Genomic DNA, 115,343 nt, shown 5'->3' with positions numbered 1-115,343 from the left:
GTTCGCGCGGCACGGCGACACCGCACCCCGCGTGGTCAACATGTACGGCATCACCGAGACGACCGTGCACGTCACCTACCGGCCGCTGACCGCCCGCGACGCCGAGGAGGGCCGCGGCAGCGTCATCGGCGTGCCCATCCCCGATCTGCGCCTGCACCTGCTCGACGCGCGCGGCCGGACCGTCCCGCGCGGCGCCGTCGGGGAGCTGTACGTCGCCGGAGCGGGCCTGGCCCGCGGCTACCTGCGCCGGCCCGAACTCACCGCCGAGCGCTTCCCCACGGCACTGGCCGACGGTGTCGCCGACGCACCCGCCGGGCTCTTGGACGGTGAGCGGCTCTACCGCACCGGAGACCTGGCGCGGGCCCTGCCCGACGGGGACCTGGAGTACCTCGGCCGCATCGACCACCAGGTCAAACTGCGCGGTTTCCGGATCGAACTCGGCGAGGTCGAGGCCGCCCTGGCCGCCCACCCCCTCGTCGACGCCGCGGTCGCACTCGTCGCACCGGATCCCGCGGGGAACGACGTCCTGGTCGGCTACCTGGCCGTGACCGGGGCCGACGACGGGGCGGGCCCCACCGTCGAGGAGATGCGCGAGCACCTCGCGCGGCGGCTGCCCGGCTACATGATCCCCGGCGCGTTCGTCACCCTGCCCGCCTTCCCGCTGACCGCCAACGGCAAGACCGACCGGCGCCGGCTGCCCGCCCCCGGCTCGGCCGGTCGTACCCCCACCGCCGCCTACGAGGCACCCCGCGGGCCGGTCGAGACCGCGCTCACCGAGGTCTTCGCCCAGGTCCTCGGGCACGAACGGGTCGGCGCCCTGGACAACTGGTTCGCCCTCGGCGGGGACTCCATCCGCTCCCTCCAGGTGCTCGCCCGGGTCCGCGAACGAGGCCTCGACCTCACCGTCGCCGACCTCATGAGCTCCTCGACGGTCCGCGCCCTCGCCCCGCACGTCACCCCGCGGGACCGGGCCGCGGCCGCTGCCGAGACCCCGTACGAGCCGTTCGCGCTACTGACCCCCGCGGACCGCGCCGCCCTGCCCGACGGACTGGAGGACGCCTATCCGATGACCCGTCTCCAGGCCGGCATGCTCTACCACAGCGACCTGCCGTCGGCCGGCGGACGCGTCTACCACAACGTGGCCTCGTACCTGATCGAAGCGCCCTTCTCCGAGGACGCCTGGCGGGCCACCGTCGAGGTCCTCGCGGCCCGGCACGAGATGCTGCGGACCTCCTTCGACCCGCACGGATTCACCGAGCCCCTCCAACTCGTCCACCGCGGCGCCCGCCCGGAGCTCACCTTCGAGGACCTGCACGGCCTCGACGCCGAGGCGCAGCGCACCGCCGTCGCCGCCCGCTACGCGGCCGAGCGTGACCGGCCCTTCGACTGGGACCGGCCCCCGCTGATCCGGTTCCACGTCCAACGGCTCTCCGACACCCGGCTCCAGCTCTTCGTCGCCGAGCACCATGCGGTCCTCGACGGCTGGAGCGAACGTTCGCTCCTCACCGAACTCGCCTCCTGCTACACCGAGGCGCTCGCCGCCCGGACCCCCGCGGACGGCCCCTCCCCGCAGGCCGGCCCCCGCTCCCGGTTCGCCTCCTTCGTCGCGCTCGAACGGGCCGCGCTGGCCGACCCCGGGCAGCGGGCCTTCTGGACCGGCAAGGCCGCAGACGCCCCCGCGACCAAGCCGGCCCGCCCGGCGCCGACCGGCGGACCCGCCCGGATGTCCTGGTACCTCGCGCCCCTGCCCGAGGAACTGCACGCCCGACTCACCACCCTGGCCGCCGCGTGCGGCGTACCGCTGCGCACGGTCCTGCTCGCCGCCCACCTGCGGACCATGGCCCTGCTGGGCGGCGGCGACGCGGTCACCACCGGAGTGGTCCACAACGGCCGCGCCGAGGAGACCGACGGCGACAAGGTCGTCGGCGTCTTCCTGAACACCCTGCCGATGAGCGTCGCGGTCACCGGGCTCAGCTGGCGCGACCTCGTCGGGCACGTCGCCGCCCTGGAGGCGGAACTGCACGCGCACCGCCGGTTCCCGCTCGCCGAGATCCAGCGCCTGTCCGGGGGTGGCCCGCTCTTCGAGACCTTCTTCAACTACACCCACTTCCACGTGGAGCAGGACGGGCCGGCCGACGGCGCGTTCACCGTGCTGGAGGAGATCGGAGAGGCCGGCACCGACTTCGCCTTCGGCGCGGAGTTCTCCCGCAGCCCCGACGGCGCCCTGCTCGAACTCGGCCTGCGGTTCGACGCGGCCCAGTTCTCCGAGGAGCAGATGGCGAGCGCCCACGTCTCCTACACGGCCGCCCTGCGCGACCTCGCCGAGTCCCCGGACCGTGACTGCACGGCCGCCGACCTGCTGCCGGAGGTAGAACACCGCCGTTACGCCGAGTGGAACCGCACCGCCGTGGAGTATCCGCGGCCGCACGTCCTGACCCGGCTGATCGACGAGCAGCGGGACCTGACGCCCGACGCCCCCGCCGTCCGCTTCGAGGGCGCCGAGCTGACCTACCGCACCCTCGACACCGAGGCCGAGCGGCTGTGCGCGGCACTGCGGGAGCGGGGCGCCGGCCCCGGCACGTTCGTGGGCCTGCTGCTGGAACGCTCCCTGGCCCTGCCCGTCGTACTCCTCGCCGTCCTCAAGTCCGGCGCCGCCTACGTCCCGCTGGACCCGGAGCACCCGGCGCCGCGCGTACGGTCGTTGCTCGCCGAGTCCGGCATCGGCCTGGTGGTCGCCGAGGGGGAGTGGGCCGAGCGGCTGGAGGGCTGCGGGGTCACCGTCCTGCGGCCGGACGAGGCCGCGACGGGCGCCGGGGGTCCTGCCCGTGCGCCCGAGCCGTCCGACCCGGCGTACATGATCTTCACGTCGGGATCCACCGGCAAGCCCAAGGGGGTCGTGGTCTCGCACCGCGCCATCGCCAACCGGCTGCTGTGGATGCAGGACGAATACGGGCTGACCCCGGGGGAGCGGGTGCTGCACAAGACGCCGTACACCTTCGACGTCTCCGTGTGGGAGTTGTTCTGGCCGCTGCTGACCGGCGCCACCCTGGTCCTCGCCCGCCCCGGCGGCCAGCGCGACCCCGGCTACCTCGCCGGACTGATCCGGGCCGACGGCGTCAGCACGGTTCACTTCGTCCCGTCGATGCTCAGCGTGTTCCTCGACGACCCCGAGGCCGTGGCCGGCGCGGCCGGCCTCACCCGGGTGGTCTGCAGCGGCGAGGCCCTGCCGTACGAGGTGCAGCGCAGGTTCTTCGAGCGGCTGCCCGGCGTCGAGCTGCACAACCTCTACGGGCCCACCGAGGCGGCCGTCGACGTCACCTACTGGCAGTGCCGGCCGGACGGCGGCGACACCGTGCCCATCGGCCGGCCCATCGCCAACATGCGCACCCACGTCCTGGACCGCCGGCTGGCAGAGGTCCCCCTCGGCGTCACCGGTGAGCTCTTCCTCGAAGGCGTCGGTCTCGCCGACGGCTACCACGGACGACCCGAGCTGACGGCCGAACGGTTCATCGAACACACCGGTCCCGACGGCACCACCCGCCGCCTGTACCGGACCGGCGACCTGGCCCGGCACCGCCCCGACGGAGCCCTGGAGTACGCGGGCCGCACCGACCACCAGCTCAAGATCCGCGGATTCCGCGTCGAGCCCGGGGAGATCGAGGCCGTCCTCGCCGAACACCGCGGCGTGCGCGACTGCGCGGTCCTGCCCCGCGGCGAACGCCTCGTCGGCTACTTCGTCCCCGAGGCGGCCGGCCCGGACGCCGCACCCGCCCCAGACCCCGGCGCACTCGCCGCCCACGCCCGGGAGCGGCTCCCCGAGTACATGGTCCCCTCCGCCTGGGTGTGCCTCACGGCCCTCCCGCTGACCGCGAACGGCAAGCTGGACCGCGCCGCCCTGCCCGACCCGGACCCCGCCGACCTGCGCGGTGGTGTCGAGCCGACCCCGCCCCGCGACGGCCTCGAATCCCGCCTCGCCGGGATCTGGGAGCGGCTGCTGGCCGCCGGCCCGGTCGGCGTCCACGACGACTTCTTCGAGTCCGGCGGGCACTCCATCGACGCCCTGCGCCTGATCGGCCGGATCAACCAGGCCTTCGGCGAACGCCTCGGCGTCTCCGCCGTCCTGGAGCACCCGACCGTCGCCCGGCAGGCCGCGCTGCTGCGCGGCCGCCACGTCGCCGTGGCCCCGGACCCGGTGGTCCGCCTCCAGTCCGAGGGCACCCTCGATCCGCTCTTCCTCGTCCACCCCATCGGCGGGAACGTCTTCTGCTACCGCACCCTGGCCGCCGAACTGGGCACCGAACGTCCGGTGTTCGGCCTGACGGCGCCCGGGCTGACCGACCCCGCAGCAGCCCCCGACGCCACGGTCGAGGAGCTGGCCGCCGCCCACCTGGAGGCCTTGCGCCGGATCCGCCCCTCCGGCCCCTACCACCTGGCCGGCTGGTCCTTCGGCGGGCTCCTCGCCCACGAGATGGCGGTCCAACTGCGGGCCGCCGGGCAGGAGGTGGCGACCCTCGCGCTGCTGGACACCGGCTACGCGGAGCCCGGCCCCGTGCCCGAAGACGAGTGTGAACTCCTGGAGTGGTTCCACGAGGACCTGGCCCGCTCCGCCGGCTTCGACCCCGCCGACGAGGGCGTGTCCGCGCTGCGCAGCGCCCTGCGGAGCGTCGCCGACACGCCCGCCCGGCTCGCCGTCCTCGCCGAGCAGGTGGACCGCGAGGGCTTCGCCCCCGGCCTGGACCCACGAGACCTCGCCCGGCACTACGCGGTGTTCCGCACCGGGATCCGGGCCGCCGCCGCGTACCGGCCCCCGGCCGCGCCCTGCCCGGTCCTGTTCCTCCAGAGCACGACCGGGGCCAGGCAGCACGCCGCCGATCGATGGGCGAGCCGGGCCGAGGCCGGCTTCACCCGCCACGACGCTGCCACCGACCACTACGGGCTGATGCGGCCGCCGCACAGCACCGCGGCCGCCGCCCTGCTGTGCACCGCCCTCGCCGAGGCCGACCACCGCTGAAGAGGCGCCCCGGCCCGCCCGGGGCGCTCGTAAGAGGTGTCCTGCCGATCGGTCCGGGCTCGCCCTGACCGACAAGACACCCCTGGCCCTTCCACCCCGCCCCAGCCCTTCGCGCGTCGTGCGCCGACGAGGCGTGCCCCGGCATGCCCCGGCGCCCCGCACCAGAACAGGAAACGGAACACACCACGTGACGAGTGACACCCCGGGGCCCGCCCCCGAGCTGAGCGGCCGGATCCGCGGCGGCCCCGCCGAACTCCTCCACGACGAAGTCCTCGCCCCGCAGTTCGGGTTCGAGTCCCGCCACCTGCTGCGCCACTACGTCGCCATCGAGAAGACCCTGGCCGCCGAGTACGTCCGCATGGACCTGATCACCGCCGAGGAGGCCCACCGGATCGCCGGCCTGCTGGACGCCGTCGGGCCCGACACCCTCAGCGCGCAGCCCGGCGCCAACATGTCGGACATCGCCTTCGCCCTCGAACGGCACGTCGAGGCGCGCCTGCCCGCCCCGGTCACGCACTGGCACGCCGACCGCAGCCGCAACGACCTCCAGGCCTGCGCCCAGGTGATGTACGGCCGTGACCAGCTCGCCCGCTTCGCCGACGCGCTCCTCGAACTCGGTTCGGTCGTACACGAGTTGGCGCAGGAGAGCTGCGACCTGCCCATGCCGGGGTACACCCACTTCCAGGCCGCCCAGATCATCACCCCCGGCTTCCACCTCGCCGCACTCTCCGAACACCTGCTGCACACCCATGCCCGGCTGCTGAACGCGTACGACGGCATCGATGCCTGCCCGCTGGGCGCCGGCGCCATGGCCGGACAGGAACTGCCCTGGGATCGCGACCGGATGGCCCGGCTGCTCGGCTTCTCCCGGCCGCAGCCCCATGCCCTGACCGCCGTGGCCTCGCGGCGCTGGAGCGCCGAACTGACCGCGGAACTCAGCCTGCTGGGCACCGCGCTGAGCCGCTTCACCACCGACCTGCTCACCTGGGGAGGCAGCGAGTACGGGTTCATCGAACTGCCCGACGAGCTGTCCGGCATCTCCTCCGCCATGCCGCAGAAGAAGAACTACCCGGTCCTGGAGCGCATCCGCGGGCGCACCGCCCATCTGACGGCCTTCCACTTCGACGTGCTCCTGGGCCAGCGCAACACGCCCTTCTGCAACCTCGTCGAGGTGTCCAAGGAGGCAGGCACCCACCTGCTGAACGCCTTCGAATCGGCCCACGGCACCGTCCGCCTGCTCACCGAGGTGCTGCGCAGGCTGACCTTCCGCGCCGACCGCATGCGCCAGGTGTGCGAGCGCGAGTTCCTCGGCGGCTTCAGCCTCGCCAACGCCCTCTGCCTCACCGAAGACCTGCCCTGGCGCACCGCCCAGGTCGTCGCCGGGAAGTACGTCGTGCTCGCCGCGGCGGCGGGTGCCGCCCCCGCCCCGGGCGAACCCGCCCTGCTGGTCGAGGCGGCCGCCGGACACGGCATCACCCTCGCCGACCCCGCCCGGCTCCTCGCCGAGGCCTTCGACGTCGACCGGGGCCTGGAGCGCACGGTGTCCGCCGGGTCGGCCCGCCCCGACGCCGTCCGCGCGGTCCTGAGCAGCCAGCGGGAGACGTACGAGCAGCTGCGCGCCGACTGGCGGACGCGCGCCGCCGTGCTCCGCGCGGGCGCCGAGGAGGGCGACCGCGCCCTGTACGGAGCGCCTGACGACAAGATCCACGAGGAGGACGGCGATGGCACCCGCACCCGCGTACAGCACGCCCACTGACACCGTCGCGGGGGCGACCGCAGTCCCCGTCGGCCCCGGCGCCGGCAGCGCCTTCGGCACGTTCGGCGAACTGCTCCAGGGCGCCCTGCCCCACCCGCAGGGGGACTTCCTGGTCACCTTCCCCCTCGCCCGCTGGGCCACCGCCGTGTTCCACCCCGAGCCGGGCCGCCGCGAGGTCCGGGTGCGCCCGGCGCACAAGGCCAAGTCCCGTCGGGTCGCCGAGGCCGTCCTGGCCGCCCTCGGCACGGCGGACGGCGGCCTGCTGGAGGTCGCCGGGGACCTGCCCGAGGGCAAGGGCCTCGCCAGTTCCTCCGCGGACCTCGTCGCCACCGTACGGGCCGTGGGGGCCGCCCACGGGCGCGCCTTCACCCCGGCCGAGACGGAGGACTTCCTGCGCGGCATCGAACCGGCCGACGGGGTCATGTACGACGAGATCGTCGCCTTCCACCACCGGGAGGTGCGCCTGGGCCGCCGCCTCGGGGTGCTGCCGCCGCTCACCGTCGTCGCCCACGACGAGGGCGGCCAGGTCGACACCGTCGCGCACAACCGGGGCGCCCGGGCCATCGACGCCGCCGACCGGGAGGAGTACGCACGTCTGCTGGACCGGCTCACCGACGCCGTGGCCCACGGCGACCTCGCCGAGGTCGGCGCCGTCGCCACCCGCAGCGCCGAGATGAACGCCCACCGCCGCCGGCGCGCCGGATTCACGGAACTGCACGCCCTGTGCCGCGAGGTCGACGGGCTGGGCCTGGTCCTCGCCCACAGCGGCACCATGCTCGGCGTCCTCCTGGAGGCGAACGACCCCGCCCTCGCCGGCAAGACCGAGCACATCCGGGCCGGCTGCGCCGCTCTCGGCGGCGAGGTGTCCGTACACCGCTCCCTCGGCGCCGACGACAGCTGGAGCCCGCAGGCCCCGCCCGCCCACCCCACCGAGCCGGAGATCTGAGCATGCTGTTCGACACCGTGACGGACGCGATCGGCGGGACCCCGCTGGTCCGACTGCGTCTGGGCGAGGCCCGCGGCGTGGAGGTCTACGCCAAGCTGGAACTGCAGAACCTCTTCGCCATGAAGGACCGCGTCGCCCGCAACATCCTGCTGGAGGCCCGACGGCTGGGCACCCTGAAGCCGGGCGACCCCGTCATCGAGAGCTCCTCGGGGACCATGGCCCTCGGCGTCGCCCTCGTCGGCCGCTCGCTCGGCCACGAGGTGCACATCGTCACCGACCCGCGCATCGACCCCGTCACCCTCGCCAAGCTCCGCGCCCTGGGCTGCCGGGTGCACGTCGTCGAGGCCATGACCAGCCACGGCTGGCAGAGCGCCCGCCTGGAGCGGCTCGCGGAGCTGCAGGGCGAACTTCCCGGCGCCTTCTGGCCGCAGCAGTACACCAACCCCGACAACCCCGGCGCCTACCGCACCCTCGCCGGTGAACTGCTGGCGGACCTGGGCCGGTTCGACACCCTCGTCGGAGCCGTCGGCAGCGGCGGCTCCCTGTGCGGCACCGCCCGGGCGCTGCGCGAAAGCCTGCCCGCCCTGCACGTCGTCGGCGTCGACTGCGTGGGCAGCGCCCTCTTCGGCCAGCCCGACGTACCGCAACGGTTGCAGAGCGGGCTGGGCAACAGCCTGCTGCCCAAGAACCTGGACCGCACCCTCGTCGACGAGGTGCACTGGCTCAACGACCACGAGGCCTTCGCCGCGACCTGGGACCTCGCCCGCGAGCAGCAGATCTTCGGCGGCAACACCTCGGGCTCCGTCTACCGGGTCCTCACCGGCCTCGCCGACCGCGCCGAGCCCGGGACCCGGATCGTCGGCATCCTCCCCGACCGCGGCGACCGCTACGCCGACACCGTCTACGACGACGGGCACTGGGAGGCGAACCGGCTGCGCGAGGTGCCCACCGCCACCGCGCCGGCTGCCCTCGAAACCGGCGGGACCGCCCGCACCTGGTCCACCGTCGCCTACAGTCCGCCCGCCGGGATTCAACGGCACCTGCTGTTCGTGGAGTCCAACACCACCGGCACCGGCATGATGGCCCTGGACCGGGCGCGCGAACTGGGCACCGTACCCGTCCTGTTGACCGGCGACCCCGACCGCTACCGGGGACTCGCGGAGACCGGCGCGGAGGTGGTGCGCTGCGACACCAACTCCGACGCCGCCCTGCGCGCAGCCGTACAGGAGCGGTTCCGTCGCGAGGAGATCGCCGGGGTCACCACCACCAGCGACTTCTACGTACCGGCCGCCGCCCGGATCGCCCGGTGGCTCGGCCTGCCCGGCAACCCGCCCGACGCCGTGGCCGTCTGCCGCGACAAGTCCGCCCTGCGCGAGAGGCTGCGGGCCGCCGGCCTCCGCCAGCCCCGGTACGCCCTGGTGCGCGAGCCCGCCGGCGCGGCGCAGGCCGTCGCCCGCACCGGACTGCCCTGCGTGGTCAAGCCGGCCGACGACTCGGGCTCCACCAACGTCCTGCTCTGCGCCGACGAGGCCGAGGTCCGCGCCCAGATCGAGAAGATCCTCGCGATCGACACCAACGTGCGGGGCATGCCCACCGCCCGCACCGTCCTCGTCGAGGAGTACCTGGACGGGCCGGAGTACAGCGTCGAGATGTTCGGCGGGGACGGGCAGGCCGTCTGCGTGGGCATCACCGCCAAGTCCGTGACCGCCGGCCCGCACTTCGTCGAGCACCGCCACCTCTTCCCCGCCCCGCTGCCCGCCGCGACCGCCCAGCTGATCACCGACACGGTGACGGCGGCCCTGGACGCGGCCGGGATCCGCCTGGGAGCCACCCACACCGAGGTCAAACTGACCGCCGACGGCCCCGCCCTCGTCGAGATCAACCCGCGCCCGGCCGGCGGCATGATCCCCGAACTGATCCGGCTCGCCACCGGCGTCGACCTCCTCGACGCGCAACTGCGCGCCGCCCTCGGCCTGCCCCCGCACCTGAAGGCCGAGGAGGGGGGCCACGCCGGGATCCAGTTCCTCCTCGCCGACACCGAGGGCACCCTCACGGCCGTCCACGGCGCCGGGGCCGCGGCGGCCGTCGAGGGAGTCGAGTCGGTGCTGGTCACCGCCGCCCCCGGAACTCCCGTACGCACGCCCCGCAGCGCCTCCGACCGGCTCGGGCACGTGATCGCCCGCCACGCGGAGCCCGCAGGCGTGCACGCCGCCCTCGACGCGGCGCGCGCCCTGGTCCGCCTCGACATCGAGCCCGACCCCCGCTCCTGATCCTCCGCCGTACCTGTCCCTCCGCCGTACCCGTTCCGACGACGCGCCGTACGACCCGTACGGCCGCACCCGACCCGAAAGGCGAACCGCCATGAGCAACCCCTTCGAGAACGACAACGCCTCCTACGTCGTGGTCCGCAACGACGAGCTCCAGCACTCCCTGTGGCCCGCGACCAACCCCGTCCCGGCCGGCTGGACCGTCGTGCACGGCCCCGACGGCCGCCAGGCCTGCCTGGACCACGTCGAGCGGGTCTGGACCGACATGCGCCCCGCCTCCCTGGTGGCCGCCCTCGCCGGGAACGCGCCCCGTGGCTGAGCCCGCCCACCGCACCGAGCAGTCGGCCGGACCCGACCCCGTACGGACCCTGCGCACCCTCATCGCCGAGGTCCTCGGCCGCGCCGAGGTCGACGCGGGCCACAGCTTCCCGGGGCTGGGCGGCGACAGCATCCAGGCCATCCAGGTCGTCAGCCGCGCCCGCGCGGCCGGCCTGGTCGTCAGCACCCGCGACGTGCTCCGCGCGGAGAGCGTGAGCGCGCTCGCCGCCACCGCCCGAGCCCAGGGCCGGGAACGCGAGGACGCCGGACCGACCACGCCCCCGCGCCGCCTGGGCCCGCTGGCACCCACCCCCATCATGGGCTGGCTCGCCGAACTCGGCGGTCCCGTCGACACGTACAACCAGTCGCTCGTCCTGCGCACCCCGCCGGGCTTCGGGGCGGCCGCCGCCGAACGCACCGTGCAGGCACTCCTGGACACCCACGAGATGCTCCGCCTGCGGCTGCCCGACGGGATCGGGGCCACCGGCGCCGAACCGGTCGTACCACCCGCGGGCTCCGTCGCCGCGGCGGACCTGCTGGAGCACGTGGACGCCCGCGGGACCGGCGAGGCGGCACTCCCCGCCCTGACCCGGGAGCGGATGCGGGCCGCGCGCCGGCTGCTCTCGCCCCGCGACGGCCACATGCTGCGCGCCGTACTCCTGGACCGGGGCGCCGGACAGCAGGGACGGCTCGCGCTCGTCATCCACCACCTCGTGGTCGACGGCGTCTCCTGGCGGATCCTCCAGGACGACCTGCGCAGCTGCTGGACGGCCCTGGCCGAGGGCCGCGAACCCGTCCTGGAACCGGCGGCGACCCCCTTCGCGCACTGGGCCGACCTGCTGCGCGCGGAGGCCACCTCCGGCCGCCGGACCACCGAGGCCGACCGCTGGGCCGCCACCCTGCGCGAGGCCCCCCAGCCCCTGGCCGGGGTCAGCCCGCCCGGCGGCCTCGACCCGGAGAGCCCGGAGAACACCCTCACCCTGACCCTCGGGCCGGACGTGACGGGCCCTCTGCTCACCACCGCGCCCGGCCTCGTCAACGGAACCGTGAACGACGTGCTGCTGACCGCCCTGGCCCTCGCCGTGCTCGGCCGGCGCGGCGCCGACGGGGCGGACGGGGCGGACGAGGAGGGCGTCGTCCTCATCGACGTCGAGGGCCACGGCCGGGAGGACGTCGCCGACGGCACCGACCTCTCCCGCACCGTCGGCTGGTTCACCACCGTGTTCCCCGTCCGCCTCGCGCTGGGCCGCCCGGACCTCGACGAGGCCCGCGCGGGAGGACCCGAGGTCGGCGCCGCCCTGCGGCTGGTCAAGGAGGAACTGCGCGCCGTACCCGACAAGGGCATCGGCTTCGGGCTGCTGCGCCACCTCAACTCCCGTACCGGGGCCGATCTCGCCGCCCGCGGCATTCCCCAGATCGGCTTCAACTACCTCGGCCGGTTCCCGATGGGCGGCGACGCCCCCTGGGACGCCGCGCCCGGCCACGACTTCGCCCTCGACGACGCCGACGAAGGCCTCCCGATGGCCCACGCCGTGGAGGTCAACGCGGCCGCCCACGAAGGCCCGGACGGCCTCACCCTCAGCGCCACCTGGACCTGGGCGGGCAACGCCCTCCCCGGTCCGTGGGTCCACGACCTCGCGCGGGAGTGGTTCACCATGCTGCGCGCCGTCGTCACCCACGCCGCCCGCCCCGACGCCGGGGGGCTGACCCCCTCGGACGTCTCCCTCGCCCAGGTCAGCCAGGCCGACCTCGACACCTTCGAATCCCAGCTCGGAGCCCTGCTGTGATCCCTCTGTCCCACGCCCAACAGCGGCTGTGGTTCCACGCCCGGGACGGCGCCGACGGCGCGCTCTACCACATCCCCATCGGACTGCGGCTGCGCGGCGCCCTCGACCTCCCGGCCCTGCGCGGCGCGCTCGCGGACGTGAGCGGCCGCCACGAGGCGCTGCGCACCGTCTTCCCCGACGAGGCGGGCCGCCCCCACCAGCGGGTCCTGGACCCCGCGGACGCCGCCCCGGTGCTCACCGTCACCGACTGCCCGCCCACCGAACGCGCCCTGCGGGCCGTGGAGGCCTCGTCCCGGCCGTTCGACCTCAGTGTCGAACCACCGCTGCGCGCCGACCTGTTCACCGACGGCACCGAGGACCACTACCTGCTCCTGGTCCTGCACCACATCGCGGGCGACGGCCACTCCGTGAACATCCTCGTCCGCGACCTCGCCGCCGCCTATACCGCCCGCTGCGCCGGCCGGTCGCCCGAGTGGCCCGAACTGCCCGTCCAGTACCCGGACTACGCGCTGTGGCAGCGCGAACTCCTCGGCCCGGCCCAGGACCCCGCCTCCCTGCACGGCCGGCTGCTCACCCACTGGACGGCCGTCCTCGACGGCCTGCCCGAGGAACTGGCACTGCCCGCCGACCGGCCGCGCCCGGCCGTGGCCGGCCACCGGGGCGCGCTGGTGGAGGCACGGACCGACGCCGCCACCCACGCCGCGCTGGCCGCGCTGGCCCAAGGCGCCCGCGCCACCCCGTTCATGGCCGTCCAGGCCGCGTTCGCGGCCCTGCTCACCCGCCTAGGCTCCGGCACCGACCTGCCGCTGGGCTGCCCTGTCGACGGCCGGGACGACGAAGCGCTCACCGACCTCGTGGGCCTCTTCGTCAACACCCTGGTCGTGCGCGCCGACACCTCGGGCGACCCCACCTTCACGGAGGTACTGGGCCGGGTGCGCACCGCCGCCCTGGATGCGTACGCCCACCAGGAACTGCCCTTCGAATCGCTGGTCGAACGCCTCAACCCGGCCCGCTCGCCCGCCCGCCACCCGCTCTTCCAGGTCGCGGTCTCCGCCCAGCGCGGCGAGCCGCGGACCCCCGCCTTCGCGGGCCTGCGGGCCGAGGTGGAGGCGGTACGCACCGACACCGCCAAGTTCGACCTCACCCTGGAGGTGGAGGAGCTCCACGACCCGGCCACCAACCAACCCCTGGGCCTGTCCCTCGGACTGGAGTACGCGAGCGACCTGTTCGACGAGCCCACTGCCCGGCGGCTGCTGGACCGGCTCGTCCACCTCATCGGCGCCGTCGTCCGCGAGCCCGACGTCCCGCTGTCCGCACTCGACGTCCTGCTGCCCGGGGAGCGTGCCGACCTGCTGGAGCACTGGCAGGGCGCTCCCGTCGCCCCCGACGCCCGAACCGTCCACGGGGCCTTCGAGGAGCGGGCCGCCGCCCACCCCGGCCGCCCCGCCGTGCTCTGCGCCGGCCGGGAGACGACGTACGGCGAACTCGACGACCGCGCCGAGCGGATCGCCGGGCGGCTGCGGGCCCTCGGCGTCCGACCGGGCGAGTCGGTCGCCGTACTGATGGACCGCTCGCCCGACCTCGTCGCCGCCTGCCTGGGCATCCTCAAGGCGGGCGCCGCCTACCTGCCGTTGGACGCGCGCGCTCCGCGTGCCCGTACCGAGGCCGTGCTCACCGCGGCCGGGGCCGCCGTCCTCGTCACCGACGTTCCCGACGGGGAGCCCGTACCGGCTGGTCCGCGTCACGTACTGCGTCCGGACGGGGCCGTTGCCGACGCGGCCGCGGCCGCAGCGACGGCCGGGCCCCCCGGGCACGCCGACGCGCTGGCCTATCTGATGTACACCTCCGGCTCCACCGGCACCCCCAAGGGCGTGGCCGTCTCCCACCGCGAGGTCGTCGCCCTCGCCACCGACCGGCGCTGGCGCGGCGGCGCGCACGCACGGGTGCTGTTCCGCTCGCCGCACGCCTTCGACGCCTCCACCTACGAACTGTGGGTGCCGCTCCTGAACGGCGGCCTGGTCGTCGTCGCGCCGCCCGGCGAACTCGACGTCGACGCGCTGGCCCGGCTGATGGCAGAGGAGAAGGTCACCGGGACATTCCTCACCGCCACCCTCTTCAACGTCCTCGCCGACCGCTGCCTGCCCGCGCTCGGCACGCTGCACGAGGTGATGACCGGAGGCGAGGCCGCCTCGCCGTCCATGGTCCGCCGGGTCCGCGAGTCCTGCCCGCGCACCACCGTCACCAACGCCTACGGACCCACCGAGACCACCACCTTCGCGGCGACCTTCGCCGTCGGCCCGGGCCAGGAGGCCCCCGCCGGACAGGTCCCGATCGGCCGCCCCCTCGACGGTACGCGGCTGCACGTCCTGGACGAGCGGCTCGGCCTCGTGGCGCCCGGCGTCATCGGCGAGCTCTACATCGCGGGCGCCGGACTCGCACAGGGCTACCTAGGCCGGGCCGGGCTGACCGCCGAACGCTTCGTCGCCTGCCCGTACGGCCCCCCGGGCAGCCGGATGTACCGCACCGGCGACCTGGCCCGCTGGACCACCGACGGCCAGGTCGAGTACCTCGGCCGCGCCGACCGGCAGGTCAAGATCCGTGGACTGCGCATCGAACCCGCCGAGATCGAGCACGTCCTGGCCGGCCACCAGGCTGTGGGCCAGGCCGCCGTCACCGTCGTGGACACGGCCGCCGGTCCCGCGCTGGCGGGCTACGCCGTCCCCGCCGAGGGGACCCCCGCACCCGACCCGCGGGAACTGCGCGAGCACCTGCGCGCCCGGCTGCCCGACTACATGGTGCCCGCCACCCTCACCCTGCTCGACGCCTTCCCCGTGACCGCCAACGGCAAGACCGACCTGGCCGCCCTGCCCGTGCCGGGCCCGGCGACGACCGGCACCGCGGGGGCCCACCAGGAGCCGCGCACCGACGACGAGCGCGCCCTGTGCGCGATCTGGGAGCAGGTCCTGGGCGTGCCGCACATCGGCGTCCACGACAGCTTCTTCGACCTCGGCGGACACTCCCTGCTCGCCACCCGGCTGCTCGCCGAGGTCCGGGACCGGTTCGGCGCGGCCGTCGGCATCCGCCAGTTCTTCACCGGCCCCACCGTCGCCGAACTGGCCGCCGCCCTCCCCGCCGCCACGGCCGCCGGCGCCGGCGCCGAGGACCCGCCGATCGTTCGCCGGGCCCGCCGCACCCAGACCGCCTGACCACCGAAGGAACACCATCGTGAACCACCCGCCGTCCACCCCTGCCGCCGCACCCGCCGCCGCCCCGGCCCCCGCCGCCCGCTCCCTGGTCGAGGACGTCCTGCCACTGTCCCCGCTCCAGGACGGCATCCTCTTCCACGCCCTCTTCGACGAGGAGGAACGCGACGTCTACGTGGCCCAGCTGCTCCTCGACCTCGACGGCCCCCTCGACGCGGACCGGCTGCGCGCCGCCGCCGACACCGTCCTGGAGAGGCACGCCAACCTCCGCGCCGGCTTCCTGCCCCGCGCCACCGGCGAACCCGCCCAGGTCGTCCAGCGCGGCGTACGGGCCCCCTGGCAGGAGGTGGACCTGTCCGGGCTCGGCGAGACCGAGCGCACCGCCGCCGTCGACACCCTCCTCGCCGAGGACCGGGCCACCCGCTTCGACCTCGCCCGGCCGCCGCTGCTGCGCTTCACCCTCGTCCGCACCGGCCCGCTGTCCCACCGACTGCTGCTGACCTACCACCACATCGTGATGGACGGCTGGTCCTGGCCGGTCCTGGTCCGCGAACTCCTCGCCCTGCACCACGCCGACGACGCCGCGCTGGGACCCGTCACCCCCTACTCCGCCTTCCTGAGCCGGCTCCACAGCCGCGACACGGCCGCCGCCCAGAACGCCTGGACCCGCGCCCTGGACGGCCTGCCCGGCGGAACCCGTACCGCGCCCGTGTCCCCGCCGCCCGGCTCGGTGCTGCCCGACCGCGTGGAGACGTACCTTCCCGAGCCCCTCACCGAACGGCTCGGCGCCCTCGCCCGCGGCCACCGGATCACCTCCGGAACCCTGCTCCAGGGAGCGTGGGCACTCCTGCTCGGCCGGCAGATCCGCTCCGAGGACGTGGTCTTCGGCGCCATCGTCAGCGGCCGGGACCCCGAACTGCCCGGCGTCGCCGACATCGTGGGCCTGTGCATCAACACCGTGCCGGTCCGGGTACGCATCGACCCGACCGAGTCCCTCGTCGCGCTGTTCGAGCGGCTCCAGGACGAGCAGGCGCGCCTGATCGACCACCACCACCTGGGCCTGGTCGAGATCCAGCGGCTCGCGGGAGCGGGCCAGCTCTTCGACTCCTGCGTCGCCTTCCAGAACTACCCGGTCGACGCGGCCGGCCTCGCCGCCCTCGGCACGGGCGGGCTCCAGGTCACCGGAGTGGACCCGTACGACGCCGCCCACTACCCGCTCTCGTTGACCGCCATCCCCGGCGACCGGCTGCGGCTGCAGATCGACTACCGGCCGGACGTCTTCGAACGCGACACCGTCCAGGCCCTGATCGAACGCCTCGCCCGGCTCCTGGAAGCCGTCGCCCAGGACCCCTCGTGCCCGGTGGGCACCGTGGACCTGCTCTCGCCCGCCGAACGCCACCGCGTCCTGGTCGAATGGAACGACACGGCCCGCGACGAGGAGTACGCGGAGGTCGTCGAGCGCGTCCGGCAGCAGGCCGGGGTCCGCCCCGACGCCGTCGCCACCACCGACGACACCGGCCGCGAACTGAGCTACGCGGACCTCGTGGCCCGCGCCGACGCCCTTGCCCTGGCCCTGCTCGCCGACGGGGTGCGCCCCGGTGACCTGGTCGCCGTACTCAGCGAGCCCACCACCCGCGTCCCCGTCGCGATGCTCGGCATCCTCGGCTCGGGTGCGGCCTACGTCCCCCTCGACCCGGAGGGACCCGTCACCCGTACCGCCGACCTGCTGGCGAGCGGCGGGATCACCCGCCTGCTGGCCGCCCCCGAACAGCGGGCGCGTGCCGAGGAGATCGCCGCCGCAGTCCCCGGCGGGCTGCCCGTCCTGGTCATCGACGACGCGGCCGCCGCCCCGGGCGAGCGGCCGGCCCCGGCCGGCGGACCCGACGCCCTGGCCTACGTCTGCTTCACCTCCGGCTCCACCGGCAAGCCCAAGGGCGCCATGGTCCACCGCCGGGGCATGAACAACCACCTCCTGGCCAAGGTCGAGGACCTCGGTCTCGGCGACGGCGACCGCGTGGTGATGAACGCCCCGCTCACCTTCGACATCTCCGTATGGCAGATGCTCGCCCCGCTGATCACCGGCGGACAGGTCCACCTGGTCACCCGGGACACCGCCCGCGACCCGGCCGCCCTCTTCGAAGGCGCGGCCCGCCGGGGGATCACCGTCCTGGAGACCGTGCCCTCCTTCGTCCGCGCCGCCGTCGACCTGTGGGACACCGGCGTGCTGCCGCCGGCTCTGCCCGAGCTGCGCTGGTTCATCGTCAACGGCGAGGTGCTGCCGCCCGAACTGTGCACCCGCTGGTACGCGCGCCACCCGCAGGCCGCGATCGTCAACGCCTACGGCCTCACCGAGTGCTCCGACGACAACACGCACGCCTTCATCGGCCCCGACGTGCACGCCCAGCTGGAACACGGCCGGCTGCCCGTCGGACGCCCGCTGCGCAACAACTCCCTCTACCTGTTGGACGCCTCGCTCGCCCCCGTACCGCCCGGTGTGCCCGGCGAACTCTTCATCGGCGGCACGGGCGTGGGCCCCGGATACCTGCGCGACCCGCGCCGCTCCAGCGAGCGCTACGTCCCGGACCCGTTCTCCGCCGTGCCCGGCAGCCGCATGTACCGCACCGGCGACCTCGCCCGGATGCGGGCCGACGGCCAGCTCGACTTCCTCGGCCGCCAGGACCACCAGGTCAAGGTCCGCGGCAACCGCATCGAACTGGGCGAGGTGGAGACCGCGCTGCGCGCCGTGCCGGGCGTCGGCGAGGCCGTCGTCGCCGTCGACCGGGACCACGCGGGCCAGCAGCGGCTCATCTGCTACTTCACCGGTACGCCCACCGCCGACGAGGTCCGCACGGAACTGGGCCGCAACCTCCCGAACTACATGGTCCCGTCGCTGTTCCTGCACCTGCCGCGGTTCCCGCTCACGGTCAACGGCAAGCTCGACCGCAAGGCGCTCCCCGACCCGGCCACCGTGCACCGCCCGGCCGGACGGCTGCCCGCCACTCCCGCGGAGAAGACGCTCTGCGAGATCTTCGCCTCCGTCCTCGGCCTCCAGGAGGCCGGGATGGACGACGACTTCTTCGCCCACGGCGGCCACTCGCTCCTCGCCACCCGGCTGGCCGGCCGGATCGGCGCCGAACTCGGTGTACGGCTGAACATCCGCGATCTCTTCGAGACACCCACCCCCGCCGGCATCGCCGCGCGCCTCGCCGAGGCCACCACCACCCCCGCCCGTCCCGCGCTGCGCCCCCGCTCCCGCGACCAGGCCTGATCACGCCTGACCAGGCCTGACCGCGCCGCGAAGAGCCCCGACCGCACCCCCAGGAGACACCACCACCATGAGTCCGACCGAGACCACCCCCGTGCCCCTGCGCATCGCGCACCGGGCAGGGCTCACACCCGAGGCCACCGCGGTCCGCGCACCCGAGGGCGAACTGACGTACCGCCGGCTCGACCGGCGGGCGCGCGCGGTGGCCGAGGAGCTGCGCGCGGCCGGTGCCGGGCCGGAGGACACCGTGCTCCTGGGGGTGCGCCGCGGCGTCCACTGGGCGGTGGGGCTGCTGGGCATCTGGTACGCCGGCGCGGCCCCCCTCCTGGTGGACCTCGACGCCCCCGACGAGCGGCTGCGCACCCTGCTGCGGGCCGCCGGCACCCGGCACGCGGTCGCACCCGACACCCACGCCGCCGCGATGCTGCAACGCCGCACCGGGAGCGAACTGTTCTGGGCGTCCACCACGACCGCGGCCCCCACGTCGGCGGCCCCGCCCGCCGACGTCGCACCGGGGTCCCTCGCCTACGTGCTCTTCACCTCCGGATCCACCGGGCAGCCCAAGCCCGTGGCGGTCGGCCACGCCGGACTCGCCGCACAGGTCGCCACCCTGGCCGAACGGTACGGGCTGACCGACCGGGACGCGGTCCTGCAGTTCGCCGCCCCCGCCTTCGACGTCAGCCTGGAGGAGGCCCTGCCCACCTGGTGCACGGGCGGCGCGGCCGTCTTCGTCAAGGACAACGTCCTCTCGCCCGCCGAACTGGAGCCGTTCCTGGCCGCGGAGCGGATCAGCGTCGTCAACCTGCCCACCCCGTACTGGTCGCAGTGGGCCAGGGACCTGGAGCGCGCCCCCCGGCCGCTGCCGTCCGCACTGCGCCGCGTGGTGATCGGCAGCGACGCGGGCCGCACCGTGGACCTCACGCGCTGGGCGACGGCCGGTCACCCGCCGGTCATCAGCTGCTACGGGCTCACCGAGTCCACGATCACCGCCACCTCCTACGAGCCGGTACCGGCCGAACTCGCCGGCTTCACCGGCGACGAGCTGATCCCGCTCGGCGAACCCCTGGCCGGCGTACGGGCGTACGTCCTCGACGAGGAACTGCGCGAGGCACCCCCCGGCGCCGCGGGCGAGCTGTACCTGGCGGGTTCCTGCCTGGCGCGCGGCTACCACGGCCGGCCGGGCCTGACCTCCGAGCGGTTCGTCGCCGACCCCTTCGCCGACGCCCCGGGCGGGCGCATGTACCGCACGGGCGACCGGGTCACCCGCGCTCCCGGCGGCCCGCTCGTCTTCCTCGGGCGCGCCGACGACCAGGTCAAGATCCGCGGCCACCGCGTCGAACTGAAGGAGGTGGAGGCGGCCGTGGCCGCCCACCCCGACGTCGTGGACGTGGTCGTCCGCGCCGTCGCGGCGGCCGACGGACCGCAGCTCGCCGCCTGGGCCGTCGTCGCGGTCGGCAGCCCCCTCACGCCGGACGCGCTGCGCCGTCACCTCCTGGCCGAGATGCCCGGGTACCTCGTACCGGCCGTGGTGACACTGATGGAGCGGCTGCCCCGTACCCCGGGCGGCAAGCTCGACCCCAAGGCGCTCCCCGCGCCCGCCCTCCGATGAACCCGCACCCCGCGGACCCCGTCCGCGACCAGACAAGGAACGCACCCGTGTCCGTCACCACCGACGAGTCCACCGAGACCGGTCAGGCCGTGGAGCGCCGGCAGCGCAGGGACTTCCGTCTCTTCATGTCCTCGCACATCTGCAACGAGCTGGGCGGCAGCATCACGTACGTGGCCCTGCCTCTGATGGCGGTGCTCACCCTCGACGCCTCGGCGATGCAGGCGGGTCTGCTGTCCGCCGCGGAACACGCGGCGTTCCTGCTGCTGGGCCTGCCCGCCGGGGCCTGGGTGGACCGGATGCGCAAGCGCCACGTGATGATGGCCGCCGACCTCGCGCGCGCCCTCCTGCTGACGGCGCTGCCGGTGGCCTACCTGCTGGACCTGCATTCGATGCCACTGCTGTACGCGGTCGCCCTGCTGCTGGGCTGTGCCCGGCTGTTCGGCGACGTCGCCGATCAGAGCTATCTGCCGACCCTCATCGGCAAGAACACCCTGATCGCGGGCAACTCGAAGTTGGAGACCGTGCGTTCGGGGGCCGAGTTCGCCGGCCCCGGCATCGCCGGCTTCCTGGTGCAACTGCTCGGCGCGGCCGGGACGCTGGCCGGCCAGGCCGTCACCTCGCTGGTCTCCGTGGTCCTGCTGGGCCGGATCGAGGCCCGGGAGGAGAAGTCGGAACCGGCGCCGCGCCGGCATCTGCTGCGTGACATCCGAGAGGGGCTGAGCTATGTCCTGGGCCACCGGATCCTGCGGCTCATCGCCCTGAACACGGCCGCCGTGAACCTGTTCCTCAGCGCGGTGATGGCCATCGAGGTGCTCTTCCTGACCCGGACGGTGGGGCTGCCCCCCGCGGCCGTCGGCTGGGTGCTGACGACGGCCACGATCGGCTCGGTGCTGGCCGCGACCGCCGCGGACCGGGTGACCCGGGCCGTCGGCGCGGCCCGGCTCACGTGGCTGTCCCTGCTGGTGACCATGCCCTTCGGGCTACTGCTCCCGCTGGCCGACGAGGACTGGCGGATCGGCCTGTTCGTGCTCGGATCGCTCGTCCAGTCGGCCGGCGTCACCCTGTACAACATCTGCCAGGTCACCTACCGGCAAACGGTCTGCCCGCCGCACCTGCTCGGTCGGATGACCGCCACCATGCGCTTCCTGGTGTGGGGCGTACTGCCCCTGAGCGGCCTGCTGGCGGGACTCCTCGGTGAACTCCTGGGCGTGCGGGACGCGCTGTGGGCGTGCGCCGCGGCCCTGTCGGCGGCCCCGCTGGTCCTGCTCTGCTCCCCGCTGCGGCGGATGCGCACGTTCGAGGACGATGCCCCGGTGGTCGGGGCCGAGGTCGAGGCCACGGGCACGCGGTCGGCTCAGTAGCCCATCCGGAAGGCGATGTGGGTGAGCTGGGTCCGGTTCGCCGCGCCGGTCTTGCTGCGCAGCCGGCGCAGGTAGGTGTCGACCGTGTGCGGGCTCAGCCCCATCCGGCACGCGATCATCCGGTAGGTGTCCCCTTGCGCGAGGTAGGCGAGGACCTCCTGCTCGCGGGGGGTCAGGGTGGGCAGCTCCGCCGCGCGGGCGGTGAGCGTGGTGTGCAGCATGTGGGGCTCCGGATTCCGGATCGAAGGAGAAGGGCAGCGGCGGGGCTCGGCACCCCCGGTGGCGGTGTGATCACTTTGGGCGTGATCGCACCGTTTCGGACGTTCGGGGCCTGAAGTGGCCGGACACCCGCTGCTGTTCGTGGGGCCCAGCCTTTCGTCCTGCTTATCCTGGCGCCAGGGGGCGGGCACCTCACCAAAGTGCCTGGCAGTAAAGCGACCAGGGGCGAAAAAGGCAAAGTGGGGCAATGCAGACATCTGACGTGATGCCGGATCCGAACAACGCCGATGTTGACATCGATGTCTACGGCTGGGTGCTCGAACACCGCACGGTCGACGTGGACGCGGTGGCCGCCGGTACGGGGCGCGAGGCGGACGAGGTCCGGCGCAGTGTGTCCCGCCTGCGCGCCTCACGCCTGCTGCACGTGAGCCCGAGCGACCCGACGGTCGCCTTCGCGGTGGCCCCGGACACGGCCGCCGAGCAACTCGTCGCGCCTCTGGAGGCGCAGATCCGCGACCAGCAGCGGGCGATCAGCGGGATCCGCGAGGACCTGGGTCGCTTCCTGCCGCACTATCTGGGCCGCCGCTCCACGGGGGAGTCGCTGGAGGTCCTGGAGAGCCTGGAGGACGTGCGCGGGGCGCTCAACCGGGCCTCCCTCAACTGCACGACCGAGATGATCAGCTCGCAGCCCGGGGGCGGCAGCAGGGTGCCGGAGGCGATGCAGGAGGCGCTGCGGCGGGACGAGACGATGCTCCAGCGGGGGATCTCGATCCGGACCCTTTACCACCACACGGCCCGCTTCAACGGGCCGAGTCAGGCCTACGTCGCGGCCACGTCCGTACTGGGGGCGCAGTACCGCACCGCGCACGAACTGTTCGGCCGGCTCATCGCCTTCGACCGGGAACTGGCTTTCATACCCGTCTCCGACGGCAGTTGGGGCGCCGTGGTGATCCGCGAGCCGTCGACCGTCGACTACCTGTGCAACATCTTCGACCAGACCTGGGACCTGGCCTCCCCGTTCTCGGCCGCCGCGGGGCAGGGGCTCGAGGAGGTGGCCCGGGAGATCCACGAGACGATCATCCGGCTGCTCGCGGCGGGGCTGAAGGACGAGGCCATCGCCCGTCGCCTGGGCATGTCGCTGCGCACCGCCCGGCGCCACATCGCCGACATCATGCAGGAGCTGGGTGCGGGCAGCCGCTTCCAGGCCGGTGTGGCCGCCGCCGCGCGCGGACTGCTGGACCTCGGGGGCGAGGAGGACGGCGAACCGGTACAGCCTTCCTGACCTGGTGTCACGCGTTTTCGTGTCTGTCGCGGTCGGCGGGCGTGTCGCATGCTGCTGGGATGGGAGCTGTGGAGCCGCCGAACAAGAGGGGCACGTATGGACATGCCGGATGAAGCCTGGGAACGGGAGGCCCCGCACCTGCGGGAGATCGTCCTGTTCCTCTCGGTCCACCTGGACCGGGCGCCGGGTGTGTTGTGGCCCGAGTACGACAACCCGGCGTTCGGTGACGTCGACGACATCGACGACATCGACGACGGTGACGACGGCGACGACACTGCCGACGCCGAAGAAGTCGACGAGGTCGAGGGCGCGGACTCCACCGGGGCGGGATCGGCGGGCGGCGATGTGTGCCCGGCGCAGGTGGACCGGTTCACCGCCGAACTGGCCTCGCTGACGGGTCTGTCCGTGCGGCTGGACCGGGTGGAGACGGCCGTGGCCGCCCCGGGCCTCGGTGTGGACGCGGCCTGGACTGGGCAGCCCGGGGGCCGGGAGCACCTGCTGATCCACCAGATCGCCGGGGCCGTGACCTGGCAGCTGACCGGGACCGGCGAGAGCGGCCGGCCGGAGTCCTTCCAGTGCCGGCTGCTGCCCGGCGAACTGCTGTACGTACCGGCCGGCTGGTCACGTCGCCGCGTCGACGCACCGCGGGCCCGGTATGCGGTCATCTGCCTCGGGAGCAAGCGCGATTGACGGCACGGGAGGTGAAAGGGGGGAGGGAGGATCGCGACGCGATCCTCCCTCCCCCCTTTTCTGCCGGCCCTCACGGGCCGATGCGATCAGCCGCCCCAGGAGCTGTCGTTCGTGTCGCGCAGCCGGCCGTTCGTCGTGGCGACGACCGTGACCACCCGCCCGCTGGGCGTCACGATCTGACGCGGCGTCTGGGTGGTGGTGTTGGTGGTGTCCCCGCCCCCGGTGGTGGTCGTCACGGTGGTCGCGTCCGGAGCGCCGTCAGCGGCTTGGGCGGTGCCGGCGGGCAGCAGCAGCGCGGCCGCGGTCACGGACAGGGCGATGACGTAACGCTTGAGCATGGGTTCCCCAGGAGTGCGAGCGGTCTGGTCGTGGCGCGGTCCGCTTTGTGGGCCGTCCGCGCCGTTCGGTGCAGGACCAACCTTGCCGTGCGGAAGGCCCCTCGGTGATCGATCAGGCTGCTCATCAAGCTGCCTGGCGCGATGGTGAGGGGCCGCGAAAGCGCATGAACCCTGGCTATTCGGTCATGGTTCCCGCGCCTATGGGGGGCCGGGAGTCCTGCTCCCGCCGGGCCGGCGGCTCCGCGTGCTCCGCCGGGCCGCGGCTGTCGAGCTCCCGCCACACCGGGAAGACCAGCGGGGCCAGGGTGACCGTGAGGTACAGCGCCCCCGTCCCCAGCAGCGCCGCCACCAGACCCGAGGCGTCCAGGGCCAGCCCCGCGCCGAGCATGCCCAACGGGGTCGCCGCCAGCGCGGCGGCCATCAGCAGCCCGAACACCCGCCCCCGGACCGCCTCGGGCACCCGCTCGTAGGCGACCGACATCATCAGCGGGCCCACGATCCCCGACCCGATGCCGGACAGGGCCAGTACCGCCAGCAGCACCGCCGTCCGCGGCTCGGCGGCCAGCGCGGCGCACCGCACCGCCCCGACCAGGACGAAGGCCCCGACGAAGACCGCGCGCCGGGGCATCCGGTGGCCCGCCCAGCCGTACAGGGCCGCCCCGAGCAGCGCGCCGGCCCCCATCGCGGTCACCATGGCCCCGAACAGGGCGCTGCTGCGCAGCACCTGGGACCCGTACGCCGGATAGAGCACCCCGTTCAGCGCCCCGTCCAGGGCGTTCGTCAGCATCAGGACCCCCACCATCGCGCCCAGGAGCCGGTCGCTGCGCAACTGCCCCAGCCCGAAACGCAGCTCCCGGCCGTAGGAGCCGCGCGCCGGCACGTCGGCGCCGGCCGCCGGGAGGGGGCGGGCCGCCGCCGGCACCAGGGCCGCCACGAGGAGGGCGGCCAGCGCCATCGCCGCCATGTCCGCGTACAGGGTGTGTACGGGGCCGACGGCCGCGATGAGCAGACCGGCCAGCGGCGCCCCGGCCATCATGCCGGTCCGGCGGGCTCCCTCGACGGTTCCCGTGGCCCGCTCCGCGGTGACCCCGGCGCGCTCCATCGCCCCGGGCAGGAGCAGCTGCTTGGAGGTGTCGGACGGCCCGCGGGCGGCCCCGACGAGGAAGACCAGGACGACCAGGACGGGCAGGGGCAGGGCGTCCAAGGCGTGCAGGAGCGGGATCAGACTGATCGCGGCGGCCGTCAGCAGGTCCGCTCCGATGCTCGTCGCGCGCACGGGCAGCCGGTCGACGACCGGACCCGCGAGCACGGCGGAACACAGCAGGCCCAGTACCTCGGCGGTGGCGACGAGCCCCGTCCGGGTTCCGCTGCCGGTGTTGTGCAGGACGAACCAGGGCACGGCGACCAGGGTCGCCGCCATGCCGAGCGAGGAGATCCCGGAGACCGCGACCAGGGCGGCCAGCGGGGTGCGGCGGCGCGGTGACGCGGAGCCGCCGGGGTACGAGCGGGTCATGGGGGGTTCCTTCCGGCACCTGCCGCGCCGCCCGGCAGCCCGCGGTGGGGTCTGCCGGGCGGCGTGGTGCCCGGGGATCGTCGGGTCAGCCGGCCATGCTCACGCGGAGGCTGAGCGGGCGCATGTCGGTCCACACCCGCTCGATGTGCGCGAGGCACTCCTCCTTGGTGCCGCGTACGTCCTGGTCGTGCCAGCCGAGCGGGACGGGCCGGCCGGCCTCCCAGAGGGAGTACTGCTCCTCGTCGTTGGCGACGACCAGGTACTGCTGCGGGGACGAGTCGTTCACGGCGTTCTCCTCGATGGATCAGGAATGCGGAAGGGGTGGTGGTGGAGCGGGGTGGAGCGGGGTGGAGCGGGTCAGGACGGCAGGGCCGCGGCCAGCAGCTCCGCCAGCGCGGCACTGTGCGGCGGGTCCACCAGGTCGTGGTGGTTGCCCGGGACCGCGGCCCGTACGACGGCGCCCGCGGTGCGCGGCCGCCAGGCCGCCGGGTCCACCAGCGGGGTCGCGAGCTCCGGGTGGCGCTCGTCGACCGTGAAGAGGTGCAGGCCGACGGCGAGCACGGCGTCGGTGCGGTAGGCGGCGGAGGCCGTCCCGTTCGCCTCGGCGACCCGCAGCACTCTGCGCAGGGCCTCCGTGGGGGACGTACGGGGGAGGGTGCCCTCCGCGCGGCCCCGGCGCACCAGGACGTCGAGCAGTTCCTCCTCGTCCAGTTCGCGCGCCGAGTCGGCGTCGATCCCGGCGGCGATTCCGTACCGCAGCAGGTCCGGATCGCCCGGCCCGGCAGCCGTACCGGCCCGGCCCCCGGGAGCCGCCCCCGGGGCGGCCGCGTCGATCAGGCCGAGGAAGGCGACCTCCTCGCCGGCGGCCTCCAGCCGGGCGGCCATCTCGTAGGCCACCGTCCCGCCGAACGACCAGCCGGCCAGCAGGTACGGGCCGTGCGGCTGCTCCTCGCGCAGGGCGGCCAGGTAGCGCTCGGCCATCTCGGGCACCGTCTCCAACGGCCTCTCCTCGGTGTTGTAGCCCACCGACTCCAGACCGAGGATCCGCCGGTCGCCCCCGGGACGGGCGGACAGGTCCCGCACCAGGTCCCGGTAGCAGACGACATCGCCGCCCCGCGGGTGGACGAGGACCAGCGGCGGCCGGGAGGGGTCACCGTCGGCCAGCGGGACCAGCAGCCTGGCGGCGGCCGCCCCCGCGTCCGGCAGCGCCTCGCACAGCAGCTCCACGGTGCGCCGACGGAACACCATGTTCAGCGGCAGCTCCACCCCGAACTCCCGGCGCACGGCCGCCATCAGGGCGAACGCCTTGAGCGAGTGGCCGCCGAGCGCGAAGAAGTCGTCACGCACCCCGATCGGGGCCGTGCCCAGGGTCTGTTCCCACAGCCGCGCCATCCGCAGCTCGATCGTGTCGCGCGGGGCGATCCGCCCGGCGCCGTCACCACGCGCGGCGTCCGCCGAAGGGGCCGGCAGCGCCTTGCGGTCGAGCTTGCCGTTCGGGGTGAGCGGGAGTCGCTCCAGGGCGGTCAGGACCGCCGGGACCATGTACTCGGGGAGGTCCTGGCGCAGGAAGTCGCCGATCTCGCGCACGTCGCCTTCCTCGTCCCGCCAGGTCACGTAGCCGGCCAGGACGGCGTCCACCCCCGTGCCGTGGACGGCCACGGCCGCCGCCAGCACCCGCGGGTGTCGGGCGAGCGCGGACTCGATCTCGCCGAGCTCCATGCGGTGGCCGCGCACCTTCACCTGGCCGTCGGCCCGGCCCCGGTACTCCAGCGTGCCGTCCGCGAGCCGGCGTACGAGGTCACCGGTGCGGTACAGCCGTTCGCCCTCCCCGTACGGATCGGGTACGAACCGGTCCGCGGTCAGCCCCGGCCGCCCGTGGTAGCCGCGTGCCACCCCGTCACCGCCGATGTAGAGCTCGCCGAACACACCCACCGGCACCGGGCGCAGCCCCGCGTCCAGTACGTGCAGCCGGGTGTTGGCGAGCGCCGAGCCGATCGGCACGGGCCCGTCGCCGACGGGACCGGACAGCCGGTGCGCCGTGGACCAGACGGTGGTCTCCGTCGGCCCGTACACGTTCCAGACGGTGCCCAGCGCCGTGCGCATCCGCTCGGCCAGGGCCGCCGGCAGCGCCTCGCCGCCGCACAGCGCCCGTACGTGGGGCGCCTCCCAGCCGGACTCCATCAGCTGGTGCCAGGTGGCCGGAGTGGCCTGGACGACCGTGACCGGTACCGAGTCCAGCTCCTTCGCGAGGAGGGTGCCGTCCCGCGCGGTCTCGCGGTCGACGACCCGTACGGTCGCTCCGCACACGAGCGGGACCAGCAGCTCCAGCACGGCGATGTCGAAGGAGGCGGTGGTGACGGCCGCGACCGTGTCACCGGCCGTCAGTTCCAGCCTGCGGACCATGTCCCGGGTGAAGTTGGCCAGCGCACGGTGCGGGACGGCGACCCCCTTCGGACGTCCCGTCGAGCCCGAGGTGTAGAGGGCGTACGCCAGGTGCTCCGGCGCCGGCCGCACGGGTGCGAGGTCGGCCGGCGCGCTCCCGTCCGCGGCCAGGGCGTCGAGGTCCACCACGGCGACCCCGTCCGGGGCCTGCGCGGCGCCGGACAGCCCCGAAACCACCAGCACCCGGGCGCCGCTGTCCGCGAGCATGTAGCCGATCCGGTCGGCCGGATACCCGGGGTCGACGGGCACGTACATGCCGCCGGACCGCAGGACGCCCAGCAGCGCCGCCGGCAGCAGCACGGAGCGCTCCGCGCAGACCGCCACCGCGGCCTCTGGACCGACACCGAGGCGGGTCAGCTCCCGGGCCAGCCGGCCCGAGACCTCCCACAGCCCGGCGTACGTCAGGCTCCGGTCGCCGTCGTCCACGGCGACCGCCCCCGGCGTCCGGGAGACCTGCTCGCCGACGAGCACGGGCAGCGGCCGGTCGGCGGCCGGCTCGACGGACCCGACACCCGCGCGCAGGATCCGGCGCTCCTCGGCCGGGCCCATCAGGGGCAGTGCACCCAGCGGGGTCGTGGGATCGGCCACCGCGGCCGTGAGCAGCTCGGTGAGCCCCGAGGTCATGCGCTCGACGGTCGCCCGGTCGAAGAGGTCGGTGGCGAACACGGCCTCACCGCGCAGCGCGCCCTCCTCCTCGACGAAGTACAGCGAGAGGTCGAACTTCGAGGCACCGCTGGCGAGCGAGAACGGTTCGACGTCCAGGCCGGTCGGCGCGGGCGGTGCGGCGGCCTCCTCGTCGAGCACCAGCATCACCTGGAACAGCGGGTTGCGGCTCGGGTCGCGCTCCGGCCGCACCTCCTCCACGAGGCGCTCGAACGGCACCTCCTGGTGGGCGTAGGCCCCCAGCGCCGTCTCCCGGGCCCGGTCCAGCAGTTCGCCGAAGGCCGGGTCGCCGGACAGGTCGGTACGCAGCACCAGGTTGTTGACGAAGAAGCCGATGAGCGGCTCCAGTTCGGTGCGGTCGCGGCCGGCGATGGGGGAGCCCACGGCCACGTCCTCGCCGCCCGACCAGCGCGCCAGCAGGGCCTGGAAGCCCGCCAGCAGCACCATGAACAGCGTGGCGTCGTGCCGGCGCCCCAGGTCGCGCAGCCGGCGCAGCAGCGGCTCGGGCAGCTCGAAGGAGAACTGCTCGCCGCGCCCGGACGGGGTGGCCGGCCGGGGCCGGTCGGTGGGCAGGTCCAGCGGGGCCAGGCCGCCGAGGCGCCCGCGCCAGTACCCCAGGGTGTCCGCGAGGGCGTCGTCACCGAGGTGGTCGCGCTGCCAGGAGGCGAACTCGCGGTAGGAGACCGCGAGTTCCGGCAGCGGCTCGGACCCTTCGATGGTGCGGGCCCGGTAGGCGGCGAAGAACTCCCGCCAGAACACCCCCACCGACCAGCCGTCGAAGGCGATGTGGTGGGCCACTATCACCAGCAGGTGCTCCCGCGCCGCGATCCGCACCAGCCGGGCCCGCAGCGGACCCGCGGCCGTCAGGTCGAAGGGCAGCGCGGCGTCGTGCGCGGCCAGCTCACGCGCCCGCTCGTCGGCCGCCGGCGCACCGAGCTCCGAGAGGTCGGTGAAGTCGGGGGCGAACAGGGAGGCTGGACCGGGCACGACGCGGGCCGCGAAGGCCCCCTCGCCGCCGCCTTCCCCGGTCTCCTCGATCCGGGAGCGCAGCACCTCGTGCCGGGCGACGACGTCCGTCAGCGCGCCCAGGGCGGCGGCGGTGTCGAGCTCCCCGGTCAGCCGCAGGGCGCCGGGCATGTTGTAGTCGGGCCGGCCCGGCTGGAGCCGGTCCAGCAGCCACAGTCGCTGCTGCCCGAAGGACAACGGGCCGGGCCCCTCGGGCAGCGAGGGGATCGCCGCTCCCGTCGCGTCCGCCGCGACCCGGGAGGCCAGCGCCCGGGCCAGGTCCTCGGCCACCGGGTGGCGGAAGAGCAGCTGCATCGGGATGTCCTGGTCCAGCAGGGCGCGCAGCCGGGAGATGACCCGGGTGGCGCGCAGGGAGTGCCCGCCCCGCTCGAAGAAGTGGTCACGGACCCCGATCGGGCCCTCGCCGAGCACCTCCTCCCAGACCTCGACGACCGTCCGCTCCAGCGGGGTGCGCGGAGCCACGTGCGCCCGGTGCCCGCCGGACCGACCGGCCTCCGGCGCGGGCAACGCCCGGCGGTCGGTCTTCCCGTTCGGGGTCAGCGGCATCGCGTCCAGCACCACCAGCGCGGACGGCACCATCGCCGCCGGCAGGGCCGCGCGGACGAAGTCCAGCACGGCGGCCGGATCACCGCCGCCCTCGCGCCACACCACGTACCCGGCGAGCAGCCGGTCGGCGCCCTCGCCGTGCGCGGCGGCCACGGCCCGGGCCACGTCCGGATGACGCAGCAACGCGGCCTCCACCTCGCCCAGCTCGATCCGGTGGCCCCGGACCTTGACCTGGTTGTCCCGGCGGCCGTGGAACTCCAGCACCCCGTCGGACCGCAGTCGCGCCAGGTCGCCGGTGCGGTACATGCGCGCGCCGGGCGGCCCGTACGGGTCCGGCGGATAGGCCTCGGCGGTACGCGCCGGATCGCCGAGGTAGCCGCGGGCCACCCCGCGTCCGGCGATGAACAACTCACCGATCGCGCCCCGGGGGAGCGGTTCGAGGTGCTCGCCGAGTACGAGGACCCGCGCGCCGGGCAGCGGCCGCCCGATGGGGATGCGGCCCGCCTCGATGTCGGCGTCCGTCACCACGTGGTACGTGGTGGTGTTCGTGCACTCCGTCGGACCGTACTGGTTGACCAGCCGCAGCCGGCCGGGCAGGCCCAAGGTGCGGGCGGCGCGCGCCAGTCCGGGCGACAGCGCCTCACCGGTGGTCATCACGAGCCGCAGCGCCGCCGCGGGTTCGGTGACGGCGGCGACCAGCGGTTCCAGCATCGACGGGACGATCGACAGCAGCGCCGTCACGTGCTCGCCGTGCAGCAGCCGGGCCAGCGCCTCCGGGTCCCCGGCCTCGTCCTGCGAGGCGAGCACGATCCGCCCGCCGGTGGTCAGCGGGGCGAACAGGTCACGCACCGAAGGGTCGAAGGTCAGCGCGGTCCGGGCGAGCACCGCGTCCTGGGGGCCGAGCCCGAAGGTGGCGGTCAGCGCAGCCAGGTAGCCCGTGATGGCGCCGTGCGTGACGGCCACGCCCTTGGGGCGGCCGGTGGACCCGGAGGTGTACAGCAGATAGGCCAGGTGCGCCGGGGAGGCCGAGGCGGGCGGCTCCGTGGCGGGCAGCGCGTCCACCAGGTGCCGCTCGGCGTCCAGGTCCAGAACCGGTACGTCGCCGGTCAGCTCCGTGGGCGGCCCGGCGGGCAGACCCGCCGTCAGGACCAGGTGGGCGCCGCTGTCGGCGAGGACCGTACGGAGTCGCTCGGCCGGGTGTCCCGCGTCGAGGGGCACGTAGGCGCCGCCGGCCTTCAGGACCGCGAGGACGCACACGAGCATGCGCGGGTCGCGGCCGGCCAGTACGGCCACCCGGCTCTCGGGGCCGGTGCCGAGCTCCCGCAGACGGTGGGCGAGCCGGTTGGCGGCCGCGTCGAGCTCCGCGTAGGCGATGGTGCGGCCCTCGCAGGTCACGGCCGGGGCGTCCGGCCGCAGCCGGGCCTGTTCCGCCACCAGGGAGTGCAGGGTCCGGGCCGCCCGCCGGTCCGTGCGCGGTACGGACTCCTCGCCGAGCAGGGCGGCGTGCTCCTGCGGGGACAGCACGTCCAGCCGGGACAGCGGCGCGTCGGGGGTCTCGGCCGCACCGGCCAGCAGCCGCAGGTAGTGGCCGCCGAACCGCTCGACCGTGGCCCGGTCGAAGAGGTCCGTCGCGTACTGCACGGTGCCGGTCAGCCCGCCGGGGTGCTCGGTCATCGCGAGGCTGAGGTCGAACTTGGCCGTCCCGTTGGAGGTGTCCAGGCTCTCGACCTCCACACCCTCCAGCGGCAGCGCGTCGAGCTGCTCGGGATGCAGCTGGAACAGGACGTCGAAGAGCGGGTTGCGGCTGAGGTCGCGCTCCGGCCGCAGCTCCTCCACCAGCCGGTCGAAGGGGACGTCCTGGTGCTCGTACGCGGCCAGCGCGGTCCGGCGCACGCGGCCCAGCAGTTCGCCGAAGGCCGGGTCGCCCGACAGGTCGGTGCGCAGCACCAGGGTGTTCACGAAGAAGCCGACGAGCGGCTCCAGTTCGGTGCGGTCACGGCCCGCGATGGGCGAGCCCACCGCGATGTCCGCCTGCCCCGTGTAGCGGGCCAGCAGCGCCTGGAAGCCGGCCAGCAGCACCATGAAGAGGGTCGCCCCGCGCTCGCGGGCCAGCGCGCCGAGCCGCTCGGCGAGCTCGGCCGGGACCTCGAAGACGAAGGCGTCACCCGCGCCCGAGCGCACCTGGGGCCGCGGCCGGTCGGTCGGCAGTTCCAGGGCCGGGAGGCCGGCGAGGGCTGCCCGCCAGTGGGCGATGCCCGCATCGGCCTCGCCGTCCGCCAGCCGGCGCTGCTGCCAGTACGCGAAGTCCCCGTACTGCACCGGCAGATCCGGCAGTACCGGACGCTCGCCGCGGCGCAGGGACGCGTAGGCCCCGGACAGCTCCCGCCACAGCACCGGCATCGACCAGCCGTCGCCGACGGTGTGGTGCAGGACCAGCACGAGGAGGTGCTCGTCGTCGGCGACCCGCACCACGCGGGCCCGCAGCAAGGGCGCCGAGCCCAGGTCGAAGGGCGCGGCGGCGTCGGCGTGGGCCAGGCCGAGCGCCCGCGAACGGGCCTCCTCGCGGTGCAGGTCCCCCAGGTCGGTGCGGACGGGGACGAAGACCTCCGGCGCCTCCACGACCTGTACGGGGCCCGACGGGCCCTCGGCGATCCGCGAGCGCAGCACCTCGTGGCGGGACACCACCGCGCACAGCGCGGCGGCCAGCGCGTCGGCGTCGAGCGGGCCGTGCAGCCGGGTCGCGACGGGGATGTTGTAGTCGGGGCGGCCGGGCTGGAGCTGGTCCAGGAACCACAGCCGCTGCTGCGCGAACGACAGCGGCGCGGGCTCCCCGGCCGGCCGGGCGCCGATCGCGGTGACGGCGGTCGTCGGCGCGGCGGCGTCGGGGCCGTCGCCGCGCAGGGCGTCCAGCGCCGACGCGAACCGTTCCAGCGTCGGGTGCTCGAACAGCAGCCGCAGCGGCACGCCCGTGCCCAGGCGGGCGCCGAGCCGTGACACGGCGCGGGTGGCCCGCAGCGAGTGGCCGCCCAGGGCGAAGAAGTCGTCGTGGCGGCCGATCCGCCCGGTGCCCAGCACCTCGCCCCACACGGCTGCGGCGAGCTCCTCGGTCGCGGTCGCCGGCGCCGCGAACTCGGCCCGGAGCAGCCCCTCCTCGGGGGGCGCGGGCAGAGCGCGCCGGTCCAGCTTGCCGTTCGGCGTCACCGGCAGCGCCGCGAGCGGGACGATCGCCGAGGGCAGCATGTACGCGGGCAGCCGTGCGGCGAGCGCCCCGAGCAGTTCGGCCGGGTCCGCCACCTGCCCCTCCGAGGGCACCACGTAGCCGACGAGGCGCTGCTCGCCGGGGGTGTCCTCGCGGACGACCACCGCGGCGTGCCCGACCTGCGGGCAGCGGGCCAGCTCGGCCTCGATCTCGCCCGGCTCGATCCGGTGGCCGCGGATCTTGACCTGCTGGTCGCGGCGGCCCAGGTAGTCGACGGTGCCGTCGGGGCGCCGCCGGGCGAGGTCGCCGGTGCGGTACATCCGGGCGCCCGGGGCGCCGTACGGGTCAGGGGTGAACTGCCGCGCGGTCAGGCCGGGTCGGCCCAGGTAGCCGCGGGCCACGCCGGTGCCGCCGATGCACAGCTCGCCGACGGCGCCCTGCGGGACCGGGCGCCCGCGCTCGTCCAGGACGTACAGGCGCGTGTCGTCCAGGGCGGTGCCGATCGGGATCCGGCCGTCCACGACGGCCCCGGCGCGGGGGTCCAGCCGGTGGCCCGTGGCGAAGGTGGTCGTCTCGGTGGGGCCGTAGACGTTGACCAGGACGGTCTCAGGAGCCCGCTCCAGGGCCCGGGCGAAGGAGTGCGGGGAAGCGGCCTCGCCGCCCGTCCACACCTCACGCACCCGCGTCAGGAGCTCCACGCACTCCTCGACCACCAGGTTGAACAGGGCGGCCGTGAGGAACATCGAGGTGATCCGGTGCTCCTCCACCAGCCGGGCCAGGGCGGCGGTGTCCACCCGGCCGGGCGGCGCCATGACCACCAGTCCTCCGGACAGCAGCGGCGCCCACAGTTCGTACGTCGAGGCGTCGAACGACAGCGGCGAGTGGGCCAGCACCCGACGGTGCGCGGCGCCGAAGGCGGTGTCGCGGGCGAGCGCCGCGACGTTGGCGTGGGTGACGCCGATGCCCTTCGGCTCGCCCGTGGAGCCGGAGGTGTACATCACGTACGCCAGCTGGTCCGGCGTGCAGGGCGGGTACGGGACCGGGCTGGCCGGGTTCCCGTCCGCCGGGGCGTTCACGTCGAGCACCGGCACGGGCGAGGTACGGACCGCCTCGTGATCGGCCGTCGCCGGATCGGCGAGCAGCAGACGGGCGCCGGTCCGCTCCAGCATCCAGTGCAGTCGGGCGACGGGGAACCCCTCGCCGAGCGGGACGTAGACCCCGCCGGCCTTCAGGACGCCCAGGATCGCCACCGGGAGCCGGACCGAGCGTTCCATCAGCAGGGCCACCGGGGTCTCGCGCCCCACCCCGGCGGCGTTGAGCCGGGCCGCCAGCAGGTCGGAGCGGGAGTCGAGTTCGGCGAAGCTGAGGCGGTCGGTGCCGCAGACCACGGCGTCGGCGCCCGGGGTGCGCCGGACCTGCTCGGCGAACAGCTCGACCAGACCGGCCGGGGCGAGGTCCGGGCGGTGCGCGCCGTGCCCCTCGGCCGCGAGCCGGGCCGCGGTCGCGGCGGAGGGCAGCAGCTCGGCCACGGGGCGGTCGGGCTCCTCGGCGGCGGATGCCAACAGCTCCAGGTAGTGGCCGAGGACGAGTTCGGCCGTGGCCCGGTCGAACAGGTCGGTGTCGAAGACCAGCGAGCCGGAGCAGGTCTCGGCGCCCTCGGAGACGAAGACGCTCAGGTCGAAGAGGGAACCGCCGAAGTCGGTACGCACGGCCCGCGCGTCCAGGCCCGGCAGCCGCAGACCGGCCGTCTCGTCCGGAGCCGACGCGAACATCACCTGCACGAGCGGGTTGCGGTCGCCGACCCGCTCGGGGCTCAGGTGCTCCACCAGTCGGTCGAAGGGCACCTCCTGGTGGTCGTACGCGTCCACCGTCGCCCGGCGCACCCGGCCGAGCAGCTCGCGGAATCCGACCTCGCCCGACAGATCGGCGCGCAGCACCACGGTGTTGACGAAGAACCCGACGAGGGGCTCCAGTTCCACCCGGTCGCGCCCGGCCACCGGCGTGCCGACGGCGATGTCGGTGCGGCCGGCGTAGCGGGCCAGGGCGGCCTGGAAGCCGGCCAGCAGCGTCATGAAGAGGGTGGCGCCGGAGCCCTCGGCGATTGCGCGCAGCCGTGCGGTGAGCGGCGCGTCGAGGGTGAAGTCCAGGCTCGCGCCGTTACCGCTGCGGCGGGTGGGCCGGGGCCGGTCCGCGGGCAGTTCGAGGGGTTCCAGCCCGGCGAGGCGCTCCTCCCACCAGCGCAGCTGTCCGTTCATCGCACCGCTCGCGAACCGGTCGCGCTGGGTACGGGCGTACGCCTGGTAGTCCACGGGCAGCGGCGCATGGGCCGGGGGCCGCCCCGCGAGCAGGGCCGCGTAGCCCGCGGAGAACTCCTGCCAGAGCAGGCCCATGGACCAGCCGTCGGTGGCGATGTGGTGGACCACCAGCACCAGCAGGTGGTCCTCGGCGCCGAGCCGGATCAGCAGGGCGCGCAGCAGCGGGCCGGCCGAGAGGTCGAAGGGCCTGCGGACCTCCTCCCGGGCCAGGGCGTGGGCCCGCTCCTCCAGTTCGGCGAGGGGGGCGTCGCCCAGGTCCAGCACCGGCAGCGGGAAGGCCTCCGGGGCGGGTAGGACCACCGGGTGCGGGGCGCCGTCGCGGTCCTCGAAGACGGTGCGCAGCGGTGCGTGACGGGCCACGACGGCCGTCAGGGCCCGGCGCAGCGGCTCCGGGTGGAGGGGGCCGCGCAGCCGCACGACCTCGGGGATCGCATAGCCGGGAGTGCCGTCCGCCATCCGGTCCACCAGCCACATCCGCTCCTGGGCGAACGAGGCGACGGGTTCGGTGTCCGGCCCGTCGGCGCCCGGAGCGGTGACCGGCGCCGGCGCGGCGGCCGGACCGGCCGCCGTGTCGTCCAGCGCGGCGCGCACACGGCGGCGCAGCAGTTCGCGGGCGGCGGCCAGGCGGCCGTCCGTGCCGGCGGCCGGCAGGCTCTCCTGGGTGGTCACGAGGTCTCTCCCTGAAGTACGAGTGAAGGAACGGTGCCGTCGGCGGCGGCGAACGGGGCCGGTTCGGCCTCCAGTTCGGCAAGCAGCACCGTTTCGACGGCGATGGCGAGGGCGGCGACGGTCCGCTGTTCGAAGAGGGTGTGCAGGGGCAAGTCCAGGCCGAGGGACTGGCGCAGCCGGGCCGCCACCCGGGTGGCGCTCAGCGAGTGCCCCCCGAGGGCGAAGAAGTCGTCGTGGCGGCCGATCCGCGGCGCGTCCAGCACGGAGGCCCACACCATGGCGACCAGTTCCTCGGTCTCCCCGGCGGGCGGCTCGTACCCGGTGGCGGCCGCCGCGGCGGGCGCCGGGAGCGCCCTGCGGTCGAGCTTGCCGTTCGGTGTGACGGGCAACCCGTCCACGACGACCAGCACCGGCACCATGTATTCCGGCAGGGAGCGGGCCAGTTCGGCGCGCATCGGCTCGGTGTCCGGGGCCGGGTCCGCCCCGGCCTCCGGGACGACGTACCCGACGAGCCTGCGCTCGCCCGGGATGTCCTCGCGGACCACGACCGCGGCCCGGCCGACGCCGTCGAGGTGGCCCAATGCCGTCTCGATCTCGCCCAGTTCGATCCGGAAGCCGTGGATCTTCACCTGGTCGTCGGTGCGGCCCAGGTACTCCACCGAGCCGTCGGCCCGGTGGCGGGCCAGGTCACCGGTTCGGTACATGCGCGAGCCCGGCGGGCCGAACGGGTCCAGGGGGAAGCGCTCCGCGGTCAGCGCCGGGCGCCGCAGGTATCCGCGGGCCAGGCCCGCGCCCGCAAGGAACAGCTCGCCGGCGACCCCCACCGGGACGGGACGGCCCCGCGGGTCGAGCACGTACAGCGAGGTGTTCCAGATGGGCCGGCCGATCGGCACGGGCCCGGCGTGCTCGCGGCGGCAGTCCCAGTGCGTGACGTCGACGGCCGCCTCCGTGGGCCCGTACAGGTTGTGCAGGGGCACGTCGAGCACATCGAGGAACCGGTTCTTCAGCTCCTCCGGAAGGGCCTCGCCACTGCACACGACCCGCCGCAGCGACCGGCATCGGCCCGCCTCGGGATCCTCGACGAAGGCCGCCAACATGGACGGGACGAAGTGGACGGTGGTGACCGACTCCTCCTGGATCACCCGGGTGAGGTAGGCGGGGTCCTTGTGCCCGCCCGGCTCGGCGACCACCAGGGTCGCGCCGGTGATCAGCGGCCAGAAGAACTCCCAGACCGACACGTCGAAGCCGAACGGGGTCTTCTGGAGCACCCGGTCGTCCGCGCCCAGCCGGTACCGGTCCTGCATCCACAGCAGCCGGTTGACGATGGCCGAGTGTTCCACGACGACGGCCTTGGGCCGCCCCGTCGACCCGGACGTGTAGATGACGTACGCGGGGTGCCCGGGGAGCGGCGCCGGCCCCACCGCCCCGGGGTCCCCGTCGGGAACGGCCCCCGGATCCAGCCGGAGCAGGTCCGCCGGGACCGGCAGCGCCGCCGCCACCTCGTCGTCCGCGAGCAGCAGCACCGGGTCGGCGTCGGACAGCAGGTACGCGATCCGGTCCGCCGGCAGCGAGGGGTCCACCGGAAGGTAGGCCGCCCCCGCCTTCAGCACGGCCAGCAGCGAGACCACCATCTCGGGGGAGCGGTGCAGGGCGACCGCGACGATCTCCTCCGGACCGGCGCCCCGGGCGCGCAGGGCCCGGGCCAACCGCTCGGCACGGGCGTCGAGTTCGGCGTACGACAGGCGCGCGCCGCGGAAGACGGTCGCCGGGGCGTCCGGCGTCCTGGCCACCTGCTGCTCGAACAGCTCCACCAACGTGGTGTCGGGGACGGGCACGGCGGTGCCGTTCCACTCCCGGATCAGCCGGTGCTGCTCCGCGGACAGCAGGTCCACCTCCCCGACCGCGGTGGCGGGGGCGTCGGCGACGGCCGTGAGCAGCCGCTCCAGTGCCTCGGCCAGGCTGCGCGCCGTCCGCGCGTCGAGGACGTCCGTGCGGTGGTCGAGGTGCAGCCGCAGCCGATCCCCGGGCAGCACGATGAGGTTGACGGTGTAGTGGGTGGCGTCCGAGCCCTCCACCCCGGTCAGCCGCGGTCCGCCGGCCAGCTCGCGCATCGACTCAAGATCGAGCGGGTAGTTCTCGACGACGACCGTGGTGTCGAAGAGGGCACCCAGCCCGACCGCCCGCTGGATGCCGGCGAGCCCGACGTGCTGGTGGTCCATCAGCTCGGCCTGCTCGTCCTGGAACCGGGCGAGCGCGGCCAGCAGCGGTTCGTCCTCGCGGATTCCGAACCGCACGGGCAGGGTGTTGATCAGCAGGCCGACCATGTCCTCGATGCCCGCGATGTCCGCGGTCCGCCCGGAGACGGTCCCGCCGAACACCACGTCGTCCCGCCCGGTCACCCGGCCCAGCAGGATCGCCCAGAGGCCCTGGACCACGCTGTTGAGGGTCACGCCCGCGGTACGGGCCCGCGCGGTGAGCCGGGCCGTCAGCTCGGCCGACAGCTCCACCGGGATCCGCTCGGGCAGCTCCTCGATCCGGTTCGGATCGGCCGCGCCCAGCAGGGTCGGCTCCTCCAGCCCGGCCAGCGCGGTGCTCCACGCGGTTTCGGCGGCGCCGTCGTCCTGGTGGGCCAGCCAGTTCAGGTGCGAGCGGTACGGGACCCCTTCGGCGACCGGACCGGCCGCGGCGAGGCCGCCGGAGTCGCCGGGGCCGCCGGGGCCGCCGCATTCGGCGTATCCGGTGAGCAGTTCGCGCAGCAGGACCGCCGAGGACCAGCCGTCCCAGACGATGTGGTGGTTCGTCATCACCAGCCGGTGCTCGGCCGCGCCGAACCGGACCAGGGTGAAGCGCACCAGCGGCGGCCGCTCCAGGTCGAAGCGGCGGGACCGGTCGGCCGCGAGCAGCCGCTGCCACTCCCGCTCCCGGTCCGCGGCGCCGAGTCCGCCCAGGTCCACGGCCTGCCACGGCACCTCGACGGACTCGACGACGATCTGCGCCGGCCCGTCGAGACCCTGGTCGGTGAAGGCGGAGCGCAGCGCGGTGTGGCGGCGCAGCAGCCGGTCGCAGGACGCCCGCAGGGTGTCCTCGTCCAGGGCGCCGTCCAGGGTGAGGACGATCTGGCCGGTGTAGGCGTCCATCGCGCCCGTGTCGAAGGCGGAGTGGAAGAAGAGCCCTTCCTGGAGCGGCGAGAGCGGCAGCACGTCGCAGAGTCCGGCGTAGCGCGCGGCCAGGGCGTCCGTCTCCGGCTGCGTCAGTCGGACCAGTGGCAGGTCACGGGGGGTGAGGCGGCGCGGTCGGGGGGCGCCCGTCCAGCCGGCCAGCAGGCGCAGGGCATCCTCCCAGGCCGTCACCAGGGCGTCCGCCTCGGCTTCGGTCAACAGGTCCGCGGGGTGGGTGACGACCGCGGTGAAGGCGGGTCCATCGGCGCCGTCCACGGCCATGGCGTCGATCTGCAGGGCGTGCTCGACGGGCATCGCCGCGTCCACCTCGGCCCGCAGTCCGCCGGCCTCGGGGGCGGGGCTCCACGGCGTCCCGTCGCCGCCGGCGAACCTGCCCAGGTAGTTGAACAGGATCCGGGGGCGCGGGAGCCCGGACAGTTCCGCGGCGGTCCGCGGATCGAGCCGGCTCAGCAGCCCGAAGCCCGTCCCGTGGTCCGGTACGGAGGCGACCGTCGAGTGGATCCGCGCGACCAGCTCGGCGAGCGCGTCGCCGCCCCCGGCCGCCGCGTCCAGGTCGAGGCCGTCCAGGTCGAACCGGACCGGGTACTGGGTGGTGAACCAGCCCACGGTGCGCGCCAGGTCGTGCCGGCCGGTGCGGTCGACGCGGCCGTGGCCTTCCAGGTCGACCAGCAGCGACCCCGGGGCGCCGCCGGGGGAGCGCAGCCCGTGCGCCGCGAGGACCAGTCCCGCGAGCAGCACCTCGGCCGGGCCGGTGCGCAGCGCGCCGGGCACCCCGGCCAGCAGCGGGCCGGCGACCTCGGCGGGCAGGTCGAGCGTCAGCGTGCGCGTGGCGCCGGCGGTGTCCCGCGCCGGGTCGGGGATCCGCTGCCAGGGCTCCCGCGGGTCCGGGGCGTCCCCGGAGCCCTCCAGCGTCGAGCGCCAGAAGGGGAGCTCGGCCTGCACCTCTGGTGAACCTGCCTGGAGTTCGAGATGGTGGGCCCACGCGCGGAACGAGACCTCGCCGTCCGCGGCCGGCAGCGGACGCCCGGCGACGGCGGCCTCCCAGGCCGTGGCCAGGTCGGCCGTCAGGATCCGCCACGACACCCCGTCCACCGCCAGGTGGTGCACGCACAGCAGCAGCCGGTCCGGCGCCGCCCCACCCGCGGCGAAGCGCACGGCCCGGAGCATCACCGAGGCCGCGGGGTCCAGCAGTCCGGCCGCCTCCCGGGCCGCCTCCGCCATGATCGCGACGCGGGCGGGCGCGTCCGACCCGGCCACGTCCACGGTGCGGTACAGCCGGGACACGTCGACCGAACCGGGCTCGCCGACCGTGCACAGCGGGCCCTCCGGGGCGACGGTCACGCCGAGGCGCAGCGCCCCGTGCCGGTCCACGACCGACTGGAGGACCCGTACGAGCGTCGCGTCGTCCGCGCCCTCGGGCAGCGTCAGCACCATGGACTGGCTGAACCGGCCGATGGGACCCGGCCCGTCGAGGAGCCAGCGCATGACCGGTGTCGCGGGGAGCGGACCACACTCCGCGACGGCCGGACCGGTGGACGCGGAGGTCCCGTGGCCGGGCTCGCCGACGGCCGAGGCTAGGGCGGCCGGGGTCTTGTGCGCGAACACCTCGCGCAGGGTGAAGGAGAAGCCCCGGGCCCGCGCCCGGCTGGTCAGGCCGAGGGCGGTGATGCTGTCGCCGCCGAGCTCGAAGAAGTTGTCGTCTGGGGTCGCCGCGGTGCCGAGGGCCTCGGAGAACAGCTCCGCGAGGGCCAGCTCGGTGGCGCCGTACGCACGCTCGGGGCGCTCCGGACGGGCCGCGACCTCGGGTACGTTCAGCCGCGCGCGGTCGACCTTGCCACCCGGGGTGAGGGGCAGCCGGTCCACCGCCACGAAGGTGCGGGGCACCATGTAGCCCGGCAGGACCCGATCCAACTCCGCTGCCAACACATCCGGTTCGGGCGCCGGGCCGCCGTCGGCCGGCGGTGCCACGAAGGCGACCAGCCGGCGGGCTCCGCCCGCGGGGGCGTGCACGACGACCGCGGCCTGCCCCACCGAGGGCTGCCGGCCGAGCACCGCCTCGATCTCGCCCAGTTCGATCCGGTGGCCATTGATCTTGACCTGGCGGTCCACCCGCCCCAGGAACTCCAGTTCGCCCCGCGCCGTCCAGCGCACGAGGTCGCCCGTCCGGTACATCCGCGCACCGGGCACACCGGCGAAGGGGTCCGGCACGAAACGGTCGGCGGTCATGGCCGCCCGCCCCGCGTACCCCTGCGCGAGACCCGCACCGGCCACGCAGAGCTCGCCGGTCGCTCCCGGCGGCAGCAGCCGCAGCCCCCGGTCGACCACGTAGGCACGGTGGTTGACCATCGGGCGCCCGATCGGCGGGATCCTCCCGTCCGAGGGCGGAACCACCCGGTGCATGGTCACGGACACGGCCGCCTCGGTGGGCCCGTACGCGTTCCAGACCTCGCGGCCGTCCGTCGCCCAGCGGTCCACGGCGTCCCCGGACGGGGCCTCACCGCCCGTGGACAGGAACCGCAGCGCCGGCAGTCCCGCCGGGTCCAGCAGCGGCAGGAGCGCCGGCGGCAGGTCGGCGACCGTCACCGCGTGCTCGGCGAGCAACGCCTGGAGCAGGTCGACGTCGACCCGTTCGGCCTCGGTGGCGAGGACCAGGGTGGAACCGCTCAACAGAGAACCGAACACGTCCAGGACCGACACGTCGAACGACAGCGAGGCGAACCCGAGAAACCGCTCCGTGCGCCCGGACCCACCGGCCCCACCGGCCCCACCGGGACCGCCGCGGTCGCCGGACCCGAGGCCGTCGCCCGTGCCGCACAGCGCGAGGTGGCCGCGTACGAAGTCGACGGCCGCCGCGTGCGGGACGACGACGCCCTTCGGCTCGCCCGTGCTGCCCGAGGTGTACAGCAGGTACGCGGCGGACGCGGCCGGCACCGGCACGGACTTCCGGCCCAAGCGGGACCCGTCGGTCGGCGCGCTCGCGTCGACCACGCTCGGCAGGTCGTGCGGCAGCCGGTCGCGGCTGCTCGGCCCGGCGACGACCGTACGCAGCCCGGCGTCGCGCACGATGTACGCGATGCGCTCGGGCGGCAGGCCGGGGTCGAGCGGTACGTAGCAGCCGCCCGCCTTCAGGACGCCGAGCAGGGCCGCGACCATCGACGGGGAGCGCTCCACGCAGACGCCGACCGGGGTGCCCGGTTCGACGGCCGTGCGCAGCCGGTCCGCGATGTCCTCGGCCCAGGCGTCGAGCTCCCGGTAGGTGACCTCCTGGCCGGCGCAGATCACTGCGGCCTGCTCGGGGGTGCGCGCCGCCACCTCCTCGAAAAGCGCGTGCAGCGACGCGTACCCCGCCACGGGGTCGACGCCACCCTCGGCGAAGGCGGCGAGCCGCTCCTCGTCCTCGGTGGTCAGGAAGGGCAGCGAGCCGACCGGAGCCTCGTCCTCGGCCGAGGCGAGGGCGACCAGGAAGCGGGTGAACCGCACCCGCAGCTCGTCGAGTTCATCCGGGCCGACGTCGGCGGCGTCGCCCTCGACCTGTACGGTCAGCGGGCTTTCGCCACCACGGTCGTAGACGTTGAGGGAGACGTGCTCCACCGGGCCGACCGAGAGGTTGTGCGCGGAGGCGGGAGCACCGGCGAAGGACAGCTCGTAGTCGAAGGACATGAGGTTGACGGCCGCGTCCCACAGCCGGGGTCCGGTCCCGGTGAACTCCTCGATGCGGTACCGCTGGTGGCGCAGGGCCTCCTTGATGCCGGCCGAGGTGCCGCGCAGCAGTTCGCCGACCGTCGTGTCCGAGGTGACCGTCAGCCGCAGCGGCAGCACCTTGGAGAACATGCCGGGTGTCCGGCGGGCGTCCGGGGTGGTGCGGCCGGTGACCGGCAGACCCAGGACCACGTCCTCGGTGCCGCCCGCGCGGTGCAGGTGGGCGGCGGCCGCGGCCATCACCAGCGCCGACCAGCGCGTGCCGTGCCGGCGCGCCGCCTCGCGCAGGGTGCGGGCGTCGGCGGGGTCGAGGTCGCCGCTCACCCGCACCGTCGTACCCGAGGCGGGCGCCGGGACGCTGCCGGTGAAGGAGACGGGTTCGGGGGCTCCGTCGAGTCGGCCCCGCCAGAACTCCCGGTCCTCCGCGGACCGTTCGGAGCGGGCGTACTCCTCCTCCCCGGCCACGATCCGCTCCCACGGCGTGCTCTCGACGGCCGGTACGGGCTCGCCCGCGACCAGCGCCGAGTACACCTCGGCGGTCCGGCGCGCGAGGATCGAGCCGGTGACCCCGTCCGCGACGAGGTGGTGGTAGCCCTGCATCCAGCGGTACGTCGCCGGACCGGTCCGCACCAGGAGGTGCCGGCATACGTCCCCGGACGCCAGGTCCGTCGGCCGGGCCAGCTCGGCGCGCATCAGGCGCTCGGACTCGGCGTCCGGGTCAGGGTGGTCGCCGACGTCGACCGTCTCCATCCGCAGCGGCGGCGGACCGGCGGGTATCTGGTGCACCACTCCGTCCACCTCGGCGAAGCGGACGCACAGCGTCTCGGTTCCGGCCACCGTCGTGCGCACCGCCTCGGCGAGCAGCTCCGGATCCACCGCCCCGCGGATCTCCAGGTACTCGGCGATGGTGTAGTCGAGGCGGGTGGGGTCGAGCTGCTGTGCGAACCAGACGCCGTTCTGCGGCGGGGTCAGGGGCAGCGGCCCGCGGTCGTGAGTGGCCATGCGGTGGTCAGTCTCCTCAGTCGGATCGGTCGATCAACGACGACGTGAGGCCACTGTCCGCGACGGCCGGACGGTCCCGAAAGTCCCACTAATACGCCTCTTGACGACGCCCGATCCACCCGGAGAAATCCTCGGTACCGCGATCCCGTGACAGGTGGATCAAGGTGCCGCGGTCGGCGCCCATGAGGCGCAGGTATCGGGGTCGACTTCGCGCGGGGGGCGTAGCGGAAGCGCTCCGGGTTGGCGGCGAGCCGGGGTAGCGGGCTCAGCCCGCTGCCGGGTGGGGCGGCCGTCGGATCCCGCCGGCCCGTGTGTGGGGCCGTCCGGGTGAGACGTACGGGAGCGGCCGGTGGGACCACGGATCGCGCGCTCCTGCGGACCGTGTTCGTCTTGTCTCGCTGTGCCTGTAGGGCGAATGTCTCGAGCGAGAGGGATGCGCATGACCCAGGAGGCCGACGCCACCACTGCGAGCGGCGGGCAGGGGCCGGATGCCGGCGACCGCGGGACGCGCGAGGTCGATTTGCGGCGCGTGGGGATCGATCCGGACTTCTGGTACCCCGTGGCCCGGTCCGTGGGCCTGCGCAGGGGCAAGGTCCGCGAGGTGTCCTTCGCGGGCCGTCGCATCGCGCTGTACCGGGGCGCCGGCGGGACGGCGTACGCCTTGGAGGACCGCTGTGCCCACCGCCAGGTGCCGCTGAGCATGGGTGTGGTGGAGGGTGAGGTCCTCCGCTGCTGCTACCACGCGTGGGCCTATCGCGGGGACGGCCGCATCTCGCAGATCCCGTATCTCCCCAAGGGCGCAGAGCGGCCACCCCGGGGAGTGCGTTCTTACCCCGTCCGTGAACGCTACGGACTCGTCTTCGTCTTCCCGGGCGACCCCGCCAGAGCCGGGACCACGCCCCTGCCTGTGCTGCCGGAGGCGGAATCGGCCCGGCACCGGACCATGATGTTCACCCGCACGGTGCGCTGCCACTACTCGTTCCTGCACGAGAATCTGCTCGACATGAACCACCAGTTCCTCCACCGGGGTGTCCTGGGCCGGATCCAGCCGAAGCTGCTCGGGTATGACACGGGCCCGAGCTCCGTGGAGGCCAGGTACCTCTTCGTTCCCGCCGGTGGCAGGAAGGACCGAGGCGCGGGCCTGCTGTCCGGCGAAGGCGTGGGCGGCGCTGCGAGGCCCGACGTCGTCACCATCCGCACCCGATACCCGTACCAGACGCTGCGGACCGTCCCCGAGTCGTCCGATACGGCAGCCTTCTCCCTGTGGGCCGCCTACGTACCGGAGGACGTCGAGCAGCGCGTCAGCCGTGTGTTCGGCCTGCTCATGATCGCGAAACCGTCGGTCCCCGGCGCCCTCCACCTGGCCTGGCCGTTGATCCGACGCTTCACCGAGCGTGTGTTCGCCCAGGACCGGATGGCCGTCGAGGCCGAACAGCGGGCCTGGGACGAGCAGGGAGCGGACCTGAACCAGGAGGTCTTCCCGCTGATCCTCGACGTGCGGAAGGTGCTGCGCGCGAACGGCACGCCGCTCGCTTCCCAGCCCGCTTCGCCGGGTTGCCCGGACGCCGGCCTGTGCGGAAACGGCCGGGACGCCCCACGGTGAGACGGTGGGGGCGAACCCTACGGCCGTGGGAAACAGCCCCACGAGTCCGGTGCACAAGCAGTTCACCAGCGCCACCACCTGTAAGGCTGCCGGCACCGGGCCGGCCGGCGACAGCAGCGACAGCAGCACCCCGGCACCCGGCGCACCCCCGTCGGACACCGCCACGGGCGTGCCCCGGCGGGCCGGCAGCAGCTGCGTCCAAGGCCCGTGCACCCGCAGCACGGTCGGCCCGGCCGCCGGCCCCGCCACGAGCACCACGAGCCCGACCCCCGCCACCTCCGCCGCACCGGCCCATGCCGTCCCCGGCGGGCCTCCCGCGCGAACGGCCCCGGCACAGGACCCCGGCCATGTCCGGGCCGCACCAGGAGCGGGCGTCCCGCCCTTGCCGCAGGGCGCGCCCCGGGCCCGGGCGGGCCGAGGCGGTCGGCTCGGCGGGCGCCGTTCGTCGCGCCGCCCGTCCGCACCACGCACCCCCTCGGCCGCGCCCGCCTCAATCGATCGTGAGCACCGGGGTGTCGCTGCCGAGGAGGGTCCGCAGGGCCGGGATGTCCCGCCAGGTGAGGCCCAGGGTGCGGGCGGCGTACCGGAGGGTGACGTGCTCGGCCCCCTCGGCGGCTTGGCGCAGGGTCTTCATCGCGGCGTCCCGGTCGAGGGATGCGGGGCCCCCGGCGGGCGGTTCCTGCGGCGGCGCCGCCCGGGGGACGCGCTCGCTCTCCAGCCCGGGGATGCCGGTGACGCGCTGCGAGATGTCGGCCGCCTCCTGGAGGGTGTCCGGGAGTTCGGCGACGAGGGCCCGTGCGACGGGGTTGTGCCCGAGGGCCTCGGCGAGCGTCAGGTGGTGCAGGCCCGCGGAGGCCGCGGTCAGGCGGAGGGTGCCGCCGACGGTACGGACGGTGCCGCGGGCGCCGTGGAGGGCGGCGGCCCACAGCGCGGAGGCCTCGGAGGGGTGCCAGGCCAGCGCCCGGGCGGCCGCCGCGGCCGCGTCCCGGCCGGGGACGAGGGAGGAGCCCCCGTCCAGGCGGTCGAGGAGGGTGCCCTCCCCGATCTCCCCGTCGAGCCCGGGACCCGCCACGTGCACGGTGGTGGGGACGCCTGCCAGATGGCAGGCGGCGAGGGTGAGGGCGTCCCCGAACGGGCTGCGCAGGGTGGGCTCGTCGCCGTGGGTCAGGATGTCGCCGCCGATGTCGACGACGCGGATCCGCCCGCCCGCGGCGGCGGCCGCCGCGGCGAGCCGCCCGGCGAGGGGAGCGAGCCCCAGCGCCGGGTCGAGCAGCAGCAGCCGGGCCGGCAGGTCGGCGGCGAGGCTGGGCATGGTGGATCCGGCCGGCGGCCTGGCCCGCGTCGCGGCCGTGAACGCCGGGAGCCCGCCGACACCGTCGGCCAGTGCGTCGAAGTCCTCCGCGCCCAGGGGGCCGGCGGTCGGGTCCACCTCCGGGCGCTCCCACGCGTAGGTGGCGATCAGCGGCGGGTCCGGGTCGACGGAGACGGCCCGGGCGGCGATGAGCGTGCCGATCGGATCCCCGCCGCCACCCGCCGCGACGTACAGGTCGCTCATGAAGCGGTCTCGCGGACGCGCAGGTCGACGCCGGTGATGCGTACCGGGGTCGCCCCCATGTTCTTCTGGGCGCGCTTGTTCGCCGCGTGCAGGTTCTCGTAGTACTCGCGGTCGAGGTCCTTGACGGCGCCGGAGTAGAACATCCAGGACAGGACGTCGCGGTACTTGAACCCCTTGGGGGTCAGCTGGACGCGGCGGCCGAGGCGGTGGACGAGCCCGTTGGACTCGGCCGCGTCGAGGATGGGCTCGAACTCGGCGGCGTGCTCCTGGTAGCCGAAGCGGTCGAGCTCGGAGAGGTCGAGGTCGAAGGTGTCGAGGACGAGCCGCTTGCGGACGATCTCCTCGCCGGTCAGCTCGAAGCCGGTGACCGGGCCGAGGTCGTGGTTCTGCGCCCGCTTGATGTAGTCGGCGACTTCGGCCGTCGAGGGCTTCACGCTGCCGCACATGTAGTCGAGCACGCTGGTGTAGGAGCGGGCGCCGACGCCGAGGCCGAGCAGGGGGACGCCGTGGAAGGTGAGCACCTTCTGCGCGTAGCCGCCGCGGCCGGGCTTCTTGTAGCGGACCGAGCCCTCCTGGACGTAGCCGTGGTCGAGGAAGACCTGGCGGGCGTAGTCGTAGCGCTCGTACAACTCGGGCTGCCACATGTACTGGTAGGCGCCGGTCTTGGAGAACCAGGCGTCCGGTCGCACCGTGAGGAAGTAGGTGCTGATGGTGGTGGGCTGGAGCGCCGCCAGCTCGTCCACGCTCTGCCGCCAGGTCTCGGGGGTCTGTCCCGCGAAGCCCATGATCAGGTCGGTGGAGAGGTCCGGCAGGCCCAGCTCGTGCGCGGTGCGGACGGCGCGCCGGATGACGTCCTCGTCCTCGCCGCCGCGGCCGGCTTCCCGGATCTCGCGCGGCACGAGGGACTGGATGCCGACGTTCGCACGGGTCAGGCCCATGTCGATGAGGGCCTTGAACTCGTGGGGCGCGTCGGCGATCGACGACGGGGTCGCCTCCACGGCGACCTCCTCGGCCGTGGAGCGCCAGTTGGGGTAGATCTCGCCGATGGTGCTGAAGATCTGCTCGAAGTGACGCGGCTTGAGCAGGGCGGGGGTACCGCCGCCTATGTAGATGGTGCGCAGCCGCCGGGCCTGGATGATCTCCGCGTGATCGCGGATCTGCGTACAGAGCGCGTCGGTGTAGGCGTCGTAGACGTCCTCGTCCGTACTGATGATCGTGTAGAGGTTGCAGAATCCGCATTTGCGATCGCAGAACGGCACGTGCAGGTACAGGTTGAGCTCGGGGACCTGGTAGTTGGCGAGATCCCTCGCCCACACGTCGGGGATGCTCCACTTGCCCTCGGTGAGCGGGCGGTAGGTGGAGCGCGGCGGGTAGGAGTACTGGTAGGGCGGGATGACGCCCTGGTCGATGTGGTCGGCGAGCTGCTGGTGCAAACTGCTGGTCACGGTTGTGCCTCCCGGAACGGGTAGCGGGCGCGGATTGCCTAGCGTGGCGATCCGATCACGGGACGCATGTCCGATTCCATCGGGTGGGTCGACTAAATACCCTTCGCGTACTGGCCAGTTCGTTGGCAATTGCTCCAAAAGCCCATGCTGTGAGGCGAGTTGTTTTCGTCGGTCAGGCCCATAGCCGTCACACCCGCCCCACGGCTTTGCTGGGGGCATGACGATCGGGGAGGGCCCGCACGGGCCGGGGGTGCTGGTGATCGAGCCGATGGGGAACGCGGGACGGTTCCTCGTCGAAGCGGCCGGCCGGCTGGGGGTGCGCCTGTACGCGGCCACCCACGAGGACGTCCACGACGGCTACCCGCAATGGCTGCGGGCCGCCCTCGCCGGGGTGTGCGCGACGGACCTGACGGACACCCCGCGAGCCCTGGAGGACATGGAGGCCTTCTGCCGACGGCATGCCGTCACCGGGATCGCGCCCGCCTGGGAGCTGTTCACCCCGCTCGCCGCCCTCCTCGCCGAACGCCTCGGCCTGCCCGGCAACGACCCCCGGCTCGCCCACGCGCCCAGGAACAAGATCCTGATGGGGGAGGCGTTCGCCGCCGCCGGGATCCCCGCCCCCCGCTGGGCGGTCGCACACGACGCCGCCGAAGCCCGGCAGGCGGCGGACGCGCTCGGATGGCCGCTGGTGGTGAAGCCCGCCGAACAGGGCGGCTCGTGGGGCGTGTCCGTGGTCGACGGCCCCGACGGGCTCGCCGAAGCGGTCGCCGCCGCCCGGCGGTTCACGCACGCCGGGCCGCACGGCCTGGCACTCGACACCCGCGTCCTGCTCCAGGAGTACATCCCGGGAAGGGAGTACTCCTGCGACACGGTGGTCGCGGGCGGGGTGGCGCACCCGCTGCCGGTCGTCGGGAAGGACACCACCGAGGGCCGCTACCGCATCGAGACCGGGCACACCTGCCCCTCCGGCCTGTCCGCACCGCTGGTCAGGGAGGTCCAGGACATCGCGGCCCGGGCGGCGCTCGCCGTCGGCGTCCGCGACGGCATCGCGCACACGGAGGTGAAGATCCCCCCGGGCACGGGGAGCCCGTACGTCATCGAGACCGGTGCCCGGCTGCCGGGGGACAACCTGTGCGAGGTCGTCGAGGCCGCGACGGGCGTGAACGAAGCGGTGGCCCAACTCCAGGCCGTGCTCGGCCTGGTCCCCGACACCGCCCCGACCCGTGACGACGCGGCGTCGATCCGGTTCCTGCTGCCCGAGCACGGCGGGGTGCTGCGGCGGGTGGAGATCCCCGACCTGCCCGGCACCCACAGCGAGGTGCACCTGAGGCCGGGGGACACCGTGCCGGAGCCGTCCGATTCGGCCTGCCGGATCGGACACGTGGTGGCCCGCGCGGAAACCGCGGACAGGGCACGCGCGCTGGCCGGCCGGGCGGCCGCCCGGTCCCGAGTGGAAGTGGGCTGACGGTTGCGGAAGATAGCCTTCCTGCGGTCGGTGCGGATCCAGCGCGCAGACCCCTACATCCAGCGGGCCGTGCGAGCCCTCGCGGCCGACGGCATCCGATCCGGGCTGTTCCACACCAGCGGCACCGCCGGCGACGAGGACTTCCCCGGACACCGGCAACGCCTCGACCGGGGGGTGACCCCGCGGGAACTCGCGGACGCCGTCGCCGGCTGGGGGGCGGACGCCGCGGTGTCGATCTCCCTGCCCTGCGAGAACGCGCTCCGCGACGCCACGGCCAAGGCCTTCCTGGAGGAGGCCGGCATCCCGACGGTGATGAGCCCCCTCACGGCCACGATGCTGCTGGTGGACAAGTGGGAGACCAAGCAGCTCTGTCGGCGGGCCGGACTCGACGTACCCGACGGCTTCCGCATCGATTCCGACCTGCTCACCGGACGCGGACTCGCGGTACCCGGCTACCGCGACGCCCTGCGCGTCCAGGCCGGGCGCATCGGCTACCCGCTCATGTCGAAGCCCGTATGGGACTCGACCAGCGTGGGAATCCGCACCCTTCACTCGCCCGCCGACCTCGACGCCCACCTCGACCCCGGCCCGCGCCAGGCACCGGCCTTGGTCTCGACGGTGGTGGAGCAGGTCGTCGAAGGCGACCTGTGCAGCGTGGACATCGTGGGCCGCCCCGGCTCCTACCAGGTCCTCCCCTTGTGCTGGACCGGACGCGCCGGGGCGGAACCGGTCTTCACCTTCGCCGACCTGCGCTGGTGCGGTCCCCGCGAAGAGGCGGACGCCGCGTTCACCGGCGTGGCGCGCACCCTCGTAGGGCTCTGCGAGTCCCTCGGGGTCCAGGGTTCCGTCAACGTCGACATGATCTACACCGGCGGCCGGTTCGTGGTCCTGGAGATCAACCCGCGCATCGGCGGCGCCACCACCCTCTCGTGCGCCGCCTCCGGCACCAACACGTTCACCTCCCTCGCCCGCATGGCCCTCGGCCTTCCCCCCGCCGGGGGACCGGCCGGGCGGACCGGCTGGGCCATCGAGTTCCTCGCCCGGGACGGCCTCCCCGCGGCCGTCCGGACGGAACTGGCGCGGCGCGTCCGGCTGGTCACCGCCCACGACCTGGTCATCGACGGCGTCTCCCAGGGAGACATCGTGGTGATCACCCTCGCCGAAGGCGAGGAGGACCGTACGGTCAAGGCCCTGACGGAGCTGCACGAGGCCACCGGCTTCCCCGCGACCGAGGTCATGGGGAAGATCCGCGCCCTGCTGAACCCGAGCCCGTGAGCGCGGCCCCGGACACCCGCCGCCGTCCGAGCGTCGCCGACCGCCTCGGACTGCCCGCCCTGCGCGGGCACGGCCTCTTCATCACCGGCAACCTGATCGACTCCGTCGGCAACGGCATGCTCCTGCCCCTCGGGCTCCTCTACTTCACCGACGTCCAGAACGTTCCCCTGGCACAGGTCGGGGTGGCCATGACGGTCGGACAGGCCCTGGCCCTGCCGGTCACGTTCCTCGCCGGACGCCTCATGGACCGCATCGGCCCCAAACGCGTCGTGGTATGGGCCAACGTGCTCTCCGCCATCGGATTCGCGCTCTTCCTGCTCGCCCGCGAGACATGGCACGTCGTCGGCGTGTACGTGCTCGTCCAGGCCGGCATCAACATGTACTTCACCGCGCAGCGCACCCTGATCACGCACGTCACCCCGGCCGCCGAACGCCGCTCCTGGTTCGCGTTCACCGGCTCGCTGCGCAACATCGGGCTCGCCGTCGGATCGGCCGTGGCGGCCGGCGCCCTGACACTGTTCGGCGACGGCTCGCTGCGCTGGCTGATCACGGTCGACGCCGCGACCTACCTGCTGGCCGCCGCGTGCTTCGCCGCCCTCACCACCACCCCGCCGCAGCCCGACGGCGCACCACCCGACGACCACGTGACCAGCGCGGACCACACCCGCCGCTACCTCCTCCTCGTCGCGGTCAACATCCCCTACGTCCTCGCCCAAGCCGTCCTGTCCGTCCTCGTCGCCGTCTACACCACCCGTGTCCTGGCCCTCCCGGCCTCGGCGGCGAGCCTGCTGTTCGTCGTCAACACCGTCATCGTCTCCGCCTGCTCGACCGCCATCACCGCACACCTGGCGCCCAAGGTGCCCCGCCGCGCCGTTTCCGGCGGATACCTGATCATGACCGTGGGCATGGCGGCGTTCGCGCTCCCCGCGCTCACCGGGGCCGCCGCCACCGCCTGGACGGCCCTCATCGCGGCGATCGTCCTGTTCAGCGTGGCGGAGATCCTGCTCGGGCCGGCGCTGAGCGAGCTGTCGGTGACCCTCACGCCCCAGGCGGCCGGGGGCTTCACCCAGGGCCTCTACCAGTTCTCCTGGGCCCTCGGCATGGTCGCCGCACCCGCCCTGTTCACCCTGCTCCTGGAGGCCGGTTCCGTCCTCCCGTGGGCCGTCGAGGCCGCCGTCTGCCTGATCGCCGTATGCGCCGCCCCGGCCCTCAAGGTCCCCAACAGCCAACGCGACCACTGAAGGATCCCCCCGTTGATCACGAGCATCATCCATTCCCTCGACGAGATCCCCGCCGCGGAGTGGGAACACCTCGCCCGCCCGGCCGGGGTGTACCTCTCCCACAGGTGGCTCTCCGGAGAGGCCCAGGACCCCACCGCCGCCAGCGCGTACGCACTCGTACGGGAACTCGACGGCACGCTCCTCGCCGCCACCCCGCTCCACCTGGTGCGGGAGGAACCGAACGACGCCTACCAGCCCGAGACCGTCCTGCCCCCGCACCTGCGGCCCCGGGTGATCGCCGGCGCTCGCCGCGGCTACCACAACACCCCCCTGACCGCCCCCGGCCTCGACCCCGCCCGCCGCAGCGCCTGCCTCACCCTCCTCCGGGACACCGCACGACAGTTCGCCGGCCATCACGGCACCACGCACTGGTGGCCCTACCTCACGGCGGAAGCCACCGAGCTGCTCGCCCCGCTCTACCCCGCCCCGCCCCTGTACCTGGAGGACGACGCCCTCCTCCCGCTCCCCGGCAGCTCCTTCGACGACTACCTCGCCTCCCTGCCCTCGCGGCGCCGCGTAGGCATCCGCCGCGAACGCCGCGAGTTCGCCGAGGCGGCTCTCGACGTACGCCGCCACCCGCTCGCGGACTGCTTCGAGGAGGCCGGGGCCCTCCTCGCCGGACACCAGCAGGACCACGGCCACGACCGCGACGGCACCGACGCGATGACCGCCCTGCTGAAGCGCCAGGCCGCCATGATGGGCGACGGGGCACGCGTGGTCGCCGCCCACGACGGCGACCGAATGATCGGCTTCTGCCTGTACTACCACTACGGCGCCACCACCTGGCTCCGTGCGGTCGGCTTCGACCGCGACCACCCGGCGCCCTACCTCTACTTCAACCTCACGTACTACCTCCCCATCGAGGACGCCTACGCCCACGGCACGACCGCCCTGCACGCGGGCATGACCACGATCGAGGCCAAGCGCCGCCGCGGCGCAGCGGTCTCCCCGCTGCACGCCCTGGTGGACCGCTGAAGACAACCAGGGGGCGGCTGGCCTCCGGGCCAAGGCCCCGCGAAGGCCTCGTTTCGGGCTCTTGTGGGGTTGTCGTCAATGTGTCATGCCCGCATCAGGAGTGATCCCAGGGTGACGGATGCCGTGTTGGACTGGGCTGTCTTGTCGTACCTGGTGGCGATGCCGCGCCACTGCTTGAGGCGGTTGAAGCATCGTGCGACGACGTTGCGGCGTTCGTAGACTCTGCGGCCGAATGCCGGCGGGCGGCCACCTCGGCTGCCTCGCCGGGCCCGGTTGCAGACCTGGTCGGACCGCTCGGGGATGGTGTGGGAGATGCCACGGCATCGCAGCCGGGTGCGGATGGCATTCGAGCCGTAGCCCTTGTCGCCGATGACGTGATCGGGCCGGATACGCGGGGCGCCCAGGCCCGACGCGAGGCACCCGTATCGCGTCCATCACCGCGGTGAACCGGGTGCAGTCGTTGGTGTCGGTGCCCGTCAGCACGAAGGCGAGCGGACGGCCGGCGCCGTCGCAAGCCAGGTGAATCTTGCTGGTCAGGCCGCCGCAGGACCGTCCGAGTGCCGGGCTGCGGAGCCCCTATTCGTGCCCCCGCCGCGTGCTGATGAGTACGGACGACGGTCGAGTCGACCGACACCAGCCACTCAATGTCACCGGCAGCGTCCTCGTCGGCCTGGGCGGCCTGGAGCATCCGCTCGAACGTGCCGTCAGCGGCACACCGACGGAAGCGAGTGTGGAGGCCGGCCCACGAACCGTATCGCTCTGGCGCATCGCGCCAGGCGACCCCGGTTCGAAACGTCCACACGATCCCGTTGGGGACTGTCCGGTCGTCCAGCCGCGGTCGCCCCAGCACCGGCCGGGGCGGCATGGGCTGCACGAGTTCCCACTCGGCATCGGACAGTTCATGGCGGCCTATCACCACCCCGTGATCCACAACCCGAGATCACTTTGACGACAGACCCTACGGCGGCCGGCACGGTCGAGCCCGGTGGGTGACGAACCGACGACACGGAGGAGTGACCGCAAGGCAGGCGCCATCCCGGCTGGTTGTGCCTCCGACCCCCGTGACTCCGTACCGGCCTCAGTCGACACCTTGCAGGTAGACACGGCTGCTGTGGGCGTCGATCTGCGCCACTGCAACCTTGAGCCAGTTGAGGCCGCCCTCGCAGGGAGCGCACACCTGGCCTTCCCTGACCTGGGGGAGCGAATCCGGTTCCGGGAGTCCCAGGTGTGCGAACGGTGTGGCCGGTGTCGCCTCCGCGGCGAAGGGTTGCTCACGAAGTCGGAGGGGTCGCTCCGGCTTCAGCCGGCTGAGGAAAGGGTCCACGGCATCCCTCGGCAGGAGGAAGGACATGATCAGGCCGTCGTCCTGGAACCCGTTGCGGCGCGCTGCGGCGGTTCCGGTCGCTGTCGAGGGGACCACCACGCGCAAGGCCTGGGCGACGGAGTCCACGGTGGCCCCCTCTTCCCAGTCCGAGGCACCTGTGTTTACCGAGCGGCTGCCTGCCCCGCCGCTCTCACCACCGGAAGCCCCGGCGCAGCCGGAGACCAGCGTGCCGAGTAGGGCCACCGTCACGGTGAGAGCCAGGGCACGCCTTGGGCGTCGGGTCGTCATCGGGCGGCCTCGTTGCGGCCGATGTCCGTGCGCGTGCCGGTCCGTCCGGTGTCCTCGGGCGCCGGCCAGGATCCTCCTGCTGTCAGGTCGTGCCGCTGCACCGAGCTGCTCCCTCGCATGTCGAATTCCCTGGCCAGTCCTGTCGTGTGCATGCGGGCCATGTCGGCGTCGGTGACGGTGGTCGGTCCGATCGGCGTGGCCTTGCCCGGGTCCCAGTTGTACCGGTCCCACACGTTGACCTGGTAGTCGATGCTGACCTGCGGTTTCCCGTCGGGTCCGGGGACGGCGGTGGCCACGCCTGTCGTATTGGTCATGCCGCTGCCCACGGCCAGGTACCAGTTGTTCGTACCGTCCGGTCCCTTTTCGTGTTCGTATCCGCTGCTGCCGGACTCGATCGGGATCGCGACCGGCCGGCCTCCCGACTTCTCGAAGGCCTCCAGCGCCTGCTGCCGCCACTCGCCCTCTTCCCCTGCGCGGATCCGCGCCACCGCGTCCCGCAGGGCCGGGTCATCACCGAGCATGCGGTCGACGTCCAGATCGAGCGTCTTGCCGCTGCCGTTGAGGTAGTGGTCCATGTGCCGGGCGGCGTCTGTTTTCCCCATGAAGTCGCCGGAGTTTGATATGCCGCGGGCCTGGATCTGCTTCCAGTAGTCCGACACTCCTGGTGATTCGACGTCGTACGGTCCAGCACCGTTGTCCGCGGCGACTTGCTTGACTTGAGGGCGGAGCAGGCCGGCGGCAAGGAGGTCGTCCCGGTGCTGGGTCCACAGCTTGGCCCGGGCCTCGGGGCTCAGGGACTGCCAGAGCCGCTGGAGTTCCTTCCGCTGCTTGTCGTTGGCGTCCTTGCCCAGGCCGGCGAGTTTCAGTGCCCGGGGGAACATGTCCTCGTCGAGAGAGGTGTACATCGCGTGCCCGGCGTTGTTCGGGTCCGCACCGTGGCTGGAGCGCAACGCGCGCACGGCAGCGGCATCGACCTCGGCCGCGTGGCACACGACTCCGCTCAGTGCGTCGGCGAACCACCGCATGAAGTCCTGCTTGCGCTGACCGGGACCGCCCACTTCACAGATGAGGGCGTCCTCGATCACCACCGCTCCGCCCTGGCCCACCCGGACGTTGAAGCCTTGTTCCTTGGCGTCGGAGGTCAGATTTTGCGCCTGCTGCTGGATGGCCACCAGCTCGGAGTGGGCGTCCTGGAGAATGCTGAAGATGCTCTGAGCCTCGGCGTGGAGGTCCTCTATCTCTTTGACCGTCTTACCGACGAAGACGCGCGTCACCCCGGCGTTCACGCCTTCCCAGCGGGCTTTGTCGGCCCTCGCTTTGGCTCCGTCCCGTGCCTTTTCCGCCAGGCTCTGCAGAGCGTCGGCCGTGCGCTTCCAGTCCTGAACGGCGGACCCAAGCTTTGTCAGGTCGAGTTCCATGAGGTCGGAGTAGTTCATGCCGTTCCCCCTACTTGAAGTACGAGTCGATACGGGAGACGGGCATGGCCGAGCCACCGCGGTTGCGGAGCGAGGCGGCGATGGCCTCGTCGTCCGCGGCGTGCGCCTTCTTGGAGAAGTCCAGGTGGTTCGAGATGTGGGCACACGCCTGCAGGACCGTCTTCACCTGAGAGGTCCACACGGACACGGTGGTCTCCAGCTCGCCTCCGAGTGCGAAGCCGGCCGTCTTCAAGGATGCCGCGGCCTGCATCGTGGAGCCGTTTCCCGAGCCATCGGTGCCGGCGCCCGCGATGTCGGCCTGCTTCTGCAGTTGACCGTGCAGCAGGAAGGCGTCGTGCCCCACCTCACCGAGGTCGTCCTGGTGTACTACCAGGTCGCTTTGACCGGCACCGGGGCCGTCGTCCAGCTGGTTGAGGCGCATCGACACCTGCCGGGCCTCTACCACGTCCGCCTTCGCCTTTTCCCATTCGTCCCACAGCATCACGCCATTGGATCACGTGTGAACGTGCAGGGCAGGAGTAATATGAGCCGGTTTTGGTCGACTCGAGGGGCCAGTGGCGGGAAGCCGTGAGGCGTTCCCGGAGCGGTCGGCAGGGCAGGACATAGGTCGGGGCTGCCGCGGGCTCGTCGGCCGGAGAACGTCGACCGCCTGGAACCAGGCGCCCGCCGTCGAAGCGCGGCAGTGCCGGAAGCCGACCCGGCAGGGCTCACTCATGCTGCCCGTCGGATACCGGATCCGGGCTTGGCGCAGCCGCAGCGACACGTGACGACCCCGATCTGAAACACAGGCAGAAGGGCCGGCGGACACCGAGACGGACGATCATCTGGCGGCCGCCTGCGGGCAGCCCGGCAAGATGCGCCAGTACCGGCTGTGAACGTGCTCTGCGGGGTGTTGGCACTGGGGACATGGCCCTGGCGGTCCGCAGCCTGCCGCGTCGACCATCAGGTGCCATCCGTGACCGTTGCCTGACGCACGACGAGGTTGAGGCCTGGGAAGAGGACGTCTCGAAGGGTTTCCGTTTCCATGACGACTTCATCCCCTGGAGGAACCCTCCTGCAGTCCAGCCCTCCGAGCGCCTGAGGTCAGTGGGCGACGTCCAAGGCGCGAGTGATCGCCTTGACCGTCGCTCGCCACTCCTCAGCCTCAGTGGTCTCGACCCAGCCCTCGGCCGGCTCGGAACCGTCCTGCAGAACACGACGAAGCGCCTGCCCGGCCTCGGGCCGGAGCGAGATCGGCAATACGGGCAACGGCTCAGAAGGACCGTCATCAGGATCGATCACTACCTGGCTGCCCGGAATCTGGCCCGCGACGAGAGCGGCGGCAACGGCTTTGGCTCCATCTCCGCCATCCACGCGCGAGCCGGAGTCCACCACCCTCTGGAAAGCCCTGGTCATCGCTTCGATGCCCTGCTCAGTCGACATCCCTGCAAGACCGTCCACGAAATCTGCCGCCATATCGCTGTCGAATGGACCGGTCCCCCACGTTCCCATGCACTACTCCCACCATCTGGACTCGGAGACGCCAGCATCTCAGCACGCTCTACACCGTGGAGCAGCGGCACCGGGCGCTACCCGCTGCCTGCACCATCCCGCAGATGACGTAGGCATCACGGAAGAGCGGTCAGAACCGTGCAGTTGGCCCGCCTGGCCCACCGCACACTCAGGCGAGGCCGAGGCTTCCTCAGAGGACCGCGTGGGTGATCCGCGGCCATCCAGGAGTTCATTTCGGTTTGTGCGGTCAGGGGCCGCTATTCCCCTCGAAGTCGCCCATGTTGATAAAGCTCACCCGGTCCTCCCAGGCGTCCCACGTCACATGCTTCCGAGCGCCCCAGTAGTAGGTTTCGTAGCTCATGAGGTCGCCGTACGCCTCATTCTCGTGTATTCGATCAGGCTGGCCGAACGCAGTCAGGAACTCCTCGTACGAGGTCAAGTGTGCGAAGTGGGTCAGGTGCGGGCCGCTGATTGCGAAGCCGACCACTGATCCGGCGCACACCTTGTAGTTGATCTTGTCGGCGCCGTAGAGGAATCCGTCCGACCGGACAACATCGTCGATGACCTCGTCCAGCGTCAGACTCCGTCCATCAGCGTTGTAGTACTCGCTTTCGATGTTGGTCCCACCGCGATACCGGGCGATGACGGAGGACAGCCCGCCCACAACGCGCTGCCGTGGAACGGCGGCGGCTGGCGCCCCCAGGGCGATGCCGTTCACCGCGACACTGGTGAGGTCGAGGTTCGGCCGGGACAGCAGGTCCAGGTTTTCGAGGATCTCGATCATCGTCGCAGTCTAGGGGGGATCAACCCGAGCTTTGACCTTCGCGACTCAGCATAGTGATCCGCAAGTGCACGTCAATGGCAAGGGTGTGACTTACCGTTGTACTTGGCCCGCCTGGCCAGGTACAACGCTAAACGCCGTGGGCGTGCTCCAGACGGCCGCCCCTGATCATCACCTGCCAGCGACGGGCAGGATGTGCCACCAGTGACCGGGTCCGGCCAGTACCGTGCGCAGCCGGCCGACATCGATCCGGCCGTGATTGAGGCCGCCGTGCATCGCTCCGTGCCCACGCCTATGCTCGGGCATCAGCGTCAAGTCCACCGGAGACTTCACCGCACCGTCCGCGCACAGCACCGCGTCCGCCAGCTCGAACAACTCGTCGCGCCGGGCGGTCAGACACTCGTAGAACTCTCCCCGGAAGCGTGACGCTTCTGCGAATGCTTCCCTCCGGACAGCATCAGGCAGCAGACACTTACTTCACGGCCTTCGTACTCGTCTCGCGCACTTCGGCGATCCGTTCTTCGTCTGCTGCCCGTCGGAGTTCTACGATCCGATCTTCCGTGCACCGACGGCGGACGAGCTCCTCAGAGTCACGCGTCAGGTCGGCGAAAGCCCGCCCGTCGTGGTCGCCTTCGAGGCCGACGCGGGCGGGCAGGAGCCGGTCTCGTGCCTGATCGCAGCCGAGCGGTTCGAGGTCGTCCAGGAATCCGTCCTGCGGTACTGGCGCGACGATGCAGGCCCGAATCAGAGCTTCGCCCCCTAGGTGCGGTCCCCGGACCAGCAAGCGGCCCCTGGCTAGGCGGCCGCTATGCCCATCTCCGCAGGTGGGGGTGGGAAGGCCAGCTCCTAGTCATACCGCTGGTCCTGCTGGAGGCAGTGGCAGAGCCGGCCGATCATGCGGTTGAAGAGGTTGCGCTGAGCGGAGGCGTGCCAGTCTGCGTGGTTGTCGCGCCGCCGCCGGTGGTGGGCTTCGGCACCGTGCGAGGCGGTGATCGCGGAGAACGCCCAGAGGTAGCCGGCGTGGTTGAGACGATCGTTCTTCACCCAGCGCCAGCGCCGGGTGATGCTCGACTTCTTACCGGACGCCCGTGTGATGGGGGACGCGCCAGCGTGGTCGTCCACCTCGGCGCCATGGGAGGTACCCGAACTCCCTGACTCTGATACACCGTCGGCGGGACGGAGAAGACCTCGTGGCCGTCGAGCAGTCCGGGTCGCAGACTTTTGTCCGCGGATAAAAGTCTGCGACCCGGACTGAGGAGCGGTGATGACGTACCACGAGTCCCAAGTCTTCATCAACGAGGGCATTTTCGGGGTCCTCGACCACGGTGAAGTGCCCATCGAAAGCGTGCACTGGTCGGGGGGCTTGATAGCGCCCATGTCCGCGGGAGCCATGGTGCGAACCGGGATCAACACGGGAAACGTGCGCGTCGAGGTGCACACGGGCGGGCCGATGGACTCACCGGGAGATTGGGAAGAGGAGGCCACAGCGCTCGTCTGGTCGCCCACAGGCAGCCTGCGCATCGAGTCGGTCGTCGACGGACCCAGGTCAGACCTCCCGATTCTGTCCACCTCCGGACCCGGCTGGTACGAGCTGGACATCAAGGCCCGCGGCCGCGGACGGAACCCCGACGCTTCCGTCCTCCACTCCGCCGAGTCGTACCGGGTTGCACTGCGCCCTGCCCCCGAGGCGACTACTCCCGCGCCCGCCGGCACGTCGACTCTGCCCGACTCCGACGAAGAGGCCAGGCGTCGACGACTGCTCCAAGGATGAAGAGAACCCGAACAGGAGGGACGGGGCACCGCCGTCTGTGGGCCACGACCAGGTAAATCAAGGTCTCCCCGCCGGCAGTTGCGACACAATGCCGGGATGATCGGCAAACGGGTCACCTATCGCACCGTGGACGGCGTCCGCATACCCGGAACCTGGCGGCACGCCTTCATCCGTAACGGCAGTACGCACTTCCTCACCGACCTCGTCATCTACGCCGACGGGCTCATCGACTGCTGGGGCCTGGTCACCGTCGAGGAGTTCGAGGAGAAGCTCCGGACCGGCTGGGTGGCCACCACGTTCCCGGACGGCGCTCAGGCATCCGCGCACGGCCTGGCGCGATGGAAGTTCAGTGAGCCCCGGACCACACTCACCCCCGACGTGCTGGCCGCCGAAGTGCGCGACACCATCGACAAGCTGAACAAGCGCGCCGACTCGACGGGACGTTGCCTGGCCGCCGTAGACGCCTTCCTCGCCGATCGGACCGAGGACAACCGGGCCGCAGCCCGCGCCGCGTTCCTCGCCATCCCGGTATCGCGGCGCCGCTACGCGCTGGGCGACATGGACAGCAAGGACTGGCCGCTGCGGGTGATGGCGGCGGGGCCGGGCGGCACGACGTACCTGCCGACCGATCCCCAGGTCACCGAGGAGCAGTACGAGAGGGCCGTCGCCTACCTCGAGGAGCGAGCCCGCCGGAAAGCCGAGTGGCAGAAACGAGACCTGGCAGACGGACCGGCGCTTCCCCATGCTCCGGCGATCCACCTCCACCCCTCGTATCCGAACGATCCGGTGGCCGCCCCGGGCCTGCGCGGCTTGCGCAACGACTACCCGGCCCCCATCACGGTGGGGAAGGTCGTCTATCCCTCCGTCAGCCATGCCTACTGGGCCCTGTCGGTTGCTCAGCCCGAGGTCCACGAGGCGATCGTGGTGGCGGACACGGCCGCCGCAGCACACGGACTCGCTGCCGGGGCACCGACCCGCGAAGGCTGGGAGCACGCCCGGACCGCCGCCATGACGAGCCTGCTCCGTGCCAAGTACGACCAGCACCCCGAGCTGGCGGAGATCCTGCTGGCTACAGACGACGCCACTCTGGTCTACGACGGCCTGGACTCGGCGTTCTGGGTCGACAACGGTGGCCGCGGCCGCAACTGGACCGGCCGCCTTCTCGAACTCGTCCGCTCCGAACTGCACATGCGGCGTGCCGGGATCCCCGGGCTGTGAGCAAACCTGACAGGTGTTCCCTCATCGGATGGGCCGGCACTGCGGTGTGCGGCGCTCGTGAGGGCAGGCAGTCTGGAAATCCGATGCCCATGACGGGCGATGATGGCAGGCTCTGACCATGGTGTTCCTGCGTTGTGAAGCGGTCCGATGGGTCGATGACGAACCTCAGCCAGGCCTGGTCGAGGTTCGCTTCACCGATGCCCACCACAAGCAGTGGGCTTTCGTCGACAAATCGCTCCTCTTCAGCGCAGGAGAAGATCTGTTGCCCGAGTCCCATTACCCCGTGGAGGTCGGGATCCTCTGCGACATCCTGACCACTGGCACCGCCGCGGACACGGCGGACGTGGTCAAGATCTCCGTCTCTCCCTGGGGTCTCGAAACGCTCGATGGACAGGACGAGTTCGAAGTACGGGCTGATCAGTTGACCCTGAGTTGATGTGGACGGGGATCCGATGGAACGAGTAGAGGCCGAGCTGTTCACCGATCGCGGCAACGACGCCGTGGTACGCCTCCCGCACCGCAACTTTCCTGGAGTCCTGATCCAGGGCGACACCCTCAGCATCCTCCGATCGCACGTTGCCGAACTCGTGGAGCTCTGCGCCGCAGGCAACTTGGAGGAGGCCCGGGAGGCGGCGAGCCTCCTCCATGCGGACCTCGACGAAAAGCTCCAGCGCTACACGGACGCCCTGGAAGCCTATGGGATCCGTCGCCCTTTCTGATCCGCAGGATCAGCCGGACCGGTCAGCGATGGTCATACCGGCGAGCAGCGCCCCGCAGGGCCTTTTGACGGGCGGTTGACGGGCGTGGCGGGCCGCCGGCGGTTGCGGTACGGCGCTACCGCACAACTCGATCATCACCAGTCGCGCCACTGGTCCGTGATCCCGGCCTCACCGATGCCCTGCCTCGACGACAGAGCCATCACGTCCACACCGTGCTCGTTCAGCGTGAGGTCGATGTAGTCGCACAGCTCCTCCCGCTCGATCGTGCAGTAGCCGGCGCTGCCGTGCCGGCCGTCCGCATCGACCGCGTTGAGCGCGAGAACCACCTTCTCAACCGCCCCGAGCACCGCTTCGTCGGACGGCATGTTCAGCGAGCGCATGTCCCGCTCGAACGCTGCCAGGGCGGCGTCAGTCGCCTGCAGGAACGACTCCGGGAAGAGGTCCGGACAGGCGCACTCTGCATCCAAGGTCCCGGCCGCCACATCTCGGAGCATCTCGGCCATCAAAGCGCGCCAGCTGTCGGAGGGTCTCGTTGCCATGGGCGGACGGTACCTCGGACCACTGACAGTTGCTCCACCACACTTTCCCAGCGCCATGGGGGCAGCCGCGGGCTGGTGCGTGTGTGCCCGCCTGCGCCGGCGTCCGTCTGCCCCGGTGCCAGAGACCGGGTGCTGCGGTCGGAGGTCTTCTTCCTGATCATCTTGGTCGGCACCACCCGTGAGGTCCTCACTGAAAGCACACAGGACAGGAGGCCTTGGACGAGCCGCCGGACCAAGGGGTCTACCATCCCCGGATGAACGATTCACCATGTCTCTGCCTTCTCTGTGCCCCTACCGAATGGGGCGGGTCCGTGTTCGATGAACGCGATCGGCGCATCGCGGACAGCGTCAAGGAGTACGGGTGGCACGTCATGGGGGTGGCCGGTGGCGATGCCCCAGGGGACTGGGGCTACTCCATCGGCCTGTGGCACACGCTGCGCAGCCCTGAGGTATGTGTCTTCGGCCTGCCGTCGCAGACCGCGATGCGCGTGGCGAACGCCGCTGGGGCCGCCATACGCGACGGCGTCCCGCTTGAGCCCGACCAGCGCCGCGCGGACGTCCTCAACGGCTACGACGTGGTCGTACGGCCCGTGCATCCCAGTTGGTACCACGACTTCTTCGGCGCGGGCATCGACTTCTACCAGGCCCCGCCGCTGCCGATCACTCAGCTGTTCTGGCCGGACAAGGCCGGACGATTCCCTTGGGAAGAGGGAGCGGACGAGCACTGTCGCTCGCGCCAACCCTTGCTCTGGATTCCGAAGGAGGAGAGCACGGGCCCTTGGTCGGAAGTGGTCTGAGGCCAGACCGCTCTTACGACAACGTGCTCTATAGCCTCCGGATGCTCCCCGAGCCGGCACCGCCCACTGATACGGACGCTGCGATCCCACTGTCATAACCCTGCGCATGTCACTGACATCCACCCTGCGCACGACGCCGACTTTTGTCCGCGGACAAAAGTCGGCCCTGTTGGGCGACACGAGAACGTCGGCGATCGGCGGCATCGGAAGTGTCAGTGGCTTCGCAGGGACACTGGGCAATGCGGTGGGCGAGGAGCAGGCTGCTCGGGGAAGATCACCGCCACGGACGCCGCAGGCGGTACTTCACGGGATGCCACCAGCCGGGTTTGGGCGGAAGCGGACACTCATCGGTTCGCCGCACCTTGCCGGCCAGGCGACGCCAAAAGCGACCACCCTGTCTTGCCGGGGCCCGGACCAGCTGATGGCTATCGAAGACCTTGACCCAGTTCTGGCCGTCTGCGTTCTGGAAACGTGCAGCCAGGGCAGCTGAGTCCGAGCCGTTGTGCGTGTACTCCCTGGATTGGCCAGGCAGGAGCGGCCCTTCAGGGTCCTTCCTGGTCGCGCCGGTGGCCGATTCCTCCAGCGGTCCGCATCACTCCTGATGCGGGTGTGACATGCGACAACAACTTCTAGAAGGGCGGCTCCAAGGAGTACCCGTTCTCGTCCAGAGGGACAGGCCGGGGCTTCGGTTCGGCAGCTCGCTGCTCGGCCGCCGTGGGGTGGACGGTGATCGCCTCGGCTGCCCGCCCCTGCCGGACCAAGACCTCGAACAGGGCCTCACGTGCCTTGCACGTGCCGAGAGCCCGCAGTTCGGCAGCGGCGGCGTCGAACTGTCCGGCCGTACTGAGGAGGTCGGCCTTGACGATGCCGGGGTCGGTCCAGGGGCGCGGGTCCGCTTCGGCCAAGGTGATCGCCTCGTCAACGCGACCGAGGCCGGCGAGGGCCAAGGCTCGCCACCAGTGCTGGAACTCCTCGTGGTCATGGTGAGGTACGACGCTGGGGTGCTCCAGCAGGTGGAGCAGCTCCTCGGGGCGGTGGAGAAGCGGGTAGACGAGTGGTGCCAGGAGGTTGGAGCAGTCGTACCAGCCGAAGCCGGGTTCGGCCACGGCGATCGCGTCGTCCAATCGGCCATCCCGCAGCAGAGCCGAGGAGAGCCAGGCCCGGTACCCGACCCAGTCGTCGGCGGCGATGGCTTCGCGCATCACGGTCTCGGCCTCCTCGGTCCGCCCGTGGTCGCGAAGGGCACTGGTGTAGATGTCCAGGACGGCGTGCGCGTTCTGCCCGGTGGCCAGCTCGCGCAGCTCGTCGAGCCGGCCATGACGCGCCAGAAGCCCGGCGTAGGCGGTGAGAGTGTTCTGCGTGAGGTAGCGGTGTCCGGCTATGTCCTGGCCGAGGATCCTGACCGCTTCGTCTGCACGGCCCGCGCGCTCCAGCACCTGGGCCTGGAGTTCCTGCGCGTTGGAGAAGGGGTGGTTCCACCGACTCTCGCCCCGGGCGTGGCGCGCACTGTCGGCGTGCGGGGCGATGAGCTGCAACACCTGCTCGTCACGGTCCTGGCCTTCGGTGATCTCCACGAGGACGGACAGGGTCCACCACCCGTCGATGTGCGGGACGAGGAGATCGACGGCCTCGTCGATTCGCCCTGCCTTGGCAAGCAACCCGGCGAAGTCATGGCACTCGGCTTTCGAGGATCCACCGGCCGCGTCCGGGCGTGCCAGATCCAGTGCTTCCTGCGGCCGCCCCGACCGGAGCAGGATCTCGGCCTTCGCCCACAGAGCAGTCGGCCAACCGGTCGCGACGAACGGCTCCACTACCTTCAGCGCCCGGTCGAACTCTCCTGCCCGGCACAGCTCCTGCACCGCGCCCTCCGCGCAGAACCACTCGCCGCGTTCCGCCGCCGCCAGGATCACCAGCTCCAGGTGGCCGTGCTCCAACAAGAGGTCCACGCTTCTCGGGGCGAGGCCGCCGAAGTTGCTCGCCTGCCATGCAAGATCATCCATGTGCATGAACGGGAGCGTAGACGCGCCCGGTGACACCCGCTGTCCAGGGGTTCCCGACCGGCCGGCTCGCCTCCGCACAGGACCTCGCCGAATGCGACTACCGCCTGGAAATCCTCAGCGGCCCGCTGTGCGGCATGTACGACCCGCAGGGTGCGGGCAAGGTGCTGTTCGTGGTCTTCGCAGCGATCGCGGAAGTCGAGCGGGAGTTCATCCACGAGCGGATCCTGATCGGCCTGGAGACCGCCGCGGCCAACGGCAACCACGGCGCCCGCCCGCCCGCGATCGAGGGAGACAAGCTCGCCGTCGCCCTCCGCCGCCGCGCCGCGAACGTATCCGTCTCCGCCATCGCCCTTCACCTCGGCGTCGGCCGCACGCGGGAATGACCCCTCGCATGTGAGGACACCGCCGAGTTGCTGGAGTATCTGTTTGGTCCGGGTAAGCGCGATGAGCACACCGACCCGCACCTGGTGACCGCGTGGGATCCGTATCTGCCGTCCCCGGAGCGTCACCCGGAGCAGATGGGGCTGGGGGAGCCGGCGGACCTTCCGGACGCCCCGGTTCAGGCGCTGCGCGGCCGTCCGTCCGGCCGAGCACGTGTTCGAGCCGGTCACGGCGCTGACGTTGGTTGGGGCCTTCAGTGGGTGGTCTCCGGGGGACTGTGGTGAATGGGGGATCGTCTGGACCGGTGGTGGGTTTGTCGGCAGGTGGCAGGCATGCTTTGGCGCGGATGATGTCGGCCCGTGCTTCCACAAGCAGGGCGTACCGCGCTGTCGGTGGCGCCTGACAGGATGGACGGATGAAGATCAACCAGGCGCTACGCCATCCCGTGAACCAGCAGCGCCTGGACCTGGCCCTTGGCGACAAGGCGGACCGTGTCCAGGAGCGCTTCGAGGATGTCTATCAGCGTGGTTATCCGATGCGCGTGATGCTCGAGGAGCTCAGCCACGAGCTGCTCGACCACGTTGCAGCGCGCACCACCCAGGACCCCGACCTCAACGACGAGCGCACTCGCCTCGCCCTGCTCACCGCTGCTGAGTGCCGCCTGGGCGTGCTGGACCTGGGCTGCACTCCCAGAGGCGACTGGGAGATCCCCTTGCCTCTCACCAGGACGCGTCTGACCAGCGAAGAGATGGACTACGACGAGACGCACGACGCGACCGACACGGTCACCGCCCGCACATGGATCGACGCCTTCGACATCTGTGTCGTCAGCGGTCTAGTGCAGGACTGGGAGCGGGCGATCGGTCTGGGCCTGCGCTGCGACTTTGCACCCGCCCTGCACAACAACCTTCCCCACGCCGGCCGGGACTCCGTCTCCGAACCGGACGACCTCGCACAGATGGACGCCCTGTGCGCTTACCTGACCCCGGCCCGCGGTCACCTGCCCCGAGACTGGCCACGGGTGACGCTGACCAAGCCATCGACGGATGAGCGACGGGACGCTGCCCTTGCCCTGGCCGCCGCTCATGCGGTGAGCCCCGACCAGCGCCTACTGCGCGTTCTGCTCGCCGACGATCAGAGCGCCTTCGAGCGGGCCTTGGAGGAACGACTGGCGCAGCATCGTGCCGGTGCCGGTGAGAATCCCGCGCCCACCACTCTGCTTCCCCTGGGCGCGATCGCCTTGGTCGCGCTCGCCGTGCAGGTGCATGGCTGGGACCTGCAGACCAGGTCCGCCTACCTACCGACGTCGCTGCTCAAGCCACCTGCCCCCGTCGGCTCCTGACCTGGCACGCCGATCAGGACGGTCTGCTGTCGTAGTGCCCTGGAAGACTGCGCGCCATGGACGCCGAAGCCTCCTGGCGCGTGCTCGACGCCGCCAAGGATGGTGACAAGCAGTTTGACGTCGCCGTCGTCGACTATCTGTCAGCCGTGCCCGCGGATAGACCGCCTCGCGCCCCATCCCCCCCCCGGGGCGCAGGCATCCCCGAGCCCTTCCCGGCAGCCGACCCGGCAGGGGCTCACCCATGCCTCCCGTCAGACATCGGATCCGGGCTCGTCGTCCTGGCCGTGGCAGAGGATCGGGAGCAGTGCCTCGGCGGCGTCGTACCCGGGGCACGGGCTTGTGCCGGGCCGGTCGAGCGCGTCGAGTGCTTGGATGGTGCCCAGCGGGCGCGCGTGGTTGCCGGCGAGCCGGCGCTCCCGGGCGTCGACGGTGGCGGCCCGGCTGCCGGTGAGGCCGTCGATGACCCACGACCACGGGGACGGCGCCACGGTGGCCGCCTCTCGGGGTGGCCGGGTACGCCGTCCAGGCTCACGCCGGAGATCGGGCGCAGCTGCGCGGAGGTGACCCACGTGCCGTACTCGGCCGCCTCGGCGCCGCCGCCTTACTGGTGAAGAGGCAGTGTTCCAACCCTGCGCTGTTCGTTTGGACTGCGCACCAGCTTGTCCCTTGTCTCGTGAGCCCTTGAGGATCACTGGCGGCCGGGTTAGCGTTCGGGGACCTGCCAAGACCAGCACCTTCAGGAAGTCGACATGCCTCGCCGGACACCGGGCGAGATCAGGTCTCAGCTGCCGCGTCGGGACACGAGGCATGCCAGACGGACCGTCATGCCGGGGCTGTCTGCCTCGGCAAACCGACAGATCTTCCAGTTCGAGCGCGAGCGCGGTTTGTCCAGAGGTGACGTCGCGCTCGCGTTCCGACGCTGGACTCTGCGGGCTGGCCGACCCCGTAGTGCTGAAGAGTGGCACTACGGATACTCAGACGTCCCAACCGGGCATATCCGCACGCTGCTCGAAGTGGCGGCATGGAACCTGCGGGCTCGGGCTCGACGAGAGCTGCGTGCCGCGCTGGACCCTGTCGACGCACGCGTCCTCAAGCGGACGGTTAACGACCCTTTCGCCCCAGAACATCTGCACTGGTGGCTCCGGCGTATCGAGATCTGAGGCAGCCAGGACGTGCCAGACCCCGTCAAACCCTGTCGGACCAGGCCGTGTACCGAAAATGGATCTAGAGCTGTGAATGATCAAGGTTCATGGGTCGGGGAGATCTCACGGACGAGCAGTGGGCGGTGCTGGAGCCGCTGTTGCCGAAGGGTGCCAGGTCGGGTCGGCCGCCTGTCTGGCCCCGGCGGCAACTGATCGACGGCATGCGGTTCAGAGTTCGGACACCAGCGGCAGAAGTCCCGGGCCTCGCTGCGACTCGCCCTATCCCAGGCGACATCGACCGCCCACAGGAACCGGAACCACCGGAGCAGATCCATGCCGTACGACCGAATCGTGGTCGCCGGTCTGCCGGCCGCCTGCAACTCGGCGAAGAACGCCGCGACCGGTCCAACCGGCAAGCCGTCTGCAGCGAGCAGCCGGTACGGCTCCTGCGGCTCACCCGTCTCGACCAACCGGCCAAGCTCGGGCAGCACGAAGCTCGTCAGATCCCGTCCGGGACCCAGAGGATCAGCCATGGCGGGAAGTTAGCAGAAACCGCCTCTGACCTGCCAAAACGCCGGAGTCGGTTCAGTCAACGGGCCATCGACCTGCTGAACATCTTGAAGTACGCCGAGTTCGTCACGGACTTCATCGCCGAGTTCACCTCGGTCGCCACCCGCGAGAATCCGTCCAAGGACGTGCTGCGGCGCCAGCTGCTGCTGATGCTGTTCGGGCTCGGCACCAACATGGGCATCAAGCGGGTCGCGGTGACGGGCAAGCACGGTGAGTCCGAGGCGACGCTGCGTCGGGTGCGGCACCTGTTCGTCAACCGGGCCAACATGCGCGCCGCGCTGGTGCAGCTGGTGAACGCCACCTTCGCAGCCCGTGACGAGATGTGGTGGGGTACCGGCACCGCGTGTGCGTCCGACAGCCGCAAGTTCGGGGCCTGGTCCTCGAACCTGATGACGGAGTGGCACCAGCGCTACCGGGGCCCCAGCGTGGTGATCTACTGGCGCACGTCGAGCGGAAGTCGGTGTGCATCTACTCCCGGCTCAAGTCCTGCTCGCTCTCCGAGGTGTCTCGATGATCGGGGGCGTACTGCGGCACTGCACCGACATGGAAGTGGACCGGCAGTACACCGACACCCACGGGGCGTCCATCGTCGGCTTCGCGTTCGCCCACATGCTCGACTTCAGCTGATGCCGCGGCTGAAGAACATGGCTCCGCCAGGCTGTACCGGCCGACCGTCGGGGAGGACGACAACTGGCCGAACCTCGCCCCGGTGCTCTTTACCAAGACGATCAACTGGGACATGACCCGCCGGCAGTACGGCCAGATCGTGAAGTACACCACCGCCCTGCGGCTGGGCACCGCCGAGGCCAAGCAGGTCCTGCGCCGCTTCACCCGCGGCGACCCCAAGCACCCCACCTACCAGGCGATCGAGGAACTCGGGCGGGCGGGCGGTACGGACGGCGTTCGTGTGCGACTACCTTGCCGACGTCGAGCTGCGCCAGGAGATCCATGAGGGCTTGCAGGTCGTGGAGAACTGGAACAGCGCGAACAAGGACCTCTTATACGGCAAGGACGGTTACCTGGCAGGTGCGGACAAGGAGTCCCAGGAGGTGTCCATGCTCGCCCGGCACCTGCTCCAGTCCGCTCTCGTGCACGTCAACACGCTGCTGATGCAGCAGGTCCTTGCCGACCCGAAGTGGGCCGACACGCTCACCGGCACCGACCGGCGGGCCCTGTCCCCGCTGTTCTGGACGCACGTGAACTCCTACGGCCGGTTCGAGCCGGACATGAACAGCCGCCTGGAGCTGGACCTGGCCACCACGGCCAAGGCGGTTCCCGGCCCGCGCCGCCCCGTGAGTGAGAGCGCCACGGCCCCCGCGTGAGCGGGCCGGGCTGGTGTGCCGTTCCAGGGAGCGGACGGACGCGTGCCGGGACCGCGCGAGCAGTGAGGCGCGCGAATTGGGGGCGTGGGATCTTGGGGCATAGGTTGACGGCATGGTGGAGGGGACGAACTCCGCGGCGCAGACCATGCCGCCGGAGCAGCAGACAGGGGGGCGGCGTGCCGCCCGGCGGAATAAGGACAAAGGCGGGCTGGCTCGTTCGTCTTTGTTGATGGCTGTTGGCACGGTGGTGTCGCGGGCGACGGGGCTGATCCGTCAGGTGCTGCAGGCCGCGGCCCTGGGAACGGGCCTGCTGGCCAGCACGTACAACACGGCGAACACCGTGCCGACGAGCCTGTACACGCTGCTGATCGGCGGCGCGCTAAACGCTGTGCTGGTGCCGCAGCTGGTTCGGGCCCGGGCCACGGAGCCCGATGGCGGGCGGGCCTACGAGCAGCGGCTGGTCACGCTCGTGGTGTGCATGCTGGGCGTGGGGACGGCGCTGGCGGCATGGGCAGCGCCGCAGATCGTGAGCCTGTACATGCGGGACACCCCGGACAGTCACGAGGCGTTCGAGCTGACGGTGACGTTCGCGCGGTTCCTGCTGCCGCAGATCTTCTTCTATGGCCTGTTCAGCATCTACGGGCAGGTGCTGAACGCGCGTGAGAAGTTCGGCGCGATGATGTGGACCCCGGTGCTGAACAACGTCGTGCTGGTCGGCATGTTCGCCGCCTACCTGGGGCTGATGACGGTGCCCGACCGGGTGGAGGACATCACCGCCGCCCAGGTGCGGCTGCTGGGGATCGGGACGACCGCGGGTATCGCCGTCCAGGCACTGGCGCTCATCCCGTTCGCCAGGGCGGCCGGTTTCCGGTTCCGGCCGCGGTTCGACTGGCGGGGCACCGGCCTGGGCAAGAGCGTGCACGCAGCGAAGTGGACGCTGCTGTTCGTCCTGGCCAACCAGGTCTCCCTGACGGTGGTCACGAACTATGCCAACGCCGCCGACCAGGAGCTGCCGCAGGCCGGCGCAGGCTACTCCGCCTACACCTACGCGCAGACAATCTGGATGTTGCCGCAGTCGATCGTGACCGTCTCCCTGGTGACGGCGCTGCTGCCGCGCATGAGCCGGGCCGTCGCCGAGGGCCGCATCCCGGACCTGCGCGCGGACTTGTCCCGGGCGCTGCGGATCAGCGGCGTGGTCATCGTTCCCGCCGCATTCCTCTTCCTCGCCCTGGGGCCCCAGATCTCTTCGCTGCTGTTCGCCCACGGAGCAGCCGATACCGCCTCAGCCCGCCCACTGGGCTACATGCTGCAGGCGTTCGGGCTCGGACTCATCCCGTTCTCCGCCCAGTACCTGCTGCTGCGCGGCTTCTACGCCTTCGAGGACACCCGCACCCCGTTCTTCATGGCGGCCTGGATCGCAGGCGTGAACATCGCCCTGGCCACGGCCTGCCATGTGGCCCTGCCCGCCCGCTGGTCGGTGGTCGGCATGGCCGGGGCCTACACCCTCTCCTACGTGGCCGGTGTCGCACTCACCGCCTACCTGCTGCGCAAAAAGATGGGGGGCCGGATCGACGACGGAGGTCTGCGCCGCACCTACGTGAAGCTGCTGTGCGCCGCGTGCCCGGCTGCTGGGCTGGGCTGGGCCGCAGCACGTGCGTGCGCCGGCCTGGGAGAGGGGACGTGGCCTACTGCTGTCGCCTTGGCTGCCGGGGCGCTCGCGACAGCCCTGTCGTATCTCCTTCTTGCCCGGTTGCTGAAAGTCAACGAGCTCCGTCGCCTGCCCGGAATGCGTTGAGTCCAGGCAAGCGATGGAAGGGGGCGGGTAAGAACGCCGGCACCAGCCGCCAACACGGGTGTCACGTCCGGCGAGGTGCGGCGGGGTCGCGCTCGGCAACATGCCGGGCGACCGCGTCGACGCCGGGGCGGGCGTACCGCTCCAGGGAGCGGACGGAGGCGTGGCGGGAGCGGGCCGGCAGCATCGGAGTGGAGGTGCCGTCCTCCGCATCGTGCGTCAGGGCGCTGTGCCGGAGTCGGTGCAGGGTCCAGCCGTCCAGGTCCTCGATGTCCTCAGGTGAGGCGAGCCAGTTGGCCGGCAGCCGCGAGTTCTCCTCGAAGATCTCCTCAGCGCGGCGGTAGAGAGCCGGGCCCGGCCGGTCTCCGGGAACTCGTCGAGCGTCGGCGTTCCGGCCGGGGCCTTGCGGTCGGTGAGGAACAGCGGGCCGCGGGTGGGGCGGGCGATGAGGCGGGGCAGGAGCTGGGCGGTGCCGGACTGCCAGTGGATCCACTCGGTCGCCCCGCCCTTGGCGGTGATCCTGCCATGCCTGTCCTGCGGGTACAGGTCCTCCACGTTCAGGCACAGCACCTCGCCAGCCCGTGCTGCCGACTCGTAGAGCATCTTCCAGAACGTCTTCTCCCGGAGCCCGACGCCCAGGTGCCACAGGGCGGCGATCTGGTTCTCGGCCAGGGCCTTGGTGCGGTCGGGCCGTGCCGGCCGCCGCTCGATGCCGATCGTCGGGTCGACGGTGATCCAGCCCTGGCGCTGCCACCAGCCGATCGCCGAGCGGGCGACGGACAGTTCGCGGTTGACGGTGTCGGCGTCCATCTCGGCCGCCCGCGCCGCCGCCGGCTCGGCTTGCGAGCCAGAAGGCCACCGCCGCGCACGCTCCTGGGCCGCTCCTCCATGACGCACGACCAGCTCGTAGATGCCCTTACTGACGCACGAGGTGGCGGCGGCGGGTCTGAGCTTGCCTTTTAACCTTTTTGACCTCTGTTCGCTTTGTGCCTGCCGGTGCGTCTCTGCAGTGCGCGGTTTCTGATCACGCGGAAGGGGAGAGCTGTTCGCGCACCCATTCGGGATCGGGGTTGGTGTAGGGCCGGCCCGCCACGACGACGGTCGGCACGGTCTCGTTGCCGTCGTTGGCCGCTCTCACTGCTGCCGCTCCTACGGGGTCGCGCCAGATGTTGACCCAATGCAACTGGCGGGCGCTGCGACCCAGCCGGATGCGTAGTCGTATGCAGTACTTGCAGCCCGGCCGCCAGAAGACGACCGGTCGTCCGTCGACCGCGCTGCGGTGTTGTGCCTCCTGCCCACCGATCGACCTCGGGAAGATCAGGGGTGAGTTCACGCCGGCGAGCGCCAAGAACGCCAGCAGGAGCGCCACGGCTGTGCCGGGGCTCCCCTCCAAGATCTGCCCAGTCGCGACAGCCGAGCCGCTGAGCACAAGCAGTATCGGCAAGATCCAAGCACGCATCATGGTGATGCAGGGTATCGATGAGTCGAAGTGCTTCTCGATCTGCCCCGCTCGCCTGGGTATTCGCCCGACGTTGAGACGGCCTTCGTCTGATCATGCGCTTCGGCCAAGGGCGCGTGACCACGGCGAAGGCCGTGAAGGTGAACCGGCTGCCTGAGCATGTTCCGGGGGAAGAGTGCGCGAACTCCGGAAGGACTTGTTTGACTGTCTGACCGCTCGCGGGGACGAACCGTTCGTCCTCACGGATGCGCTGGTGGACCTGCCGGGTGGCTGAGCACCGGTGCAGGCACGCGCGATGTAGGAGGCCCCGAACAGAGGGGAACATTGACGTGCCCAGGCCGGGGAGGCTACCGGGCGGCCTTGTAGACCACGGTGGTGGTTGGGCAGTCCTCGGCGAGCCCGAGCCGAGGCTGGCACTCGGCCTCGTCGACGGCCAGGTCCCAGCGCAGCTTGGGTGCCGACCCAGGTCGCGGCTACGTGCAGTGGTACGAGCCGTCCGAGGGCAGCCACTCGGTCGGGTCCTTATCCGCCTTGGACCGGTTGGAGGCGGCGGAGACCGCGATCAGTGTGTCCGGAGAGCCCGGGTCGTTCGCGTACGCCTCCCGCCACACCGCCGACCACGGAACCCGTTCAGCTGGTGGGGAGCGCCATTCGAACCCTGCGGTATTCCTGATTCCTGCCTGGAACCGGTGGCGGCGAAGCCCGACCAGGCGTCCCTACTGGTGCGGGGCCGTTGGGCGTCCATCGATGCCATGCCTGTGGCCGGCTACTCAAGGGGGAAGTGAGTACGTGAGCGCTGCCGCGGGAACGGGTCCGGCCAGGGCAACCAAGGCATGCGCCTGAGATCACTGACACCCGCCTCCTGCCTGCTGGTTCTCATCCCGGTTGCGGCATGGGCCGCCTGGCTGGGCTGGGACCAGCATCGTGATGTCCATCCCGACGGTTCGGTGTCGGGCCCTTACGAGGCCTGGCAGGTGATCGGGCTGGTGCTGACCCTGCTGGTGCCGGTGTGCTGGGCCGCGTCCCGGCGCAACACCGCGGGCGCCGTGCTCGGCACCACCGCCGGCCTGACCCTCGCCGCCTTCTACGACTGGTCGGGCGATGGCTTCTTCATCATCGGCGTCGGCATGATCGCGATGGCAAGCCTGACAGCGACCTTCGCCCTGTCCGCCCTCATCGCCTCCGTGACGCCAGCCGGACGACGAACGACCGGAGCCTGACACGACCGCTGCGCTCCGGCCCGGATGTCGGCGTTCAATCACGGCGGATCACCGAACACCGGGCGACCCCGTGCCTCGGCAGCCGGGCACGGCCCGACAGTTACGAGGCGTTCGTCGAGACGCTTCCCGAGGACGAGCCCCGCTACGCGTTCCACGACTTCGAGTACACGACTCCGGCCGGGCCGGAAGCGAGTGGCGGTCCTTCGCCGTACCCGCGGGTACCGGCGCGCATCGGGCGCAGCTTTGATAGACCTGGACCGATCGGGTCGGCATTCCGGCAATCGGAGAGAGAGGGGCGGGCCGGTGTCTGTACTTCCACCGCGCATCATCGTCTGCTCTCACTGCCAGGCGCGCCCCGGGGCTGGGGCTGTGCCTACTCTGGCGGCCCACAAGGGGCAGTTGACGGTCACGTGGCACGTGACGGTGTGTCCGCATCACCTTGCCGACCGGATCCTGGCCGCCAGGGAATCCTGAGCAGGAGGCCCGGGCTCCGATGTGCGGAGTCGGAACCAGGCCATCGCCGGTCACAGGGGCCTTGGCGAGGGTGTTCACGCCGGAATCGGCGGATGGGGCCGTCGCCGAATGGGAGCGCCAGGCCAGGCCAGGCCGGGTCCGGCGTAGTGGCCGTCTGCCACGGCCAGGTGGCCGTGCCGGTCCCACTCGGGGTGGGCGACGAAGTACTCGATGCCGGCATCATCCGGGTAGTTGCGGTGCAGCACGACGGCGGTGTGTCCGCCTGCGAAGGGTATGCGGATGGCCGGCCACGCCTCCTCGTCCATGAGTGACTCGGCAGCAGCGTCGACGTCGGCGCCCGTCCACGCCGAACCGTTGCGGCAGCGGCTCGCCGTCCTCGTCGGTCTCGGCCATCCACATCAGGTAGGCGGCCCAGAAGCCGGGCAGGGACAGCAGGTGTTCCCCGGCGACTGCGGGACCCTCGTCGTATTTCGCAATCAGCACTCGCACAGGTTGCCACCCACCAGTGACAGACGATCGTCTGGGTGGGAGAAGGCCTTCGTACTGTTGTCGTACGGGGGAAGCACAATGGGCGCATGTCTGAGAGCTTCGTCGACCTGGGGAAAGTTGATGCGCCGTCGGGTGTGATGGTGCTTGGCATGGCTGGGTGGATCGATCAGTGGCGGGAGCTGGGTCTGACCCTGCCCGAGCGGGCCCGGGCGGTGGCGGCGGCGGGGGGAGGTCATTTTCGTGAGTGGTTGTGTGAGGCGGTCGCGGTTCCGGTAGCCGCAGACCGGGCTTTGCCGGTGCGGGCGAGTACCTCGGCGTCGCCGTTCGACGGGGAACCGGCGATCGCGACCCTGGAAGTCGGTCTTGGCCTTGTGTGGCCCGAGAGCCGGGACCGGAGAGTGCCGATCCGGCTCGGGGATCTGCCCGTAGACCGGTGCGGCATGGTTGTCGGCGACGCCGCGGCGCTGGACGCGTGGACGGGAATGGACGACGAGCCGGCCGACGGGCTCGCCGATGTCTCCTACTGGGGCCGGTACAAGGACGACGCACACGAGCAGTTCGGCGGTGAGCACATCGGACGGTTCGGTGGCGACGGTCCGCGTGGTTGGCTGGACCTCCCCGTGGCCGAGGCGGCCACACGTGCGGCCGAACTAACTGCATGGTGCGACCGTCTCCACGGTCAGGGCCTCATGGTCTCGGTCGAGAAGCACACCGACGACCACCGCTTCCGGCGGGCCGGGTGGCAGCACCCGCTCCATGTGGGTGTGATCGAGGTCGGCGGTTGTCAGGTGCTCGGCATCGAGTGGGACCAGGGTGACCACTCGATGAGGCACCGCGGGGAGCGGGTTGCCGGTCAGGTTTATCCGGTCACGCTCGAAGTCGATGAGGCGGGAGAGATGGTAATGCGGTGGGCGATCCCGCCCTACGGCTTCGACGACGAAGTCGAGTGACGAGCCCTGCTCCCGGTACTACCAGGGCGATCACCCGCATGACTGGTGATCGCCCGAACTGTAGCCGGGCGTAAGTGCCCGAAGGCGGGAACGACCCATCGCGGAGCCAAGGAACAGGGAACGGGGGGCTTGCGAATGGCTGTGCCGCCGTTTCAGGGCTGACGGGTGGCCGGAAGTACGCCGTCACGGCGCAGTCGACCCAGGACAACGCCCACGACGAGCAGCAGAAGACAGGTGCCCGCTGCGGCGTGCACGAGGAGCAGGTCGAGGCGGTTAGCCTGCAGGTAGGCGCCGACGGCCAGTGCCACCAGCGCGCACGCGCCGCGGTCGACGATGGACTCCACCGACAGCAGGGTCGCCCGGTAGGGGGTCGGCGGGATGGCGGCGTTGATCAGGTTGCGTTGCACCGGGTACGCAAGGCCCGCCGCGGCGGCGAACACGCACAGCCACAGGATCGTGCCCAGACCTCCCGACAGCGTGGTGGCCGCGAGCGTGAGCGCCATGACGACGCTGAGGACGGTCACCACGGTGATGTCGGACAGTCGGTTGCGCAACCAGCCGGTTCTGGCCGAACCAACGGCCTCGGCGACCGTCATCGCCGACAGCACCGCACCGTGGTCGGCGACGGGGAGGCCCTTTTCGAGCAGCAGCGGCTGGAAGAGGTTGACCTGGCAGATGCGGCCGAGCGTGAACACGGCCACGCCCTGCACCATCAAGGGCCCGAGGGACCGTGACGTTCCGAGCACTTTCCCGGCATGGCGGGCCGAGTCGAGGAGCCCGACGTGGTCCGCGGGCGGGTGAGCGCCCCCGCGGGGCGCCGCGATCGCCGGGAGGGCCGCGGCGCAGGCCAGCGAACCGAGCGCGGAGAGTGCGGTCAGCACATAGGGGGCCTCGTGCCGGACGTGCATCAGGACGCCGACCAGGGGCCAGCAGGCGATCTTCGCCCACAGGCCGAGGGCGCGGGCAGTGCCCTCGGCCTGTACGTAGTGTGCGTCCGCACAGTGCTCGTGCAGGTACTCGTACAGGTAGGCGCTGGAGGCCCCCGACACCAGCGAGCGGGCGGCGGCTATGGCCAGGAAGTGCGCCATGAAGCCCGCGAAGGACGGCGAGGCAACCGGGAGGAGGTTCGCCGCGACCATCGTGGCCGCCCCGAGCTGCATGCAGCGGCGCTGTCCGATGCGGTCGGCGAGGAAGCCTGTGGGGATCTCCAGCAGGCAGAACGCCACGTAGTAGACGCTCTGGATGCCGAAGATCTGGCTGTCCGACAGGCCTGCCTGCTTCTGGTACTGGTAGAAGACCGGCATCCACCACAGCAGGTTGAACAACAGCTGGAAACCGTTGTTCAGTCGGATCACGCGGAGCACCGCGGCGGGTGGACGGACGCGGCGTTTCACGCGCGCACGCAGGGACACCGGCATGAGCATTGGCGTGACCCTTCGGGTGGACGGGAGGGGGACGGGACGGGATGGGGGAAAGTACGGGCGGGTCAGGCGCTGTACGGGCGCAGCTGGAGGATGTGGGGCACGCCTCCCGGCCCGAGCAGCCACTCGACGTCGAGCGGCCGGGCGAAGGTGTAGTCCGTGGCGAAATGGGACTGGAGCAGGCGGCCCGCCAAGGCGAGCCGGCCCAGGTGGGCCCTCGTCTCCTGGGCCAGGTCCTCGGTGGCCGCGCCCAGCGAGAGGGTGCGGCCGCCGCCCTCGACCGTGTTGTACAGGTACTGCAGGGGCATCGTTCGGCCGTCGACGACGTCTGCCGTGGACCCGTGCGCGCAGTTGAGGTACACGTTGCGGAAGTCGGCCCGGTTGGTCGGATTGCAGGTGACCATGACGCCTCCGAGCGGGGACTGCTCGTAGCGCTGGACGATCACCCCCATGTAGGTGTCGTCCAGGGAGATGCCGGCCTGATGGCGCAGCCGCACGCTGCGCGGGGAGAGCAACGAGGCCCACACCTGGCGAATGGCATCCAGCAGCCCCGGCAGATCGGTGACCTTGGTGTGGGACTCGTAGATCCCGGCCGCGGAGAAGCCCGGCAGGTCCTCGGCGTTCGAGGAGGACCGCACGGCGAAGCGACCCGTGCCCGCCAAATGCTCGACCAGCTGTGTGTCCAGTGCGCGCACCAGGTCCTCGGGCACGGGAAGGGTGCGTACCAAGTGCTGCAGTTGGAGGCAGACCGTGTCCACGGCGTCCATGGCGTTCAGCTCCAGGGCCATCTTCAGCTTGCCGATGCTCTGTTGCACGGCCGGCGAGGAGTCCAGGAAGCGCTGTTGGACGGAGAAGGGGACGGCGATGCCCGCCGGCGCCTGGACATGCCGGGTCAGGAACTCGCCCGCGTACTGGGCGAGGTCGCCGTCCTCGGGCATCCCGAGCCGGGCGGCCAGGTGGCCGAGCAGGTCGGCCCGGGGCGGGCGGGGCACGGAGTAGTAGCCGGTCAGCCGGCCCGAGCCGTGGCGCAGTACGTGGTGCAGTTCACCGAGGTTGGCCGCCTTGGTGCCGTAGCGGTTGCGGTCGTGGGCGCGTAACGCGGAGAGCGGCACGAGCGGAACGTCCGTCACGTGCGGCGCGTCGAGGCGGACCCGCTGGGTGTGCCACGTCGGTTCGGCGAGGTCCGGCGGCTCCTCGGCGCGCTGGATGACGAAGGCGTCGGCGGTGACCTCGTAACGGACCCAGGCACCGTCCAGCTTATCGTCGGCGATCGTGTCGAGGACTCCGCGGACGATGGCGTTGGGGATGCCCCAACCGGCGGCCAGCATGTTGGTGTGCGACAGCGGGGTGGTGGGTTGGGCGTTGATCAGACCGGCGAGCCGCGGGATGTCGTCGGGGACCACCGGCATGGCGACGATGTCGTACCAGGTCAGGTCCCCGCGGGCGGCCAGGTACTCCTCGCCCGAAGCGAAGGCGCGGAGTCGGCCGGTGGCCGAGGCGAGCGTCAACGGCACGAAGGGCGCGGTCGCCAGGAGCGCGTGACCCCGTGCACGGGGCACCACGGTCTCCGGCACTGCCGCGAGGGCGTTCTCCTGCCCGTGGTTGGCTGGCTTCACCAGCAGTTCCAGCCCGGGATCGAGGTGGGCCCGTACGAAGGTGTGGAACTCGATCAACAGATCAGTGCCCATGGTGTCGGCCTCGGTGGTCTCCAGGACCATGAACGGCTCGTTCGGCTCCGGACCGCCCCGGGCGTGCAGCGACAGGACACCGAGGAGGAAGCGTCGCGCGGGGTCCTGGTAGACGTCATGGTTGAAGCGGTCGAGTTCGGCGTCGAGCTGCTCGAGGGTCAGCCCCTGGATCTCGGTTGCTATGTAGTTGACGTGGAACGAGTGCACGGCGCTGTCAAGGACGTGCCAGCGGCCCTGGGCTCGGTCCACGACGACCTTCACGTACGGATGCCCGCCCAGCACCCCGGCCAGCTGCTCGAACAGGGGGAGCGTGAGCAGGGTGTCGACGGCGGCTCCCCGGGGGGACGGGGCGGCAGCGATGGTTCCGGCGTCGGTCATGCGATGCTCCCGGGCGTCGAGCGGTCGGCGGACAGGACGGAGGGCGTGGTGGGGGCGGCGGCGAGGGCGGCGGCAGCCTGGGGAGTGGCGGGCGGCGCGGTCAGGGCGTTCGGCAGCGCCGCGAGGATGCGGCCGCAGTCGGCCAGCAGCGCCGGCCCGGACTCCGCGGTGAGGAAGCACAGTGCGGCCATGGAATTGGCCCCTCCTGCCTCCGCGTACGGCGGGACCGGGCTGCCCGGCGCGAGACTGTGCTCGCGCACCAGCTCCACACGGGTTCCCGGCGCGACCAGGGTGGGCCAGTCGACCGCATCGAAGTCCCAGACCGGGTATTCCCTCCAGGGCCGGCCCTCGGGGTCGACGGCGAGGATGACGAGGGATCCGGCGGCGCCCTTGCCCTCGGTCAGCATTAGCTCCGGGTAGGCGACCTCCCGGCCGAGCAACTGGCGCACCAGCATGCCGATCATGTCGAGCCCGAAGACGGTCTCCACCTGCCGGGTGGTCATCACCCCACCGAAACGGGCTGCGGCCTCGATCAGCCACATGGCCCCGTCCGCGCCGAGTTTGATCTCGGTGTGGGTGGCGCAGGTGTCAAGGCCGAGCGCGTCGACGGCGGCGCGCGACACCTTTTCGATCCGGTGCTGCAACGCGGTCGGTAGGGCGGCCGGAGCCAGACTCGCCCGCTCGGTGAAGGGCGCGATGGTGGGCATCCGCCCGGTGATGCACAGCGGGTGGTAGCGGCCGTCGGCGACGATCCCCTCCACGCTGACGTAGTCGCCCCACCCATCCCCGTCGAACCAGCAGGACGCCTCACCGGTCACGATCTCCTCCAGCAGGAAATCGCTGACGCCCTGGTCCGCGGCGTGCAGTTCCGCGTAACCCTGCGCGGACGAGGCTTCCATGACGGAGCGTCCGGTCTTCCAGGCGGCCGCGGCCTGCTGCTCGTTCCACACGGTGAGGTGGGCCGTGGAACCCGCGCTCCAGGCGGCCTTCAACAGGAGCGGCGGCCTGAGGGTTTCGAAGGCGGCCGTGATGTCCTCCGGAGCGTGGATCTCCGCGAACCCCGGTACGGGAACCCCGGCGGCACGCCAGATCCGGCGCATCAGACGCTTGTCCCGCGCCCCCGCAACCCGCTCGCCGGCACCGCGCAGACCCAGCCGCAGGTTCGCGTGGGCGACGGCCACCACCGCGTACTCCGACAGGGTCAGCACCGCCTCGGCGCCGACGCGGCGAGCATGGGAACAGATGAGATCGACCAGGTCCGCCGCCTCGCCCGGCAGGGCAGTGGTGACAGACGCGCACCCGGGCAACCACACCGCCTCGGTGGCGCGGGGCAGCGGCGCGAGCGCCAGGACGTGAACCTCGGCATGGGCGACGATGCGCGGGACCGCGTATTCCAGAGAAGGGCCGCCCTTGGCATAGACGAAGAGGATCGGGGTCATGGTGCTCCTCGGGTCGAGGGGGACGCCGGTGGTGCGGCGGCGTCGTCGGCAGACGATTCGTACGTGGTGTAACCGCGAACGGACCAGGGGTGACTGGACTGCGACCGAAGCGGCGATGGCACGGATGTACGCCTACTCGGTTGGGTGTTCGCCAAACAATCACGTTCACCAAGTGGGTCCGAGACGAGGGTGTTTCGGCCATTCGCGCCGAGCCCGTGGGGATCACGCGTCCGTGGTGCGTTCGGCAGTCTTGTCGGGTCCACACTGCGTGCTGCACGTGATCTCGGTCTTCCTCGGTACTCAGCAGCTCTCTTGGTAATCCAGCCCGAACACCGAAGTCCGGTTGGACGTCGCAGCCAGGGCGGCCCAGGCCGGACAGGGAGTTCGTGGCGGCCGGGAGCGGGATCGAGACGGTTGCGCGTGAGTGGATCTGTGACAAGTTCCGCTTCGTCGCGTCCGCATACGGGTTCACGCACGCGGATCGGGACGAGCTGACCTCGGCGGCCGCCGCCCTGTAGTCACGACGGCGGACGGCACCCGGAATTCTTGACTGGTTGTCGGTCCGCTACCAGGGATCGCTCGCGGGTGATGGCGTTGGGCTCACGCAGGTTCGGTGGCCGACGGAGGATACATGTGATTGATGGCCCAGACGGCGGGTGCCTACTCGCCGGGGATGCCCCGGTCAGCGAGCTCGTCGGTGACAAGCACGTAGGTCGGGAAGATATCGCGATCTTCGTACGGCACACGGAGGGCGTCCCATTCGCAGAGGACTTCCAAGGAGGAGCCGCTCCAAGCGCCCTACAGCGACCGCCGCACCCGCCTGGCGGGTCGCCTGCCCCGAACTCGACACGGCCGTCGAACACGTCCGCGCCTTCGCCGACCTCATGCACGAGCGGCGCGGGCAACGTCCTCGACAGGATTGAGCAGGTCCGCGACAGCGACCTGCCGTCGTTGCAGCAGTTTACCCGGTGCCTCTTCCATGACCAGGACGCCGTCGTCGCCGGCCTCTCCTCATCCTGGAGTTCGGGACAAGTCGAAGGACAGGTCACCCGAGTCAAACTGATCAAGCGAGCTGGCTACGGCCGAGTCAAACTCGATCTCCTCCGAACCCGAATCCTCCTCAGAACCTGAGCCCAGCGCAATCACAAGATCAGCGACAGAGTCCGTTCATCTGTACCTTGCTGAGCGCCTCAACGAGTACGCAGACAGAACCCTGATCGGTCAGGTCGAGGGGAAGGGGTGGGGGTGTGGGCTGATAGCGGGGAGCTGACTTCGGACTCGTTCGAGTGGTCGGCTGCCCACGTCTTCAGAATCGGGGGGTTGTATCGGCCTGCGCCCTACCTGCCCCGACCGTTGCTGATCTTCGCGAGAGAGGTTGGATCGTGTCCGGAGTCATCGAGGTAGGCACCAAAGGGCTCGTGAGTACGGTAAAGACGCCGATGGCCGCCTTTGTGGTGGAGACGCCGGGCGGCCTGTCGGCGCCGGTGCGGATCCCCACCCGGAAGATCTTCGAGGAGTCCGCGGTAGTCAGCGGGACGGGGGAGGGCGGGGCGGCGCAGCGGTTGCAGGTTTCCGCTGCGGCACGGGCGGCGGTGTAACGGGTGGTTCGCCAACAGGGGCGGTGAGGCGTACCTGATCCCGGTCTCGGCAGCCGACTACGACGGGGACCGGAAGGCCGGGTCCGGGGGCCTGGCGGCACTGGGAGTCGGTCGCAGTAGCTCTGAACCCCTGTGTCACCGGGAATGTGGTTGAGGGGAACGGCCTCGGCCAGGCCAGCCCCTTCGGATCTTGCCGGGCGGGATTTGGGCGGGGAGCCGCGCTGCGCTCAGGTTGGCGGGATCGTCTCGTTCGGAAGCTGCCATTGCGGCCAGGCGGGCCGCCGGGCTCCTGGCGACCGGGGGCTTCTGCTGCTTGCGGATCTCAGCCGCACAGTCCGCGAAGTTGCCGCATGGGACAGGCGTCATTGCAATCGATCACAGCTATATTACAAGACACAAGGCTCGCCGGTATCGAAATTACTCCTTCGTTCAGGGTTTACGCGGCATGGATCTCCGCGGAACTGACTGGCTTTATCCATATCTCGATATACGGCGTCGGTCCGACCGCAATGGGCGCCGGACGTTCAACGGAGACTTCACCTTCGAAATAGGCTGGAAATCCAGCGGAGTACAGTCGATATTGAATGCGACCTACGCCTTTTATTGGCGAGATGTAGACGAGCCCGGATGGGGAAGGGCCTTGATAGGCGCGAATGAACACCGCAGGCGCTCGAATTTCTGCTATAAGCCCTGCCGGTACCTCGAGCTCTTGCGTCTCGGGAATTTCTGGATCCAGAGGATGTTCTTTCAATTTCTGTAGCTCTCTATCTACCAGTGCTTCTAGCTCGCTATCATGATCGAGGCCCATTGGTTGCTCCCATTTCACTCTCTGCGTGTAGGCGGCGCAGAGTGTTCGGGTGGAGTCGTTGCGCGAGCTCGAATTCCTCCCTGCAGCGGCAAAGTGCAATGTATGTACGGCTAATGAGCTCTCCTTCGTGCCCGATGGGGAAATGTTCGCTGGGTACGTAGGCGAGAATGTCATCGCGGTCAAATCGGTGGCCGCCGCCTTTGAAGTGTGTATTGCCGGCGAGCGCTACATCGGCCAGTTGCTCTGGGCTGACGATTGGGTACCGGACGTTGGAGGACCGCGCGCGCTTGACGATCTCCGCACAAATCCGCAGCTCGGGAATTAGGCCGATAGTAAGATCCAGGATCTCAAAATCCTCTGGCTTGAAGTTGATGTCGACCCCAACTCCACGCCATTCTTCGTGGTTTGTTGTCACTGTGCACACCAATGCCTTTTCTTATTGAGAGTGCTGCAGGCCCGGCACATTCACGGAATGGAGATGCTGGACTGTGGAGGCAAACAACGGTGGCGGAGAGGCACCGCAGGGCGGCGTAGTCGCTGATGGGATTTCTGCTGTCTGGAAGTTGAGGGCCGGCGACGGCGAGGGGACAGGTGGCGTAGGAACGCCTCCCTTTCCATGTGAACCGCTAACAGTTAGCCCGGAGAAGGACCCATCGCGACAGGTTGCAGCCGGATGCCTTCAAAGCCACGGTGCTGACACCGGCGTTGACCGAGCGACTGGCAAGGGAATACCTCGGCTGCTCCAGTACTCACAGTAACCCTGCCGTGGTTAGACCGCACTGCGCGCGGGCGGTCCCGGCCAGGCCGCGGACGCGGCCGTGGTGTATGGCTGGGAATGGTCGGGCGAGGGAAGCCGGCACGTCGACCGCGACGCACAACTCTGGTCCTCAGTCTTCACGGCCGCCCGGAATGAGGCACCGAGAGGAACGCAACGGTTCCCTTCACACTCAAATGCGACACAACAGCCCACGTTGCGCAGGAAGATGATCAGAGGTTCTGAAATGGAGAGCGAAGTGATCAAGAAGCCATTGCATCCAGGACGCACCGCGGTCCCCCGGCCCCGGCCCACGCACCATCCGTCCCCGCACATGCCCGTACCGCGGGACGCGAGTCGGGGGCCGGTTGGGCGAGCGCCTGTGTGTTGCGGCCGGGAGAAGGGCTGTCCCGCAACGGACCGGGGGACAAGGCTGCTTGAGACAGCGGGGCCGGTACCTGGATAGCCGCCGTCTGCAATCGTGACCGCGCTACCGACAGCCGCCTTGGCGCCTGACTCCTCCCGGGCTTTGCAGTCATCGCGATTTCCCGACAGCGGTCGGCCGACAATCATGACCCGGTGGGTGTCCGCGTCGATGACCACCTGGTGGTTGGTGGAGTAGCGGTGGTTCTTGGATCGCTGGGCGAGGGTGTGATCACGAGTTGGTAAGAGTGTGCCAGCCGCGATGAGAACAGTGCCCTCGTGGAAGCGTGGCCGCTGGATCGATCCCAGACGCGGCCCCGAAACGCCGAACAAGGGCGCGATCTGTCGCATCGTCAGATCGGTCCGCCAGTACGCAACGACCAGCAGCACGCTGTCCCTCGAAGCAAAGCGTCCAAGGGCATCCGGGCCGCGCTGCGTGTGCACCTCGGCGGCGCAGAGCAGTGACCGGATTGCTGAACTGCCGCAGGGTGAGACAGCTGAACGGACGTACCCAAGACAGCTCAGACGCAGTGATCACGACAGCCACGGGGTGATCTTCCCACCCATGAACACCGTTACGGGACAGCCCTTAGGCAATCTTCAACGGGATCTCTGCAGATGCTGCCTGGTGCGGTTGGGCGGATGATGGATTTTTGGGGGATGGAGTAGCGAAAGCGAGGCGTGGCCTTGGGTGGGAACAGCCTTCTGGTTGGCCGACCGGTGGCGTCGAGTTTTGGCTGTGCTCGGTTCGAACCCTGATGATCTTCCGCTTGAGCTCCGTCAGCAACTTGGGGATGCGCTGGCCGGGATTACTGGCTGGGGATCTGCGGGCAATGCCCTGAAGGGCGTCGGCACGACTGATCTGGGTCGCAATCGGTGTGCTCGTGGAGAAGGTCATTCGCTTCCCGGCTGAGGAGGAGAACGACGGACCTGAGCGGCAGGGCGAGGGCAGGCAGGGGCGGTTCATGCCCAAACCAGGCCGCAGATTGGAGTGAAGATGTCAGAGATGGATAATTTTTCGCTGATTGATGTGCGTACAAATCAATCGTGCAGCGATCCTGTCTCGCTTCCCATCGCTGAAGCGTTCAAGGCTTCGTTTGGAGTCGTCCTTTTTTCTGTCCCGTTTCACGCGCTAGTGGGGACGGTAATCGGTGTCAGCTTGAGAGCGGAAATGGACGGCCCCGCGGATAGCCCTGCGCTTGCTACGGTCGGCCTCGACGTTCATCAGTGCTGCGCCGTTTCTGATGAGAGAATTACGCCGATTCAAACGACGGGGCACCCGGGCCCGGCGGGCTCGCCTGCCCTGATTCAACCTAAAGACCCGATACTTCTGGTTGACAAATGCACCATTTCGACGCATTTTGGTTCGGAGGAATGCGTCTATTATCTCCGGCTGAAGATCTCCAGCTCGTCGGCGAAAGTGCTGCTGTCGTATCAGGTTGAATTTCTTGGCTTCATCGAACCGTAGCGACTCCGGTTCAGGTTTTGGCCCGACGGCGACCAACGGCGTCCGTACACGCCTGATTTGGCCGCCGGCGTCGGGCAAGCCCTGGGCCTCGCCGTCGCCGACATCCGGGAGCTCCTCGTGTCCGGCACCCAGGAGCCCGTGCCGTACGTCAACGTCGAGGATGGCCCCGCCAAGATCGACGTATGGGCCGGCGCCTACGTCCAGCACCAGTGGCGCATCACCACCCGCGACGAGGTCGAAGAATGGATCGGCGGCGACCCCTCCGACAGCGACATCCGCGGCACCCTCGGCGACCTGCGGGAGACCGTCAACGGGATCGACCTTTGACATCGGCCCGAGCGCCGAGGCCGAAGGAGAGGCCCATGGGAAAGCCGTGCGACCACTGCGAGCCGAACCTGCCACCCGGACGCGGGTACATGTACGCCATCACGGGCGGCACGCTCCATCACCTCGGCCAGTGCCGTGGGGTCAAAACCCCCTGGCTTGGCCTCTGGTGCGACCGCACCCCACCACGCATCGACCTGACCGAAGACTTCGACCTCGACGGCCCTACGGGACCCGCCATGCGGGACGTGATCCACGAGCCCGAGGATCAGCCCTTCCCCGAGGACGCGCCAGGGTACAAGCGGCCTCGGCTACGTGAGCGTCCCCGAGGAACTGCTGGAGAGCGACTACGACGGCCCCAGCAGGCCGGAGCACTTCTCGGCGCGGCCCAGCTGGTGGACACGGTTCTTCGGCACGGTCTGGTAATCCACCCGCCCTACGGCTAGCTCCGGAGACTGCCCGCCTCCTCGGCTTGACGGCTTTACGGCTTGTCTGCATGAGGTGTCTTTCTCCGCGATAGCCGGAAGAAGAGGTCCGCCTCGGGTTCGGCGCCGGCGGCGGTGTCAGGTGTACATGCACCGGTATGGCTCGTGCACGGATCCGATGGCCCTCGTTGTGGAACGCGCTCGGGAGATCGTGGACGGGCACGCGCCGCTGAAGGTCACGCTCAGGCAGGTCATGTACCGCCTCGCCGCCGAGGGCGTACTGCCGCACAGGTCGCCGATGCACCGGCGGCTCTGTCCGCGCAGCCGGCCCGGCCCGGCGCGAGGGCCGCTTCCCCGACCTGATCGACACCGTCCGCGAAGTCCACGTCCCGCCGGCCCGGCCAAGTGCGGACGCCTTCGTGCGCGAGATGCCCGACTGTTGCGCCTCGACCGCACCAAAGGCCAGGAACAGTGACGCAGGACAACAGGTCGCAGAAGCACGTTCGCCGGAGCGGTCTCTGTGACCGTTCCCCGAACGGCAGTCCGGCAGGCATGGGGCTCATGCGCCCACGTCACCAGTGGGTGACGTCGTAGACCGCCGAGCTGTGAGCACCACGGGATGGGCGCCCACCCGGCCCACCCGACAGTGGCTCAACAACCAGTGCGGCGATGCGTCCGAGGCGACACGACATCAATGCGACAAAGTGCCGTCACAAACGAGCGCTTGACGACAAGCCGCCCCCGCCGGGCCCCGCTGGTGTTGAGATGCCCCATGGAACAGGCTGAGCACAGTACGCATCCAGGCATGAACTCCGTGACCGAGGAACCGTTTCGCGCGCTGCTGGAGGCTGCTCCCGACGCAATGGTGATCGTGGACGACGACGGTGTGATCCGTCTGGTCAACGCCCAGACGGAAACGCTGTTCGGCTACCCGCGGGACGAACTCCTCGGCCGCCCCGTGGAGGTCCTGGTGCCACAGCGGTTCCGGGAGCAGCACCCGGGCCACCGATTGGGCTACTCCGCCAACCAACAGGTCCGTCCGATGGGCGCCGACCTGGAACTGTACGGACTACGCCGCGACGGTGCAGAGTTCCCCGTCGAGATCAGCCTCAGCCCCCTGCAGACGCCCGACGGACTCCTGATCTCCGCAGCCGTGCGCGACGTCTCCGATCGCAAAGCCGCTGAGGCCCGCTTCCGGGCCCTGCTGGAAGCCGCCCCGGACGCCATCGTCATCGTGGACGACTGCGGGACCATCCAGCTCGTCAACGCCCAGACCGAAGCCCTGTTCGGCTACCAACGCGAAGAACTACTCGGGCACCGAGTCGAAATCCTCGTCCCACAGCGCTTCCACCATCACCACCCCTCCCACCGCAGCGGCTACGTCGACAACCGACGCGTACGCCCCATGGGTGCCGGCCTGGACCTGTACGGGCTGCGCAAGGACGGGGCCGAGTTCCCGGTCGAGATCAGCCTCAGCCCCCTGGAGACCCCGGACGGCACCCTCGTTTCCGCCGCCATCCGTGACGTCAGCGAGCGCAAGGCCGCCGAGGCCCAGCTCGCCGAACTCTACGAACAGCAACGCCACGTCGCCCTCACCCTGCAACGCAGCCTGATGGGCTCGCCCGCGCCGCTGCCCGGAATGGACACCTCCAGCCGCTACTTCCCCGCCCGGCAGGGGCCGGGAGTGGGCGGGGACTGGTTCGACCTGATCGCCCTGGGCGGCGGCCGGGTGGGCGTACTGATGGGCGACGTCATGGGCCGCGGACTGGAGGCAGCCGCCGTGATGGGGCAGCTACGTTCGGCCTCACACGCCCTCGCCAAGACCGGTATGCCGCCGTGGCAGCTGATGCGGGCCCTGGACGCGGTCGTCAGCGAACTCCCCGACCAGCTCGTCACCTGCTGCTATCTCATCTTGGACCCCGACGAAAGCGCCCTGACCGTGTGCTCCGCCGGACACCTGCCAGTACTGCTGGTGGACCCTGCGGGCCAGGTGAGCAGACTCCCGGTGCCCGTCAGCGTGCCACTGGGCGTGGGCGAGGTGCCCCATCAGGAAAGCCGGCTCACCGTTCCCCCGGCCTCGGTCCTGGCTCTCTACACCGATGGCCTGGTGGAGACCCCCACCAGTGACATCGAAGAACAGATCGACGCCCTCGCCATCGCGCTGGAGAAGGCTACCGCCGAGAATCCCTGTCTGGAGACGGCCGCCGACTTCATCCTCACCGCCCTGTTGCCCGTCCCCCAGGACTACGCGGACGACGTGACGCTCCTGCTCGCCCGCATCCCACCGGCACCCGTGACCGCCGTCTCCGCACTCCTGCCCGCCCAGCCCGTCAGCGTGGGCGACGGGCGCCGCTTCCTGCGCAGAACCCTCCAGGACTGGGCCTGCGACGACCTCACTGACACCGCCTGCCTGCTGGCATCCGAACTGCTGACCAACTCGGTACGCCACGCCTGCGACCCGCTGCGACTGCGACTGCGCCGCACCAGGGACGAACTCCACGTCGAAGTCTGCGACGGCAGTCCCGTGCTGCCGCACGCCAGGGCCGCGGCCCCCGACGAGGAATCGGGCCGCGGACTGGCCCTGCTCGACCAACTCGCCGCCACCTGGGGCACACTGCCCACCCAGGAGGGCAAGGCGGTGTGGTTCTCCCTCCCCCTGCCAACCTCCGCCCGGCTCCAGCAGGGGGACCTCCCGACAAACCCAGGAACCACGACATCCATTCCAGCGCCTGAATCCCTCTGACCATTGCTGACATCGCCCGGGCTCGCACGGAGCTGGCCCGGTTCCTGGAGCTGACCACGATGTACCACCCGCCGGACCCTCCGGGGGGTCACCTTCATCACGTCGCGAATGTCCAACCGGGCGGATCAGAAGGACAACCTGGCCAGTGCTCAGGTGGTCGAGCAGATCCTGGACCGGGTGCTTTCCGGCCGGCGCACGGAGGTACCGGACAGCCGCGTCAACCGCTGGTGTCGACACCGGGAGGCCGCCCAGCGAGCCGAGGCCATGCTGGAGCGCGACGGCGAGGTACGTGCGCGGCTAGGGGACGATGCCCCGGACCTGAACGCCTCGGCGATGCACCCCTGGGCCTGGGAGAGTGCGCGGCCGCTGTGGCAGAGTGGGCACTTCCGCCAGGCCGTCACGGCCGCCGCCCGAAAGGTCAACGCCGAGACGCAGAACAAGGTTGGCCGCAAGGACGTTAGCGAGACCAGGCTGTTCCAGCAGGCCTTCTCCCAGGACGATCCCAAGCCAGGGCAGCCCCGCCTGCGCCTGATGGACAACGGCGGAAGCGACACCTTCCGCAGAGTCCACCACGGTGCTGCGGCCTTCGCGGAGGGGCTTCTTCGCCGGGATCCGCAACCCCAACAGCCACGATGACGGACTCCCCGAACTTCCGGAACATGAGGCGCTGGAGCAGTCGGCCGCTCGGCTCGCCTTCATTGACCACTAGCGCCAGTTGCTGCGCATCCCCGCGTGCGGCCTGACCGAGGAGCAGGGCCGGGCCACTCCCTTCGCCAGTAGGCTGAGCATCGCCGAACTGATCAAGCACGCCGCACGCTGCGAGCGTGGCTGGACGGCCCTCGTCCCGCGGCGCTCCGGCTGCTACGAGCCGGCGACCGGGGAGACCGACTAGCCCTGGGAGCCCGCCGCGCCCGCCCGCTGAGGGCTACGGGCCGTCAGAAGTCGTGCCCCATTGGCCGGGTATGGTCGAGGCGCTCTTGCGGACCGGTCCTACGCTGGAGGCATGGCCACCGATCCCTTGCTGAGACAAGGCCCCGACTCGACGGATCTGGTCCTGCGCGCCGGCCCGACCGGGCGGGTGTGGAACGCGGTGATCTCGGCGGGGCCGGCGCTGTTGGCTCCGCTCGCCTTGGGCGCGCTGACCCTGGTCGTCGCCCTCGGGATGGTGCTGGCCGGGGCGCGGGCGTCGACCGTGTTCGTGGTGGTGGGGGTGATCGCCGGGCTGGAGTACCTGATCGGCTGGGCGGCGGTGGCCTCTTCCCGGGCCCAGGACATCCAGCGGGTGGAGTTCGAGCCGGCCGGGGTGCCCGCGTCCCTGCGGTTGGTCCGGGGCGCCCGGCCGGACGCCTGGCTGCCCGTCGAGACCCTGCGCGAGGTGCGGCTGACGCACAAGGTGGTGGAGCCGTACCAGGGGGACTACAAGCCGGCCGTCTCCACGCTCGCGCTGGAACTCGTCCTACGGGGCGCCCGGGAGCGGCTCGCGCTCCCGTTCGGCGGCGACCCGCAGCGGCTCGCCGACGCGTTGAAGGCTCTGCTCGGCCCGGCTGGGGTCGTGGTGGTGCTGCGCACCGAGCGCAGCACGCGCGAGCGGCCGCAGCCCAACTCCGGCTGGACCTCTGGTGGTTCGGCCTCGGTCGGCTCGGCCGGCGGCTAACCCCGGGCTGCCCGTGGCGCTCCCCGGCCGGGAGCGCCCGTCGATGCCACCAGCGGCAGGTGGCACGGGGCAGCCTGCCGCGACCCGGGCGGGTTGAGCCGCCGGGTCGACCATTGCGGGCGTTCGCCGGCTTCGGGGCGGCGGCACTGGACGGCTACGGTGGCGCCTCCTGCTTGAGGATTCATCCCGGCGGCGCGCGGCTGTGGCAGCGATCAGCCGAAGGCGCGAGCACGGGCGGAGGAGGCGGCGCGGAAGGCGGAGAAGCTCACCAGTTGATGGGTGCAGGGGTGCGCAGTGGCGTTTCGGCGGTGAATCGGGGGCCACCGGCGGGTGAACTGACTGCCTGGGGCCTGTCGCGGCCGGTCCGGGGAACGGTACAACCGCCTGCGTGATGATCATGATGATGCGGGCCGCCACCGCGGCCGCCGCAGCCCTCGCCCTGTCTCTGCCCGCCACCACCGCGCAGGCCGCGGACACCGCGCCCCGTGTGGTGCCGCAGGTCCTTCCGATGGGGGTGGCGGTGTCCGCGCTGCCGCTCGCGGTGGAGGACCGTACCGGCTACCAACGGACGTCTTTCCGGCACTGGAACGCCGGCGCGAACCCGTCGGACGGCTGACATACCCGCCTTGTCTGCATGGTCGAGTCAGGACTGAGTGCAGCGCCCCTGGTGTGTGACGACCTTAGCGTCGTAGGCCCCCCTCTGAGGCACGAGAGGCACGAGAGGCGGCCCGACTCGTGCATTGACTGGTGCGTCGGGACGCGGGCCCTACTGGTCGTCGATGTGGCGAAGGACTGCATCCTCCGGTATCCACGGGAACCTGATTCCTGGAAACCTTGCCTGCCGGGCTTCGTTCGGGTCGAAGGCGAGAACTGCCTCAACGAACGGCTCGGGCGGCAGGTAGCTGTGGTCGACGACGTAGTGGCCGATGAGGCTGGGAGCGGCGAAGACAGTGCCAGGGTTGCCGGGGACGCGGATCTCACCGGTTCCGGCGCTTGCGCGCAGGTCTCCCGGGCGTGGTGGAGCAATGATCGATACCTGTGGATCGGCGTGGATGGAAGGGGGCGTACCTTCCTGATGGATCGATAGGTCATCGAGTTAGGCCGACGTTGGCGCGTCGGTCAGGAAGGCGCGCCCTGTGCTGACGGTAGTTGCTGGGGACGGTGCGGCGCGCAACGACGTGTCGCTGTTGGACGACATCGTGCGGGAGAGTGCCCGGCGGATGTTGGCTGCGGCCCTGGAAGCAGAGGTCAGCGCATATCTGGCCGAGCCGGCCGGCGAACGGGGCGCCGACGGCCGGCGCCTGGTGGTGCGCAACGGCTTCCACGCGCCGAGGAAGGTGACGACCAGCGCCGGGTCGATCGAGGTGAAGGCCCCACGGGTCAACGACAAGCGCGTCGATGTGGCCACTGGAGAGCGGAAGCGGTTCTCCTCGGCGATCCTGCCACCGTGGGCCCGGAAGTCTCCGAAGGTCTCTGAGGTGTTGCCGCTGCTGTATCTGCACGGGCTGTCGACCGGGGATTTCATGCCGGCGCTGGAGCAGTTCCTGGGCAGCTCGGCCGGGCTGTCGGCGGCGACGATCAGCCGACTGACGGTGCAGTGGCAGGCCGAACACGAGGCGTTCGGCAAGCGTGACCTGTCCGGCTCGGACTATGTCTATGTATGGGCCGACGGCGTGCATCTGAAGATCCGGCTGGAGGAGGCCAAGGCCGCGGTGCTGGTCCTGATGGGTGTCCGTGCCGATGGTCGCAAAGAGCTGATAGCCATCGCCGACGGCTACCGGGAGTCCGGCGAGGCCTGGGCCGGGCTGTTGCGCGATTGCGCCCGGCGCGGGATGCGGGCCCCGGTCCTGGCCGTCGGCGACGGGGCGCTGGGGTTCTGGAACGGGCTGCGCGAGGTATTCCCCGAGACCCGGGAACAGCGGTGTTGGGTTCACAAAACGGCCAACGTTCTTGATGCGCTTCCGAAGTCGGCGCAGTCCGCGGCCAAGCGCGCCGTGCAGGACATCTGCAACGCCGAGGACAAGGACCTGGCCAGGGCCGCCATCAGAGGATTCGAGAAACAATACGCTGCGAAATACCCGAAAGTAGCCAAGCGCATCACCGACGATGAGGAAGAGCTGCTGACGTTCTTCGACTACCCGGCAGAGCACTGGGTTCACTTGCGGACACGAATCCCATCGAGTCCACCTTCGCCACGGTCAGGTTGCGCACCAAGGTCACCAAGGGTCCAGGCAGCCGGGCCGCAGCCCTGGGCATGGTGTTCAAGCTCATCGAGTCCGCCCAGGCTCGCTGGCGCGCGGTCAACGCGCCTCACGTGGTCGCCTTGGTCCGCGCCGGTGCCCGCTTCGAGAAGGGCGTACTCGTCGAGCGCGAGGAAGTCTCAGCAGCCTGAGCTACGTCATGATCAGAGGAATCGACAACTGCACGTTCATAGCCGACCTCATATGGATGGTCGACCGCGTCCGAGCAGTCCGCTCACCTCGCCGGCGAGGGCGACCGCGGCCTCGATCTCGGCTTTGCGGATCGACACGCTCTCCACGAGGAAGCCGAAGGGCATGCCGAGCTTGCGGCAGAAGGCGATCAGGTCCCGGGCGTTGGTCAAGCAGTGCTCGTACGATTCGGCCAGGGTGTCGTCGGCGTGGAGCAGTGAGTTCGTGATCCAGCGGGGGACGTCGACCCCGAGCCATTTGAGGAACGTTAGCGTCTTCACCGAGCCGCACACCGAGAGCGTGAACAGGACGGGCTTGGGTGCGAGCCTCCGCTCGCGGCAGGCATAGTAGTAGTCGGAGACCATGCTCTTCACTGCGTCGGCGTTGTAGATGACCTGCGAGATGAAATACGTGCATCCCGCCTCCTGCTTGGCGAGCAAACGCAGATGTTCGTCGGGCCGCTCGGTGATGGCGACGCCACCGAGCAGCAGGTCCGGGCGGACGTCGCGGCGTAGGACCTGCGCCGCGGACAGTCGGGTCCGTACCGTCTTGTCTTTCGAGGCCGCACCGACGAAGACGCCGAGCACTCGGTCCGTGTCGGCCATCTGCAGCCAGGTCCGCAGCTCCGCCTCGGCGTACTTGCCGACACACCGGTAGATAACCGCGGGGCGGTTCCACTCGCTGAGGTATTCCGCGTGGTAGACGGCGGGGTCCATGGTCGGCAGGTACGGAAACGGTCGCTCCGCAGGATTGCGGTCGCTCTCGTCGTCGATGTCGTAGAGCGCCAAACCGTCCACGTCGAGGGAGCCCAACCGTGCCAACGTGGCCGCGGTAATCTCCCGGACCCGCTCGGGAGCGGTGCTCAGACGCGGCGGTGTGATGCCGAACAGCAGGATGCCGCTCTCGGCGTCGGTCACCAGCGTCCGGAGAGCCGTGCTGTCTTTGTGGTCGACCATGTCGCGGAAGCTACCAGCTCATTCACCAGGCAGCAGGCGAATGTCACTCTGTGAGACCGGGGTCCGCCACTCTCGCCCGAGGGAACCATGACACGGCTCCGGTGGAACGACCACGCCGATCGGATCCACAGGATTTGACAGTAACTCATGGCGATTTGATGGCGGGTGTGTTGTAGACGAACCAGGTGGATACGTCTGCCTCTCGTGCGACCCTGGCGAAGGAAACGCGTTGTCCAGCGTTGAGCAGGTCCCGGATGGCAACTCGTGTGCGGGCAGTCTTGACAGCGCTGTCCGCTTGGCGGGCCCGACGTAGGCGGGCCACACGGGCCTCGCCAGAGGATTCAGTGCTGGTCACGTGCGCTCCGGATGGTCAACCCGTCCACGGGGATGAACCCGTATGAGGTTGGGGGAGGTGGAACGGCTCCGGGGTGAGTTGTCAGATCACCCCGCCTCATGTCCAGATCAACGACCTCAGTTCGGAGTATTCACATGATCGGCCGGGCAGGCCCTAGTAGTGCTTTGTTAGCTGGTGTCGTAGGGCTGCCATGGGACGGTTTGTCGGCAGGTGGGGCAGGTGCCGGTCCAGGTGGCCAGCAAATGTTGGATGAGGTCCAGGGCCTGGTAGAGGGTCAGACCCTGGCAGGGGCTTTTGGGCTGCTCCGCTGTTCGGTCAGGAACAGGTGGGCGGCGGTGACCAGGGTGACGTGGCGGTGCCATCCGATGAACGAGCGTCCTTCGAAGTGGTCCAGGCCCAGGGCTGTCTTCAGTTCGCGGTAGTCGTGCTCGATCCGCCGGCGCGACTTCGCGAGGCGGACCAGGTCCCTGGCGGGAATGCTCGCGGGCAGGTTCGAGATCCAGTACTTCACCGGCTCGGCCTCGCCCTCGGGCCACTGCGCGATCAGCCAGGTCAGCGGGATCGTGCCGTCCTCGGCAGGCTTGGGCCGCCGCCCCGCGAGGCGGACCCGCAGCAGCACGAAGTGCGAGCTCATCGCTGCTTTGGAGCCCTTGCGCCAGGTCACGGCCCGGCCCTTGTGGCGCCCCGCGGCCAGCACGTGCTCGCGCAAGGACACGGGCCGGGTGCGGTAACGGGGCAGCGGCCTGGGGCCGAACCCCGCGTAGGCCGGCTGATGCGGTACCGCTTCCTCGCCGTGGGCGGTCATCTCGCCTTTCACCTGCAGGACGTAGGCCAGCCCACGGTCTTCCAGACCGCGGCGGAAGTCGGCGTTCGCGCCGTAGCCGGTGTCCGCGACCAGTGCGGCGGGCCGCAGACCGACCCCGGCGAGTTCATCGAGCATGTCCAGCGCGAGCCGCCACTTCGGGCGGTGGTGCTCGGTTGAGGGGATGCGGCATGCCGCCCGGCGTTCAGCCGCCTCGGGCCCGTCCCATGACTGTGGCAGGAACAGGCGCCAGGACAGCGGGCACGAGGCGGTGTCGGAGGCCGCGTGGACGCTGACGCCGATCTGGCAGTTGCCGACCTTGCCCAGAGTGCCCGAGTACTGACGGGCCACCCCGGGCGAGGCCTTGCCGTCCTTGGGGAAACCGGTGTCGTCCACCACCCACACCTGCGGGCGCACCACTTGCACGGCCCGCCAGGCCAGCCGGGCCCGCACGTCGGCGAGCGGCCAGGTCGAGGACGTCATGAACTGCTGCAACCGCTGATGATCGACCCCGAGACGCTCGGCCATCGGCTGCATCGACTTCCGTCGGCCCTCCAGCAGCAGACCCCGCAGATACAACTGGCCCTTCTCCCGCCAGTCCGGCCGCACCAGCGGCGCGAACACCTCGGAAGCGAACTCCTCCAACCGGACCCTCACCGCCGCAAGCTCCCCAGCCCTCATACAGCCAGCGAACTACCAGACACCCGACACGACAAGACCGGCTAACAAAGCACTACTAGTCGGTGTCCGTGGCCGCCAGGACGGCGAGGCGCAGACCGTCCGGGGAGAGGGCCGCGATGCCGTAGTCGTCACCGTCGTTGTGGAAGAATGCGGCATCGGTCTGGAAGTGGAACCAGGTGTACTGCTCGGCGAGGCGTTCCACCTCGCCCGCGCTCGCGTGGAACGGGAGGCCGCACAGGCCCGCCAGTGAGCGCCACGCCTGCAACCGACCCCAGGCCCCGTACCTGCCGGAGTTGCCGAAGCCCCCCATGGCGGCGGTGGCGAAGAGCAGGGACCAGATGTCGCCGACGGGACGGGCGGCTATCTCGTAGCGGCCGGCGGGGCCGAGGCCCGCGACGCACTCCATCGGCAGGGTGGGGAGAAGGGCGGGCACTTGGGCGGGAGTGATGGGTCGGTCCGGCCGGAAGACCCAGGCCTCGGCGTAGCCCCAGTTCTTTTCGACTGCGGTGACGATGAGGTCGTGCTCGTTCACCGTCACGGAGTTGCGCAGCGGTGACGTTCCAGTCGGCCGGGGGGTCGGCGGATCCAGACGGCCGTGCTCGGGCAGGCCGCTCTTCACGCCGTAGGACGAGCCGTGCACGGAATGGCGCGTGAAGTCGGGTTCAGTCTCCAGCGGACGGCGGCGGTCGGGGAGCCAGTCCAGGGGAGGCAGCCAGGTGGGGCGCAGGGCCGGGAACTCGTCCGGGTCCACACCGCGCAACAGCAACTCGTGGAACAGGCAGGTCCGCAGCTCGCGGAGCCGGTCGTCCTCGGGGAGGTCGGCGAAGACCGTCTGTGCGAGCACCGCGGCCGACTGGTGCTGGGCGAGCATGGTCGCCATGAGCGGCAGTTCGAGTCCCGTGGGTCCGGAAGCGGCCTCCTGTTCGCCGAGCAGCCAGAGGAGCAGCTCGACGCTGTCACGGCCCGGAGTCGTGGTCAGGAGCCGCCGGAGGTAGGAGAGGTCGGTTCCGTGGATTCGAGCGGCCCGGGCGGCGGCCGCGTAGCGGGTCGTGAGGTGCGATGCCAGCTCCCGCAGATGGGTGATGTCGCCCGCCATGGCGTGCTGGAGGGCATCGTCACGTGAGATGTACTGGGGCTCGCTGCTGGTCGCCGGATCGTTCGTCTCGTCGTTCACGGTGCGACAGCCTAGATGTATTCATCACGAGCGTTGTTGACACTGCGGGGTCTTGATCATGGCGAAGACCTCCGGTGTGGTGCAGGTGTCTAGGCTTCACCGCACAACGGAGGTCTTCGTGTTGTCGGCGTACACATGAACGTCCCCACCCGCGTACGGATGAAAAGGGACAGTTGTTGATGCGGCGAGGTCGGCTGCTCGGCACTCTGCTGGTTGAACGATGCAGGACGGCGGAGGGCGGTTGACGGTGGTCCTGGATCCGCATCGCTGGCTGGAACTGCGTCGCTTTCGTGGCCTGCTGGAGTCCGGGGCGATGAGCCTGTCGGAGATCGCCAGGGAGACAGGGCTGGACCGGAAGACGGTCCGCAAATACCTCTCCGCGCCGGGCCCGGCCACTCCGCCGCGGCGGTCACCGAACGGGCGGTCGCGCGCGCGGGTGATCGACGAGTTCGCGCCGCTGGTCGACTCGATACTGCGGGCGGAGATCCTCATGAAGGCCGCGGTGATTCACGAGCGGCTGGCGGCGGAGTATGGGTTCACCGGCACCTACCAACGCGTCAAGCTCTACGTTCAGGACGCCCGCCCTCGCATCGCAGAGGAACTTGGCATCACGCCGAAGGAACTGGCGGGAATGCACCGTCGCTTCGAGGTGATCCCGGGGGCCCAGGCTCAGGTGGACTGGGGCGACGAGGGCCAGATCCTCGCCCACATGGGCATTCCGAAGGTCTACTCCTTCCACATGACGCTGTCGTACTCGCGCGACCCGTTCTGCTGCTTCACCACCAGCCAGGACCTGCAGAGCTTCTTCGACTGCCACCGCCGGGCCTTCGCCCACTTCGGCGGCATCCCGATGTCGATCGTCTACGACCGCACCAAAACAGTCGTCCGCCGCCACGTCGCTCCGGGCGAGGCGGTTCCGCTGCATCCGGAGGCGGTCGGGTTCGCCGGCCACTACGACTTCGACATTGACGTCCTGGCGGCCTACCGGCCCACGGGCAAGGGCCGCGTCGAACGGCAGGTTCTCATCGTCCGCGACCACGTCCTGTCCGGCCGGTCCTTCTCCTCCATCGAGGAGATGGACGCCGCCTTCACCACCTGGGTCCCGCAGCGACGGGCCCAGGCCCACAGGACTCACCAGCAGATCATCGGAGAGCGTGCGGCCCGCGACCACGCGGCCCTCAAACCTCTGCCGCCGGCCCCGTATCTGGTGGCCGAGCGGCATCTGCGGCCGGTCGGCAAGGACTGCCTGGTCGCCTTCGGCGGCAACCTCTACTCGGTGCCGGCCTGCAAGGTCCGCCCCCGGCAACTGATCGAGATCAGGGCCACCAAGTCCCAGGTCATGCTCCATTCGACCACCCCCGGCCAAGATGGAGAGAGCCTGCTGGCGATCCACCCGCGGGCGGTGGGCCGCGGAGTCCGCGTCGTCGACGAGACACACTGGGACGGCCTGCCGACGGGTAAAGGACGCCGGACCACCACCGACGACATCCCTGCCCAGCCCCGGCGCGAACCGTCGCCAAGACGGGAGGCCGGTCCGCTGGAAACCTTGCTGAGCCGGGCCGCCGTCACCCGGATCGAAGTCGGCCGCCGACCGCTGTCGGTCTATGACGAGCTGACCGGAACCCGCCCCTTCACCACACACCCGAGCACAGGGGAAACGTCTTGAGCGAGCTGACCGGCAACCGCATCCGCACTACGGCCGGCAAGCTCGGCCTGCCCCACCTCGCGGAAACCATCAACGAGTACACCCGCCGGGCAGACGAGGCGAAGATGGGCTACCTCGATTTCCTCGACCTGGTGCTGTCCGAAGAACTCGCCGTCCGTGACGACCGCCGCTTTCGCCAGGGCCTGCGACTGTCGAAACTGCCGCACCACAAGACCCTGGACGAATACGACTTCGCCTTCCAGCCCGAGCTCGACCCGCGCAAGGTCAAGGACCTCGCCACCCTCTCGTTCATCGAGGCCAAGGCCAACGCCGCCCTGCTCGGGCCGCCCGGGGTCGGCAAGACACACATCGCCGTAGCCCTGGCCGTCGCGGCCTGCCGGGCCGGCTACTCGATCTACTTCACCAGCCTCGACGACATGGTCCGCAACCTCAAGACCGCCGAGGAGACCGGACGGCTGACCAGCAAGCTCGGCACCTACCTGCGGCCCAGCGTCCTCGTGGTCGACGAAGTCGGCTACCAGCCCCTCGAACGCGCCGAGGCCAACCTGGTTTTCCAGGTCATCTCCAAGCGCTATGAGAAGGGCTCCATCATCCTCACCTCGAACAAGACCTTCAGCGAGTGGGGCCAGGTGTTCGGCGACGAGGTCCTGGCCACCGCCATTCTCGACCGCCTCCTCCACCACTGCGACGTCATCTCCATCAACGGCCCCAGCTACCGACTGAAGAACCGCCTCATGGCCATCGGGCGAGAGAACGACGTCGCCTGATCCGGGCCGGCGATCCCGCGTGAAACACGGTCCCTATCGACGGCTTCATCCGAGCGCGCGTAGGACCAAGCCTCTCTGGCGCGCGATGGCCTGCTGGCACATTGGGTCCTGCTTCTCGTCCGCCACTGTGACTCGCCCGGTCAACCGGGATACCAGGACTGCCTCATAACAGCTGGACAGGCACTCCAGCGCGTCGTTGGCCGAGAGACCACCGCCGGGTGCTTCGAAGAGTCGAACCAGCGCGATCAGGAAGGGACCGACTGCTGGCCTGGCGGGGACATCTGGCAGAAGGTCGTAGCGAGCCAGAAAGTCTCGTGCGAAGGCCGCGTCATCCCACCAGCTCGCTGGAGCTTGTGCCCGCAGGGCAAGAACGGACTCGACCAGCTCGAAGTGCGGTTTCGGGAAGAAGTGGTCAGACGGCGGCTCGAAGAGCGGGATCGTCGATGCCACCACGTCCAGCACGAGGTCAGCCCGCGTACTGCTGTCCAGAGCCTCCAGCTCCTCTCCGTACAGCGCGATGTCCTGGTCCCACAGCTCCAACCCAATCCCCCATCGCTCTGCTACCCGTGAACCGTAGCTGGGGACGTTCATCCGTACACACCTGGGGAGCCAAGGTCGTACGCCGACACGTGTCCCACCGTAACGCCCGGCTGACCGTTCACGGCAGGCGGATCCTGGTCGAACGTGTCCTGGCCGGCCGTCCGGTCGCCCACGTGGCGGCGGAGATGGGCATATCGAGGCCCACCGCTCACAAATGGGTCCGGCGGTGGAAGACCGGAGGCGATGCGGGCCTGGCCGACCGGCCCAGCAGACCGGCCACGACACCGCACCGAACGGCAGCCGCTCTTGAGCAACGGGTCTGCGACCTGCGGCGGACCTGCAAGCTCGGACCCCGTCCGGATCGGCCCGCTCGTGGGCCTGCCCGCCTCGACCGTGCACCGGATTCTCACCCGTCACCGGCTGAACCGCCTGGCCTGTCTCGACCGCCCGACCGGCACCGTGATCCGCCGCTACGAACGCGAACGTCCCGGCGAGCTGATCCACGTCGACGTGAAGAAGCTCGGCCGGATCCCCGACTGCGGAGGTCACAAGGCACTGGGCCGCCAGGCTGGCCTGGTCCCCCGATCCGCCATGGGCTTCGACTACGTCCACTCCGCCGTCGACGACCACACCCGCCTGGCCTACAGAGAGATCCATCGCGACGAGAAGGCCGACACCTGCGCAGGCTTCCTACGCAGAGCGGCGGCCTTCTACGCCGGCCACCGCATAGACCGCATCGAACGGGTACTGACCGACGACGCCTGGTCCTACCGCAAGGCCAAGGCCTGGAAGACCGCCCTCGCCGAACTCGGCGCGGCCGGCAAGCTCACCCGCGCCTACCGGCCACAGACAAACGGCAAGGTCGAACGCTTCAACCGCACCCTGCTCGACGAGTGGGCCTACCAACAGCCCTACACCTCAAACGATGAGCGGACCGCTGCCCTGGCGGACTTCCTCCACACCTACAACCACCACCGCTGCCACACCGCACTCGACGGGCACCCGCCTATCAGCAGCATCAACAACGCTGCGGGTCAGTACAGCTAGCGTGTTGCACCTCCAACCTGCACAGCCACCGGCCAACGGTCGCTCTGAGTACCCGCGTTGCAGCCCGTGTCGCACCGCCGTTCCGGTGCCAGGAGGCAAGAAGAACGCCCCGAGGGCCACGACGGCCCGGGGCCTCCACTTCGCTGACCTCCCAGCTCAACGACGTGCGAGGTGGCGTGCCACGCCCAGTCCACGCCCAGCTTCGCGAAGGCGGCGAGGTGGTCCGCACGCTGATGGGCCCCGGCGAGGGCGGGCCGGACCCCCCGGCGGGTGCGGCCACCGCAGAGAAGACACGGATCTACCCGCTCTGGGCGCCGGAGAAGAACGTCCCCGCGATGGAGTTCCCCAACGCCAGCGGCGTGCGGGTGAACATGATGTACCCGACGGACATGTCCTACTGGACCAAGCTCAAGGAGTTCGTCGACTACGAGCCCATCGGCGCGATCGACCCCGAGCTGCGGGGCGTGCTCGCCTCCATCGGGATCGTCAAGGGCGATCCCTTCACCTTTTGCGACTGGCAGCGCGAGCAGCTGGAACGAGCCCTGGAGAACGCCCCGCGGATGACACTCGCCCTGGCCCAACTCGGCCGGGAGGACAAGCGCAACCTCTATTACGACGACCGCACCTGGGAGGCCGCCTGGTGCGGCGGCACCGCGGAGTGGATGCAGGCGAGCTACCCGGACATCAACGCCCGATCGCGGTTCTTCCAGTACGCCTACTCCTCGGCCCCCGCCATGGTCGTGCACAGCACCGGAGCCGGCTCGAAGTACCCCTACACCGCCCGCGACGCCGACGGCGCCTTCCTGACAGGCTCCCATACCTACCGGCTGCGCCTGCCCGCCGATCCGCCGGCCGACCTGTTCTGGGCGGTGACGGCCTACAACATCACCGACGGCACCATGCCCGAGACCGCCCAACTCCTGCCTTCCACCAACAGCTACTACGACGTCCCCCAGAACACCGACGGATCGATCGACCTCTGGTTCGCGCCCCGGCAGCCCGACGGCGTCGCCGCCACCGCCTTCATCCAGACCGTCCCCGGCCGCAACTTCGTCGTCGCCCTGCGCCTGTACGGCACTGCCACCGCCTTCTACGACCAGACCTGGAAGCCTGACGACATCGTCAGGACCAGCTGAGCTTGTTCTTTGCCAACCCGATGTGGTGAAGGGCTGCACCGGCCCCGACCGCTGCCCGGCGCTGCACCGCCCCGGCACCTACAGGTCCAGCCCGCCGGGTTCTCGCCGGAGCATCACGAGACCCCGGTGCCCGTTACGCGGCCAGAGCAGCCACGGCGCGAACGTGCGCGCGTGGCGACCGCGCCCTGCAGACCCGGAGGTAGTGGCGGAGGTGAGCGTGGACAGGGCCGTTGGCCGGAAGCCTTTCCGGATCCGCTCAGGTTCCGGCGGATCCGTCTGGACATGACGGCCGACGACGTCCCGCTCTTCGGCCAGGGCCCTGCCGCGACCGCCGGCTGACTGTCGCAGCAGCACCGCCTGGACGCGCTCGGCGTGTGAAGCCCGCGCGGGCCGTCGGCGCGTCGCACGGCGGCCGGGCTGGAGCGGCTTGGATCGTCGGCCGTGGTGGGTTGCTCCCTCACACGGGAAGCCGGCCCGGTGCTCTCAGCCGAGGGGCGGGACGATGGTGTTCGTGGCGCGGTCGAAGACATGGCCCTCGGGGAGCTGGAACGTCTCGGCCTGTCCGGCCGCATCGCATTCCCAGACCACCGTGGGGTTGGTGGCGTCCGCGATGAGCTGTCCGGCCCGGGTGCAGCCAGGACGAAACCAGCCACAGACCGGTGTTCGCTGCATGGCGTGGAGCACGACGTGGAGCCCGCCCGGCCGTCGGGCGTTGTTCGCCGACCGCGAAGGCATGCACGGCCGGCCCCGCAAGGGGGACGAACCCGGGCGGCAGGTTCTCGACGTTTTGACCTGGGGCGCGGCCGAGTCCGCCGCGATGTTCCCCGGGAACCGAGGCGCACGTCCTCGAGGTACGCCGGGCGCTACTCCTTGGCGCCCGACTTCCCGACAGCCGTCCAGCCCGGCCTGATCAGCCAGTCCATCGACCACACCGCGTGCTTGCCTTCCTGGTCGACGAGCACCTGAAACACGCCATCGTAGCCGGCTGTAGCGGAACGCGAAGTACATCATCGCCTCAAGCGGCATCCTTGGCCGGGACTTGTTTCCGCTCCCCAAGATGCCGGGCGGAGTACGGCCTCTGCGCTGACCGGCTTGAGTGGCCGAGTGGGGTCTCAGGCCGATCCGGGTCCCGTCCCGGGCGTTCGGGACGGACCAGAACCGCGCATGGGTGGGTGCAGGACCAGGTATGGACGGCGGCGCGGGTGGCACCCCAAATGCGTTAAGAGACGTGGCACTTCCGGCCGGTCGGCGTTGCCCCGTTCGCACTGGCCAGCCCATGATCACCAGCCTCTTAAGGAAGGCTTCGCATGTGCCGACGATCACGAGGTGAACTATTCTTTCGCTTCATATCGCCGCAGGCGGGAGCCTGCGGCAGGGCGTTTCCGTGAACCGGTCGGATCAGATGGATCGGTGACGCCGCGCATGCGGTTCGCGGTGCGGGCCGCCGTGATCACGGCCACGGCACTCGTGCTCGTTGCGGGAGGTGCTGCGCCGGATCCCACGCGGGCCCAGGCCTCGTCCATCACGGCGCTGTCGTCCCGCAGTCCGGAGGTCGTTCTCGACGGTGATCATCTAACGGTCGCGCAGATGAAAGCGGTGCTGCGGGGAGTCACCGGATCGGTGAGGCTCGCACCGACCGCAGCAGAGCGGATGCGCGAGGCCCGTACGGGAGCATTGGCCGCGTTGCGGAGCGGGCAACATGTCTACGGTTGGAACCAGGCTCTGGGACCGCTGAAGGACCACACGCTGACGGATGAGCAACAGCGCGATTTCCAGCGCAGGATCCTTCGCTCGCATGCGGCGGGGACGGGAGGCGAACTCTCCCCGGGTGTGGCCCGGCTGGCGTTGGTGCTGCGGGCGAACGCGATGGCCCGCGGGCACATGGGTGTGCGGCCTGAGATGGTCGACCGCATGCTGGCCCTGGTCAACGCCGGAGTAACCCCTGTCATGCCGGAGATCGGGTCATTGGGCACCGGCGACCTCCAGCCCATGGCAGCGGCCGGTCTGGCCCTCACCGGGGACGGGGGGCGCGCACGACTGCGCAGCGGGCCACCACGCCGCACCCAAGACGTCCTCAAGCAGGCCGGATTGCCCGCGACGTTCGAGTTGCAGGCAGGGGAGGCACTTCCGCTGATCAGTGGAAGCGGCGTGCTGACAGCCCGCTACGCGGCCTCCGTCGGCCGGGCCGAGACCTTCCTCGACCAGTTCGACGGTGCGTTCGGGTTGTTCCTCGAAGCGACCCGGGCGGAGGCAGGTTCATTTGACGAGCGCACGCACGCCGAGCGCCGATTTCCTGCTCAGGAGGAGGAAGCGGCCGGCCTGCGGGCGTTGACCCGGGGCAGCGCCTGGATGACCGACTCCGGACGCAAACAATTCGGGGAGAAGTCGCCCCGAGTGCAGGACGCGGTGTCGGTGCGAGCTGCCCCGCACATCGTCGCGACGGCCCGGCAGACCATCGCCGAGGCGGAAACCGTCATCGGCCACGAGGCGAACGCATCAACGTCCAACCCCTTGTTGTTCAAGAGGGCTGACGACTCCTACGAGTTCGTCATGGGCGGCAACTGGGACGGGGCGCAGATCGGGCACGCGATCGACACCCTCAACGCGCAGGTCACCGATGTGGCGGTGCTCAGCCACGAGCTGGCCGGGCGGCTCATCGCCTCGAAGTGGAGCTACGGGCTGCCGGACAACCTGGCGGCGCCGCCGGTCGGGCTGAACTCGGGCATGGTGCAAGTGCAGACCGTGGGCGCCGCGCTCATCCCGGAGATGCAGGTACGGGCGATGCCCGCCGGCGTGCTGTCCCGTCCGGAGAAGTTCGGCCAGGAGGACCACAACACGATGGCCATGGCCTCGGCCCGCAACCTCGATGACAACCTGGAACGCGCCGAGACGGTCTTGGCCGTACAGTTCCTCCTCGCCGCACAGGGGATCGACCTGGCGCGTCCTCTCATGGCGGGCTTGCCCATGGCGAAGGCGACCACCGAACTCCACCAGCGCTTCCGTAAACACGTGCCGGCCCTCGGCGAGGACCGCTGGATGACACCCGACGTCGAAACCGCCAAAGATCTCGTCACGCGTGGCCAACTTTCCCCCAGCGGATACTGACAATTCATGATTGGGGTCATCGGACAAGGGCCGGTGGGAGCGTCTGTCCGACCCTGGTACTGGCGACTTCACCTGTGCAGGTGTCGGCAGCTCTCCCTGGGATCCGGCCGGATGGTGACCATCGGTGGTCCCCGGCGGCGTACCGGCTTCAGGTCCCTCCGGCTTGGCCGGCCCAGCGCGGCGCAGCGCGGCGAGCGAAGTGGACCCGCCGGCCCGTGATCGGCACGAGCCTGGACAGTACTCGCGGACTGTCCGACAGCGCGTAGCGGAAGCTGGACGGGCACCGGGCGCTGCTGTTCACTCCGGCCGGCCCGGGCGGTGCGGTGGTGGTGGTGGTGGTGCAGACCCGCCGCGGGGCGCTCGTCCAGGACCGGTGGCCGGACCTGGTGGCCGCTGCCGAGTAGCTGCCACCTGGCCTGGTCCTCGAAGGCGAGTTGGTCGTCTGGGACGCCGAGGAGGGCCGGTTGTCGTTTCAGGCGTTGCAGCGCCGGGCCACCGCCCGCGCACGCGGCGCCCCGGGACGTGTCAGGGGTCGAAGGCCTGGTCATCAAGCCCCTGAGCAGCCGATATCTGACCGACTACCGCGGGTGGTGAGACCAGCGGAACGACGCAGCACGTCGTCGCCATGGCGATCTGCCGTCCCCTCGGCTGACCGCCCCCGTCACCGTCCCCTCGGGTTGCCGCTGGTCACCGACCGGCGGCAACCCTTCCTCCCATTCCTCGTTCTCGACAGCGCTGTGGCAGTTCGCGGTGCAGGCCCGCCGGCCGCCCGGTCGCATGGGTCGCGGGCAGGTCCGTGGCGCTGCTATGAGGCGGGTTCGTACACGACGGTGGTGGTGGGGCAGTCCTCGGCGAGCCCCAGGAGAGCTTGGCGCTTGCCGGCCCATCCGGTTCGTGGTCGGCGGTGGGCCGACCACCGCCGAATTGGAGGCCATTGAGTGCGCGAGTTGGCCGGTTGCGCAACACGCGCACCAGACGCAGGCCGTTACCTCATGTCAAACGCCCATATCGGGATCATGGGCCGTATTGCAGATGTATCTCCCGACGAGAGGCAGGTCATGAGGTTCGCAGTCATCGGTGGTACCGGGCTGATCGGGTCGCAGGTCGTCAAGATTCTGAACGCCGCCGGTCATGAGGCGGTACCACACTCGCAGTCGACCGGAGTCGACGTCATCACCGGTCAGGGGGTGGAGGAGGCGGTGGCGAGAGCCGAGGTCGTCGTCAACCTGACGAACTCCCCGACCTTCGACGAAGCGTCTCGGGCCTTCTTCCAGACCTCGATGGACAATCTGCTGGCCGCGGCCCAGAAGGGCGGCATCGGCCACTTCGTCATCCTCTCGATCGTCGGCGCGGACCAGGTGCCGGAGCTGGACTACTACCGGGCCAAGGTGCTCCAGGAGGACGTCCTCGCGGCCGGGCCCGTTCCCTACTCGATCGTCCGGGCAACGCAGTTCATGGAGTTCATGGACGCCGTCCTGTCCTGGACCACCGACGGCGACACGGTCCGGCTGCCCCCCACGCCGATCCAGCCGATCGCCTCCAAGGACGTGGCCAACGCGGTGGCGGAGGTCGCCGCGGGCGACCCGGTGAACGGCATCCACAACATCGGGGGCCCCGAGGTCTTCTCCCTGGACGAGCTGGGCCGGATCACCCTGTCCCACAAGGGCGACAACCGTACCGTCGTCACCGACCCCACGGCCGGCATGTTCGCCGTCGTCAAGGGTGACGTCCTCACCGACATGGACGCTCACCTCGCCCCCACCCGCTACACCGACTGGCTCTAAACGCCGCCCCATGCTTGAGCGCTGGAGATGACCAGACCGGCCAACTACAGCGCTCAGGCACACAAAGACCGTGTCCTATGTGGTGGGGCGAACGAGTCGCTTATAGCAGCACAGGGCAGCGGCGAGACCTGGAGAGGCCAGGTGGTTGCGGGGGTGGCGCTCCTAGCGGTGGTTGAGTCTGCGGTATCCGGTGAGCCAGGACATGGTCCGCTCGATCACCCACCGCCGACGCCCTAATCGTTCGCTCGCCTCGATGCCCTTGCGGGTGATGCGGACGCCGATCCGTTTCCCGCGGAGCCATTTCCGCAGTTCAGGGATGTCGTAAGCCTTGTCGGCGTGCGGTTTCCGGGTTTTGAAGTGACGGCCGCGGTGGGGGTCGTGTCTCGCTTGGTTACCGAGCACCATGGGCTTCAAGGCCTGGCTGTCGTGGGTGTTGGCGGCCGAGACGCCGACGAGGAGGGGCAGTCCTGCCGCGTCCGACAGGACGTGCATCTTGGAACCCGGCTTGCTCCGGTCCACGGGGCTCGGACCTGTGAGTTCGCCCCCCCTTTTTCGCCCTGACGTGGGCGGAGTCGAGGACAGCGCGGGAGAGATCGAGGAGCCCGGCGTCATCGAGCCGGTACAGGATCTCCTCGTGCAGCCGGCCCCAGACTCCCGCCCTCGACCAGATCAGGAACCGGCGGTGGGCCGTCGACTTCGATATGCCGAAGCATGGTGGCAGTGACCGCCAGTCGCAGCCGCTGACCAGCACGTAGACGATCGCGGCGAATAGCGTCTCCTCAGGTGTGTCCCGCGTCCCGCCGCCCTGCGACCGCACCCTTGATGGCGGGATCAGCGGCTCCGCGATCTCCCACAACCCGTGCGGAACAATCCAACTCCACGTGTCCCGCCCCATACAGAGTTCAATGACGCCTCACCACATAGGACACGGTCATAGTGGCGTTGTCATTTGGGCGGGAGTTGTGCGGTGACTTCCATGGCCCAGGTCAGCCAGTCGTCGAGCACGTCGTCGTCGAGGGTTTCCTCGGCGGGCAGGACCCAGCCGTTCTGTTCCTTGCCGCGGAAGACGAGCTGTCTGGTTCCCGGGCGAGCGAGGGCCTCGTCCATCCCGTCGGGCCCGACGCGCACCATCAGACCCTCGTCGTAGACATTGGCCAGTGCGTTGCCCTGGAACAGGAAGGTGATTCCGCCGAACATCTTCTTCGCGGTCACCCCTTCCGGTTCCAGCCGCTCGCGCACCCGCTCCGCGAGTACCTCGTCATACGCCATGCCCCTGCTCCTTCCGGGTGTGTCCGCGCCGGTACGTCACCGGGTGCCGCCGGTGTAGTCGGTCTGGGAGGTGATGCGGCCGTCGTGCATTTCGAGGACGGTGCAGAAGCCGGTGCGGACCGGTTCGCCCTTGGGGGGCAGGGCGGGGTGGAGTCCGGAGCTGGTGCCGTCGAAGTCGAACTCGACGGCCACCGTCTGTCCGTCGGCGATGACCCGGCGCAGGGTCATCTTCCGGTCGGGGACGGCGCCGGCGTACTGCTTGACGTGGGCGACGAAGGCGTCGCGGCCGGTGAAGGCGAGCCCGTAGGCGGCGCAGGTGTAGGGGACGTCGGGGGCGTAGAGGGCGCCGAAACGGTCGAAGTCCTGGTCGTTGTAGGCGGCGGCCCAGGCGTCGACGACCGCACGTGCGGCTGCGCTGGTCGGGGTGGTGCTCACGGGGTGTGGTCCTTGTCCGAGTCGGTGGGGGATGGCGGGCGGGGGTTCAGCCTGCGTTGACGGTGGACTTCTCGTTGACGCCGATGACGTAGCCGTCGGGGTCGCGGAAGTAGAACAGGCGCACCCCGTTGTGGTCCTCGGTGAGGGGTTTGACGATCTCCGCGTGGCGGGAGATGTGGTCGTAGGCGGCCTGGAGGCCGTCGACGCCGAGGTAGTGCATGCCGGCGAAGCCGATGGGGGTGTCGGCGAGGACGGGCAGCCAGTTCTTGAGGTCGTCGTTGCTGTAGAGCATCGCGCAGAACTCGCCCTGGTAGAAGAGCATGTGGATGTCGTCGCCGGGCTTGGCGGTGCTGGAGTCGACGTCGAAGCCGAGCTCCTTGTAGAACGTGATGCTGGTCGCGGTGTCCTTGACGCTGAAACAGGGCGCGTACGCCATGGCGGTCCTCCTGGAGTGGTGTGGGTGGGGGATGGGGATCAGGAACCCTCGGGCCATCCGGCGCTGATGCAGAACGGCTGCCCGGAGGGGTCCAGCAGGACGGTCCAGTACTCGCCGCCGGGCTGATGGGCGGGCTTGACCGCGCCCAGGGCCAGCAGGCGCCGCTCGGCGGCCGGGACGTCCTCGAAGGCGAGGTCGAGGTGGAACGGCAACTCGTCCGCCGGCCAGTCGGGGGCCTTGAAGTCCCGGGCCGTGTGGAAGACGAGGCGGGTGGAGCCGTCGGTGACGAGGAACGCGCTGGGCACGCCCTCCTCGCCGGGAAACTCGCCGGCCAGGTGCCAGCCCAGCGCGGCGGCGTAGAACTCGGCGAGCACCCTGCCGTCGGGACCCCACAGCGCACAGGAGGCCAGCGCCCCCACGGCAGCGGCGGGGGCAGATACAGCGGGCATGGAGAAAGCCTTTCAGCAGGAGGGGGCGGGGTCGAGGAGCCGCGGGATCTGCCGGGCGCCGGCGCGAGCGGAAGGCGGGCGCGGGGCGGATGCGGCAGGTGTGTCTCTCTTCCCGGACCCTCTTCAGTACATCTGTACTGTAACTTGAATCCACCGCGAGGCGCAATACGGACATATGGTGTCCTAGATCTGGGTCGGTGGAGCTGGAATCCCGCCACACCCTCTGTTCCATGCCTCTTCGATCGCGCAGGGCTCCGGAACGATCTACGGTACATACGTACCGCTACCCGCCACGCTGCCTCCGGAGTCGTCCCCCATGCCCGCCCAGCCTCCCTCCCCCCGACGCCGCCGCGACCCGCAACGCCGCATCGCCGAGATCACGGAAGCGACCCTGCGCGTCATCGCCGAACGCGGCATCGAAGGCCTGACCCACCGGGCCGTCGCCGACGAAGCCGGCGTACCCCTAGGAGCCACCACCTACCACTTCGCCACCAAAGACGACCTCATCCAGGCTGCCCTCACCCTCGCCTACGACCGCTACGCCGCCATGCTCACCGAATGGGTCGCCCAACGCCCCGACCTCACCCCCGACCAACTCGCCGTCCTGCTCACCGACGCCATGCTCCACGCCTACGGCCCCGACCGCGCCTACCAGACAGTCGAACTCGAGCTCTACCTCGCCGCCCTGCGCCGCCCCGCCCTGCGCCCCATCGCCGACCGCTACACGGTGGCCACCACCGACGCCCTCCTGTCCTACGTCGACCCCCTCACGGCGCAGTCCGCTGTCGCGGCGATGAACGGACTCACCCTGCGCGGCCTCGCCGGCAGCCGGCCACCCACCCGCAGCGAGGTCGAGGGCATCCTGCGACGGATCCTCACCCCCAACCCAGCACTCACCGCGTGACACCCCGGTGACCCTGAGGAATGCGCAGACCGACGCGTTCGCGCGGCTGAGAGCGTCCCGCCCGACCTCGACCTCGTCGACCGGGCCCGCGCCCTGCACCAGCTGGGGGTGCCGGAGGCCGCGCACGGCCGGATGGTGGCGATGGTCCGGCATGTCCTGCCGGAGCAGGCGGCGGGCCTGCTGGTAGGCGACCGCCACTGGCCGCTGCCGGCGGCCCGCATGCACCGGATCGGCGAGAGCGACGGCCCGCCCGCGGTCGGCCGGCACCTGGCCGGCCTGGCCGACGAAACCGCCTGGAACGCGGGCCCGCCCGGCGAGCTCGCGGGCCGCCTGGTCGGCGCCATGCCGCGCGTCCTGACCGCCCAGCCCGGCACCCCGCTCCCCGAAGGCCACCGCGTCTCCGCGGGCGCGGCACGCTCCCGCTCCACCACCACCCCCACCGGCGCCGCGCCCGGTCAGGCGGCACCCGCGGAGCGTGCCGTGCCCGCGCACCGGCAGCAGCCGGCCCCGGCCAAGGCCGCGGGCCGGGGCCGATGACGGCGAAGGCCCCCGCCTCCGGGCGGCGGGGGGTTCGGCGATGGGCGGGGCGGGGACGGGCGCTGTGGTGGGCTTTGAGTGGCCGGGATCGGATCGGCGTGGAGGGCTTGCTGCTCGTCGCCGGTCTGCAGGCGGGCGCGTGGCGGGCCGGAGGGGCGCCGGCTTCGTGCAGGTGGACTACGCCCGCCGTTACCAGGCTCACGGGTGACGGCCCTTTTGCCTGCTGTTGTGTGTTCGAAGGCCCGTTCCTGCCGGGTCTGGGCGGCGATGCCGAATGCGTCGAGGGCACGGAGCCGCCCCCGGGTCGAGCCGGTCTCGTGGTCCTGGTTGTGGTGTCCGCCGCACGGGCTGGCCCCTGCCCGCGGCTCGGCGGTGGTTGCCTGCCGTTCGGCTGGGCGGGCGTGGGGCTGGAGAGTGCGTCGCCGGCCCCGGGAGTGCAGGCGCCGTTGACGCCGCTGAGCATCGCCACCGGGGTGGGGGTGTTCGACGCTTTGGCCTGCGGTCCGCGGGCCGGTACCCCGGTTCTGCTGCTGCACGGGTTTCCGCAGTTCGCCGGCCAGTGGACGTACCAGCTCCACGCCCTGGGTGCGCACGGCTACCGTGCGGTGGCCCCGGATCAGCGCGGGTACAGCCCCGGTGTCCGTCCCGTGGACGTCGCCGACTACGCCACGGGCCATCTGTGGCCGACGTCCTGCGGATCGCCGACGATGACTGGGGGCTGCGGTCGTCTGGGCGACCGCCACCCGGCACGGCGACCGGATCCTCACGCTCACGGCCGTCTCCCTCCCGCATCCGGGTGCGTTCGGCCGGGCTCTTCGCCATGACCCGGTCCAGCGGCGGATAGCGCACTATCAGGAGTTGTTCCGGCTGCCGCCGCCGGCGGGGGAGGAGTTCATGCTCGCGGACTTCGACCGCTTCGGCATGCCCGCCCACCTCATCGAGGCGCACTACGAGCGCTTCGCGACCGAGCCCGGGCTGCTGACCGCAGCCCTGAACTGGTACCGGGCCGGTGGCTTCCCCAAGCCGGCGAAAACGAGTGTGCCGACGCTGTTCATCGCGAGCACCGCGGACGTTGCCATCGCCCGCTCGGGCATCGAGGACACGGCGTCCTGGGTCGCCGCCCCCTACCGCCCTGGAACTCCTGCAAGGCGTGGGTCATTTCGTGCCCGAGGAAGCCCCGGACCTGACATCGAAGCTGCTCCTGGATCACCTCACCCCGGCCCGGTAGACCGTGGCGCGGAAGGAGACCCCGACGCGGAGGGGGCCTCAGGCGCGGAGGGAGGCCCTTGGCGGAAGCCGGACCACTGGCGTGGCGAGTTACTCGGCGTCGTTCAGGTGGTGGCGGGAGGCCGCTCCGTCGTCGGCAAGGTCATGACCATGTCCGCCACCGGGCCGGGCATGCTGCCGTGCTGGAGCCAGGCCCGACCGCCGGGGCCAACGAAGACCGAGCCCGCCAACACGGAGCTGTACGTCTACCGGGAACACGACATCATCGCCAAACCGAACGAGGACTGACCCGTCGGGCATCAGGGCCGGATGCCCGACGGGCTGCCGGGCCGTGGCCGACGATGCGTCGGCCACGGCCCGGCCCATCGCCGCGAGCCGATGTCCAGGACCAGCCGGCGTATTTTCCCCGGCGGTCCCGGGCGGCTGTCGCCCGCCTGGAGAGGGACGGCGCAGCACGGGGAAACGCTCGCCCGACTCAGGCGGTGCGCGCTCGCGGTGAGGTGAATGCGGCCAGAAGGTGGTCGTAGTAATCGGCTGCGGTGTTGAGGCGGCCGAGGGCTCCGCGTGCGATCTCGTGCGCGGCGTCGGGGTGCGCGGCCAGGCGGGGTGTGACGACGTTCTTCGTCCAGCCTGCGGCGTGGTCGGCCTCCTGGACGATGTGGACCGTGTAGAAGGCGAGTGGGCCGTCCCAGCCCGTACTCGCCCCGTCCGTTCCGCAGGTGGGAGTGGTGAGGCCGAGCCGGGTGCAGCCGCTGAGGAGTTTGGTGTAGTTGGGCGGGTCCATGGCTTCGGTGACGGCGAGGCTGCCGATCATCCGGAAGTGGCGGCGGCGGTGCAGCGTGACACCGACGACGTGGTTGTAGCCGGCCAGGCCCTGCCAGCCGTGCCCGGACAACACAGCCAGGGGGTCGTAGGACAGGCCGAACGCCGCAAGGCCGGCCCGGCACAGGTTCGCGTGGCCCCGTGACTCGTCCCCGTCGCCGGTCTCGTCGACCAGGTTGCGCACCAGTTCCTGCCGCATCGCCCCGCGGGCTCCGACCATCGCCATGAGTAGCACCTCGTAGAACCGCACGTTCAGCGGGCCGTCCAGCTCCAGGTAACGCAGCACATGGT

At 71.1% G+C, this 115,343-nt stretch carries 85 protein-coding genes and 10 pseudogenes (2 of these 95 running past the window's edge); 54 read left to right on the top strand and 41 right to left on the bottom strand.

The annotated features are described in order from the left end of the window. The 10 genes from ACIQ5Y_RS00770 to ACIQ5Y_RS00725 all read left to right on the top strand — a co-directional run. Positions 1-5,011: the 3' portion of an amino acid adenylation domain-containing protein gene (locus ACIQ5Y_RS00770; protein WP_403873422.1), read on the top strand. Its footprint begins 2,315 nt before the window's first position; 5,011 of the gene's 7,326 nt are visible here — the last part of the coding sequence; the start codon falls outside the window, past its left edge; its stop codon occupies positions 5,009-5,011. Positions 5,012-5,198: 187 nt separating this feature from the next. After that, complete coding sequence (locus ACIQ5Y_RS00765) at positions 5,199-6,767, top strand: argininosuccinate lyase (protein WP_403873419.1); 1,569 nt, start codon at positions 5,199-5,201, stop codon at positions 6,765-6,767. Next, positions 6,733-7,713, top strand: coding sequence for a kinase (locus ACIQ5Y_RS00760; RefSeq protein WP_403873416.1), 981 nt, complete (start codon positions 6,733-6,735; stop codon positions 7,711-7,713). Before ACIQ5Y_RS00765 ends, ACIQ5Y_RS00760 begins: the two co-directional genes overlap by 35 nt. 2 nt (positions 7,714-7,715) lie before the next feature. Then, a complete protein-coding gene (locus tag ACIQ5Y_RS00755) occupies positions 7,716-9,983 on the top strand; it encodes a pyridoxal-phosphate dependent enzyme (protein ID WP_403873413.1) in 2,268 nt (755 codons plus the stop codon). Positions 9,984-10,074: 91 nt separating this feature from the next. Beyond that, the gene (locus ACIQ5Y_RS00750; protein WP_365266837.1) at positions 10,075-10,299 is read left to right on the top strand and encodes an MbtH family protein; all 225 of its coding nucleotides are present in this window, start codon (positions 10,075-10,077) and stop codon (positions 10,297-10,299) included. Then, positions 10,292-12,085 carry a condensation domain-containing protein gene (locus ACIQ5Y_RS00745; protein ID WP_403873410.1) on the top strand — a complete coding sequence of 598 codons (1,794 nt, stop codon included), beginning with the start codon at positions 10,292-10,294 and terminating at the stop codon, positions 12,083-12,085. Before ACIQ5Y_RS00750 ends, ACIQ5Y_RS00745 begins: the two co-directional genes overlap by 8 nt. Continuing rightward, on the top strand, positions 12,082-15,291 hold the full coding sequence (locus ACIQ5Y_RS00740; protein ID WP_403873407.1) for an amino acid adenylation domain-containing protein: 3,210 nt from the start codon (positions 12,082-12,084) through the stop codon (positions 15,289-15,291). Before ACIQ5Y_RS00745 ends, ACIQ5Y_RS00740 begins: the two co-directional genes overlap by 4 nt. Before the next feature lie 19 nt (positions 15,292-15,310). Beyond that, positions 15,311-18,556: an amino acid adenylation domain-containing protein gene (locus ACIQ5Y_RS00735; protein ID WP_403873405.1), complete on the top strand. Its 3,246-nt coding sequence runs from the start codon at positions 15,311-15,313 to the stop codon at positions 18,554-18,556. A gap of 67 nt (positions 18,557-18,623) precedes the next feature. Continuing rightward, the gene (locus ACIQ5Y_RS00730) at positions 18,624-20,162 is read left to right on the top strand and encodes an amino acid adenylation domain-containing protein (protein WP_403873402.1); all 1,539 of its coding nucleotides are present in this window, start codon (positions 18,624-18,626) and stop codon (positions 20,160-20,162) included. Between the two features lie 47 nt (positions 20,163-20,209). Next, complete coding sequence (locus ACIQ5Y_RS00725; RefSeq protein WP_403873400.1) at positions 20,210-21,523, top strand: MFS transporter; 1,314 nt, start codon at positions 20,210-20,212, stop codon at positions 21,521-21,523. Here ACIQ5Y_RS00725 and ACIQ5Y_RS00720 read toward each other — a convergent pair. Then, positions 21,517-21,744, bottom strand: coding sequence for a response regulator transcription factor (locus ACIQ5Y_RS00720; protein ID WP_403873397.1), 228 nt, complete (start codon positions 21,742-21,744; stop codon positions 21,517-21,519). The genes ACIQ5Y_RS00725 and ACIQ5Y_RS00720 overlap by 7 nt on opposite strands. Positions 21,745-21,989: 245 nt before the next feature. Between ACIQ5Y_RS00720 and ACIQ5Y_RS00715 the strand changes: the two genes are divergently transcribed. Together ACIQ5Y_RS00715 and ACIQ5Y_RS00710 are read left to right on the top strand one after the other, a co-directional pair. Continuing rightward, entirely contained in the window at positions 21,990-23,024 is a 1,035-nt protein-coding gene (locus ACIQ5Y_RS00715; protein WP_403873394.1) for a response regulator transcription factor, read from the top strand. A gap of 96 nt (positions 23,025-23,120) precedes the next feature. Further along, positions 23,121-23,714, top strand: coding sequence for a hypothetical protein (locus ACIQ5Y_RS00710; RefSeq protein WP_403873391.1), 594 nt, complete (start codon positions 23,121-23,123; stop codon positions 23,712-23,714). Positions 23,715-23,800: 86 nt separating this feature from the next. Here the strand turns inward: ACIQ5Y_RS00710 and ACIQ5Y_RS00705 are convergent, their stop codons facing one another. The 5 genes from ACIQ5Y_RS00705 to ACIQ5Y_RS00685 all read right to left on the bottom strand — a co-directional run bounded on the left by ACIQ5Y_RS00705 (position 23,801) and on the right by ACIQ5Y_RS00685 (position 44,305). After that, positions 23,801-24,052 (bottom strand): hypothetical protein, encoded by a 252-nt coding sequence (locus ACIQ5Y_RS00705; RefSeq protein ID WP_403873388.1) that lies wholly within the window; start codon positions 24,050-24,052, stop codon positions 23,801-23,803. 175 nt (positions 24,053-24,227) lie between these two features. Next, positions 24,228-25,565, bottom strand: coding sequence for an MFS transporter (locus ACIQ5Y_RS00700; RefSeq protein WP_403873385.1), 1,338 nt, complete (start codon positions 25,563-25,565; stop codon positions 24,228-24,230). An 85-nt stretch (positions 25,566-25,650) separates the two neighbouring features. After that, positions 25,651-25,851 (bottom strand): MbtH family protein, encoded by a 201-nt coding sequence (locus ACIQ5Y_RS00695; protein WP_403873382.1) that lies wholly within the window; start codon positions 25,849-25,851, stop codon positions 25,651-25,653. Between the two features lie 71 nt (positions 25,852-25,922). Then, positions 25,923-36,425, bottom strand: a complete 10,503-nt coding sequence (locus ACIQ5Y_RS00690) for an amino acid adenylation domain-containing protein (RefSeq protein WP_403873379.1) — start codon at positions 36,423-36,425, stop codon at positions 25,923-25,925. Then, the gene (locus ACIQ5Y_RS00685; RefSeq protein ID WP_403873376.1) at positions 36,422-44,305 is read right to left on the bottom strand and encodes an amino acid adenylation domain-containing protein; all 7,884 of its coding nucleotides are present in this window, start codon (positions 44,303-44,305) and stop codon (positions 36,422-36,424) included. Before ACIQ5Y_RS00685 ends, ACIQ5Y_RS00690 begins: the two co-directional genes overlap by 4 nt. Before the next feature lie 439 nt (positions 44,306-44,744). On the opposite strand from ACIQ5Y_RS00685, the gene ACIQ5Y_RS00680 reads away from it, so the two are divergent. Beyond that, positions 44,745-45,908, top strand: a complete 1,164-nt coding sequence (locus ACIQ5Y_RS00680) for a Rieske 2Fe-2S domain-containing protein (protein ID WP_403873373.1) — start codon at positions 44,745-44,747, stop codon at positions 45,906-45,908. A 490-nt stretch (positions 45,909-46,398) separates the two neighbouring features. On the opposite strand, the gene ACIQ5Y_RS00675 is transcribed toward ACIQ5Y_RS00680, so the two are convergent. Further along, a complete protein-coding gene (locus ACIQ5Y_RS00675) occupies positions 46,399-47,463 on the bottom strand; it encodes a DUF1152 domain-containing protein (RefSeq protein WP_403873369.1) in 1,065 nt (354 codons plus the stop codon). Next, positions 47,460-48,908 carry a coproporphyrinogen-III oxidase family protein gene (locus ACIQ5Y_RS00670; RefSeq protein WP_403873366.1) on the bottom strand — a complete coding sequence of 483 codons (1,449 nt, stop codon included), beginning with the start codon at positions 48,906-48,908 and terminating at the stop codon, positions 47,460-47,462. Before ACIQ5Y_RS00670 ends, ACIQ5Y_RS00675 begins: the two co-directional genes overlap by 4 nt. Positions 48,909-49,125: 217 nt before the next feature. On the opposite strand from ACIQ5Y_RS00670, the gene ACIQ5Y_RS00665 reads away from it, so the two are divergent. From ACIQ5Y_RS00665 to ACIQ5Y_RS00650, 4 genes are read left to right on the top strand one after another with little or no spacing between them, the layout of a single operon-like run. Then, positions 49,126-50,373 (top strand): ATP-grasp domain-containing protein, encoded by a 1,248-nt coding sequence (locus tag ACIQ5Y_RS00665; protein WP_403873364.1) that lies wholly within the window; start codon positions 49,126-49,128, stop codon positions 50,371-50,373. Positions 50,374-50,376: 3 nt separating this feature from the next. Continuing rightward, on the top strand, positions 50,377-51,648 hold the full coding sequence (locus ACIQ5Y_RS00660) for an acetyl-CoA carboxylase biotin carboxylase subunit family protein (RefSeq protein ID WP_403873361.1): 1,272 nt from the start codon (positions 50,377-50,379) through the stop codon (positions 51,646-51,648). Beyond that, positions 51,645-52,889 carry an MFS transporter gene (locus ACIQ5Y_RS00655; RefSeq protein ID WP_403873358.1) on the top strand — a complete coding sequence of 415 codons (1,245 nt, stop codon included), beginning with the start codon at positions 51,645-51,647 and terminating at the stop codon, positions 52,887-52,889. The genes ACIQ5Y_RS00660 and ACIQ5Y_RS00655 overlap by 4 nt, the downstream gene beginning before the upstream one ends. A 12-nt stretch (positions 52,890-52,901) precedes the next feature. Then, on the top strand, positions 52,902-53,903 hold the full coding sequence (locus ACIQ5Y_RS00650) for a GNAT family N-acetyltransferase (protein ID WP_403873355.1): 1,002 nt from the start codon (positions 52,902-52,904) through the stop codon (positions 53,901-53,903). 83 nt (positions 53,904-53,986) lie between these two features. Here the strand turns inward: ACIQ5Y_RS00650 and ACIQ5Y_RS00645 are convergent. The 7 genes and pseudogenes from ACIQ5Y_RS00645 to ACIQ5Y_RS00615 form a co-directional block, all read right to left on the bottom strand. Beyond that, positions 53,987-54,816, bottom strand: a pseudogene (locus ACIQ5Y_RS00645) (IS5 family transposase). Positions 54,817-54,981: 165 nt separating this feature from the next. After that, positions 54,982-55,353: a hypothetical protein gene (locus ACIQ5Y_RS00640; protein ID WP_403873352.1), complete on the bottom strand. Its 372-nt coding sequence runs from the start codon at positions 55,351-55,353 to the stop codon at positions 54,982-54,984. A gap of 158 nt (positions 55,354-55,511) precedes the next feature. Beyond that, positions 55,512-56,951 (bottom strand): hypothetical protein, encoded by a 1,440-nt coding sequence (locus tag ACIQ5Y_RS00635; protein ID WP_403873349.1) that lies wholly within the window; start codon positions 56,949-56,951, stop codon positions 55,512-55,514. Between the two features lie 10 nt (positions 56,952-56,961). After that, the gene (locus tag ACIQ5Y_RS00630) at positions 56,962-57,432 is read right to left on the bottom strand and encodes a hypothetical protein (protein ID WP_403873346.1); all 471 of its coding nucleotides are present in this window, start codon (positions 57,430-57,432) and stop codon (positions 56,962-56,964) included. 602 nt (positions 57,433-58,034) lie between these two features. Beyond that, entirely contained in the window at positions 58,035-58,442 is a 408-nt protein-coding gene (locus ACIQ5Y_RS00625) for a DUF4259 domain-containing protein (protein ID WP_403873343.1), read from the bottom strand. Positions 58,443-58,689: 247 nt separating this feature from the next. Further along, positions 58,690-59,226, bottom strand: coding sequence for a hypothetical protein (locus ACIQ5Y_RS00620; RefSeq protein ID WP_403873340.1), 537 nt, complete (start codon positions 59,224-59,226; stop codon positions 58,690-58,692). A 210-nt stretch (positions 59,227-59,436) separates the two neighbouring features. After that, a pseudogene (locus ACIQ5Y_RS00615) lies at positions 59,437-59,691 on the bottom strand (transposase); the annotation flags it as partial. A 154-nt stretch (positions 59,692-59,845) separates the two neighbouring features. Here ACIQ5Y_RS00615 and ACIQ5Y_RS00610 point away from each other — a divergent pair. Beyond that, the gene (locus ACIQ5Y_RS00610) at positions 59,846-59,986 is read left to right on the top strand and encodes a hypothetical protein (protein ID WP_403873338.1); all 141 of its coding nucleotides are present in this window, start codon (positions 59,846-59,848) and stop codon (positions 59,984-59,986) included. Between the two features lie 83 nt (positions 59,987-60,069). On the opposite strand, the pseudogene ACIQ5Y_RS00605 reads toward ACIQ5Y_RS00610, so the two are convergent. Beyond that, positions 60,070-60,336: pseudogene (locus ACIQ5Y_RS00605) on the bottom strand (IS110 family transposase); the annotation flags it as partial. 151 nt (positions 60,337-60,487) lie between these two features. Here ACIQ5Y_RS00605 and ACIQ5Y_RS00600 point away from each other — a divergent pair. From ACIQ5Y_RS00600 to ACIQ5Y_RS00585, 4 genes are all read left to right on the top strand, one after another. Continuing rightward, a complete protein-coding gene (locus tag ACIQ5Y_RS00600) occupies positions 60,488-60,994 on the top strand; it encodes a hypothetical protein (protein WP_403873335.1) in 507 nt (168 codons plus the stop codon). A 96-nt stretch (positions 60,995-61,090) separates the two neighbouring features. After that, complete coding sequence (locus ACIQ5Y_RS00595; protein WP_403873332.1) at positions 61,091-62,212, top strand: NADAR family protein; 1,122 nt, start codon at positions 61,091-61,093, stop codon at positions 62,210-62,212. Positions 62,213-62,330: 118 nt separating this feature from the next. After that, a complete protein-coding gene (locus ACIQ5Y_RS00590; RefSeq protein ID WP_403873329.1) occupies positions 62,331-62,648 on the top strand; it encodes a hypothetical protein in 318 nt (105 codons plus the stop codon). 16 nt (positions 62,649-62,664) lie between these two features. After that, positions 62,665-62,931, top strand: a complete 267-nt coding sequence (locus tag ACIQ5Y_RS00585; RefSeq protein WP_403873326.1) for a DUF6959 family protein — start codon at positions 62,665-62,667, stop codon at positions 62,929-62,931. Positions 62,932-63,065: 134 nt separating this feature from the next. Here the strand turns inward: ACIQ5Y_RS00585 and ACIQ5Y_RS00580 are convergent, their stop codons facing one another. Further along, positions 63,066-63,470 (bottom strand): hypothetical protein, encoded by a 405-nt coding sequence (locus ACIQ5Y_RS00580; protein WP_403873323.1) that lies wholly within the window; start codon positions 63,468-63,470, stop codon positions 63,066-63,068. A 311-nt stretch (positions 63,471-63,781) separates the two neighbouring features. Between ACIQ5Y_RS00580 and ACIQ5Y_RS00575 the strand changes: the two genes are divergently transcribed. Further along, positions 63,782-64,267 (top strand): DUF4262 domain-containing protein, encoded by a 486-nt coding sequence (locus tag ACIQ5Y_RS00575; protein ID WP_403873320.1) that lies wholly within the window; start codon positions 63,782-63,784, stop codon positions 64,265-64,267. 629 nt (positions 64,268-64,896) lie between these two features. Here ACIQ5Y_RS00575 and ACIQ5Y_RS00570 read toward each other — a convergent pair. After that, positions 64,897-66,267 (bottom strand): tetratricopeptide repeat protein, encoded by a 1,371-nt coding sequence (locus tag ACIQ5Y_RS00570; RefSeq protein ID WP_403873317.1) that lies wholly within the window; start codon positions 66,265-66,267, stop codon positions 64,897-64,899. A gap of 29 nt (positions 66,268-66,296) precedes the next feature. On the opposite strand from ACIQ5Y_RS00570, the gene ACIQ5Y_RS00565 reads away from it, so the two are divergent. Together ACIQ5Y_RS00565 and ACIQ5Y_RS00560 are read left to right on the top strand one after the other, a co-directional pair. Next, positions 66,297-66,650, top strand: a complete 354-nt coding sequence (locus ACIQ5Y_RS00565) for a recombinase family protein (RefSeq protein ID WP_403873314.1) — start codon at positions 66,297-66,299, stop codon at positions 66,648-66,650. A 413-nt stretch (positions 66,651-67,063) separates the two neighbouring features. Beyond that, positions 67,064-67,990: an immunity 49 family protein gene (locus tag ACIQ5Y_RS00560; protein ID WP_403873311.1), complete on the top strand. Its 927-nt coding sequence runs from the start codon at positions 67,064-67,066 to the stop codon at positions 67,988-67,990. A 251-nt stretch (positions 67,991-68,241) separates the two neighbouring features. On the opposite strand, the gene ACIQ5Y_RS00555 is transcribed toward ACIQ5Y_RS00560, so the two are convergent. Then, positions 68,242-68,478, bottom strand: a complete 237-nt coding sequence (locus tag ACIQ5Y_RS00555) for a hypothetical protein (RefSeq protein WP_403873308.1) — start codon at positions 68,476-68,478, stop codon at positions 68,242-68,244. Positions 68,479-69,239: 761 nt separating this feature from the next. Between ACIQ5Y_RS00555 and ACIQ5Y_RS00550 the strand changes: the two are divergent. Beyond that, positions 69,240-69,339, top strand: a pseudogene (locus tag ACIQ5Y_RS00550) (transposase); the annotation flags it as partial. 92 nt (positions 69,340-69,431) lie between these two features. Here the strand turns inward: ACIQ5Y_RS00550 and ACIQ5Y_RS00545 are convergent. Further along, positions 69,432-69,665: pseudogene (locus tag ACIQ5Y_RS00545) on the bottom strand (integrase); the annotation flags it as partial. A gap of 84 nt (positions 69,666-69,749) precedes the next feature. Between ACIQ5Y_RS00545 and ACIQ5Y_RS00540 the strand changes: the two are divergent. The 5 genes and pseudogenes from ACIQ5Y_RS00540 to murJ all read left to right on the top strand — a co-directional run. Further along, a pseudogene (locus ACIQ5Y_RS00540) lies at positions 69,750-70,103 on the top strand (Tn3 family transposase); the annotation flags it as partial. Between the two features lie 109 nt (positions 70,104-70,212). Further along, positions 70,213-70,329 carry a Tn3 family transposase gene (locus ACIQ5Y_RS00535; protein ID WP_403873305.1) on the top strand — a complete coding sequence of 39 codons (117 nt, stop codon included), beginning with the start codon at positions 70,213-70,215 and terminating at the stop codon, positions 70,327-70,329. 31 nt (positions 70,330-70,360) lie between these two features. Then, complete coding sequence (locus ACIQ5Y_RS00530; protein WP_403874464.1) at positions 70,361-70,654, top strand: Tn3 family transposase; 294 nt, start codon at positions 70,361-70,363, stop codon at positions 70,652-70,654. After that, the gene (locus ACIQ5Y_RS00525; RefSeq protein ID WP_403873302.1) at positions 70,608-71,024 is read left to right on the top strand and encodes a Tn3 family transposase; all 417 of its coding nucleotides are present in this window, start codon (positions 70,608-70,610) and stop codon (positions 71,022-71,024) included. The genes ACIQ5Y_RS00530 and ACIQ5Y_RS00525 overlap by 47 nt, the downstream gene beginning before the upstream one ends. A gap of 112 nt (positions 71,025-71,136) precedes the next feature. After that, the gene (gene murJ / locus ACIQ5Y_RS00520; protein WP_403873299.1) at positions 71,137-72,819 is read left to right on the top strand and encodes a murein biosynthesis integral membrane protein MurJ; all 1,683 of its coding nucleotides are present in this window, start codon (positions 71,137-71,139) and stop codon (positions 72,817-72,819) included. Positions 72,820-72,880: 61 nt separating this feature from the next. Here murJ and ACIQ5Y_RS00515 read toward each other — a convergent pair whose 3' ends face one another. The 3 genes from ACIQ5Y_RS00515 to ACIQ5Y_RS00505 all read right to left on the bottom strand — a co-directional run bounded on the left by ACIQ5Y_RS00515 (position 72,881) and on the right by ACIQ5Y_RS00505 (position 74,278). Next, positions 72,881-73,003 (bottom strand): PmrA, encoded by a 123-nt coding sequence (locus ACIQ5Y_RS00515; RefSeq protein ID WP_403873297.1) that lies wholly within the window; start codon positions 73,001-73,003, stop codon positions 72,881-72,883. 32 nt (positions 73,004-73,035) lie between these two features. Further along, on the bottom strand, positions 73,036-73,626 hold the full coding sequence (locus ACIQ5Y_RS00510) for a hypothetical protein (RefSeq protein ID WP_403873294.1): 591 nt from the start codon (positions 73,624-73,626) through the stop codon (positions 73,036-73,038). A 214-nt stretch (positions 73,627-73,840) separates the two neighbouring features. Continuing rightward, positions 73,841-74,278, bottom strand: a complete 438-nt coding sequence (locus ACIQ5Y_RS00505; protein ID WP_403873291.1) for a glutaredoxin domain-containing protein — start codon at positions 74,276-74,278, stop codon at positions 73,841-73,843. Between the two features lie 830 nt (positions 74,279-75,108). Here ACIQ5Y_RS00505 and ACIQ5Y_RS00500 point away from each other — a divergent pair. Continuing rightward, positions 75,109-75,495: a hypothetical protein gene (locus ACIQ5Y_RS00500; protein ID WP_403873289.1), complete on the top strand. Its 387-nt coding sequence runs from the start codon at positions 75,109-75,111 to the stop codon at positions 75,493-75,495. A gap of 548 nt (positions 75,496-76,043) precedes the next feature. On the opposite strand, the gene ACIQ5Y_RS00495 is transcribed toward ACIQ5Y_RS00500, so the two are convergent. Then, positions 76,044-76,274 (bottom strand): hypothetical protein, encoded by a 231-nt coding sequence (locus tag ACIQ5Y_RS00495; protein WP_403873286.1) that lies wholly within the window; start codon positions 76,272-76,274, stop codon positions 76,044-76,046. Positions 76,275-76,544: 270 nt separating this feature from the next. Between ACIQ5Y_RS00495 and ACIQ5Y_RS00490 the strand changes: the two genes are divergently transcribed. Beyond that, positions 76,545-77,408 (top strand): hypothetical protein, encoded by an 864-nt coding sequence (locus ACIQ5Y_RS00490; protein ID WP_403873283.1) that lies wholly within the window; start codon positions 76,545-76,547, stop codon positions 77,406-77,408. 152 nt (positions 77,409-77,560) lie between these two features. On the opposite strand, the gene ACIQ5Y_RS00485 is transcribed toward ACIQ5Y_RS00490, so the two are convergent. The 3 genes from ACIQ5Y_RS00485 to ACIQ5Y_RS00475 all read right to left on the bottom strand — a co-directional run bounded on the left by ACIQ5Y_RS00485 (position 77,561) and on the right by ACIQ5Y_RS00475 (position 82,334). Further along, complete coding sequence (locus ACIQ5Y_RS00485; protein ID WP_403873281.1) at positions 77,561-78,763, bottom strand: MFS transporter; 1,203 nt, start codon at positions 78,761-78,763, stop codon at positions 77,561-77,563. 131 nt (positions 78,764-78,894) lie between these two features. Then, positions 78,895-80,895, bottom strand: a complete 2,001-nt coding sequence (locus ACIQ5Y_RS00480) for a PEP/pyruvate-binding domain-containing protein (protein WP_403873278.1) — start codon at positions 80,893-80,895, stop codon at positions 78,895-78,897. Next, positions 80,892-82,334, bottom strand: a complete 1,443-nt coding sequence (locus ACIQ5Y_RS00475) for an acetyl-CoA carboxylase biotin carboxylase subunit family protein (protein WP_403873275.1) — start codon at positions 82,332-82,334, stop codon at positions 80,892-80,894. Before ACIQ5Y_RS00475 ends, ACIQ5Y_RS00480 begins: the two co-directional genes overlap by 4 nt. Before the next feature lie 386 nt (positions 82,335-82,720). Here ACIQ5Y_RS00475 and ACIQ5Y_RS00470 point away from each other — a divergent pair, with 386 nt between their 5' ends. From ACIQ5Y_RS00470 to ACIQ5Y_RS00460, 3 genes are all read left to right on the top strand, one after another. Then, positions 82,721-82,852, top strand: a complete 132-nt coding sequence (locus ACIQ5Y_RS00470) for a DUF5713 family protein (RefSeq protein ID WP_403873272.1) — start codon at positions 82,721-82,723, stop codon at positions 82,850-82,852. Between the two features lie 70 nt (positions 82,853-82,922). After that, a complete protein-coding gene (locus ACIQ5Y_RS00465) occupies positions 82,923-83,465 on the top strand; it encodes a transposase (RefSeq protein ID WP_403874462.1) in 543 nt (180 codons plus the stop codon). Positions 83,466-83,716: 251 nt separating this feature from the next. Beyond that, the gene (locus ACIQ5Y_RS00460; RefSeq protein WP_403873269.1) at positions 83,717-83,932 is read left to right on the top strand and encodes a hypothetical protein; all 216 of its coding nucleotides are present in this window, start codon (positions 83,717-83,719) and stop codon (positions 83,930-83,932) included. 436 nt (positions 83,933-84,368) lie between these two features. On the opposite strand, the gene ACIQ5Y_RS00455 is transcribed toward ACIQ5Y_RS00460, so the two are convergent. Beyond that, a complete protein-coding gene (locus tag ACIQ5Y_RS00455; RefSeq protein WP_403873267.1) occupies positions 84,369-84,740 on the bottom strand; it encodes a hypothetical protein in 372 nt (123 codons plus the stop codon). A gap of 49 nt (positions 84,741-84,789) precedes the next feature. On the opposite strand from ACIQ5Y_RS00455, the gene ACIQ5Y_RS00450 reads away from it, so the two are divergent. Next, positions 84,790-85,065: a hypothetical protein gene (locus ACIQ5Y_RS00450; RefSeq protein WP_403873264.1), complete on the top strand. Its 276-nt coding sequence runs from the start codon at positions 84,790-84,792 to the stop codon at positions 85,063-85,065. A gap of 879 nt (positions 85,066-85,944) precedes the next feature. Here the strand turns inward: ACIQ5Y_RS00450 and ACIQ5Y_RS00445 are convergent. After that, positions 85,945-86,464: pseudogene (locus ACIQ5Y_RS00445) on the bottom strand (transposase family protein); the annotation flags it as partial. Positions 86,465-86,914: 450 nt separating this feature from the next. Here ACIQ5Y_RS00445 and ACIQ5Y_RS00440 point away from each other — a divergent pair. The 8 genes and pseudogenes from ACIQ5Y_RS00440 to ACIQ5Y_RS00405 all read left to right on the top strand — a co-directional run bounded on the left by ACIQ5Y_RS00440 (position 86,915) and on the right by ACIQ5Y_RS00405 (position 94,923). Further along, on the top strand, positions 86,915-87,385 hold the full coding sequence (locus ACIQ5Y_RS00440; RefSeq protein WP_403873261.1) for a hypothetical protein: 471 nt from the start codon (positions 86,915-86,917) through the stop codon (positions 87,383-87,385). Between the two features lie 57 nt (positions 87,386-87,442). Continuing rightward, positions 87,443-87,712 (top strand): hypothetical protein, encoded by a 270-nt coding sequence (locus ACIQ5Y_RS00435; protein WP_403873258.1) that lies wholly within the window; start codon positions 87,443-87,445, stop codon positions 87,710-87,712. Positions 87,713-88,939: 1,227 nt separating this feature from the next. Next, positions 88,940-90,877 (top strand): PAS domain S-box protein, encoded by a 1,938-nt coding sequence (locus tag ACIQ5Y_RS00430; RefSeq protein ID WP_403873255.1) that lies wholly within the window; start codon positions 88,940-88,942, stop codon positions 90,875-90,877. Between the two features lie 108 nt (positions 90,878-90,985). Further along, complete coding sequence (locus ACIQ5Y_RS00425; protein ID WP_403873252.1) at positions 90,986-91,513, top strand: TIGR02391 family protein; 528 nt, start codon at positions 90,986-90,988, stop codon at positions 91,511-91,513. Between the two features lie 79 nt (positions 91,514-91,592). Further along, on the top strand, positions 91,593-91,769 hold the full coding sequence (locus ACIQ5Y_RS00420) for a DUF664 domain-containing protein (RefSeq protein WP_403873250.1): 177 nt from the start codon (positions 91,593-91,595) through the stop codon (positions 91,767-91,769). A 111-nt stretch (positions 91,770-91,880) separates the two neighbouring features. Continuing rightward, positions 91,881-92,531 carry a hypothetical protein gene (locus ACIQ5Y_RS00415; RefSeq protein WP_403873247.1) on the top strand — a complete coding sequence of 217 codons (651 nt, stop codon included), beginning with the start codon at positions 91,881-91,883 and terminating at the stop codon, positions 92,529-92,531. Between the two features lie 388 nt (positions 92,532-92,919). Then, on the top strand, positions 92,920-93,147 hold the full coding sequence (locus ACIQ5Y_RS00410) for a hypothetical protein (protein ID WP_403873245.1): 228 nt from the start codon (positions 92,920-92,922) through the stop codon (positions 93,145-93,147). Positions 93,148-93,667: 520 nt separating this feature from the next. Next, positions 93,668-94,923: pseudogene (locus tag ACIQ5Y_RS00405) on the top strand (IS256 family transposase). A gap of 48 nt (positions 94,924-94,971) precedes the next feature. Here the strand turns inward: ACIQ5Y_RS00405 and ACIQ5Y_RS00400 are convergent. From ACIQ5Y_RS00400 to ACIQ5Y_RS00390, 3 genes are all read right to left on the bottom strand, one after another. Beyond that, positions 94,972-95,916 carry a methylenetetrahydrofolate reductase gene (locus ACIQ5Y_RS00400; RefSeq protein ID WP_403873242.1) on the bottom strand — a complete coding sequence of 315 codons (945 nt, stop codon included), beginning with the start codon at positions 95,914-95,916 and terminating at the stop codon, positions 94,972-94,974. Positions 95,917-96,545: 629 nt separating this feature from the next. Beyond that, entirely contained in the window at positions 96,546-97,754 is a 1,209-nt protein-coding gene (locus ACIQ5Y_RS00395) for an IS701 family transposase (RefSeq protein ID WP_403873239.1), read from the bottom strand. A gap of 55 nt (positions 97,755-97,809) precedes the next feature. Next, entirely contained in the window at positions 97,810-98,928 is a 1,119-nt protein-coding gene (locus ACIQ5Y_RS00390) for a DUF6183 family protein (protein WP_403873236.1), read from the bottom strand. Positions 98,929-99,148: 220 nt separating this feature from the next. Between ACIQ5Y_RS00390 and istA the strand changes: the two genes are divergently transcribed. Beyond that, positions 99,149-100,594 (top strand): IS21 family transposase, encoded by a 1,446-nt coding sequence (gene istA, locus ACIQ5Y_RS00385; RefSeq protein ID WP_403873234.1) that lies wholly within the window; start codon positions 99,149-99,151, stop codon positions 100,592-100,594. Beyond that, entirely contained in the window at positions 100,591-101,361 is a 771-nt protein-coding gene (istB, locus tag ACIQ5Y_RS00380) for an IS21-like element helper ATPase IstB (protein WP_403873231.1), read from the top strand. Before istA ends, istB begins: the two co-directional genes overlap by 4 nt. A gap of 45 nt (positions 101,362-101,406) precedes the next feature. Here istB and ACIQ5Y_RS00375 read toward each other — a convergent pair whose 3' ends face one another. Beyond that, the gene (locus ACIQ5Y_RS00375) at positions 101,407-101,952 is read right to left on the bottom strand and encodes a hypothetical protein (RefSeq protein WP_403873228.1); all 546 of its coding nucleotides are present in this window, start codon (positions 101,950-101,952) and stop codon (positions 101,407-101,409) included. Between the two features lie 38 nt (positions 101,953-101,990). Here ACIQ5Y_RS00375 and ACIQ5Y_RS00370 point away from each other — a divergent pair. Beyond that, positions 101,991-102,948, top strand: a pseudogene (locus ACIQ5Y_RS00370) (IS481 family transposase). A gap of 176 nt (positions 102,949-103,124) precedes the next feature. Then, complete coding sequence (locus ACIQ5Y_RS00365) at positions 103,125-104,084, top strand: DUF1214 domain-containing protein (protein WP_403873225.1); 960 nt, start codon at positions 103,125-103,127, stop codon at positions 104,082-104,084. Positions 104,085-104,567: 483 nt separating this feature from the next. Here the strand turns inward: ACIQ5Y_RS00365 and ACIQ5Y_RS00360 are convergent, their stop codons facing one another. Further along, positions 104,568-104,756 (bottom strand): hypothetical protein, encoded by a 189-nt coding sequence (locus tag ACIQ5Y_RS00360; protein ID WP_403873222.1) that lies wholly within the window; start codon positions 104,754-104,756, stop codon positions 104,568-104,570. 191 nt (positions 104,757-104,947) lie between these two features. After that, the gene (locus tag ACIQ5Y_RS00355; protein WP_403873219.1) at positions 104,948-105,055 is read right to left on the bottom strand and encodes an MbtH family NRPS accessory protein; all 108 of its coding nucleotides are present in this window, start codon (positions 105,053-105,055) and stop codon (positions 104,948-104,950) included. Between the two features lie 439 nt (positions 105,056-105,494). Here ACIQ5Y_RS00355 and hutH point away from each other — a divergent pair, with 439 nt between their 5' ends. Both hutH and ACIQ5Y_RS00345 read left to right on the top strand, forming a co-directional pair. Beyond that, a complete protein-coding gene (hutH, locus tag ACIQ5Y_RS00350; RefSeq protein ID WP_403873216.1) occupies positions 105,495-107,189 on the top strand; it encodes a histidine ammonia-lyase in 1,695 nt (564 codons plus the stop codon). Between the two features lie 1,058 nt (positions 107,190-108,247). Continuing rightward, positions 108,248-108,973 carry an SDR family oxidoreductase gene (locus ACIQ5Y_RS00345; RefSeq protein WP_403873213.1) on the top strand — a complete coding sequence of 242 codons (726 nt, stop codon included), beginning with the start codon at positions 108,248-108,250 and terminating at the stop codon, positions 108,971-108,973. Positions 108,974-109,048: 75 nt separating this feature from the next. Here ACIQ5Y_RS00345 and ACIQ5Y_RS00340 read toward each other — a convergent pair. From ACIQ5Y_RS00340 to ACIQ5Y_RS00320, 5 genes and pseudogenes are all read right to left on the bottom strand, one after another. Beyond that, positions 109,049-109,868, bottom strand: a pseudogene (locus ACIQ5Y_RS00340) (IS5 family transposase). A gap of 50 nt (positions 109,869-109,918) precedes the next feature. Further along, positions 109,919-110,242, bottom strand: a complete 324-nt coding sequence (locus ACIQ5Y_RS00335; protein ID WP_403873210.1) for a TfoX/Sxy family protein — start codon at positions 110,240-110,242, stop codon at positions 109,919-109,921. Between the two features lie 36 nt (positions 110,243-110,278). Next, on the bottom strand, positions 110,279-110,677 hold the full coding sequence (locus tag ACIQ5Y_RS00330; RefSeq protein WP_403873207.1) for a nuclear transport factor 2 family protein: 399 nt from the start codon (positions 110,675-110,677) through the stop codon (positions 110,279-110,281). A gap of 46 nt (positions 110,678-110,723) precedes the next feature. Beyond that, positions 110,724-111,113 (bottom strand): VOC family protein, encoded by a 390-nt coding sequence (locus ACIQ5Y_RS00325; protein WP_403873205.1) that lies wholly within the window; start codon positions 111,111-111,113, stop codon positions 110,724-110,726. A gap of 38 nt (positions 111,114-111,151) precedes the next feature. Next, positions 111,152-111,562, bottom strand: coding sequence for a VOC family protein (locus ACIQ5Y_RS00320; protein WP_403873202.1), 411 nt, complete (start codon positions 111,560-111,562; stop codon positions 111,152-111,154). Between the two features lie 316 nt (positions 111,563-111,878). Between ACIQ5Y_RS00320 and ACIQ5Y_RS00315 the strand changes: the two genes are divergently transcribed. The 3 genes from ACIQ5Y_RS00315 to ACIQ5Y_RS00305 all read left to right on the top strand — a co-directional run bounded on the left by ACIQ5Y_RS00315 (position 111,879) and on the right by ACIQ5Y_RS00305 (position 114,518). Then, the gene (locus ACIQ5Y_RS00315) at positions 111,879-112,466 is read left to right on the top strand and encodes a TetR/AcrR family transcriptional regulator (RefSeq protein ID WP_403873199.1); all 588 of its coding nucleotides are present in this window, start codon (positions 111,879-111,881) and stop codon (positions 112,464-112,466) included. A gap of 108 nt (positions 112,467-112,574) precedes the next feature. Beyond that, complete coding sequence (locus tag ACIQ5Y_RS00310) at positions 112,575-113,003, top strand: hypothetical protein (protein ID WP_403873196.1); 429 nt, start codon at positions 112,575-112,577, stop codon at positions 113,001-113,003. Between the two features lie 858 nt (positions 113,004-113,861). Beyond that, complete coding sequence (locus ACIQ5Y_RS00305; RefSeq protein WP_403873193.1) at positions 113,862-114,518, top strand: hypothetical protein; 657 nt, start codon at positions 113,862-113,864, stop codon at positions 114,516-114,518. Positions 114,519-114,705: 187 nt separating this feature from the next. On the opposite strand, the gene ACIQ5Y_RS00300 is transcribed toward ACIQ5Y_RS00305, so the two are convergent. Beyond that, on the bottom strand, positions 114,706-115,343 hold the 3' portion of the coding sequence (locus ACIQ5Y_RS00300; RefSeq protein ID WP_403873190.1) for an iron-containing redox enzyme family protein. Its footprint extends 448 nt past the window's final position; the window shows 638 of its 1,086 coding nt (coding positions 449-1,086); the start codon falls outside the window, past its right edge — the gene reads right to left on this strand; the stop codon is at positions 114,706-114,708.

It is taken from the genome of Streptomyces sp. NPDC096339 (assembly GCF_044762985.1).
GTDB lineage: Bacteria > Actinomycetota > Actinomycetes > Streptomycetales > Streptomycetaceae > Streptomyces.
Note: the sequence above shows the minus strand (reverse complement) of the source record. Positions and strands in the feature narration are given on the sequence as shown.

What these genes read in the sequence shown, in the direction of transcription:
- ACIQ5Y_RS00425 (WP_403873252.1), top strand. Translation starts at nt 90,986, where the DNA reads ATGTCCAACCGGGCGGATCAGAAGGACAACCTGGCCAGTGCTCAGGTG.
- ACIQ5Y_RS00600 (WP_403873335.1), top strand. Translation starts at nt 60,488, where the DNA reads ATGACGTACCACGAGTCCCAAGTCTTCATCAACGAGGGCATTTTCGGG.
- ACIQ5Y_RS00475 (WP_403873275.1), bottom strand. Translation starts at nt 82,334, where the DNA reads ATGACCCCGATCCTCTTCGTCTATGCCAAGGGCGGCCCTTCTCTGGAA.
- ACIQ5Y_RS00595 (WP_403873332.1), top strand. Translation starts at nt 61,091, where the DNA reads ATGATCGGCAAACGGGTCACCTATCGCACCGTGGACGGCGTCCGCATA.
- ACIQ5Y_RS00590 (WP_403873329.1), top strand. Translation starts at nt 62,331, where the DNA reads ATGGTGTTCCTGCGTTGTGAAGCGGTCCGATGGGTCGATGACGAACCT.
- ACIQ5Y_RS00705 (WP_403873388.1), bottom strand. Translation starts at nt 24,052, where the DNA reads ATGCTCAAGCGTTACGTCATCGCCCTGTCCGTGACCGCGGCCGCGCTG.
- ACIQ5Y_RS00680 (WP_403873373.1), top strand. Translation starts at nt 44,745, where the DNA reads ATGACCCAGGAGGCCGACGCCACCACTGCGAGCGGCGGGCAGGGGCCG.
- ACIQ5Y_RS00750 (WP_365266837.1), top strand. Translation starts at nt 10,075, where the DNA reads ATGAGCAACCCCTTCGAGAACGACAACGCCTCCTACGTCGTGGTCCGC.
- ACIQ5Y_RS00665 (WP_403873364.1), top strand. Translation starts at nt 49,126, where the DNA reads ATGACGATCGGGGAGGGCCCGCACGGGCCGGGGGTGCTGGTGATCGAG.
- ACIQ5Y_RS00635 (WP_403873349.1), bottom strand. Translation starts at nt 56,951, where the DNA reads ATGAACTACTCCGACCTCATGGAACTCGACCTGACAAAGCTTGGGTCC.
- ACIQ5Y_RS00715 (WP_403873394.1), top strand. Translation starts at nt 21,990, where the DNA reads ATGCAGACATCTGACGTGATGCCGGATCCGAACAACGCCGATGTTGAC.
- ACIQ5Y_RS00760 (WP_403873416.1), top strand. Translation starts at nt 6,733, where the DNA reads ATGGCACCCGCACCCGCGTACAGCACGCCCACTGACACCGTCGCGGGG.
- ACIQ5Y_RS00675 (WP_403873369.1), bottom strand. Translation starts at nt 47,463, where the DNA reads ATGAGCGACCTGTACGTCGCGGCGGGTGGCGGCGGGGATCCGATCGGC.
- ACIQ5Y_RS00500 (WP_403873289.1), top strand. Translation starts at nt 75,109, where the DNA reads ATGCGCCTGAGATCACTGACACCCGCCTCCTGCCTGCTGGTTCTCATC.
- ACIQ5Y_RS00730 (WP_403873402.1), top strand. Translation starts at nt 18,624, where the DNA reads ATGAGTCCGACCGAGACCACCCCCGTGCCCCTGCGCATCGCGCACCGG.
- ACIQ5Y_RS00580 (WP_403873323.1), bottom strand. Translation starts at nt 63,470, where the DNA reads ATGGCAACGAGACCCTCCGACAGCTGGCGCGCTTTGATGGCCGAGATG.
- ACIQ5Y_RS00400 (WP_403873242.1), bottom strand. Translation starts at nt 95,916, where the DNA reads ATGGTCGACCACAAAGACAGCACGGCTCTCCGGACGCTGGTGACCGAC.
- ACIQ5Y_RS00345 (WP_403873213.1), top strand. Translation starts at nt 108,248, where the DNA reads ATGAGGTTCGCAGTCATCGGTGGTACCGGGCTGATCGGGTCGCAGGTC.
- ACIQ5Y_RS00325 (WP_403873205.1), bottom strand. Translation starts at nt 111,113, where the DNA reads ATGGCGTACGCGCCCTGTTTCAGCGTCAAGGACACCGCGACCAGCATC.
- ACIQ5Y_RS00415 (WP_403873247.1), top strand. Translation starts at nt 91,881, where the DNA reads ATGGCCACCGATCCCTTGCTGAGACAAGGCCCCGACTCGACGGATCTG.
- ACIQ5Y_RS00625 (WP_403873343.1), bottom strand. Translation starts at nt 58,442, where the DNA reads ATGGGAACGTGGGGGACCGGTCCATTCGACAGCGATATGGCGGCAGAT.
- ACIQ5Y_RS00480 (WP_403873278.1), bottom strand. Translation starts at nt 80,895, where the DNA reads ATGACCGACGCCGGAACCATCGCTGCCGCCCCGTCCCCCCGGGGAGCC.
- ACIQ5Y_RS00360 (WP_403873222.1), bottom strand. Translation starts at nt 104,756, where the DNA reads ATGCAGCGAACACCGGTCTGTGGCTGGTTTCGTCCTGGCTGCACCCGG.
- ACIQ5Y_RS00315 (WP_403873199.1), top strand. Translation starts at nt 111,879, where the DNA reads ATGCCCGCCCAGCCTCCCTCCCCCCGACGCCGCCGCGACCCGCAACGC.
- ACIQ5Y_RS00570 (WP_403873317.1), bottom strand. Translation starts at nt 66,267, where the DNA reads ATGGATGATCTTGCATGGCAGGCGAGCAACTTCGGCGGCCTCGCCCCG.
- ACIQ5Y_RS00455 (WP_403873267.1), bottom strand. Translation starts at nt 84,740, where the DNA reads ATGGGCCTCGATCATGATAGCGAGCTAGAAGCACTGGTAGATAGAGAG.
- ACIQ5Y_RS00430 (WP_403873255.1), top strand. Translation starts at nt 88,940, where the DNA reads ATGAACTCCGTGACCGAGGAACCGTTTCGCGCGCTGCTGGAGGCTGCT.
- ACIQ5Y_RS00395 (WP_403873239.1), bottom strand. Translation starts at nt 97,754, where the DNA reads ATGAGGGCTGGGGAGCTTGCGGCGGTGAGGGTCCGGTTGGAGGAGTTC.
- murJ (WP_403873299.1), top strand. Translation starts at nt 71,137, where the DNA reads ATGGTGGAGGGGACGAACTCCGCGGCGCAGACCATGCCGCCGGAGCAG.
- ACIQ5Y_RS00710 (WP_403873391.1), top strand. Translation starts at nt 23,121, where the DNA reads ATGGACATGCCGGATGAAGCCTGGGAACGGGAGGCCCCGCACCTGCGG.
- ACIQ5Y_RS00755 (WP_403873413.1), top strand. Translation starts at nt 7,716, where the DNA reads ATGCTGTTCGACACCGTGACGGACGCGATCGGCGGGACCCCGCTGGTC.
- istA (WP_403873234.1), top strand. Translation starts at nt 99,149, where the DNA reads ATGCAGGACGGCGGAGGGCGGTTGACGGTGGTCCTGGATCCGCATCGC.
- ACIQ5Y_RS00320 (WP_403873202.1), bottom strand. Translation starts at nt 111,562, where the DNA reads ATGCCCGCTGTATCTGCCCCCGCCGCTGCCGTGGGGGCGCTGGCCTCC.
- ACIQ5Y_RS00585 (WP_403873326.1), top strand. Translation starts at nt 62,665, where the DNA reads ATGGAACGAGTAGAGGCCGAGCTGTTCACCGATCGCGGCAACGACGCC.
- ACIQ5Y_RS00630 (WP_403873346.1), bottom strand. Translation starts at nt 57,432, where the DNA reads ATGCTGTGGGACGAATGGGAAAAGGCGAAGGCGGACGTGGTAGAGGCC.
- ACIQ5Y_RS00375 (WP_403873228.1), bottom strand. Translation starts at nt 101,952, where the DNA reads ATGAACGTCCCCAGCTACGGTTCACGGGTAGCAGAGCGATGGGGGATT.
- ACIQ5Y_RS00515 (WP_403873297.1), bottom strand. Translation starts at nt 73,003, where the DNA reads ATGCTGCCGGCCCGCTCCCGCCACGCCTCCGTCCGCTCCCTGGAGCGG.
- ACIQ5Y_RS00505 (WP_403873291.1), bottom strand. Translation starts at nt 74,278, where the DNA reads ATGATGCGTGCTTGGATCTTGCCGATACTGCTTGTGCTCAGCGGCTCG.
- ACIQ5Y_RS00510 (WP_403873294.1), bottom strand. Translation starts at nt 73,626, where the DNA reads ATGGACGCCGACACCGTCAACCGCGAACTGTCCGTCGCCCGCTCGGCG.
- ACIQ5Y_RS00490 (WP_403873283.1), top strand. Translation starts at nt 76,545, where the DNA reads ATGTCTGAGAGCTTCGTCGACCTGGGGAAAGTTGATGCGCCGTCGGGT.
- ACIQ5Y_RS00335 (WP_403873210.1), bottom strand. Translation starts at nt 110,242, where the DNA reads ATGGCGTATGACGAGGTACTCGCGGAGCGGGTGCGCGAGCGGCTGGAA.
- ACIQ5Y_RS00685 (WP_403873376.1), bottom strand. Translation starts at nt 44,305, where the DNA reads ATGGCCACTCACGACCGCGGGCCGCTGCCCCTGACCCCGCCGCAGAAC.
- ACIQ5Y_RS00700 (WP_403873385.1), bottom strand. Translation starts at nt 25,565, where the DNA reads ATGACCCGCTCGTACCCCGGCGGCTCCGCGTCACCGCGCCGCCGCACC.
- ACIQ5Y_RS00465 (WP_403874462.1), top strand. Translation starts at nt 82,923, where the DNA reads ATGGCGTTGGGCTCACGCAGGTTCGGTGGCCGACGGAGGATACATGTG.
- ACIQ5Y_RS00720 (WP_403873397.1), bottom strand. Translation starts at nt 21,744, where the DNA reads ATGCTGCACACCACGCTCACCGCCCGCGCGGCGGAGCTGCCCACCCTG.
- ACIQ5Y_RS00495 (WP_403873286.1), bottom strand. Translation starts at nt 76,274, where the DNA reads ATGGACGAGGAGGCGTGGCCGGCCATCCGCATACCCTTCGCAGGCGGA.
- ACIQ5Y_RS00535 (WP_403873305.1), top strand. Translation starts at nt 70,213, where the DNA reads ATGATCGGGGGCGTACTGCGGCACTGCACCGACATGGAAGTGGACCGG.
- ACIQ5Y_RS00440 (WP_403873261.1), top strand. Translation starts at nt 86,915, where the DNA reads ATGTCAGAGATGGATAATTTTTCGCTGATTGATGTGCGTACAAATCAA.
- ACIQ5Y_RS00560 (WP_403873311.1), top strand. Translation starts at nt 67,064, where the DNA reads ATGAAGATCAACCAGGCGCTACGCCATCCCGTGAACCAGCAGCGCCTG.
- ACIQ5Y_RS00620 (WP_403873340.1), bottom strand. Translation starts at nt 59,226, where the DNA reads ATGATCGAGATCCTCGAAAACCTGGACCTGCTGTCCCGGCCGAACCTC.